Source organism: Streptomyces sp. NPDC029151 (assembly GCF_055564315.1).
Window position 1 is genome coordinate 1155096 of sequence record NZ_JBVHWQ010000001.1, and the last position, 87780, is coordinate 1242875.

At 72.7% G+C, this 87780-nt stretch carries 83 protein-coding genes (1 of these 83 cut by a window edge); 47 read left to right on the forward strand and 36 right to left on the reverse strand.

From position 1 onward, the window contains the following. The 4 genes from ACZ4VF_RS04580 to ACZ4VF_RS04595 all read right to left on the reverse strand — a co-directional run. Positions 1-784: the 5' portion of an MEDS domain-containing protein gene (locus ACZ4VF_RS04580; protein ID WP_467923143.1), read on the reverse strand. Its footprint begins 89 nt before the window's first position; the window shows 784 of its 873 coding nt (coding positions 1-784); the start codon lies at positions 782-784; the stop codon falls past the left edge of the window. A gap of 147 nt (positions 785-931) precedes the next feature. Then, complete coding sequence (locus tag ACZ4VF_RS04585; RefSeq protein ID WP_467923144.1) at positions 932-1339, reverse strand: STAS domain-containing protein; 408 nt, start codon at positions 1337-1339, stop codon at positions 932-934. A gap of 73 nt (positions 1340-1412) precedes the next feature. Beyond that, positions 1413-1712: an STAS domain-containing protein gene (locus ACZ4VF_RS04590; protein ID WP_467923145.1), complete on the reverse strand. Its 300-nt coding sequence runs from the start codon at positions 1710-1712 to the stop codon at positions 1413-1415. Beyond that, complete coding sequence (locus tag ACZ4VF_RS04595; protein WP_467923774.1) at positions 1712-5692, reverse strand: SpoIIE family protein phosphatase; 3981 nt, start codon at positions 5690-5692, stop codon at positions 1712-1714. Before ACZ4VF_RS04595 ends, ACZ4VF_RS04590 begins: the two co-directional genes overlap by 1 nt. 558 nt (positions 5693-6250) lie before the next feature. On the opposite strand from ACZ4VF_RS04595, the gene ACZ4VF_RS04600 reads away from it, so the two are divergent. Then, a complete protein-coding gene (locus tag ACZ4VF_RS04600) occupies positions 6251-6625 on the forward strand; it encodes an STAS domain-containing protein (RefSeq protein WP_467923146.1) in 375 nt (124 codons plus the stop codon). Positions 6626-7415: 790 nt separating this feature from the next. Here ACZ4VF_RS04600 and ACZ4VF_RS04605 read toward each other — a convergent pair. Both ACZ4VF_RS04605 and ACZ4VF_RS04610 read right to left on the reverse strand, forming a co-directional pair. Further along, positions 7416-7664, reverse strand: coding sequence for a hypothetical protein (locus tag ACZ4VF_RS04605; protein ID WP_467923147.1), 249 nt, complete (start codon positions 7662-7664; stop codon positions 7416-7418). Between the two features lie 101 nt (positions 7665-7765). After that, positions 7766-8164: a holo-ACP synthase gene (locus ACZ4VF_RS04610; protein WP_467923148.1), complete on the reverse strand. Its 399-nt coding sequence runs from the start codon at positions 8162-8164 to the stop codon at positions 7766-7768. 458 nt (positions 8165-8622) lie between these two features. Between ACZ4VF_RS04610 and ACZ4VF_RS04615 the strand changes: the two genes are divergently transcribed. Continuing rightward, on the forward strand, positions 8623-10404 hold the full coding sequence (locus ACZ4VF_RS04615; RefSeq protein ID WP_467923149.1) for an AfsR/SARP family transcriptional regulator: 1782 nt from the start codon (positions 8623-8625) through the stop codon (positions 10402-10404). An 82-nt stretch (positions 10405-10486) separates the two neighbouring features. Here the strand turns inward: ACZ4VF_RS04615 and asnB are convergent, their stop codons facing one another. Further along, on the reverse strand, positions 10487-12370 hold the full coding sequence (gene asnB, locus ACZ4VF_RS04620) for an asparagine synthase (glutamine-hydrolyzing) (RefSeq protein ID WP_467923150.1): 1884 nt from the start codon (positions 12368-12370) through the stop codon (positions 10487-10489). Positions 12371-12466: 96 nt separating this feature from the next. Next, positions 12467-12889 (reverse strand): DUF6069 family protein, encoded by a 423-nt coding sequence (locus tag ACZ4VF_RS04625; protein WP_467923151.1) that lies wholly within the window; start codon positions 12887-12889, stop codon positions 12467-12469. 125 nt (positions 12890-13014) lie between these two features. Here ACZ4VF_RS04625 and ACZ4VF_RS04630 point away from each other — a divergent pair, with 125 nt between their 5' ends. Together ACZ4VF_RS04630 and ACZ4VF_RS04635 are read left to right on the forward strand one after the other, a co-directional pair. Then, on the forward strand, positions 13015-13518 hold the full coding sequence (locus ACZ4VF_RS04630; protein WP_467923152.1) for a MarR family winged helix-turn-helix transcriptional regulator: 504 nt from the start codon (positions 13015-13017) through the stop codon (positions 13516-13518). Positions 13519-13621: 103 nt separating this feature from the next. Next, positions 13622-14623 (forward strand): beta-ketoacyl-ACP synthase III, encoded by a 1002-nt coding sequence (locus tag ACZ4VF_RS04635; protein WP_467923153.1) that lies wholly within the window; start codon positions 13622-13624, stop codon positions 14621-14623. A gap of 170 nt (positions 14624-14793) precedes the next feature. Here the strand turns inward: ACZ4VF_RS04635 and ACZ4VF_RS04640 are convergent, their stop codons facing one another. The 5 genes from ACZ4VF_RS04640 to ACZ4VF_RS04660 all read right to left on the reverse strand — a co-directional run bounded on the left by ACZ4VF_RS04640 (position 14794) and on the right by ACZ4VF_RS04660 (position 17829). Continuing rightward, positions 14794-15114, reverse strand: a complete 321-nt coding sequence (locus ACZ4VF_RS04640; protein WP_467923154.1) for an antibiotic biosynthesis monooxygenase family protein — start codon at positions 15112-15114, stop codon at positions 14794-14796. Continuing rightward, positions 15111-15422, reverse strand: coding sequence for an antibiotic biosynthesis monooxygenase family protein (locus tag ACZ4VF_RS04645; protein WP_467923155.1), 312 nt, complete (start codon positions 15420-15422; stop codon positions 15111-15113). The genes ACZ4VF_RS04640 and ACZ4VF_RS04645 overlap by 4 nt, the downstream gene beginning before the upstream one ends. A 1-nt stretch (position 15423) precedes the next feature. After that, positions 15424-16173, reverse strand: coding sequence for an SDR family NAD(P)-dependent oxidoreductase (locus tag ACZ4VF_RS04650; protein WP_467923775.1), 750 nt, complete (start codon positions 16171-16173; stop codon positions 15424-15426). 83 nt (positions 16174-16256) lie between these two features. Further along, positions 16257-17306 carry a methyltransferase gene (locus ACZ4VF_RS04655; protein ID WP_467923776.1) on the reverse strand — a complete coding sequence of 350 codons (1050 nt, stop codon included), beginning with the start codon at positions 17304-17306 and terminating at the stop codon, positions 16257-16259. Between the two features lie 76 nt (positions 17307-17382). Beyond that, on the reverse strand, positions 17383-17829 hold the full coding sequence (locus ACZ4VF_RS04660) for an anthrone oxygenase family protein (RefSeq protein WP_467923156.1): 447 nt from the start codon (positions 17827-17829) through the stop codon (positions 17383-17385). Between the two features lie 233 nt (positions 17830-18062). Between ACZ4VF_RS04660 and ACZ4VF_RS04665 the strand changes: the two genes are divergently transcribed. Together ACZ4VF_RS04665 and ACZ4VF_RS04670 are read left to right on the forward strand one after the other, a co-directional pair. After that, the gene (locus tag ACZ4VF_RS04665) at positions 18063-18512 is read left to right on the forward strand and encodes an anthrone oxygenase family protein (protein WP_467923157.1); all 450 of its coding nucleotides are present in this window, start codon (positions 18063-18065) and stop codon (positions 18510-18512) included. Positions 18513-18528: 16 nt separating this feature from the next. Further along, complete coding sequence (locus ACZ4VF_RS04670) at positions 18529-19269, forward strand: SchA/CurD-like domain-containing protein (RefSeq protein ID WP_467923158.1); 741 nt, start codon at positions 18529-18531, stop codon at positions 19267-19269. 99 nt (positions 19270-19368) lie between these two features. On the opposite strand, the gene ACZ4VF_RS04675 is transcribed toward ACZ4VF_RS04670, so the two are convergent. From ACZ4VF_RS04675 to ACZ4VF_RS04725, 11 genes are all read right to left on the reverse strand, one after another. Beyond that, complete coding sequence (locus tag ACZ4VF_RS04675) at positions 19369-19803, reverse strand: SCP2 sterol-binding domain-containing protein (RefSeq protein ID WP_467923159.1); 435 nt, start codon at positions 19801-19803, stop codon at positions 19369-19371. Beyond that, entirely contained in the window at positions 19800-20144 is a 345-nt protein-coding gene (locus ACZ4VF_RS04680; protein WP_467923160.1) for an antibiotic biosynthesis monooxygenase family protein, read from the reverse strand. The genes ACZ4VF_RS04675 and ACZ4VF_RS04680 overlap by 4 nt, the downstream gene beginning before the upstream one ends. Continuing rightward, positions 20141-20611: an SRPBCC family protein gene (locus tag ACZ4VF_RS04685; protein WP_467923777.1), complete on the reverse strand. Its 471-nt coding sequence runs from the start codon at positions 20609-20611 to the stop codon at positions 20141-20143. The genes ACZ4VF_RS04680 and ACZ4VF_RS04685 overlap by 4 nt, the downstream gene beginning before the upstream one ends. Continuing rightward, positions 20608-20862 (reverse strand): acyl carrier protein, encoded by a 255-nt coding sequence (locus ACZ4VF_RS04690; protein ID WP_467923161.1) that lies wholly within the window; start codon positions 20860-20862, stop codon positions 20608-20610. The genes ACZ4VF_RS04685 and ACZ4VF_RS04690 overlap by 4 nt, the downstream gene beginning before the upstream one ends. A 52-nt stretch (positions 20863-20914) precedes the next feature. Continuing rightward, complete coding sequence (locus ACZ4VF_RS04695) at positions 20915-22126, reverse strand: ketosynthase chain-length factor (RefSeq protein ID WP_467923162.1); 1212 nt, start codon at positions 22124-22126, stop codon at positions 20915-20917. Beyond that, positions 22123-23388, reverse strand: a complete 1266-nt coding sequence (locus tag ACZ4VF_RS04700) for a beta-ketoacyl-[acyl-carrier-protein] synthase family protein (protein ID WP_467923163.1) — start codon at positions 23386-23388, stop codon at positions 22123-22125. Before ACZ4VF_RS04700 ends, ACZ4VF_RS04695 begins: the two co-directional genes overlap by 4 nt. Then, positions 23385-23810 (reverse strand): cupin domain-containing protein, encoded by a 426-nt coding sequence (locus tag ACZ4VF_RS04705; RefSeq protein WP_467923164.1) that lies wholly within the window; start codon positions 23808-23810, stop codon positions 23385-23387. The genes ACZ4VF_RS04700 and ACZ4VF_RS04705 overlap by 4 nt, the downstream gene beginning before the upstream one ends. Positions 23811-23868: 58 nt before the next feature. Then, the gene (locus ACZ4VF_RS04710; RefSeq protein ID WP_467923165.1) at positions 23869-24189 is read right to left on the reverse strand and encodes a TcmI family type II polyketide cyclase; all 321 of its coding nucleotides are present in this window, start codon (positions 24187-24189) and stop codon (positions 23869-23871) included. 86 nt (positions 24190-24275) lie between these two features. Then, the gene (locus tag ACZ4VF_RS04715; protein WP_467923166.1) at positions 24276-25787 is read right to left on the reverse strand and encodes a peptide MFS transporter; all 1512 of its coding nucleotides are present in this window, start codon (positions 25785-25787) and stop codon (positions 24276-24278) included. Between the two features lie 10 nt (positions 25788-25797). Next, a complete protein-coding gene (fabG, locus tag ACZ4VF_RS04720; RefSeq protein ID WP_467923167.1) occupies positions 25798-26538 on the reverse strand; it encodes a 3-oxoacyl-ACP reductase FabG in 741 nt (246 codons plus the stop codon). A 61-nt stretch (positions 26539-26599) separates the two neighbouring features. After that, positions 26600-27667, reverse strand: a complete 1068-nt coding sequence (locus tag ACZ4VF_RS04725) for an acyltransferase domain-containing protein (RefSeq protein ID WP_467923168.1) — start codon at positions 27665-27667, stop codon at positions 26600-26602. Between the two features lie 96 nt (positions 27668-27763). Between ACZ4VF_RS04725 and ACZ4VF_RS04730 the strand changes: the two genes are divergently transcribed. Further along, a complete protein-coding gene (locus tag ACZ4VF_RS04730; protein ID WP_467923169.1) occupies positions 27764-29365 on the forward strand; it encodes an acyl-CoA carboxylase subunit beta in 1602 nt (533 codons plus the stop codon). Continuing rightward, positions 29362-29571 (forward strand): acyl-CoA carboxylase epsilon subunit, encoded by a 210-nt coding sequence (locus tag ACZ4VF_RS04735; RefSeq protein WP_467923170.1) that lies wholly within the window; start codon positions 29362-29364, stop codon positions 29569-29571. Before ACZ4VF_RS04730 ends, ACZ4VF_RS04735 begins: the two co-directional genes overlap by 4 nt. A gap of 154 nt (positions 29572-29725) precedes the next feature. On the opposite strand, the gene ACZ4VF_RS04740 is transcribed toward ACZ4VF_RS04735, so the two are convergent. The 3 genes from ACZ4VF_RS04740 to ACZ4VF_RS04750 form a co-directional block, all read right to left on the reverse strand. After that, positions 29726-30685 (reverse strand): LLM class F420-dependent oxidoreductase, encoded by a 960-nt coding sequence (locus ACZ4VF_RS04740; RefSeq protein ID WP_467923171.1) that lies wholly within the window; start codon positions 30683-30685, stop codon positions 29726-29728. 14 nt (positions 30686-30699) lie between these two features. After that, entirely contained in the window at positions 30700-31128 is a 429-nt protein-coding gene (locus ACZ4VF_RS04745) for an SCP2 sterol-binding domain-containing protein (protein WP_467923172.1), read from the reverse strand. Between the two features lie 105 nt (positions 31129-31233). Continuing rightward, complete coding sequence (locus ACZ4VF_RS04750) at positions 31234-32883, reverse strand: FAD-dependent monooxygenase (RefSeq protein ID WP_467923173.1); 1650 nt, start codon at positions 32881-32883, stop codon at positions 31234-31236. A gap of 193 nt (positions 32884-33076) precedes the next feature. Here ACZ4VF_RS04750 and ACZ4VF_RS04755 point away from each other — a divergent pair, with 193 nt between their 5' ends. Continuing rightward, positions 33077-34273: an acyltransferase family protein gene (locus ACZ4VF_RS04755; RefSeq protein ID WP_467923174.1), complete on the forward strand. Its 1197-nt coding sequence runs from the start codon at positions 33077-33079 to the stop codon at positions 34271-34273. Positions 34274-34371: 98 nt separating this feature from the next. Then, entirely contained in the window at positions 34372-35979 is a 1608-nt protein-coding gene (locus ACZ4VF_RS04760; RefSeq protein ID WP_467923175.1) for an MDR family MFS transporter, read from the forward strand. Positions 35980-36290: 311 nt separating this feature from the next. Here ACZ4VF_RS04760 and ACZ4VF_RS04765 read toward each other — a convergent pair whose 3' ends face one another. Continuing rightward, the gene (locus ACZ4VF_RS04765; protein WP_467923176.1) at positions 36291-36533 is read right to left on the reverse strand and encodes a hypothetical protein; all 243 of its coding nucleotides are present in this window, start codon (positions 36531-36533) and stop codon (positions 36291-36293) included. Positions 36534-37374: 841 nt separating this feature from the next. On the opposite strand from ACZ4VF_RS04765, the gene ACZ4VF_RS04770 reads away from it, so the two are divergent. The 19 genes from ACZ4VF_RS04770 (at position 37375) to ACZ4VF_RS04860 (ending at position 57709) form a co-directional block, all read left to right on the forward strand. Then, positions 37375-38460, forward strand: a complete 1086-nt coding sequence (locus ACZ4VF_RS04770; protein ID WP_467923177.1) for a ParB/RepB/Spo0J family partition protein — start codon at positions 37375-37377, stop codon at positions 38458-38460. Positions 38461-38552: 92 nt separating this feature from the next. Continuing rightward, entirely contained in the window at positions 38553-39485 is a 933-nt protein-coding gene (locus tag ACZ4VF_RS04775; protein WP_467923178.1) for a phytanoyl-CoA dioxygenase family protein, read from the forward strand. Between the two features lie 47 nt (positions 39486-39532). Continuing rightward, positions 39533-40006 (forward strand): GNAT family N-acetyltransferase, encoded by a 474-nt coding sequence (locus tag ACZ4VF_RS04780; RefSeq protein WP_467923179.1) that lies wholly within the window; start codon positions 39533-39535, stop codon positions 40004-40006. 59 nt (positions 40007-40065) lie between these two features. Then, a complete protein-coding gene (locus ACZ4VF_RS04785; protein ID WP_467923180.1) occupies positions 40066-40992 on the forward strand; it encodes a TauD/TfdA dioxygenase family protein in 927 nt (308 codons plus the stop codon). Positions 40993-41118: 126 nt separating this feature from the next. Beyond that, complete coding sequence (argE, locus tag ACZ4VF_RS04790) at positions 41119-42315, forward strand: acetylornithine deacetylase (protein WP_467923181.1); 1197 nt, start codon at positions 41119-41121, stop codon at positions 42313-42315. Positions 42316-42407: 92 nt separating this feature from the next. After that, positions 42408-43670: an MFS transporter gene (locus ACZ4VF_RS04795; protein WP_467923182.1), complete on the forward strand. Its 1263-nt coding sequence runs from the start codon at positions 42408-42410 to the stop codon at positions 43668-43670. 104 nt (positions 43671-43774) lie between these two features. Next, positions 43775-45205, forward strand: a complete 1431-nt coding sequence (locus tag ACZ4VF_RS04800; RefSeq protein WP_467923183.1) for a hypothetical protein — start codon at positions 43775-43777, stop codon at positions 45203-45205. Positions 45206-45231: 26 nt separating this feature from the next. Further along, a complete protein-coding gene (locus tag ACZ4VF_RS04805; protein ID WP_467923184.1) occupies positions 45232-46467 on the forward strand; it encodes a hypothetical protein in 1236 nt (411 codons plus the stop codon). Positions 46468-46490: 23 nt separating this feature from the next. Next, positions 46491-47813 carry a cation:proton antiporter gene (locus ACZ4VF_RS04810; protein WP_467923185.1) on the forward strand — a complete coding sequence of 441 codons (1323 nt, stop codon included), beginning with the start codon at positions 46491-46493 and terminating at the stop codon, positions 47811-47813. 59 nt (positions 47814-47872) lie between these two features. Continuing rightward, a complete protein-coding gene (locus ACZ4VF_RS04815; RefSeq protein ID WP_467923186.1) occupies positions 47873-48547 on the forward strand; it encodes a VOC family protein in 675 nt (224 codons plus the stop codon). A 32-nt stretch (positions 48548-48579) separates the two neighbouring features. Further along, a complete protein-coding gene (locus ACZ4VF_RS04820) occupies positions 48580-50235 on the forward strand; it encodes a class I tRNA ligase family protein (RefSeq protein WP_467923187.1) in 1656 nt (551 codons plus the stop codon). A 14-nt stretch (positions 50236-50249) separates the two neighbouring features. Then, positions 50250-50534 (forward strand): cupin domain-containing protein, encoded by a 285-nt coding sequence (locus ACZ4VF_RS04825; protein WP_467923188.1) that lies wholly within the window; start codon positions 50250-50252, stop codon positions 50532-50534. Further along, complete coding sequence (locus ACZ4VF_RS04830) at positions 50531-51640, forward strand: NAD(P)/FAD-dependent oxidoreductase (protein WP_467923189.1); 1110 nt, start codon at positions 50531-50533, stop codon at positions 51638-51640. The genes ACZ4VF_RS04825 and ACZ4VF_RS04830 overlap by 4 nt, the downstream gene beginning before the upstream one ends. Further along, positions 51637-52374 (forward strand): class I SAM-dependent methyltransferase, encoded by a 738-nt coding sequence (locus ACZ4VF_RS04835; RefSeq protein ID WP_467923190.1) that lies wholly within the window; start codon positions 51637-51639, stop codon positions 52372-52374. Before ACZ4VF_RS04830 ends, ACZ4VF_RS04835 begins: the two co-directional genes overlap by 4 nt. A gap of 50 nt (positions 52375-52424) precedes the next feature. After that, complete coding sequence (locus ACZ4VF_RS04840) at positions 52425-52871, forward strand: GNAT family N-acetyltransferase (protein ID WP_467923191.1); 447 nt, start codon at positions 52425-52427, stop codon at positions 52869-52871. After that, entirely contained in the window at positions 52868-54223 is a 1356-nt protein-coding gene (locus ACZ4VF_RS04845) for a SidA/IucD/PvdA family monooxygenase (protein WP_467923192.1), read from the forward strand. Before ACZ4VF_RS04840 ends, ACZ4VF_RS04845 begins: the two co-directional genes overlap by 4 nt. Continuing rightward, complete coding sequence (locus tag ACZ4VF_RS04850; protein WP_467923193.1) at positions 54220-55461, forward strand: ATP-grasp domain-containing protein; 1242 nt, start codon at positions 54220-54222, stop codon at positions 55459-55461. Before ACZ4VF_RS04845 ends, ACZ4VF_RS04850 begins: the two co-directional genes overlap by 4 nt. Then, complete coding sequence (locus ACZ4VF_RS04855; RefSeq protein WP_467923194.1) at positions 55458-56714, forward strand: MFS transporter; 1257 nt, start codon at positions 55458-55460, stop codon at positions 56712-56714. Before ACZ4VF_RS04850 ends, ACZ4VF_RS04855 begins: the two co-directional genes overlap by 4 nt. Before the next feature lie 14 nt (positions 56715-56728). Next, positions 56729-57709 carry a GNAT family N-acetyltransferase gene (locus ACZ4VF_RS04860; RefSeq protein WP_467923195.1) on the forward strand — a complete coding sequence of 327 codons (981 nt, stop codon included), beginning with the start codon at positions 56729-56731 and terminating at the stop codon, positions 57707-57709. A gap of 6 nt (positions 57710-57715) precedes the next feature. On the opposite strand, the gene ACZ4VF_RS04865 is transcribed toward ACZ4VF_RS04860, so the two are convergent. From ACZ4VF_RS04865 to yczR, 3 genes are all read right to left on the reverse strand, one after another. Then, complete coding sequence (locus tag ACZ4VF_RS04865) at positions 57716-58501, reverse strand: class I SAM-dependent methyltransferase (RefSeq protein WP_467923196.1); 786 nt, start codon at positions 58499-58501, stop codon at positions 57716-57718. Positions 58502-58609: 108 nt separating this feature from the next. Next, positions 58610-59080 carry a glycine-rich domain-containing protein gene (locus ACZ4VF_RS04870; protein ID WP_467923197.1) on the reverse strand — a complete coding sequence of 157 codons (471 nt, stop codon included), beginning with the start codon at positions 59078-59080 and terminating at the stop codon, positions 58610-58612. A 313-nt stretch (positions 59081-59393) separates the two neighbouring features. Next, positions 59394-60836, reverse strand: a complete 1443-nt coding sequence (yczR, locus tag ACZ4VF_RS04875) for a MocR-like transcription factor YczR (RefSeq protein WP_467923198.1) — start codon at positions 60834-60836, stop codon at positions 59394-59396. A 140-nt stretch (positions 60837-60976) separates the two neighbouring features. Between yczR and yczE the strand changes: the two genes are divergently transcribed. The 12 genes from yczE (at position 60977) to carB (ending at position 76836) form a co-directional block, all read left to right on the forward strand. Then, positions 60977-61681, forward strand: a complete 705-nt coding sequence (gene yczE, locus ACZ4VF_RS04880; protein ID WP_467923199.1) for a membrane protein YczE — start codon at positions 60977-60979, stop codon at positions 61679-61681. 246 nt (positions 61682-61927) lie between these two features. Continuing rightward, complete coding sequence (locus tag ACZ4VF_RS04885) at positions 61928-62707, forward strand: SDR family oxidoreductase (RefSeq protein WP_467923200.1); 780 nt, start codon at positions 61928-61930, stop codon at positions 62705-62707. A gap of 78 nt (positions 62708-62785) precedes the next feature. Further along, positions 62786-63823 carry an Inducer of phenazine A gene (locus tag ACZ4VF_RS04890; protein WP_467923201.1) on the forward strand — a complete coding sequence of 346 codons (1038 nt, stop codon included), beginning with the start codon at positions 62786-62788 and terminating at the stop codon, positions 63821-63823. A 165-nt stretch (positions 63824-63988) separates the two neighbouring features. Next, on the forward strand, positions 63989-66136 hold the full coding sequence (locus ACZ4VF_RS04895; RefSeq protein ID WP_467923202.1) for an iron-containing redox enzyme family protein: 2148 nt from the start codon (positions 63989-63991) through the stop codon (positions 66134-66136). A gap of 186 nt (positions 66137-66322) precedes the next feature. Next, the gene (locus ACZ4VF_RS04900) at positions 66323-68161 is read left to right on the forward strand and encodes a carbamoyltransferase family protein (RefSeq protein ID WP_467923203.1); all 1839 of its coding nucleotides are present in this window, start codon (positions 66323-66325) and stop codon (positions 68159-68161) included. A 68-nt stretch (positions 68162-68229) separates the two neighbouring features. Next, positions 68230-68379 (forward strand): hypothetical protein, encoded by a 150-nt coding sequence (locus ACZ4VF_RS04905; RefSeq protein ID WP_467923204.1) that lies wholly within the window; start codon positions 68230-68232, stop codon positions 68377-68379. Between the two features lie 44 nt (positions 68380-68423). Further along, positions 68424-69377 carry a TauD/TfdA family dioxygenase gene (locus ACZ4VF_RS04910; protein WP_467923205.1) on the forward strand — a complete coding sequence of 318 codons (954 nt, stop codon included), beginning with the start codon at positions 68424-68426 and terminating at the stop codon, positions 69375-69377. A 33-nt stretch (positions 69378-69410) separates the two neighbouring features. Further along, complete coding sequence (locus ACZ4VF_RS04915; RefSeq protein ID WP_467923206.1) at positions 69411-70664, forward strand: ATP-grasp domain-containing protein; 1254 nt, start codon at positions 69411-69413, stop codon at positions 70662-70664. 164 nt (positions 70665-70828) lie between these two features. Next, the gene (locus ACZ4VF_RS04920) at positions 70829-71119 is read left to right on the forward strand and encodes a hypothetical protein (protein ID WP_467923207.1); all 291 of its coding nucleotides are present in this window, start codon (positions 70829-70831) and stop codon (positions 71117-71119) included. After that, entirely contained in the window at positions 71116-72378 is a 1263-nt protein-coding gene (locus ACZ4VF_RS04925) for an ATP-grasp domain-containing protein (protein ID WP_467923208.1), read from the forward strand. Before ACZ4VF_RS04920 ends, ACZ4VF_RS04925 begins: the two co-directional genes overlap by 4 nt. Further along, entirely contained in the window at positions 72375-73505 is a 1131-nt protein-coding gene (carA, locus tag ACZ4VF_RS04930) for a glutamine-hydrolyzing carbamoyl-phosphate synthase small subunit (protein WP_467923209.1), read from the forward strand. The genes ACZ4VF_RS04925 and carA overlap by 4 nt, the downstream gene beginning before the upstream one ends. Next, positions 73498-76836, forward strand: a complete 3339-nt coding sequence (gene carB, locus ACZ4VF_RS04935; protein ID WP_467923210.1) for a carbamoyl-phosphate synthase large subunit — start codon at positions 73498-73500, stop codon at positions 76834-76836. The genes carA and carB overlap by 8 nt, the downstream gene beginning before the upstream one ends. 66 nt (positions 76837-76902) lie before the next feature. On the opposite strand, the gene ACZ4VF_RS04940 is transcribed toward carB, so the two are convergent. Next, a complete protein-coding gene (locus ACZ4VF_RS04940; protein ID WP_467923211.1) occupies positions 76903-77550 on the reverse strand; it encodes a LysE family translocator in 648 nt (215 codons plus the stop codon). Continuing rightward, positions 77543-78169 carry a DinB family protein gene (locus ACZ4VF_RS04945; RefSeq protein WP_467923212.1) on the reverse strand — a complete coding sequence of 209 codons (627 nt, stop codon included), beginning with the start codon at positions 78167-78169 and terminating at the stop codon, positions 77543-77545. The genes ACZ4VF_RS04940 and ACZ4VF_RS04945 overlap by 8 nt, the downstream gene beginning before the upstream one ends. A gap of 144 nt (positions 78170-78313) precedes the next feature. On the opposite strand from ACZ4VF_RS04945, the gene ACZ4VF_RS04950 reads away from it, so the two are divergent. Then, positions 78314-79660 (forward strand): aminotransferase-like domain-containing protein, encoded by a 1347-nt coding sequence (locus tag ACZ4VF_RS04950; RefSeq protein WP_467923213.1) that lies wholly within the window; start codon positions 78314-78316, stop codon positions 79658-79660. Here the strand turns inward: ACZ4VF_RS04950 and ACZ4VF_RS04955 are convergent. After that, positions 79650-80585 (reverse strand): NAD(P)/FAD-dependent oxidoreductase, encoded by a 936-nt coding sequence (locus tag ACZ4VF_RS04955; RefSeq protein ID WP_467923214.1) that lies wholly within the window; start codon positions 80583-80585, stop codon positions 79650-79652. The genes ACZ4VF_RS04950 and ACZ4VF_RS04955 overlap by 11 nt on opposite strands. A 490-nt stretch (positions 80586-81075) precedes the next feature. Here ACZ4VF_RS04955 and ACZ4VF_RS04960 point away from each other — a divergent pair, with 490 nt between their 5' ends. Further along, positions 81076-82095, forward strand: a complete 1020-nt coding sequence (locus tag ACZ4VF_RS04960) for a helix-turn-helix transcriptional regulator (RefSeq protein WP_467923215.1) — start codon at positions 81076-81078, stop codon at positions 82093-82095. Positions 82096-82166: 71 nt separating this feature from the next. Here ACZ4VF_RS04960 and ACZ4VF_RS04965 read toward each other — a convergent pair whose 3' ends face one another. Then, a complete protein-coding gene (locus ACZ4VF_RS04965) occupies positions 82167-82925 on the reverse strand; it encodes an SDR family NAD(P)-dependent oxidoreductase (protein WP_467923216.1) in 759 nt (252 codons plus the stop codon). Positions 82926-83017: 92 nt separating this feature from the next. Beyond that, complete coding sequence (locus tag ACZ4VF_RS04970; protein WP_467923217.1) at positions 83018-83773, reverse strand: maleate cis-trans isomerase family protein; 756 nt, start codon at positions 83771-83773, stop codon at positions 83018-83020. 203 nt (positions 83774-83976) lie between these two features. On the opposite strand from ACZ4VF_RS04970, the gene ACZ4VF_RS04975 reads away from it, so the two are divergent. The 4 genes from ACZ4VF_RS04975 (at position 83977) to ACZ4VF_RS04990 (ending at position 87666) form a co-directional block, all read left to right on the forward strand. Further along, a complete protein-coding gene (locus ACZ4VF_RS04975) occupies positions 83977-84162 on the forward strand; it encodes a lysine biosynthesis protein LysW (protein ID WP_189306927.1) in 186 nt (61 codons plus the stop codon). Between the two features lie 4 nt (positions 84163-84166). Next, a complete protein-coding gene (locus ACZ4VF_RS04980; protein ID WP_467923218.1) occupies positions 84167-85453 on the forward strand; it encodes a pyridoxal phosphate-dependent aminotransferase in 1287 nt (428 codons plus the stop codon). A gap of 64 nt (positions 85454-85517) precedes the next feature. Next, on the forward strand, positions 85518-86756 hold the full coding sequence (locus ACZ4VF_RS04985; RefSeq protein ID WP_467923219.1) for an MFS transporter: 1239 nt from the start codon (positions 85518-85520) through the stop codon (positions 86754-86756). Between the two features lie 16 nt (positions 86757-86772). After that, positions 86773-87666 carry a fumarylacetoacetate (FAA) hydrolase gene (locus ACZ4VF_RS04990; RefSeq protein WP_467923220.1) on the forward strand — a complete coding sequence of 298 codons (894 nt, stop codon included), beginning with the start codon at positions 86773-86775 and terminating at the stop codon, positions 87664-87666. The last annotated feature ends 114 nt before the right edge of the window (positions 87667-87780 follow it).

The window sequence follows — 87780 nt, forward strand, 5'->3', positions numbered from 1 at the left end:
GGGGTGTGCCGGACGGCCGCCGGCGCACCGCGTCGGCTATGCGGGCCAACGCGGCGACGTCCAGGTGGTCGAGGCCGGACAGGTCGAGTGTGAGGTGCTCCGCCGGGCAGGCGGCGAGCGCGGCGGCCGCCGAGGCGGTGACGCGGCGGCTCTCGTACCCGGCCGATCCGGACAGCCGGAACCCGGGCGTCCCGGCCAGCGGGGCGACCGACAGGTCCGGCCCGCCGCCGCGGGCGGCGGTGCCCGACCGGGTCAGGTGCGCCTCCGCCAGCACCGCGAGCCGGTCGGGAGGCAGCAGGCGCCGGTCGTAGAAGCACCAGGCCCGCAACGGCAGCTGCTCGAAGACCTCGTGGTGGATGCGCAGCTCGTACTCCAGCAGGCGTTCGACACCCGCCATGTCCCGGCCGCCCCAGGACATCTCCCCGATCGCGCGCAGGCCCCGGAACCCCTGGGCCGCGGCCCCGTCCAGGGCCTCACGCCACAGACCGATCATCGCGTCCGGGTCGAACCGGGATCCGGCCAGGTACGTCTCGTCGGCGGTGCTCACCACGAGCTGCCCGCGCCGCACCGCGGAGGCGGCGTCCACTCCCCCGTGGGCGAGCGTGCGGGTCACGAGGCCGGGGTCGGTGGCGTCCGCGAAGTACTGCACCTGCTCACCGGCGACCAGCCCGGCACGGACGAAGGCCAGCAGGTGGCCGGCCCACTCGTCGTCGCTGGAGTACTCCACGGCGACATGCCGGTCCGCCGCGGTGTCACCGTCGCGGGAGGCGGGCACTCCGTGCATGATCCCTCCCCTGACAGTGCGACCGTACGTGTGACCGCCGGCCAGTCTACCGGGGGCCGCCGGAGCCGGGCCGCCGGCTGCCTTCCCGCCTTCCCCGCTTCCCGCCTATCGGCCGGGCGCCGGCCGAATAGGCCGCGCGTGCGGGAGTCAGGCCGACGCCCCGGTGTCCTTCCCCGCGCGGCCGGCGGTGCCGTCCGCCGCCTGGCCGGCGAGCGCGTCGGCGACCGTGGCGTGGACGGGCATCAGCTGGGAGATGCCCGTCAGGGTGACCATGCGGCCGAGACGGTCGGGCACCTCGGCCAGGCGGAGGGAGCCGCCTGCCGCACGAGCCGCCTGCAGGAGGTGGATCAGGGCGCTGAGGCCGGTGGAGTCCACGAACCCGACCTGTGCCAGGTCCAGGACGAGATGCGGGACTCCCTCCTCCACGACGGCCAGGGCGCGGTCGCGCAGGGTGGACGCCGTGTGCAGGTCCACGTCCCCGGTGACGGCGAGGACGGCGCCGTGGTCGCCGGTGTACTGAACGGATACGTCGAGGATGTCGGTCACGTCGGTCATCGCTCCTGGCCGGAAGACGCGGTTGCTGCGGGGGTCGTACGCGCACCGGGCGGGGTCCGCGGGAATCGGCGTGTCACCGCTCACCGCCCAGGCAGTGGACGGAGGCCAGCCCGACGAGACCCGAGACGGTGAGGACGGGCTCCAGCAGGGGCGTGACGATGAGTTCCAGCCGTTCGGCATGGGCGAAGAGCACGCTCAGCCCGGCGCTGTCGAGGTACTCCACCTCGGTCAGGTCCACGACGACGGGTCCGGACCGGGCGGCGAGGGCCTCGGCCAGCGAGTCGGCGTTGCTCATGTCGATCTCCCCGCGCACCACGAGCCGGTGGGTGCCGTCCGGCCCCCGCTCGGGGGTGACGGTGAGGGGGGTGGTCATCAGGCGATCCTCATCTGCATGTCGACGGTGGTGCCGGAGGGGCCGGGGGTGATGGTGACCTGCTGCATCATGGCGCGCATGAGGGCCACGCCCCGGCCGCGGTGGGTGTTGAGCTCCGGCTGGGGGGTCTTCCACCGGCCGCTGTCGGCGACGGTCAGGCGCAGGTTGTCGACGAGGGCTTCGGCGCGCAGCCGCACCACTTCTCCCGGGGTGTGCCGGTGGCCGTGCTCGATGGCGTTGGCGCACGCCTCCCCGGCGGCCACGAGGATGTTCTGGACCGTGCCGGGCGGCAGGTCGCACTGGTCGAGCCAGCTGCGCAGTGCCCTGCGGACCGGCGCGAGCTGCGACGACTCGGCCGGGAACGACACCTCCAGGGGCGCCGGATGGCGGTACAGCAGCAGCGCCACGTCGTCGTCGTAGCCGCCGGCCGGCGCGAGCCGGGCCATCACCTGGCTGGCGAGGTCGTCGATCGGGGCGTCACGGCCCTCCTGGACGGCCTCGCTCGCCTGGCCGATCCCGACGCTGAGCGGACGGCGGCGGCGTTCCACGAGCCCGTCGGTGTACAGCAGCAGCGTGGAGCGGGCGGGCAGGGTGCACGCGGCCTCCGGGCGCTGACGGCCCGGCCGTACGGCCAGCGGCAGGGACCGCCCTTCGTCCAGCAGCCGGGTGGTGCCGTCGGGGTCCGCGACGATGCCGGGCGGGTGTCCGGCGCTGGAGTAGGTGAGTTCGCCGGTGCGGGAGTCGAGAACGCCGCAGAAGACGGTGGTGCACAGAGCGCCGGGGACGCTCGCGGCGAACTGGTCGAGGGCCATCAGCGTCCGGGACGGGCTGGAGTCCTGCAGCAGCAGCGCGCGGCAGGCGCTGCGCAGCTGCCCCATGACGCTGGCCGCTTCCAGGCCGCGGCCGACGCAGTCGCCGACGACGATGCCGGTCCGTCCGTCCGGCAGGGCCACCGTGTCGTACCAGTCACCCCCCACCTCCAGCGGGCGGGTGGCGGGCTCGTACCGCACGGCGAAGCCGTCGGGAAGCCGGGCCGGGCCCAGGATGGCGCGCTGCAGCGCGATCGCGGTCTCCCGCTGCTGGTCGATCTGGTGCGCCCGCACCAGGCCCTGGGCGAGGTGCCCGGCCAGCAGCGACAGCAGCAGCTGGTCCTCGGAGGTGAAGGGCCGGTGCTCTCCGAGGTCGACCCACAGGGCCAGGGAGCCTTCGGGGTGTTCCAGCAGGATGCCGGCGCCCGTGTCGTCGGCCACCGGGGTCAACGGTGACCGGCCGCGGAGTCCGGCGAGCGCCTCCCGGCGCTCCGCGGGCAGGTCCTCCCATCGCAGGCCGGCTTCCGTGGCCGTGAAGGCCGGTACGTCACCGCGCCCGAACACGGCGGCCACCACGTTCCGCGCGCGCCACAGGTCCCTGAGTTCGCCCAGGGCACCGGTGAGCGCCTCGGTCAGGCTGGCCGCCCGGGACAGCGACGTGCTCAGTGCCGCCAGCGCGGTCTCGCGCTGGACGGCGTAGTGCTCGGCGGTGACGTCGCGGAAGGTGCCGACGGTGACGCGGCGTCCGGTGTCCGGATCCTCGGCCTTGTTCCAGGTGGCGGCCACCCACAGCCGGTGCCCGTCCCGGTGGGTGACGGGCACGGTGTGGTTGCCCTGGTCGCGTCCGAGCAGGTCGGCGAAGGCGTCGCCGAGCTGCCGGTGTGCTTCCGGATCGGTGGCGGCGTCCGGCCACCACGGGTGGATCGGGGCGTAGGGGAGGTCCTCGGGGCCGTAGCCGAGGATGTCGGTGAACGCGGCGTTGATCTCCACGACGGCCCCGGACTCGTCGCAGACGAAGAACGCCTCCTGGAGGGAGTCGATGAGCGCCGTCCGCCACCGCAGGTGGTGGCCGCGCAGCCGGGCCAGCTCGACGTTGGCGCGCACCCGGGCCAGGAACTCGGCGGCGGCGAACGGCTTGACCAGGTAGTCGTCGGCCCCCGCGCGCAGTCCCTCGATCGACGCCTCCTGGCCGGCCCGGGCCGACAGCAGCAGCACGGGGACCGCGGCCGTCCGCGTGTCACCGCGCAGTTTCGCCACCAGTTCCAGTCCGTCGAGCCGTGGCATCATCACGTCGCTGACGACGAGATCGGGTGTGTCGCGGCGGACGCGGTGGAGGGCCTCGGCGCCGTCGGTGACGGCGGTCACGTCGTATCCCGCGGCGGCGAGGATGCGCGTGAGGTACTCGCGCATGTCCGCGTTGTCGTCGGCGACCAGCACGCGGGCGCGGGCCGTGGGCGCGGGGCCGGGCGGGGCCGCGTCGGTCTCGGCCGCCACCACCTCGCTCCCGGACACCGCGGCGCCGTCGCCGGACGGCAGCCAGCGCAGGGCCTCCTGGACGTAGGGGTCCGCGGTGACGGAGGCGACGGTGCTGCCCGCTTCGGCCACCACGGAGCCGGGGGGCAGGTGGGCGGTGCCGAACGGGATCCGGATGGTGAAGGTGGTCCCTTCGCCCTCGGTGCTGTCGGCGGTGATCTCGCCGCCGTGCAGGTGCACGAGTTCCTGCACCAGGGCCAGGCCGATGCCGCTGCCCTCGTTCGACCGGGAGCGGGCGTTCTCGATGCGGTGGAAGCGTTCGAACAGCCGGGGCATCTCCGCCTCGGGCACACCGATGCCGCTGTCGGCGACGGTGATCACGGCGTGGGTGCCCGCCCGCCGCACGCGCACCCGGATGGCGCCGTCGAAGGTGAACTTCAGCGCGTTGCTGAGGAGGTTGAGGATCACCTTCTCCCACATGCCGCGGTCGACGCACACGGGCTCGTCCAGGGGCGGGCAGTCCACGTCGAAGACGAGCCCGGCCCTCTCGACGGCCGAGCGGAAGACGCTGGCCAGTTCGCCGGTCACTCCGGCGAGGTCGACCGGCTCGTAGCGGGCCTGCATCCGCCCGGCCTCGATCCGGGAGAAGTCCAGCAGCGTGTTGACCAGCTTGCCCAGCCGCAGGCCGTTGCGGTGGATGACGTCGAGCTCCTGCCGCGCCTGCCCGTCGGCGTCGCCGAGCCGGGTGCGCAGTTCCTCGAGGGGGCCCATGATCAGGCTGAGCGGCGTGCGGAACTCGTGGCTGATGTTGGAGAAGAAGGTGGTCTTGGCCCGGTCCAGTTCGGCCAGTTCCTCCGCACGTCGCTGCTGCGCCTCGTAGCTGCGGGCGCTGCCGATGCCCGAGGCGATGTGGCCCGCGGTGAGTTCGACGAAACCCCGGTAGCCCTGGTCCAGCGTCCGGTACCGGTTGAGACCCGCGACGAGGAAGCCGTACGGCGCGCTGCCCTGCTGCAGCAAGGGGACCACGAGCGCCTGGACGGGCGGTTCGGGCCAGTCACCGGCGGGCAGGCCGGCGAAGGTGTCACCGCTGAGCGGTACGAGGGCCGCCTCGCCCCCGGCCAGATCCGCGGCCGGCCACACACCGTCGCGGCCGTCGGCGGGGAGGGCGGCCGGTGCGGCCGGATGGCCGGCGGGGACACCGGTGGCGCCGGCCAGCCGGGCGGTGTCGCCGTCGAACAGGTAGGTCAGTGTGAAGGGCAGGTCCTGCCGGTTGCGGGCGAGTTGCCGGTCCGCGAAGGCCAGGACCTCCTGTTCGGTGCGGATCACGCTCGGGTCGGAGCCCAGGTCCCGCAGGGTGGCCATGCGCCGCTCGCCGATCACCCTGTCGGTGTCCTCGCTGACCACGCACAGCATGCCCACGACGGCACCGGCGTCGTCCCGCAGCGGGCTGTAGGAGAACGTGTGGTACGTCTCCTCGCTGTAACCGGACCGCTCCAGGAAGAGCAGCAGTCCCTCGTCCCAGGTCGCCTCGCCGGTACGGAGCACGGTGTCGATGCGCGGGCCGATGTCGTCCCAGATCTCCGCCCAGACCTCGTTCGCCGGACGCCCCAGCGCCCACGGGTACTTGCGGCCGAGCGTGTCGCGGCGGTAGGCGGCATTGCAGAAGAAGGTCAGCTGCTCGCCCCAGGCCATCCACATCGGGAACCGGGAGGACAGCAGGATACTGACCGCCGTCTGCAGGCTCTGCGGCCATTCCCCCGGCTGTCCGAGGGGCGTGGCCGTCCAGTCCACCTCGGCGAGGTCCCCGCCGATCTCGCGGTCGGCGGTGAACACGTCGGTGGCCGTCCCCGGCCTGCGCTCAACCTCGTCGGAACATGCCACGCGACACCCTTCCCCTCGATACCGGCCCACCCTGTGACCCTCACCCGCGTCCCGCACGCCCGCCGGCGCCGCGGACCGCGCGCCCATGACTGTCTCTGCCCCCGGACCGCCGCCCGACGCCGACGAACGCCTCCTCCGCACGCACGAGTGACGGCCCGCCACGCTCCGGTCGGCATCGTCCCAGACCTCGGGAACAGATGATCCAACGGCAGGACCGCGTATTCCCGGGGCGGCAGGCGCGGCCTCACAGGATAATCCAGGCGGGCGGGGGGGCCACGCGGGGAGCGGGGGTGACGGGGCACGCTCCTCGCGGGCACGTCCGCCGGCCGGATCCACCGGCCCGTTCCGTGGCCGACTCGCCGTACAGGAGACCTGGTGAAGGACACAGAGGGCACTCTCGCGATCAGCACGCACTCCCCGTCGGCGGGGCTCGTCGTCCTGCGCCTGGCCGGGGACCTGGACCACTACACGGGCCCCGGCTTCCGTCGGGCCGTGGAGGACGCGCTCCGCGACGGACCGCGCCACGGGGCGGGCATCGTCGCCGACCTGTCGGCACTGGAGTACTGCGACTCGACGGGGATGACCGCGATCATCACCGCCTACGGACTGGCCCGGGCCGCGGGGGCGTCCTTCGCGGTCGCGGCGCTCAGTCCGGCCATGGCTCAGCTCTTCCGCGTGGCGGGGCTCGACCAGGTCCTCGTGCTGCACGCCGGCGTGCAGGAGGCCGTCGACGCGTCGGGCGGGCCGTGAGCCGCGCTCCACGACGGACCGCGCCACGGGGCGGCCGGGGCACCGCCGGTGCTCCCGGCCGCTCGCCCGGCACGCACCGTCACCTGATCCGTGCGGCGGGTCCGCGGCGCGGCGCACCGACACCCGGCCCGTGCGACGGGCTCGCGGCACGGCGCACCGACACCCGATCCGTGCGACGGGCCCGCAGCGCAGCGCACCGACACCCGATCCGCGCGACGGGCCCGCAGCGCGGCGCACCGACACCCGATCCGTGCGGTGAGTCCGCAGCGCAGCGCACCGACACCCGGCCCGTGCGACGGGCTCGCGGCGCGGCGCACCGACACCCGATCCGTGCGACGGGCCCGCGGCACGGCGCACCGACACCCGGCCCGCGCGGTGAGTCCGCGGCGCAGCGCACCGACACCCGGCCCGCGCGACGGGCCCGCAGCGCAGCGCACCGACACCCGATCCGTGCGACGGGCCCGCAGCGCAGCGCACCGACACCCGGCCCGCGCGACGGGCCCGCAGCACGGCGCACCGACACCCGATCCGTGCGACGGGCCCGCAGCGCAGCGCACCGACACTCGGCCTGTGCGACGGGCCCGCGGCGCGACGCACCGACACCCGGCCCGTGCGGCGGCCCCGCGGCGCAGCGCACCCGTTCCGCGCGGCGCCACCGGCGGTACGGCGCACCGGCGGTACGTGCCGGAGGTGCCCCCTCGGCCTGCCGGGTCCAGCCGCGCGGGGCTCTCGGGGCGCACCGGGATCGGCGGCACGTTCCGTTCCCCTGCGGCTTCGGGCGCGAAGGGTCTCAGAGGCGCTCGATCAGCTGGTTCCAGGCATGGCGTTCGGCAGGGGTGAGGAGTGCGTCGGTGCCCGCGTGCGCCGTTCCCCGGCCGGGAGCGGGAAAGTCGGGTTCCGGCTCGCACGGGTGTCGTCCGGCGCCCAGCAGCGCCGCGGGGTCGGTGGGCGGCATCGCGCCGTGGTAGGTGCCGAGGGCGAACAGGCCGTCGACGGCGGTGCTCCAGATGCTGCGCAGCAGGCGGCGGACCCGGTGCATGGTGGGGCCTCCGGTGGCAGGGGCGGTGGACGGGGGAACAGGTGCGGCGGGTACGGCGTGGCGACGTTCCGCCGGGTGGCCGGGGCCGGACGACTGGTGGCCTAGGGCGCGGCCACGACCATCGCCGAGGCGATGTCGCCGTCGTGGGTGAGCGAGACGTGCCACGCCCCGACACCCCGCTCGCGCGCGGCCCGCAGGACGGTTCCGCTGACGTGCACGACCGGCTCGCCGGCCGGGCCGGTGCGGATCTCGGCGTCGTGCCAGCGCAGTCCGCCGGGGCTGCCGAGGGCCTTGGCGATGGCCTCCTTGGCCGCGAAACGTGCCACCAGGGACGCCGGAGGGCGCGGGACGCCGCTCGGGAGGAGACGCTCCGCGGGGGTGAACAGCCTTTCGCCGAGGTCCGGGTGGCGTTCCAGGGCGCGGGTGAAGCGGCTGACCACAGCGATGTCGATGCCGATCCCGACGATCCTCGGCGGGCGGCGGGGCGGAACGGGAACCACCCGATCCGGCCACGGAGCCCACCGGGACAGGCAGCGCCCGAGGAAGGGCAAGAACTCGCCAACCAAGCCTTTACCCACGGCGCCGCTGACAGGATCGGTTCGCATGGGGGGAGCATGCCTGCGCCGACTCGATCCTCGCTTGAGAGACCGGGTTGCCAGGAGAGCTCCCGTCCTGCAGAGTTTCTCCAACATTTGGCATGTATGTGCTAGAATCACACACTTGCTTTACCGTCACGTACGCCTTTGAAGTGCAACGGAGCCACCGCGCGGACCACCGGCCGGGGAAAGAAATGTGTGCTGGCCGCAGACATATGCCTAGGTCGAGCTCAGCTCAAGCGTGCGTCGAGCCAGGCACAGCACCCTCACGAACGCATTGCATCCAGCCTGCAAGTACTACACGGGGAGGGCTAGTGCTTCAGATAGAGCTGCTTGGAACTCTGCAGGTCAGAAACGGCGATGTGAACGTCACCCCCACCGCTCCGAAAGTCCGCCAGGTCCTCGCCCTGCTGGCACTTCGAGCCAACACCACCGTGCCCCCGCACCTGCTCATGGAAGAGCTCTGGGAGGAGCACCCCCCGACCAGCGCGGCGACGACGCTGCAGACGTACATCTACCAGCTGCGCAAGCTGCCCGGTCTGTGCTCGCAGAGACAGGACGACACGGCCGGCACCGGTGCTCTGCTGACCACCCCCGGCGGCTATCGCCTGCTGCTGCCGTCCGAGGCGCTGGACGCACAGCGCTTCTGCGAACTCGCCGCCCTGGGACGGCAGGCCATGGAGAGAGGAGAGGTCGCCGAATCCGCCGACCTCCTCAAGCGGGCCCTCGCCGTCTGGCGGGGGCCCGCTCTGGATGACCTGTCCCCCGGCCCGATCATCGGTATCGACGTGCTGCGACTGCAGGAGCAGCGGTACGAGGCGCTGGAAGGCCGGATCGACGCCGATCTGCAGATGGGCCGGCACCATCACCTCATCAGCGAGCTGACCGCGCTCACGGCGGACAATCCGACCCGGGAGAGCCTGCACACCAAGCTCATGCTCTGCCTCTACCGCGCGGGTCGCCGTTCGGACGCGCTGGACGTCTTCCAGCGGATCAGGGAGACCCTCGTCCGGGAGCTGGGGCTGGAGCCGTGCTCCGCGCTGCAGCGGCTGCACCAGCGCGTGCTGGCCGGCGACGCCGCCCTCGACCTCCCCGGAGGGCAGATCCTGGTGTCCGGCGGCTCACCCAGCACGCCTCCCGTCACCATGCCCCCGGCCCCGAGGCTGATCGGCAGGGACGCCGAACTCCGGTGCGCCGAAAGGCTGCTGGGCCAGGGCAGGCGGGGGGGCAACTCCCCGGGGTGCGTCGCCGTGGCCGGGCCTCCCGGCGTGGGGGCGACGGCCTTCGCCGTCCACCTCGCCCACCGCCTCGCGGACGCGTTCCCCGACGGCAGGCTGTACACGTCGCTGAACGGTCCCGACGACGTCTCCGGCGTCCACGCGGCACTCGCCGACCTGCTGGAGGCCGCCGGACTGGAGCGCGCCAAGCTGCCGTTCCGCGTCGACGACCAGGCCCGCCTGTTCAAGGGGTGGACCGCCGGCCGCAAGGTGCTCGTCGTGGTGGACAACGTGGCGGCCGCCGAGCAGATCACCCCGCTGCTGCCCGCCGACAGCGGTTCCGCCCTGGTCGTGGTGGGCCACCGGCGGCTGCACGGCAACCAGTTGACCGGGCACGTCAACCTGCGCCCCGTCGACCGCCGGCACTCCCTGGAACTCCTGCGGGCCGCCCGCGCCGAGCACCCGCTCGGCGACGAGGCCGAGTTCGGCGTCCTGCTGGACCTGCTCGGCGACCTGCCCGGCCCCCTGACCGACGCGGCGGGCCTGCTGATGCGCCGGCCGCACTGGTCCGCCAAACAGCTGGCCGACTGGCTGTGCCGGGACCGGGGCCCGGTCATGCCGTGGCCGCACGCCTACCCCTTCCACCCGGTGAGCCGGCGCTGCGCGCAGCTGGTGCCCGAGCTCCGGGACGCGCTGTCCGTCATCGCGGGAGAGCCCGCGGAGAGCCTGACCGTCGAGCACGCGGCCATGGTGCTCGACAGGAACCCGGACGACACCGAGGAACTCCTCGAGGAACTCACGGAGTTCTTCCTCCTGGAGGTCGAGGTGACCACCGACGCCTCCTCCACCCGGCCCTTCCAGTACCGGCTGCCCCCGCTGGTGCGGGCCGCGCTGCGCCCCGGGCTGGTGCGCACCCTGGCTGCCTGAGCGTTGCCGCGCAGTTCCGCTCCGAGCGGTGCCGCACGGTTCGGAGGCGTCCTTCGAACCGTGCGACGCGGCCGTCACGCGGTCACAGGTCGAGGCCGTCGCCGAGTCCCCGCAGCCAGGTGTCCACCTGCAGCACCATCTCCACGTTCATGCGGTGCAGCCAGTCCTGGCCGGCGGCTTCGCCCTCCCGTACGACCCGGTGGCTCGCCTCCAGGTCCAGCAGGGCCCGGACCGGTGCGTCCCGGTCGGCGAGCACCTCGGCGAACTCCTGGTGCAGCGCCTTGGTGTAGGTCGGGTCCTGGCTGACCGGGAAGGGTGCCTTGGGGCGCTCCAGCACCTTCTCCGGCAGCAGGTCGCGGACCGCCGCGCGCAGCAGGCTCTTCTCCCGGCCGTCGAAGGTCTTCATCTCCCACGGGATGTTGTACGCGTACTGCACCAGCCGGTGGTCGCAGAACGGGACCCGCACCTCCAGACCGGAGATCATGCTGAGCCGGTCGTTGCGGTCCAGCAGCCGGGGCAGCCAGTGCGTGAGGTGCAGGTGGCACACCTCGCGGGCGCGACGGCTCTCGTCGCTCTCCCCCGGCAGCCGGGGGATCTGAGCCATGGCCTGCGCGTAGCGCTCCGCGTAGTAGCCGTCCATGTCCAGCCGGGCCTTGAACGCCGGGGACAGCAGACCCTGGCCCAGTCCCCGCCGGGTGCCCGGGTGCCACTGCTCGAAGGCGACCCACGGGAACCGCTCCTCGTCGGCCAGTGAGGGGATGTGCACCCAGTTGTAGCCGCCGAAGATCTCGTCGGCGCTCTCGCCGGTGAGCGCCACCGTGGAGCGCCGTCGGGCCGCGGCGAAGGCCTGGAAGGTCGAGGTGTCCATGTCACCGAACGGGGCGGGCACGTCCTGGGCCCGCAGGACGGCACGGCGGGCGGCGGGGTCGACGAGGTCCGCCGTGGTGAGCTCGATCTCCACGTGGTCGGCGCCGATGTGCTCGGCGACCGCCCGGGCGTACGGCGCGTCAGGGGCGCTGCGGACCAGGTCGGGCTGGAAGTTGTCGCTGTAGCCGCCGTAGGTCACGGTGGTCGTGCGCACCGGTGAGCCGCCGCCGGCCAGGACGCGGGCGGCGAGCGCCGCGACGGCGCTGGAGTCCAGTCCGCCGGAGAGCATCACGCTCAGCGGGACGTCCGAGACCAGTTCGCGCGCGACGCTGTCCTCCAGGAGTTCGCGCACCCGGCCGACGGTGGCGTCCAGTCCGTCCTCGTGCGGGCGGGCCTCCAGGCTCCAGTAGCGGCGCAGCGAGATCCCGCCGGGCCCGTAGGTGAGGGTGTGTGCGGGCGGCAGGTCCTCGAGGTCGCGGTAGACGTTCTCGCCGGGCGCCCTGGCCATCGAGAAGAGCACCCGCAGCCCGTCGAGGTCGACGGTGTCGCGCACGTCCGGATGGGCCAGGACCGTCTTGGGCTCGGAGCCGAAGACGAGGCCGCCGGCGGTGCGGGCGTAGCACAGCGGCTTGATGCCGAAGCGGTCGCGGGCGAGCAGCAGCGTCCGGCTCCGGGTGTCCCAGACCGCGAACGCGAACATGCCGTGCAGGCGCTCGACACAGCGCTCGCCCCACTCGAGGTAGCCGCGCAGCACCACTTCGGTGTCGCTGCGGGTGCGGAAGCGGTGGCCGCGGCCGGCCAGCTCCGTGCGCAGCTCCCGGAAGTTGTACACCTCGCCGGAGTAGGCGAGCGCGACCGTGTGCCGCTCGCCGTCCCCGCCGCGCTCCGTACCGTCGCCGTGCTCGCCGGTCATCGGCTGACGACCGCCGGTCAGGTCGATGATGGCCAGCCGGGTCTGTACGAGGGTGGTGTGCGCGTCCGACCACACCCCCTGGTCGTCGGGTCCCCGGCAGGCCATCGTTCCCGCCAGGGTCTCGGCGAGTCCGGGCAACCTGCCCGGCCGGCCGTCCGCGACGGTCCAGCCCGCGATGCCGCACATGGGAGTTCTCCCTCCGTGGCGTATGAGATCACTGCTCCCAAGCTCCCGCCCGGCACTCGAATCCGCTTGGAGCGGCGGTGGACCAGGGCCGGGCCGTCAGGACGTGCGGGCCCCGCGACGGAAGGCGGGGATCACCGCGGCACCCACGCCCAGGTGCAGCAGGACCAGGCAGACGCGGTTGCCCGCCGACAGGCCCTGGGCGAACAGCGGTGCGAAGAGCGACAGCACCAGCACGCCCACGGCCGCCCGGGTCCAGAGGGTGCGCGCCCGGGGGGAGCGCCGTTCGAGCAGGGCGAGCAGGGCCCAGCCCAGCAGGGCCACCACGCCGGCGGTGACGGCCGCGACGGGAAGGGTGAGCTCCTTGGTCCCGCTGGAGCCCGGGCCTTCCGGGGTGCGCAGTTCGACGCCGAAGACGGAGTCGGCGAGGAGGCAGACGAGGATCGCGACGACGATCGCGGCGAGCGTCGCCAGGGCGCGCACACCGGCCGTGCCCCGGTCGACCTCGGAAGACGTGGACATGACAGCACTCCCCGTTCGCAAGAGAGGACGCGAATAACATGTTGACGACAAACATATGCTATCAGCATTCAATTGACCGGCGCCAGGGGATGCCTCGTGGACTTATGTGCGGTTAGCCTTCAACCGTGACGAAAAACGACACCCTTCTCACCGGCGCGCACATCGATCCGGCCGTACTCGACACCGTCGAGCGGGCGATGGTGCGCATCCGACGCCGGCAGTCCCGCGGCAGCCTGGCCCGCCCCACCGTCCAGGGCATGACCCAGCCGGTGGAGCTGCCGACGCTCTCCGTCATCGACGCCGTCGACGCGGGCGGCGGCGAGCACGGCGGGGACGTCACCGTGGGCGTCGTCGCCGACCGCCTCGCCATCGACCCCTCGCGGGCCAGCCGGATCGTCGCCGACGCGGTGAAGTCCGGCTACGTACGCCGCGTCGCCTCCCAGGAGGACGGCCGGCGCAGCTGCCTGGAGCTGACCGAGGCCGGCCGCGAGGCGGTCGAGGCCGCCCACCGCACCCGGCAGCGCTTCTACGCGGAGGTGCTGGGCGACTGGGACCCCGAGGAACAGGCCGAACTCGCCCGGCTGCTGGGCAAGTTCGTGGACTCCCTGGACAAGGCCCGGCGTTCCTGAGCGTCGCACCCACCGCTGTCCACCGCCCTTCGAGCCTGCTTCGAGCCCGCCCGGCGACCGTTTTTCCGCCCGGGGCCCACTCGTACGCAGTGAGAGGACAGCCATGACAGCGATCCGTGACACAGGGGTGCTGCGCCACAGCCGACTCCTCGGAGTCGGCGCCTACCGCCCGGAACAGTCCGTGGCGAACGAGGTCGTCGCCGAGCGGACCGGTCTCGACCCCGGCTGGATCGAGCGCCGGTCCGGCATCCGGTCGCGCCGCTACGCCTCCGCCGCCGAGACACTGCCCATGATGGCGGTGTCCGCGGCCGACAAGGCGCTCGCCGCGTCGGGCGTCGCCCCGGACGAGCTCGACCTGGTCATCGTCGCCACCATCACCTCCATGGAGCAGATGCCCGCGGCCGCCGTCGAGGTCGCCCACCGCCTCGGCGCCACGCGGGCCGCCGCGTTCGACGTCTCCGCCGCGTGCGCCGGGTTCTGCCACGCCGTGGCACTCGCCGGCGACCTCGTCCGGCTGGGCAGGGCGGAGCGCGCCCTCGTCATCGGCGCCGAGCGGATGACGGACATCCTCGACCACTCCGACCGCGACACCGCCTTCCTCTTCGCCGACGGCGCCGGCGCGGTCGTGATCGGCCCCTCCCGGGAACCCGGCATCGGCCCCGTGGTCTGGAACGCGGACGGCTCGCGCAACGCGGCCCTGAAGATGAGCGCCCCCTGGCACGACGGAACCGGTGAACGGCCCGAGGAGCGGCCCGTCATCACCATGTCGGGCTGGAAGGTGTACCGCTGGGCCACGACGGAACTCGTCCCCGCCGCCCGGCGGATGCTCGACCTGGCCGGCGTCACCGTGGACCAGCTCGACGCGTTCATCCCGCACCAGGCCAACATGCTGATCACCGACCACGTCGTCGAACAGCTCGGACTGCCGGAACACACCGCGGTCGCCCGGGACATCGTCCACAGCGGCAACAGCTCCGCGGCCTCCATCCCGCTCGCCATGGACGAGCTGCTGTCCAGCGGCAAGGCACCGAGCGGGGGCCTGGCCCTGCTCGTCGGCTTCGGGGCGGGACTGGTCTACGCGGGCCAGGTCGTACGCCTGCCCTGAACGCCCTTCGCGCACACGGCGGTTCCCTGGAACGCTGCCCCTCGCACACCAAGCGGTTCCCAGAACGACCCTCGCGCACCAAGCGGTTCCCAGAACAGCCCCCGCACACACGGCGGTGCCCGGGAAGACCCTCGCGTCCTCCCGGGCACCGCCGTCCCGTCACGCACCCGTCAGTGCCGTGCGGCGACCTCCAGCAGAGCGAAGGGCAGCGACCGCTCCCGGTCCTGGTAGGGACGCAGCGGCGAGGTCGTGCCCCGGTGCGCGGAGCCCGACTCCCACCGGCGGAAGGCGTCCAGGCTCTCCCATTCGCTCAGCACGGCCCACCCGCCGGGCTCGGTCAGACTGCGCAGCAGCTCGTTGCCCAGCAGGCCGGGGGTCGCCGCCAGGTCCTCGCTGATGCGGTGATAGGCGTCCTCGATCTCCGGCGCGTCCGTCTCCCGCGCCCGCAGGTACAGCATGACCCGCACCCGGCCCGCGCGGCCGGCCGTCACGAGCCCCTCACCAGGTGCATCATCGCCAGCGAGCCGCCGGCCCGGAAGGGGTGGAGCTTCTCGCGGTGCGCGATGTGTTCCGGGCTCCTCTCGAAGGCGAGGAAGGAGTCCCGGTCCGTCCAGTCGCTGACCACGAAGTAGACCGGCTCCTCGGAAGCGCTGCGGGCCAGCGTGTGGCCGAGGTTGCCGCTCCGCGCGGTGACCTCCTTGCTGCCCTCCTCCCAGGCCTTCTCGAACTCCGCCTCGGTGCCCGGTCTCACCTGCACGGTGAGCAGCACCCGGAAGGTGCCCGCCGGTGCGGACGCCATCTCAGACACCTCCGTCGACGTGCAGGGTCTCGCCGTTGACGTACGACGACAGGTCGCTCGCGAGGAAGAGCACCGCACCGGCGATCTCCTCGGGCCGGCCGAACCTGCCCAGCGCCATCATGCGCAGGTAGCGCTCGTTGTACTGGGCCCGCTGCTCCTCCGACAGTTCGTCGGGCTCGGAGGTGTCGATGACGCCGGGGGCGACCACGTTGAACCGGATCCCCTTGCCGCCGAGTTCCTTGCACAGGCTGCGGGTCAGGCCGACGAGGCCCGCCTTCGACGCGGTGTAGTGGCTGCGCAGCGGGATGCCGGCCATCGCGCCGCGGGAACCCACGTTGATCACCGACGAGCCGGAGCGCAGCAGCGGCAGCGCCTTGCCGATCACCATGAACGGGCCGGTGAGGTTGGTCGCGATGACCCGCTCCCACTCCTCGACGGGCAGTTCGGCGAAGGGCACGTGGCTGATCACGCCCGCGTTGTTGACCAGCACGTCGAGGCTGTCGAAGCGGTCGCGCACCTCCCGCAGGAGCTGCTCGACCCCCTCCCGCTGCCCCACGTCGGCCTTCACCACCGCGTGGTCGCCGCCGGTCTCCTTCAGTTCGCGGACGAGGCGTTCCACCGCCTCACCGTCCTGCCGGTAGCAGGTCACCACCTGGGCGCCGGCCCGGGCCAGCGAGAGCACGACGGCCCGCCCGATGCCCCTCGTGCCGCCGGTGACCAGCGCCTTCTTTCCCGCCAGTTGCAGATCCACGTCTTCCTCCGTCATTCGTCCGGGGTGTCCGTCACTCGTCGGGGATGTGCGTCACTCGTCGTGGTTCTCGGGCGCCGGCCGGTTCAGCCGGTGCCGGCCGGGCGGCACTCCAGCACCGCCCAGCGGCCGGGTACGGGGTCGTTCACGAGCTCCAGCCCGGCCGCCGCCAGCAGTGCGCGCCACTGCCCCTCGTCGCGCTCGCGGCCGCCGAAGCGGAGCATCATGTCGAGGTCGAGCAGCTTGCCGCGGTCCCACTGGCCGGCCGGCCCCACCAGGAACTCGCAGACCAGCAGCCGTCCGTCCGGCCGGTCCGCCAGTGCCTCGCGGATCCGGCCGAGGATGCGTACGGCGTGTTCGTCGTCCCAGTCGTGGAGGACGGCTTTGAGGACGTACGCGTCCGCCCCGGGCGGCAGCGCCTCGAAGAAGTCCCCGGCCACCACCTCCGCGCGGTCGGCGACGCCCGCCGCTTCGAGCAGCTTGCCGGCCTCCTCCACCACGGCGGGCCGGTCGACGAGTGTGCCGGTGCTGCCGGCGTGGCGTTTGAGGACCTCGGCCAGGAAGTAGCCGTGACCGCCGCCCACGTCGGTGATGCGGGGGAAGCGCCCGAAGTCGAAGCCGTCCAGCAGCATCGCGGTCGTGGCCCGGCTCATGCCGGTCATCGCCCGGTCGAACAGGGCGCCCGTCCGCGGGTTCTGCTCCAGGTGCGCGAAGAAGCCGTGCCCGAAGACGTCCTCGAAGGCGGGTTCGCCGGTGCGCACGGTGTGGATCAGCCGCCCGTACGAGCGCCACATCACGTCGTCGCCGTTGTAGAGCACCATGTCCCGCTGGCTGCCGGGGACGTCGGAGCGCAGCGCCTGGCTGAGCTCCGTCAGACCGTACCGCCCGTCGGGTGCCTCCTCGAACAGGCCGAAGGCCGCGGCCACGCGGAGCACCCGGCCGAGGCTGTCGGCGTGGGTGCCGGTGCGCGCGGCGAGCGTGGGGACGTCGAGCGGGCCGTCCGCCAGTTCGTCGGCGACGCCGAGCTCGGCGACCACGTGCAGTACGCGGGAGATCCGCGTGCCGTCGGTGAGCAGCAGCAGCCGCACATGGGGCGGCAGCGCCCCTGCCATCGGCGGGCCGACCACGCCGGTCATTGCGTCCACAGGGTTCTCCTGGTTCTTCCGGGTGCTGGGATGGGTGAGGGGGCCGTCAGGCCGGGCCGACGGGGGATCACATCAGGGCGGCGGCCGCACCGACGTTGACGACCAGCGCCGACACGGCCAGGGCGCCGCGCACGCGGTTCCAGCGGATCCAGCGCTCGCGCGGGTCGCGCGCGGCGAAGTCGGCCGGCAGGCGCTGCGCGTCGAGGGTCGACAGCCAGCGGTTGATGGGGACGTTCTTGGTGAGCGACACCGTCATGGCGCTCACGAGGAGCACCGCCGCCAGCGCCGCGAGCACGCGGACGACCGCGTCGCCGCCGGGCAGCGCCGCCAGGGCCACGTCGCACAGCAGGCAACTGAGCAGCGACACCGGCATGAACGGGTCGAAGCGGGTCACGAGGCCCTGGTGGACCGGCACGTACATGCTGGTGGGCAGGGTCGTGAAGAGCGGGGCGGCGAGCACCGAGATCGACAGGCCGCCCGCCGCGAGACCGCCGGCGAACAAGGCCAGGGGCATCAGAACGTGCGTGGGCTGCAACGTGGTCACCTCCGACGTGGCCGCCGCCCGGCGCGGCGAACTGGTGCCACGACTGTCGGAGCTGCCGGTCGAAGAGGACTCGACCGCGGCTCGACGCCCGCCGGTGCCGGACGCCGGCGCGGACTCGTTGAGTGCCGCTCCACGGCGCATCGAGCAGGGCGGGCCAGGGTGACGGTCGACATACCCACTGCCGTTCGGAGTCGTGATGCCGCGTGATTGCTGAACAAGTGCTCGCCGGGACGGTGCTCGTCGGGACGGGCACCGTCACCGGGATCTTCGTGGCGGTGGCGGTGAGCGTCGCCCCGGCGATGTCGGCGATGGAGCGCGCCGACTACCTGCGCGCCCACGCGCTGCTGGGCAAGGGCTACCACCCGCTGATGCCGATCCTGGTCAACGTCGTCACCCTGGGCGGCTTCGCCCTGGCGTGGCTCGCCGAGTCTCCGGCCCGGTGGCTGTTCCCCCTGGCGTCGGTGCTGCTCATCGGGGTGCAGGCGGTCTCGCACCTCGGCAACGTCCCGATCAACCGGTCACTGGGCGCGCTCGCCGCCGACGGGCCCTGGCAGGATCCGCGGCCGCTGTGGCGCGCCTGGCACCGGCTGCGCACCGCCCTCGCGCTCCTCGCACTGCTCACCGACACCGTCGCGGTGCTCGCCACCCGCTGAAGAGGAAGGAAGCCGCATGCCACTGGACGCGATCACCTACCGCGTCAAGGCCGGTCACGAGGACCGGCTCATCGAGGTGTTCTCCCCCCGCAACTTCACCCGGGTCGACTCGCCCGTCATCAAGGACGCCACCGGCCGGACGGTCGGGATGCTGCTCGGCACGGGGCTGTTCGTGCAGGGCGAGACCCTGGTCAGAGTGATCCACCACGACGGTGTTCCCGCGGCGCAGATCGCCCGCCACATGTCGGTGCAGGGGGGCGTGCGCGAGGCCGAGCGGGCGATCCAGCCCTGGCTGACCGAGCCACGCGACACCGAGACCGAACAGGGGTTCCGGGACCACTTCCACCGCAGCCTGATGCTCGTGCTGGAGCAGGACAGTCCCGACGAGCGGCCGGCGGCCGGCACGGTGGCCCTGCGCTATCCGCTGCGCCCCGGGGCGGGCGCCGAACTCGCCGAGGCCCGGGACGTCTCGGGCCGCGGCACGCCGCTGCGGGTGTCCCCCGACCACCCGACGATCGTGCGCACGGCCCTGTTCCTGCAGCAGGACACGCTGGTGCGGGTGGTCCAGTACGACGGCCACCCGTACGACGTCGTCGGCTACCTGTCGGACCGGTGCCACGGTGAGAAGGCCGAGGCCTGGCTGGCGGACTACCTGCTCGACCCGAGCCGGCCCGTGGACCCGGACGCCTACCTGGTCCGCACGCACGAGCAGGCGATGACGTCCATCGCGCACATGTCGGTCCTCGGCGTGGAGTGAGGCCCGGGCCGCCTCGACGACGCGGCCCCCAGCACACGGGCGACGACGAAGCCGCCGCCGGGTCCGGGACCCGGCGGCGGCTTCCGCCGTGGCGGACGGTCAGATCTCGGGGTGGTCGAACCACTCCCCCAGCTTGGTGCCCATCAGGGGGCTGCCGCTCAGCTTGAGCTTCCCGGTCAGGAACGCCTTGGCGCCGGGCAGCTTGCCGACCCCCATGGCGATCATGTCGGGCAGCTTGATGCCGATGGTGATGTCGGGCGCCTCGTGCTGTCCCGCGCCGCAGCCGCAGGTGCCGTCCTCGACGTGCACCCAGTACGGCTTCCGGCCGGTGGAGGTGGCGATGTCGAACTGGAAGGTGCCCTTCTCGCCGCCGGCCTTCTCGGGGTTGAACTCCGAGACCAGCAGGTCGAACAGGAGCCGCAGCGTGGCGTCCACCCCTCCGGGGCGCTGGGCCACGGCCGCTTCCAGTTCCCTGGCCGGTGTCGACTCCACCAGGTCGACCAGGTCGGTCACGTCCTGCTGCTGTGTGGTCATGCCGTTCTCCCTGGTTGCTCGGCCGCGGCCGCCGCGGCGGGTGACAGGTGGTGCAGGGGCTCCAGCAGACGCATCTCGCCGGCGGTCCGCATCGGCCACAGCCGCTTCAGGTACGCCTGCTGCTCCGGGCTCCGCTCGAACGCCCGGAACGCGGGCTCGTCCGTCCAGTCCGTCAGCACGGTGTACACGCCCGGCTGGTCGACCTGGCGCAGGAGCTGCTGGCCGTGGTTGTGCGGGAACCGGCGCACGGTCTGCGCGTGGCTGCGCCACAGCTCCTCGAACTCGGCCTCGTGGCCCGCGCCGATCTCGATGCGCAGGGCGACCCGCAGTCCGGCCGTCACCGCTCCTCCCGTCCCCGGTCGACGGCGGCCTTCTCGACGAGCTCCTTGATCCGGGCCATCTCCCTGCGCGTGTTGCGGTTGAGCCGCTCGGTCATCTCCGCGTCCCCGAACGGCAGCCCCGGCCGCACCGTGAACTCCTGCTGCCAGCGCATCTCGACGCCGTCCCCGGTCTGCCGGTACTGCCAGAGCAGGTTCATGTGGGTGAAGGGGCCGGTCTCGATCCGGCGGGCCCGGACGGTGCGGGTGACCGGGTCGGGAGTGCGTTCGGAGACCCAGCTCCACACGTCGCCGTTGTCGTCGGGGCGCAGCGTGAGCCGGAACCGGACGGTGTCGCCCTCCCGTTCCAGGATCTCGGCCGCCGCGTACTCCGAGAAGAGTTCCGGCCAGGACTCGACGTCGTTGGTCATCTCCCACACCAGGTCCATGGGAGCGTCGATGACGACGGAGTTGTCGGTGACGGCCATCAGACGGCCGCCAGACGTGCGTTGACGTAGTCAAGCACGGCCTGCGGCGAGTCCATCTCCTCGATGGCCTCGTCGGGGATCTTCAGTCCGTACTGCCGCTGGATCTGGCTGGCGATCTCCAGCACGGCGAGCGAGTCGTAGCCGATCTCGGTGAAGGCCACGCCGAGCCGGCTCTCCTCCAGCTCCTCGGCCTCCCCCTCACCGACCGCGGTGGTCATGATCTGCTTCAGGTCGTCGAAGGTCATGCTGCTCATGGGTTCGCTTCCTCCTGGGCATGGGGTGCTGTGAAGGGCGTACGGGTGGTGGTCACGCGGAGCGCAGTACCACGGCGGCGTTGAACCCGCCGTAGCCGCGCGCCAGGACGAGCGCGGTGCGCAGGCGGGCGCGCCGGGGCCGGTCCGTCACCACGTCGAGGCGGTGCGCGGGGTCGGCGACCGTGTTGACGGCCGGCGGGATGATCTGGTCCCGCAGCGCCAGCACCGCGGCGGCCACGTCGAGCGGTGCGCCGCCGGCGTACAGGCGGCCCGTCATGGTCTTGGGGACGCTCACGGGTACGGCGCCGGGTCCGAACACGGTGTTGACGGCCTCGGCCTCCTGGCGGTCGAGCTCCGGCACCCCGTGGCCGTCGGCGAGGACGACGTCGACGTCGGCGGGCCGCAGCCCGGCGTCGGCGAGGGCCAGCTCGATCGCCCTGCGCAGGCCCGGCGGGCGGCCGGAGCCGGGGCGCGGGTCGAAGGTCGCGGCGTACCCGGCGACGAGCGCGTAGACCTGGGGGGCGGACCGGGCGCGGGCCTGGTCGAGGCTCTCCACCACCAGGATCGCCCCGCCCTCGCCGGGCACGTAGCCGCTCGCCTCGCGGTCGAAGGGCACGAACGCGCGGTCCGGGCGGTGCTGTCCGCTGAGCCGGCCGTTGGAGAGCTGGCAGGTCAGTCCGTACGGCGACAGGGAGGCGTCGGTGCCGCCGGACAGCACCACCCGCGTGCCCCGGGCGAGGACGCGCCGGGCCTGCGCGAGCACGTCCAGACCGCCCGCCTGCTCGGAGCAGAGGACGCCGCAGGGTCCGCGCATGCCGTGCCGGATGGACAGCTGGCCGGTGGTGGCCGCGTAGAACCAGGCGATGGACATGTACGCGCCCACGGCCTGTGGGCCCTCGCTGTAGAGCTTCTGCAGCTCGCGCTGGCCGAACTCGACGCCGCCGGAGGAGTTGGCGGTGATCACCGCCAGGTCCAGGTCGGCGAACGCGTCGGTGTCCAGCGACGCGTCGGCGAGCGCCTCGTTGGTGGCCGCGAAGGCGTACTGCGTCATGGCGTCCGTCTCGCTGATGAGCCGGGCGGGCGCGTGATCGGCCGGGTCGAAGCCGGTGACCTCGCCGGCGACCCGGGTCGGGTAGCGGCTCGCGTCGAACCGGCTGATGGTGTCGAGACCGGACTTGCCGTCCAGGGTCGCCTGCCACCACGACTCGCGGTCCAGGCCGTTGGGCGCGACGACGCCGACACCGGTGATGACGGACGCGGTCATCCGATCCTCCTCGGGGACGTGAGCACCACCGCGCTCTGGAACCCGCCGAACCCGCTGCCGACGCTCAGGACGACGTCCAGCTCGGCCTCGCGCGCGGTCTGCGGCACGTAGTCGAGGTCGCACTCGGGGTCGCGTTCCTCGTAGTTGGCGGTGGGCGGCACCGTGCCGCGGTCGATGGCGAGGGCGCTCGCGGCGATCTCGATCGACCCGATGGAGCCCAGCGAGTGCCCCACCATGGACTTGATGGAGCTGACCGGGATGCGGTAGGCGTGCTCGCCGAGGCTGCGCTTGTAGGCGGCGGTCTCGTGCCGGTCGTTCTGCCGGGTGCCCGAGCCGTGGGCGTTGCAGTAGTCGATCTCCTCCGGGTTGATCCGGGCCTCGTCGAGCGCGGCGGTGATGGCCTCGCCCATCTCCCGCCCGTCCGGCCGCAGTCCGGTCATGTGGTAGCCGTTGGCGCGCGCGGCGTACCCGGCGACCTCGCAGTAGATCCGGGCCCCGCGCCGGCGGGCGTGCTCCAGTTCCTCGATGACGAAGACCGCCGACCCCTCGCCGAGGACCAGGCCGTTGCGTCGTCGGTCGAACGGCTTGCAGGCGTGCTCGGGGTCGTCGTTGCTGGTGGAGGAGGCACGCAGGGTGTCGAAGCACGACACGGTGATCGGGTAGATCGGGGCGTCGGTGGCGCCGGCGACCATCACGTCCGCCGAGCCCTCGCGGATCAGGTCGACGGCGTAGCCGACCGCGTCGATGCCCGCGCAGCACCCGGAGCTGACGACGGTCGCCGGGCCCTCGGCGGAGACCGCCCAGGCCACCTCCTTCGCGAGCGAGCTGGACATGACGTAGGAGTAGAGGTGCGGCTTCATGTACGCGGGGTCGACCAGCCACTGGCGGCCGTTGTCGCTGACCGTCCGGTACTCCTGCTCCATGGAGATGGCGTTGCCGACGCCGTTGCCGATGCTCACCCCGATCCGGTGGGCGTTGTGGTCGTCCGGTTCGAACCCGCTGTCCGCCAGGGCCTCGCGGGCGGCGACCAGGGCGAACTGCCCGGCCCGGTCCGTGCGCCGGATCTCCTGGTAGGACAGTCCCTCCCGCTCGGGGTCGAAGTCGCACTCGGCGCCGATCCGGCTGCGGAAGGGCGAGGGGTCGAAGAGGGTGATGCCCCGGGTCGCCGTCCGCCCCTTGACGATCATCTCCCAGAACGGTTCCCGTCCGGTCGGGCCCGGGGCGACGACCCCGATCCCGGTGATGACCGCGCGGCCGGTCATCGCACGTCCCCCACTTCGGGGAGCGAGCCCTCGCCGGGCAGCGGCTCGCAGTCGACGTGGCCCAGTTCCGGGCTGGGCGCGAGCGGTCCGAGGAAGAAGGTGACGAAGGCCTGCTCGGTGCCGTGGTTCTCGATGCGGTGCCGGACACCGATGGGCACCATGAAGGACTCGCCGGTTTCGAGTTCCAGCTCCTCGCCGTCGACGCGGAGCAGCAGCCGGCCCCGGACGACGTGGAAGAACTCCTCGGAGTAGGGGTGGTAGTGCTCGGAGACGTACTCGCCGGGCTCCAGCGTGCCGACGCCCATGAAACCGGCGGTGGCTCCGCAGGTCTTGGGGCTGAGCAGGACACGCAGGTCGCCTCCGCGCCTGCGGTTGGCCGGCACGTCGTTCACGGCGATCTTGATGGGGTCGAAGGTCTGCATAGGTGCTCCATGTGGGGACCGGGCAGCGGCGGAATGCGGGGAAGCGGCGGGGACGCCGTCACGGCGTCCAGGTGTAGAAGGGCTCGGCCATGGAGTCCTTCGGCTCGCGCCAGTTCGGGTCGTAGGGCGTCATGAACTCGGCGAGACGGGTGTTGATGTCGGCGTAGAGCGGGTGGCTGCGGGCCTTGTAGAGCCGTTCGTTGATCGGCTCGTCCGCCTCGACGAGGTGGAAGTACAGACCGTGGAACCGGAACAGCGTGCGGCGCTGCACGCCGATCATGTGCGGCAGCTCGCTGGCGTCCGACTCGGCGAACAGCGCGGCCACCTTGTCGGCGTCGTCGTGGTTCATCCGCGCGACGATGAGGGTGCGGTGGGCCATGGAGAACTCCCTTCGGAGCGGGGACACGGAACGAGCGGGCCGGCCACCACCCCGGGAGCGGTGGCTCAGCTGTCCGGAAACGATCCTCACTCGGCGGCCTTGAGGGCTCGTCCAGCGGAGCTCGCGCGTCCGGGGGCCGCGGTGACCAGCGTCAGCGCGGTCAGTACGGCGACGGCGGAGAACCCGCCCAGATAGACCCAGAGCGGTACGACGCCGACCAGCCGGGAGAGCTGGCCGCCCACCCCGGCGCCCAGCGCCGCCCCCAGGTAGAACAGCCCCATCATGCGGCTGCCGTGCCCGTCGGGCGTCGACTCGGCGGTGATGCTCAACCCGACCGGTCCGAAGACCAGTTCCGCACAGCTGACACCGAGGAAGGCGACCAGCAGCCAGCCGGCGGACACCCGTGTGTCGCCGGTCTCGGCCGTGCGGGCCCCCCAGGCCAGGACGGCGAACCCGCCGGCCGCCCCCAGCAGTCCGGCCGAGAACTGCCGCACGGTGCCCGTCACACCGCGCGGCCTCAGCCGCAGCCACAGCCAGGCGGAGAGCGGGGCCAGCAGCAGGACGAACAGCGGGTGGGCGGACTGGAACCAGCTGGCCGGCACCTCGAACCCGGCCATGTCCCGGTCCGTGTAGGAGTCGGCGAACAGGCTGAACACGGAGCCCAGTTGCCCGTACATGGCCCAGAACAGAACGGCCGGCACGAAGACGCGGCGGTAGCCGCGGATGCGGACCCGCGCCGGTTCGTCCAGGTCCCGGCCGCGCAGCAGCCGCCGGAAGTACCACACCGGCAGGACCAGTGAGGCCAGCCCGCACAGGGCCAGCACCGGTCGGAGCGGCACACCGCCGACGGCCGTCACGGCCGCGCCCAGCAGGACGGCGGCTCCCAGGGCCGCCCAGGCCGCGCGGACCAGCCGGCGCGCCGCGGCGGGCGGCAGCGGACGGGCCGGGCCCGTGCGGCCGCGCAGGGCGGGCGCTCCGCGCAGGTACTGCGCGACGCCGGCGAGCATGCCGACGGCGGCCGCGCCGAACCCCAGGTGCCAGTCGACCCGTTCGCCGAGCGCACCGGTGACCAGCGGCCCGGTCAGCGCGCTCACCTGCACGCTCATGTAGAAGAGCGAGAAGGCGGCCTGCCGCCGGCCGCTGTCGCCGCCCGGCGTCATCTGGTCGAACACCACCGGCAGGTTCGGCTTGAACAGGCCGGTGCCGCTCGCCACGAGGAACAGCCCCGGGTAGAAGAAGCCTGGCACGGGTACGGCCATGCAGGCGTGCCCGGCGGCGATGGTCAGGGCCCCGCAGAGCATCGCGCGGTGTGTGCCGAGGACCCGGTCGCCGAGCCAGCCGCCGGGCATGGCCGCGAGGAAGGACAGGGACACGTACAGGCCGAACAGCGCACCGGCGGTGCCCGCGGACAGTCCGAGCCCGCCCTCGGCGGTGGGGGTCGTGGCGTAGAGGAAGAGCAGCGCCTGCATGCCGTAGTAGCTGAAGCGTTCCCACATGTCCGTCAGGAACAGGGTGCTGAACCAGCGTTCGCGCAGGAGCGTCCACACGGGCGGGTCCGGCGCGGGTTCCGGGAGCACGAGGGGTTCGGAGGAGGTCATGAGCCCGCCCTCACAGGGCTATCCCGCCGTCGATCTGGACCACCTGGCCGGTGATGTAGTCGGCGGCGTCGGAGAGCAGGAAGGCGACCAGTTCCGCCACGGACCCGGCGGTGCCGAACCGGCCCATCGCGACGGTGGCCAGTGCGGCCGTGCGGGCCTTGTCCGTCATCCCGTCCAGCATGTCGGTGTCGATGAATCCCGGCGCCACCGCGTTGACCCGGACGCCGTAGGGCGCGACCTCCTTGGCGAGCGCCCGGGTCAGGCCGTTCATCCCGGCCTTGGCCGCCGCGTAGTTGGTCTGCCCCGCGTGGCCGTAGACGCCGATGACCGAGGAGACGTTCACGATCGCGCCCGAGCGGCGGGTGAGCATGCCGCGCAGCACCGAGCGGCACACGTGGTAGGTCCCGTCGAGGCTGGTGCCGACGACCTGCCGCCAGTCCTGCGGCGCCATCAGCGCCATGGGGCGGTCCCGGAGCACGCCGGCGCAGTTCACCACGGCGTGCGTGGGGCCGAGCTTCTCCTCCGACTCGTCGACGAAGCGCCGTACCGCCTCCAGGTCGGTCACGTCACAGACGACGTGGTGGACCGCCGCGCCGGTCTCCTCGACCAGCCGGACCGTCTCCAGCGCGGCCTCGTCCGCCGACCGCGAGCAGAAACCGACGGCGTGACCCGCGCGGGCCAGCCGGACGGCGACCGCCCGGCCGATGCCGCGCGATCCACCGGTCACCAGCGCAGTGCGCCCTGTGTCCATCTTGTGCCCCTCACCGTATGGGATCGTCGGGTATGTCAACTGCCTTGGAAGGTGCAGGAGTTCAGCGGAGTCCACGGTGTTCGCCGTGGTGGGCGCGCGCATCGCGGGGCGGGCCGGAGGCGGCCTCGAAGGGCCGGGGGGCCGTCAGGTGGCCTCCGTCCGCCAGCGCGGCCCGCGCCGCCTCCACGCAGCGCCGGTCCGCGTCGGGCCCGGCCGCCCTAGGGGGCAGCGTCGGCACCACGGCGCTGCGGCCCGCGCGCACCGCCGGATGCGCGCGGGCCAGCACCGTCAGGGTCTGCGCCGGGCCCGTCTCCACCAGGAGGCGGTCGCCGTCCCCCAGCACCCGGTCGAGCGTGCGCCAGAACATCACGGGCCGGGTCGGCTGCGCGGCCCAGAAGTGCGGGTCGACGGACTCGTGCGCGCGGAGGGGGCCCGCGGTGTAGGCGGAGTACAGCGGGGCGCGGGGGACGGCCGGGCGCAGCCGGGCGACGAGGCCGACGGTGTCCGCCACCAGCGGGGCCAGGGCGGGGCTGTGGTACGGCGTGTGCGTGCCCAGCCTCCGGAAGGTCCTGCCGTCCGCGCGCAGCGCGTGCTCGGCCGCGCGCAGCAGGTGCTCCGGGCCGGACAGCACGGTGTGGCGCGGCCCGTTCACCGCGCCCACCACCAGGTCGCCGCCCAGGTAGCCGGACAGCTCCTGCGGCCCGGCCGCCACCGCGAGCATCCCGCCCGCCGGCGTGGAGCGCTGCATCCGGACCCGTTCCCACAGCAGCCGTACCGCGGCGTCCAGGCCGAAGACGCCGGTGAGGACCGCGGCGGCGAGCTCCCCCATGCTGTGGCCCAGGTACGCCGCCGGCCGCACGCCCCAGCTCTGCACCAGCCGCCCCATGGCGTAGTCCACGGCGAACAGCAGCGGCGCCGCACGGCTGTCGGCGTCCAGGGGGACGCGGGGTTCGTCGGCGAGCCAGTCCGCGCGGATCGCCTCCCCCTCGGGGCCGAGCCGGCCCAGCACCGCTTCGACGGCTTCGGTGAAGACCGGCTGGTGACGCCAGAGGCCGAGGGCCATGCGGGGGTGCTGGGCTCCGGTCCCCGGCAGCATCAGGACCACGGAACGGCACTGCGACGGTGTCATGGCGGAAGGCTGGACCGGCCCGTTCGGGGCGGACTCGATCCGTACGTCAACGCCCGGTCGAGCCCGGCTTGAGCGGTTCTGCCGACCCTGTGCCCCATGACCCACGTCGGAGATTGCCTGGATTCCCTGCCGGCGGCGCCCATGGACGGCCATCTGCGCGACCGTGCCGCCGAACTCACCGAACTGCTCCAGAACGTGCGCAACGGACCGAGTGAGCGGGCGACTCGGGCCCAGCACGCGAAGGGCAAACTGACCGTGCGGGAGCGGATCGACCTCCTGCTCGACCCGGGCAGCTTCACCGAGATCGAGGAGTTGCGGCGGCACCGTGCCACCGGCTTCGGGCTGGAGGAGCGGCGTCCGCACACCGACGGTGTCGTCACCGGCTGGGGCCGGGTGCACGGCCGGACGGTGTTCGTGTACGCGCACGACTTCCGGATCTTCGGCGGGGCGCTCGGCGAGGCCCACGCCACGAAGATCCACAAGCTGATCGACCTGGCGGAGGGGGCCGGCGCGCCGGTCGTGGGTCTGTGCGACGGGGCGGGCGCGCGCATCCAGGAGGGTGTCACGGCACTGGCCGGCTACGGCGGCATCTTCACCCGGATCGTCCGCAACTCCGGGGTGATCCCGCAGGTCAGCGTGATCCTCGGTCCGTGCGCCGGTGGCGCCGCCTACGCCCCGGCGCTGACCGACTTCGTCTTCATGGTGCGCGGCACCGGGCAGATGTTCCTGACCGGCCCGGACGTGGTGCAGGCGGTCACGGGCGAGGTCGTCACGCACGAGGTCCTCGGCGGCGCGGACACCCACGCGTCGCTCTCCGGGGTGGCGCACGGCGTGTACGACGACGAGGAGACGTGCCTGGAGGACGTACGGCACCTGCTGTCCCTGCTGCCCTCCCACAACCGTGAGCTGCCGCCCGCCGAGCCGTGCGGCGACCCCGCCGACCGCAGGACCGAGGCGCTGCTCGACCTCGTCCCGGTCGACCCCAACCGTTCGTACGACATGCGCGCGGTCGTCGCGGAGATCGTGGACGACGGGGAGTTCTTCGAGATCCAGGAGACCTGGGCGACCAACATCGTGTGCGCGCTGGCCCGGCTGGACGGCCGCACGGTGGGGATCGTGGCCAACCAGCCCGCGTCGTTCGCGGGGGTGCTGGACATCCGGGCCTCGGAGAAGGCGTCCCGCTTCGTGCAGACCTGCGACGCGTTCAACATCCCGCTGGTCACGCTGGTCGACGTACCCGGTTTCCTGCCCGGTGTCGACCAGGAGCACGGCGGGGTCATCCGGCACGGCGCCAAGCTGCTGTACGCCTACTGCAACGCCACGGTGCCCCGGGTGCAGGTGATCCTGCGGAAGGCGTACGGGGGCGCGTACATCGTGATGGACTCGCGCTCCATCGGCACGGACGTCTCCCTGGCCTGGCCCGGGAACGAGATCGCGGTCATGGGCGCCGAGGGCGCGGCCAACGTGGTGTTCCGCCGGGAGATCGCGGCCGCCGAGGATCCCGACGCCGCCCGCGCCCGGTTCGTCAAGGAGTACCGGGCGGAGCTGATGCACCCCTACTACGCGGCGGAGCGCGGTCTGGTGGACAGTGTGATCGATCCGGCCGAGACCCGCGCCCGGGTCATCTCCGCCCTGGCGATGCTCCGGGTCAAACACGCCGCGCTGCCCAGCCGCAAGCACGGCAACCCACCGCAGTGAGCGGCACGGCACCGGGCGCCGGTGCGGTACGCGTGCTGCGCGGCCGGCCGGCCCCCGAGGAGCTCGCCGCCGTGCTGACGGTCCTCATGGCCGCGTCGGCCGCCACGGCGCCGCCCGGTCCCCCGGGCGGCAGCCCCGAACCGGCCCCCTGGGCCCACCGCTCCCTCCCCGCCCCCGGGGGCGGAACCACCTGGCGCACCCCCTGACCCACGACGTGCCCTGCCCGGCACCCGCCGCCGGGCAGGGCACGCGCACGCTCCCCCGCACGCGGCCGGGGCACGACGTCGTCCCGCCCGCCGGAGGGCAGCGGGCGGGACGTCGGGACACGAGGGCGCGGCGGAGCAGGCGGTGCGGGACGGTTCAGCGCACCTGGGCGATGACCTCCGCCCACCGTTCCAGCGCGCCGGGCCGGTGCAGGTCGGACGGCTCGACCACCGCGTGGTCGATGCCGAGTTCGGCGAGTGCGCCGTAGCGGTCCACGGCCTGCGCGGGCGTCATGGTGCCGCTGCCGCCGGTGGGCGAGAGGGTGACGCCGCCCAGGGTGGTCTTCTCCAGCTCCTTCCAGGGGCGCCCGTACTCCTCGCAGCGCTCGCGCAGCACGGCGAGCTTGCGGCGGAGCATGCCGAAGGGGTCGCGGCCGCCGCCCCGGCGCATCGGATGGTCGGGCGGCAGGGTCTTCATCTTCTCGGCGAGCATCTCCGGGGTGGGGGGCTCGTAGAAGTTGCAGGCGTCCGCGTACTGCGCGATCAGCCGGGACGTCCGCTTCTCCCCCTGTCCGCCGACCAGGATCGGCGGATGCGGCCTGCTGAGGGCGGCCGGCGCGTTCAGGGGCCGGTCCAGCCGGTAGTGCTCGCCCTCGAACGGGCTCTCGTCCCCGGCCCACATCCGGTGGGCGATCTGCAGCGCCTCCTCGAGCCGCTCGAAGCGTTCGCGCAGCGGACGGACCGGGATGCCGTACGCCCGCTGCTCCTCCTCGTACCAGGACGCCCCGATCCCGAGCGCGGCCCGCCCGCCCGACAGCACGTCCAGCGTCGTGACCGTCTTGACGAGCAGGGCCGGGTGACGGTGCGTGACCCCGGAGACCATGGTGCCCAGCCGCAGCGTCGAGGTCTGCCCGGCGACGTACGCCAGCGTCGTGTACGCCTCCAGGCAGTCTCCCTCCGGCGGCCCGTTCAGCGGTGTCTGGAAGAAGTGGTCCATCACCCAGAGGCTGCTGAAGCCCGCCTGCTCGGCGTCCCGGCCGATCCGGCCCAGCGTGCTGCCGTACTCCCGGCTTCCGCCCGGCCAGTCGAACGCGCTGACCATCAGACCCAGTCTCATCGGCTGCCCCCTCCTCAGTCCCGGCGGAACCACTGGCCGAGCTTCAGCCCGAACATGGCGTTCCCCTTGAGCTTCATCCGCCCGGTGACGAACGCGCGCTGGCCGCTGAGCTGACCGGTGGCGAGGCGGGCCAGGTCGGTGAGGCCGATGCCGATGGTGATGTCGGCGCCGTCGTGGGTGCCGCGGCCCGCCACGCAGGTGTCGTTCTCGACGTGGAGGTAGCGGGACTTGACGCCCTCGCCGGTGGTGATCTCGTACTGGAAGACGCCCTTCTCGCCCTTCACCCGGTCCGGGTCGACCAGCGAGGCCATGTGGGCGAAGACGGTGTCGAGTGCCGTGTCGAGGCCACCGGGCTCGGCGGCGAGCGCGGCGTTCAGACCGGAGTCCGGGGTGGCTCTGATCAGGGTGGCCAGCCGGGTGTATCCGGTGTCCACATCGGTCATCGCGATCTCCTTGGTTCGGCGTGGTCGGGTTGCGTCGGTCGGGTTGCGTCCGTCGGGTTGCGTCGGCGGGTCCCGGCGGTGAGCCGGCCGGGGACGGCCGAGGGGTCAGTCGAGCTGCAGGAGGGAGTCCAGTACGCGCTTAAGCGCGGCCCGGGGGACGGCCGGGAGGTCGACCGAGCGCCAGGCCACGAACCCGTCGGGCCGGACCAGCACGGCTCCGGCGTCCCCCACCCCGTAACGGGCGGCCCAACCGCCCGACGGGTCCTGGACGTCGCCGCCGACACGGTGGGCGGTCAGCCGCAGCCCGCGCCGTGCGGCGGCGTCCTCGGCGGCCGCGGCCCAGGCGGCCCCCTTCTCGCCGGCGAGCAGTACCCAGCCCTCGCCGAACAGGTCCAGGGCCGAGATCTCCCGTCCGTCCCGGACCAGCGGCAGGTGCGGGGCCCGGCTGCCGGGCTGGGCGCGCAGGTCCCGCGGGGCGTGGACGGGCTCCTGGTCGTGCGGGTCGGTGCCGAGTACGGCGGCGGAACGGTAGCGGTAGCCGAAGATCACGCTCCAGTACGGGTGGATGACCGTACCGTCGACCTCCACCGCGGTCTCCGACTCGCCCGGGTGCTCGCTGTCGCCGCGCCCGACCATCCGTGCCATGGCCTGTTCCAGCGTGAACAGCGACACCTGCCGGCGCTCCTCGTCGTAGGTGTCGAGCAGTCCCTCGCCCGCCTCCCCGCGGAGCACCGCGGCGAGTTTCCAGGCCAGGTTGTGCGCGTCGGCGATGCCGCTGCTGCCGCCGAAGGCCCCGCTCGGCGGCACCATCCGCGCGGCGTCGCCGGCCAGGAGCACCCGGCCGCTGCGGAAGCGTTCCGCGGTGTAGCCGCCGATCGGGAAGGAGAGGATCTTCGCGCCGGTCTGCGGGATCTGCACCTTGAGCGTGACGTCGAGGTCGGGTACGCCGACGGCCTCACGGACCCAGCCCAGCACCTGTTCCTCGGTCACGGCGCCGACGGGGGTGCCGTCGGCCGCGTAGTACGGCATCCCGAACACCCAGGCGCGGTCGCCGTCGTGCGGGAAGACGATCGTCTTGTCGACGGGGCGGCTGACGAAGGCCAGCCCCGGGCGGCGGCCGCGCAGCACGGGTCCCAGATCGGCCTCGAAGACGACGCTGAGGGTCTCCATGAGCACCCCGGGCCCGGTGAACCGCACGCCGAGCGCTTCGCGCACTCCGCTGCGCCAGCCGTCCGCGGCGACCAGGTAGGAGCCGGTGACGGCGGTCTCGTTGCCGCTCGCCAGATCGCGCAGGACGGCGGTGACCCCGTCCGGTCCCTGGTCGAAGCCGACGAGCTCGGTGCCGAAGCGGATGTCCGCGCCGAGTTCGGTCGCCCGCTTGCGCAGGAGCACCTCCAGCCGGTCCTGGTCGATGGCGCACCAGGAGCAGGGGCTGACCCCGTCGACGTTCCCCGGGGCGAGGCTGTCCAGGACGTACTCCTCGGCAGCCAGGGTCTCGGCCCGCACCATCTGGTCGGCGGACTCGGTGGCCACCACGCCCATCGAGAGGTTGGCGTGCAGGTCCCGCTCCAGGCCCACCTGGCGCAGGATCTCCACGGAGCGCGGGTTGATGCCGCGCGCCCTGGGGTGCAGCAGGGTGTCGGCGTGCCGCTCGACGACGAGCGTCGACACCCCGTGCCAGGCCAGGAACACGGCGGTCGTCAGCCCGGTCAGCCCGCCTCCGACCACCAGTACCCGTTCGTGCTCGTCACTCATCAGGGCTGTCCCTTCCGGTGAGGCCGCGGAGGTGCGGCGCGGTGCCAGCTCGGACGTCGTCGGCTCAGACACTGGCGGCGCGGTCTCGAAACTCGCTCAAGCGCGGCTCCACGACCGTGGCTGGATCTGCTCTGGAGCGCCCTTCGAGCGGCGGCCCCGACCGTCGGGAACCACACGCTTCGAGGAGCTGCTGATGGACACTGACGCGACCGAACCCGCACCACCGCGCCTCGCACCGGCTCCGCGGGCCGGCCAGGGGCCCGGGCGCCCGCTCACCACGCGCCTGGACGGGCTCACCGGGCTGCGCGGCGTCGCGGCGCTGGGGGTCGTCTTCGTGCACCTCAATCCGTTCCTGCCGATTCCCGGTACGTTCGACCTCTTCGGCTTCGGGGACGCGGGCGTCCCTCTCTTCTTCGTGCTCTCCGGCTTCGTGCTGACCTTCGCGTTCGAGCGGGAACGCACTCCCGGCCGCTTCTACTGGCGGCGCTTCACCCGGGTCGTGCCGCTCAGCGTGGTCATCACCCTTCTGGCGACGCTCTTCATGTCGGGGGCGCCCGACACCGAACCGGGCAGTCTGCTGCTGATGAGCGCGCTGACGCTGCTGATGGTCAACGCCTGGGTCCCGACGGCGATCCGCAACTCGCCGAACCCGCAGAGCTGGACCCTCTCCTGCGAGATCGCCTTCTACGCCGTCCTGCCGTTCCTGGCCGGACCGCTGCGCCGCCGCACCCAGCGGCAGCTCGCGGTGCTCGCCGGGCTCGCCGTCGCGTTCGGCCTGGCCGTCGCCGGCTGGATGCGCTGGCAGCACCCCGACGCGGTCGGCCTGGACCGCATCGACTCCGATCTCGGCGTCCTGGTCACCATGTCCCCGCCGGCCACCTTCTACCAGTTCTTCCTCGGCCTGGTCGTCGGTGCGGCGGTACGGAACGGGTGGCGGCCCCGGGTCCCTCCCCGGGTCTGTCTGGCGCTGGTGGCGCTGGTCTGCGCGGTGAACATGGTGTGGGGGCTGAAGTCACTGCTCGGCCCGGTGGTCACACCGGTGTTCGCGGTACTCATCGCCGGTCTGGCGGTCGAGGAGCGGGACGGGGCCCGCTCGTGGTTCGCCCGGCGGGCGGTGGTCAGGCTGGGCGACTGGTCGTACGCGCTGTACATGATCCACTTCATGGTGATCCTCTCGATCTCCATGCCGGTCACCGGCAAGACCGGGTTCGAATGGCCCGACGCGCGCTGGATCCACCTCCCCTTCGCCGTCCTGGCCATCGCCGTCTCGCTGGCCTGCGCCTGGTTGCTGACGGTCAAGGTCCAGCAGCCCATCGAGCGACGGCTGCGGGCCCGCTGGTTCCGCGAGCAGGGCGCCCCGGGGAGTGCCGAGCGCGCCTCCCTCGGATGACCCGAGCAGGCTAATGCTCTGGACAAATACATGCCGAACGCATATAAATGACCGAGGGGCTGCCATCCCCTTCCGTCCCCACCTCACAGGAGACACGCATGTCCGCGAACCGACCCGGGCCGCCGCAACCGGCCGATGAGGAGATCGCGCCGGTCAGCCGCCCCGTCAAGGTGGTCTTCTACGGCCTGCTGATCACCACGTTCATGGCGATGATGGACCAGGCCATCGTGGCCACCGCGGGGCCCACCATCGCCGGCAATCTCGGCGGACTGGACGTCTACGCCTGGGTGTTCGTCGCCTACATGCTGTCCTTCAGCATCGTCATGCCGGTCTACGGCAAGATGGGCGACCTCTTCGGGCGCAAGCCCGTGTTCACCTTCTCCATCGTGACGTTCCTCCTGGGCTCGGCGGCCTGCGGCCTGGCCCAGTCGATGGGACAGCTGATCGTCTTCCGGGTCGTCCAGGGCATCGGCGGCGGCGGTCTGGCGGTGCTCGCCATGGCGATCATCGGCGAACTGCTGGAGCCGCGCCAAAGGGCCCGCTACCAGGGCCTGTTCACCGGCGTGTTCACCGTCGCCTCGGTGGCGGGACCCGTCGTGGGCGGCCTGGTGACCGAGGCGCTCGGCTGGCGCTGGGTGTTCTTCATCAACCTGCCCATCGGTGTCGTCGCCCTGGTCATGGTCTTCACCCGTCTCCACCTGCCCCCGCGCGAGGGCGACCGCCCCACGATCGACGTGCCGGGCATCCTGCTGCTGGGCGCGGCGCTGACCTGCCTGGTGCTGCTCACGACATGGGGCGGCGCCCGCTACGACTGGACCTCCCCGCAGATCCTCGGACTCGGGGCGGGCGCGCTGGCGAGCGTGGTGGCCTGGCTGCTGGTCGAGGCCAGGGTCGGCGAGCCGATCATCCCCCTGCGGCTGTTCGGCGACTCGACCTTCACCATCTCCAACGTGGTGGCGCTGCTCAGCAGCCTGGCGCTGTTCGGCGCGATCAACTTCCTGCCGCTCTTCCTGCAGCTGGTCAGCGGCGTGACGGTCGCCTACTCGGCGATCCTCATGATCCCGGCCCTGCTCGGCATGATGGTGGCGTCGCTGGTCGCCGGCCAGGTCATCTTCAAGACCGGACGCTACAAGTGGTTCCCCGTGGCGAGCATGGGCTGCGGCACGGTCGCGCTGCTGCTGCTGTCCACCCTCACGGCGGACCTCAACGTGTGGGTGATCGGCGCCTACCTGGTGCTGCTCGGCGTCGCCGCCGGACTCTCCCAGCAGACGGTCACGGTGGCGGCCCAGAACACCGCTCCCCCGCGGGACTTCGGCGTGGTCACCTCGACGGTGTCGCTGTCGCGGAACGTCGGCGCGCTGTTCGGCAACGCGATCTTCGGGGCCATCCTGGCCGCGCGCCTGACGGTCGAGCTGCCGAAGCACCTTCCGGACGGCGGGCTGAGCCTCAGCGGCGCCGACATCGCCAACCTCTCGCCGGACGACCTCGACAGGCTGCCCCACTCCGTGTTCAACGGGCTGGCCGAGGCCTACTCGGCCTCCCTGACCACCGTGTTCCTCTACTCCGTGCCCGTCATGGTGGTCGGGTTCGCCGTCTCACTGCTCATGAAGAACCTGCCGCTGCAGAAGCGGGGCGGTTTCGGCCACGGGGCCCGGGGCGGCGGCGGCCGGCCCCCGGCCATGGCCGCCGAGAAGGGGCGGGGCTGACCCCTCCGCCCCGGCCCGCCAGGGCCACCTGAGCCACCGCCGCGCCCGGTCGTCCCCCGTACGGGCACGGCGGGAGGAACGGTCCGGCGCACCCGGGTAACGGCCCGGTGCGCCGGACCGTGCACGTCGGCGCGCGAACGGCGGGCGCCTGTCCGTCGCCTGGTCGCGGAGGGGGAACAACCGCCGGGCGCGGAGGAAAGCCGGCCCTCCGGTGCCGGGGCCGGTGGTCGGGTCGGGGCCGGACCGGCCGGGAGCCGGCTCACCTCGCCGGTGAGGCCGTCGGGGAGCGGGTGACGGCCGGGATGAGGTGGTCACGGGGTATGCGCCGCCGCGGCGAGGGCGCGGCCCACGGCGCAGGCGTGGACGCCGGCCGGGAGGCTTCCGCGGCGACCGCTGAGCACGACGTCGACGGAGCCCGTCGGGCCGCGGGAGTGCGTGTCCCGGCGCAGCGTCTGACGGGCCACCGCCTCCGCGCCGTCGTACAGCGTGGTTCCGCCGGGCAGGCTCCGCGGGATCTCCGGCGCGACCAGAGGGTAGTGCGTGCATCCCGGCACCACGGCGTCGCGGGACCGGGGGTCCGCTCGGCCGCGTCGGCGATGGCCGCCATCACCGCGGCCGCGTCGCCGTGGTCGACCGCCTCCGCCGGACCGGGGCGGGCGACGCGCGCCACGGGCCGTTCGCGTGGTCCGCGATCACGCGCTCCTGCCACGCGCTCGACGTGGTCCGGACGGCGGCCCACACGGCGATGCTCCGGCCGCCCGGCGCGGCCGACTTGACGGCGGGCACGGTACCGATCCCGGGTACGCGGCTCGCGCCTCTCGCGCAGCGCGTCGATCGCGGTGACGGCCGCGGTGACGCAGGGCACCACGACGGCCTCCGCGCCCTTCTCGACGGCGAACCCGGCGGCGGCCAGCGGGCGGTCCGTGACGAAGGGGGCCGCCCCGGCACACCGACGTCCCGCCGGAACCGGTGGCGCGCCCCGTTCCGGTGTTGTCTCGCTCACTCTCCGGCGCGTCCGCGGCCGACGCGGAGCCGGTTGCCCTCGTCACTCTCCGTTCCCGATAACACCAACCAACTCCCCCTCTGTACAGGTAAGTTCACTCTCAGTTTCGGCCATCGGGTAACGGTCGGCTACACCGCGTTCCCTACCCGGCCACATTTGTCCAGGTCACAGCTATGACACAGGTGACACGTATCCCTGGTGTTCATCACCGGTTCCCTCGACAGGATCGCTATCGAACCTTGATCATGACGTCATCTCGGCGGCAGCCGGGGGGATTCAGCGGCGTGGGGGGCCCATGAAGTCCCGCACGGAGTGATGGCTCGGAACGGCACCCAACGAACAGGTCAGCCGTCACTCCCACGGCCGGACGAGTATGGGAAAAATGGGGAATCATGCAGCAAGCGGACGCCAAGAGGCCCGGGAGCACGTCTGCCGCCTCCGCCGGCGCGGAGGCGGACACACGCACGGCTGTCGGAGCGGACAGAGCGTCGGTTCCGGTCCGCACGCTGCTGCCCGGTGAGTCCCCGCGGCTCGACGGCGTGGACGAGGAGTACGCCGCCCGGCTGGCCGCGCTGGAGACCCCGCTGCCGCCGATCCTGGTACGGCGCTCCGACATGACCGTCATCGACGGCCGGCACCGCCTCCTGGCCGCCTTGCTGCGCGGTGACGGGACCATCGAGGTGGAGTTCTTCGAGGGCTCCGACGCCGATGCCTTCCTCCGCGCGGTCGAGGTCAACGTGAAGCACGGCCGGCCCCTGTCGCTCGCCGACCGGCGTGCCGCCGCCGCCCGCATCATCGCCTCGCACCCGCACCTGTCCACCCGGGCCATCGCCCGCGCCTCGGGGCTGAGCGCGAAGGCCGTCGCGGCCGTGCGGCGCTGTTCAACCGATGCCGAGCCGCAGTTGAACAAGCGCGTCGGCCAGGACGGCCGGGCTCGGCCGGTGAACGTGATGGAGGGCCGCTGGCGGGCGGCCAAGGTGATGGCCGAGAACCCGAACGCGTCCCTGCGCGAGATCGCGCGCCTCGCGGGCATCTCCCCGGCCACGGCCAGCGACGTACGAAAACGCATCCAGGCGGGTGAACCGCCCGTGGCCCCGCCGGCGCAGACGGCCGCGCCCCGTGCCGTCGCCCCGGAGCCGGCCCGGCTGGCGGCCGTGGAGATCCCGCCGCGCGCCCCGGAGACGGCGCAGGCACAGCCCGGCCCCGTCCGGGACTTCGCGGAGCACACCCGCCCGGAGTCGCTGCTGGGGAAGCTGAGCAAGGACCCCGCCCTGCGGCTGCGCGAGGAGGGGCGCGGTCTGCTGCGCCTTCTGCAATACAACGCACTGGCCGAATGGTCCGAGCTGAGTGCCGTGGTGCCCCGTCATTGCGAACCCCTCGTGGGCCGGCTCGCACGGCAGTATGCCGCCCAATGGCTGGAATTCGCCCAGGATTTGGAAAAGCGCGACGCCACCTCCGCGCCACGTCAGACCGGTTGATGCCCCGCACCGGTGAACGCTTCCCCGACGGCGAGATCATTGCTACCGTCATGGCGAATTTTCGGCGTGCAGATCGGATCCTGGAAGAAGCAATGATCAACCCTGAATTCTCTCTCACCGACGAGGACGTAGCGGACTTCCGGGAGCACGGCTTCCTGAAGCTCAACAAAATCTTCTCCGACGATCTCGTCGAGCACATGAAGAAGCTCAGCAGCTCGCAGATCGCTCCGCCCGCCGACAACTACGGCTCGGGCTTCAGCAAGCTGAAGTACGACATCGGCAACGACGACGCGACGATCCTCTCGGCCATGGGCGACCCCGAGTTCGGGGCGGCCATGGCGAAGCTCACCGGGGAGCGGCTGTTCTTCACCCAGGGCCTCGGGTTCGAGCTGGAGAAGAACAAGAGCACCGGCTTCCCCTGGCACGTCGGCACCCAGAGCTTCGGCTTCCAGCGCCGCGAGGACTCGGGCTACACCATCTGGACGCCGCTGACCCCCGTCGACGCCGACGGCCAGCGCGGCGGCATGAAGTACGTCTCCAAGAAGGTGCTCTCCGGCGAGTTCGTGTACCAGCACATCAACCTGCTGCCGGGCTACATGCAGGCCCGGATCGCCGACGGCGAGGACCTGACGTACGACGACTTCAGCGTCCTGAAGAACAGCCTGCTGAACTCGCCGGAGATGAAGGGCCTGCTGGACCACTTCGCCGTGGAGGACTCCTTCGAGCCGGGCGACGCGCTCATCTTCGACAAGTACGTCCTGCACCGCAGCGTTCAGCTCGGCGAGGGCCCGATGCCGTCCCGGCTCGCCTACGCGCTGCGCTTCTCCTCCGTCGACGCCCGGTACGACAAGAAGCGCGTCGAGGCCCTGGCGTTCCCCCGTGTCACGTTCGACTACAACGTCGGCAGCGACTTCAACGAGAAGGTCGCGTCCGAGGACGGCGAGCAGGTCTACTCCAGCTCCTACTTCGAGGGCAGCCGCGAAGCCCGGACGCTGGGCCTCGGCCGCGCCGCGCAGGACGCCTGACCCGAAGGCCGGCCGGCTCCCCGCGGGGAACCAGAAACGGGACACAGATGGCGAGTAACGCGAAGGGCACCCGGCCGCAGACGCGCCCGGCCGTGGCGGCCGACAGCTCGGAACTGGCGGAGATCGCCCGCGAGGCCTACGGCAGGTACCTCGGCCTGGTGGACGAACCGCCGGCGCCCCTGCTGCTCGACTACGACCGGGTGGCCGCCGCCGGCCGCACCCACGTCGCCGTCGCCGACGGCCGGATCCTCGGCATGGTGACGGTCGAACCGGACGACCCCTACCTGATCCTGCGCAACCTGGCGGTCAGGCCGTCCTGCCAGGGGCAGGGCATAGGGAAGAAGCTGGTCGCACTGGTGGAGTCGATGGCGCGGTCGGCCGGTCTGAAGGGCGTACGGCTGTGGACCCGGGCCGAAATGACCGACAACATCGCCTTCTACCAGGCTCTCCAGTACGAACTGACCCACTCCGAGAAGAACGAGCGCTCGCACCGGGTCTTCTTCTGCCGGGATTTCCGCTGAGCACGTAGCAGGCACACACAGCCTCCGACCGATGAATGCTGGACTGAAAAGGAAATAGAGTGGCTGCTGATTCTGCGGTCGTCGCGGACCGCCTCGCAGAGACCTTCGCCGCCGAGGTGAAAGACCTCGAACTCACCCCCAAGGTGATTGACGAACTGGGTCGCGCGATCTTCGAGACGTACCTGGACCACAAGGTCCTGGTCTTCCGCGCCCAGGACATATCGGCCGGTACGTTCGCCAAATTCGGCACCATATTCGGCCGCCCGGAGGAGCACCACGTCCTCAAGCTGCGGCACCCCGACGAGCCGACCCTGACGTACCTGTCGAACCAGAACGAGCCGGGCCGCAACAAGGAGATGAAGACCTCCGGCCAGGGCTGGCACTCCGACTACTCCTACAAGCTCGTCCCGGGCAGCGCGACCATGCTGCACGGCATCGAGATCCCGGCCTCCGGCGGCGACACCCTGTTCGCCGACGCCGAGGCCGCCTTCGCCGCCCTCCCCGAGGAGCGCAAGGCCTACCTGCGGACCCTGCGCGTGCGCCACCAGTACCGCTGGTCGCCGGACCGCGAGGACCCGTGGGCCCGCTGGAAGTACATCGGCCCGGAGGAGCGCAAGCAGACCCCGGAGATCACCCACCCGCTCGTGCGCCGGCACCCGGACACCGGCCGGGAGACGCTGTTCATCCAGCCGCGCGTCATCGGCAGCGTCATCGGCATCGAGGGTCTGCCGGAGGACGAGAGCACCGCGCTGATCGAGGAACTGATCGCGCACATCACCGCCGACCGCTTCGTCTACCGCCACAAGTGGAGCCCGCTCGACGTCGTGGTCTGGGACAACCGCTGCGTCCTGCACTCCGCGACGACGAAGGACCTGGACGAGCGTCACGTGCGCAGGCTGCTCCGCCTGACCACGGCCGGTCAGCCGGTGACGCCCTCGCTCCCGGAGGTCGGACACAGCAGGCTGTCCGCCACCTCGGCTCCCTGAGCCCCCGCCCGGCCGCCGGAAACGCAAGCGGCCGGGCCCCCCACCCGCGAGCGCCCGGAAACCACCCCCGGCCGGGCGCTCGCGCCCCTCGGCCGACCGCCCACCCCGAATCGTCAGCGAGCCATCATGCCCTCTGCCATCCCCGTCCGCTGCTCCGACAGCGAGCTGTACGCCCACATGCTCGACATCCTCGAGCGCCTCGTGGGCTTCGACACCACCAGCCACAAGTCGAACCTCGAACTGATCGGTTATGTCCGTGAGTTGCTGGCCGGCAACGGCATCGACAGCGAACTGCACTGGAACGAGGCGAGGACCAAGGCCAACCTGGTGGCGACCGCGGGTCCCGGCGGGGACGGCGAGCGCGGTGTCGTCTGGTCGGGGCACACGGACGTGGTCCCGGTGGACGGCCAGTCGTGGTCGGCGGACCCCTTCACCCTGCGGCTGACCGAGGACGCGGCGATCGGCCGCGGCACCGCGGACATGAAGGGCTTCATCGCCTGCTGCCTCGCCGTCCTCTCCCAGGCGGACCACGCGCGCCTCACCACGCCGGTCACCCTCCTGCTCACGTACGAGGAGGAGATCGGCTGTGTCGGCGCCCGCCGCATGGTCGAGGAGCTGCGCACCTGGCGCGGGCGCGTGACCGGCTGCGTCGTCGGCGAGCCGACCGGGCTGGACGTCGTGGTGGGCCACAAGGGCAAGCAGAACCACCGCATCACCTTCACCGGCGAGCCCAAGCACGCGGCGCTCGCCCCGCAGCTGCCGAACCCGATCGTGGCCGCCGCCGCGCTGGCCGGTCACGCCCAGGCCCGCAACGAGGAGTTCCGCACCGAGGGCCCCCACGACGACCGGTTCGACATCGGTCACTCGTGGATCAACGTCGGCCGGATCGACGGCGGCGTGAAGCCCAACATCGTGCCCGAGACCTGTGTGGTCGAGCTGGAGATCCGCAACATCCCCGAGCACGGCTGCGACGGCATCGCCGCGGACCTGCACGGCCACGCCACCGGCGCCCTGCGCGACGGCATGCGGGCCCTGTCGGACGTCGCGGAGGTCACCGTCGAGCAGCTGTCCGACACCCCCTCCTTCGCGATCGAGCCGGACCACGAGTTCGTCACCTTCGTCCGCAAGGCCTTCGGCACGGCCGAGGAGCCCCGGTACGTCCCGTTCGGCACGGAGGCGGGCCTCATCTGGGAGCACGCGGGCATCCCCACCGTCGTCTGCGGTCCCGGCTTCATCACCGAGGCGCACACGGCGGACGAGTTCGTCGCCCTGGACCAGCTGCGCGCGTGCCTGGACCGCCTCAAGTCGATGCCGCTCGCCTGAGGGGCACGGGCGCCGGGCGCCGTCGCGGACGCCCGGCACAGCAAGACCAGCACGACGGAACGCGGGACAGCCCGCGTTCAGAAGGAGAGCACGTGACGAGCGACGCAACGCTGAGCACGGAACCGGGGGTGGCCGGCGCCGCTCCCCGGCGCCCCGGGCTCGGCCGGCAGTTCGCCAAGATGTGGGGCGCCTCGGCCGCCTCGGCCATCGGCGAGGGGGTGTCCCTGGCCGCCGCGCCCCTGCTGGCGAGCACCCTGACGGACGACCCCCGGCTCATCGCGGGTGTGAGCGTGGCCCTGACGCTGCCGTACGCCCTGTTCGGCATCCCGGCGGGGGTCCTGGTCGACCGGGCCGACCGGCGCCGGACGATGACGTACATCGACCTGTTCCGGGGCTCGCTCGTCACCCTGTTCGTGCTGTCGGTCGCCCTGGGCCTCGGCAACCTGTGGGCGCTGTACCTGTGCTTCTTCCTGATCGGCACCTGCGAGACCTTCTTCCGCAACGCCGCCCAGATCCTGGTGCCCTCCGTCGTCACGGAGGAGCACCTCGTCGTGGCGAACGGGCGCATCATGAGTTCGGAGACGGTGGGCAGCCAGTTCGTCGGGCCGCTCATCGGGTCGTCGCTGTTCGTGATCGCCCCCGCGGTGCCGTTCGCGGTGAACGCGGCCACCTTCTTCACCTCCGCGACCCTGCTGAGCCGGCTGAGGACGCTCCCGGGCGAGGACGGCACCCCGGTGGTGCGGGAACGCCCGCGGCTGCTCGCCGACATGGCGACCGGGCTGCGCTGGCTGTTCCGGCACCGGCTGCTGCGCAGCCTGTCCCTGACCGCCGGCGCCATCAACGTCGTGTACACCGGCGCCCTGGCGGTCCTCGTCGTCCACGCCCACCACACGCTCGGGCTCTCCGATGTCGGCTACGGCGTGCTGGTGGCCTGTCAGGCCGTCGGCGCGGTCACCGCCGCCCGGCTGTCGCCCCCGCTGGTGGGGCGGATCGGCAAGGGCTGGGCGCTGGTCTGCGTCGTCTCCGCGATCGGGTGCAGCAACCTGGTCATCTGGCTGGTGCCCTCGCCGTGGGCCGTCGGACTGGCGCTCGCCCTGGGCGCCTGCGCCAGTGTCACCTGGAACGTCGTGACCGTGGTCCTGCGCCAGACACTGGTCCCCAAGGACCTGCAGGGCCGGGTCAACAGCATCTACCGGCTCTTCGCCTGGGGCGCCCTGCCCATCGGGGCGGCGCTCGCCGGTGTGGTCTCCAAGAGTCACGGGACGCCCGCGGTGTACGCCCTCGGCGTCGGCGTGATGGCGCTCGTCGCGCTCCTCCTGGCCTTCGGCGTCCGCAAGCAGCTCGAAGCCGTCTAGACCCGGCGCTCCGCCCTTCGCGGGGCACTCCGGCCGCTCCCGGCGGCAGCGCCGTGCCGGACCGGCCCCCGAACACATCCGCACCGACCGAAAGAGAACCACCCATGACCCAGCTCCCGCACGCCCCCCGGTCGGGTCTCGGCACGCAGTACCTGGAGCTGCTGGCCCGGCAGGGCGTCGACCCCGTCGAGCTGACCCGCCCGGTGGTGGCCGACGAACTCGTCACGGTCGCCTACCAGGGCCGCTTCCTCGCCTCGCCGGTCTTCCTGTCCGCCGCCGAGCGCCGGTCCGTCGCCGCCGACCTGTACCAGACCCACCAGCTGCTCACCCAGCTCCCGGACCGGCTCTTCGGCGGCGACACCGGCGCCCTGGCCCGGGAGGTCGGCATGACCGACACCCAGGCCGACGTGGTGCAGCGGGCCGCGAAGGCGGGCCCGCCCCTGATGGCGCTCGCCCGTTCCGACCTCTACCGCGGTGCCGACGGCTTCAAGCTGCTGGAGCTGAACATCACCAGCGCCCTCGGCGGCTTCGAGAACACCGGCATCAACCGGGCCATGCTCCAGCACCCGGTGCTGGCCTCCTTCGTGGCCGAGCACGGCCTCGGCCACGTCGACACCTTCCAGGGCATCGTCGACACGCTGTACGCCGAGTGCGCCGCGCACATGGACCGGGAGCGCCGTCCGGTGGTGGCCCTGGTGGACTGGCCGGAGAGCTTCAAGACGTACGAGCCCCGGCTGAAGGTCATGGCGGCGCTCTTCGACTCCGTCGGCATCGACGCCGTGCCCTGCCACGTGGGCCAGGTCACCGAGCGCGACGGCCGGCTGGAGGCGCACGGGCGGGCCATCGACGTGGTGTACCGCTTCTTCCTCGTGGAGGAGATCGCCACCCCCGCCGACCTCGCGCTGGTCGAGCCGCTGCTGCGCGCCTTCGAGGAGGGCCGGGTGGGCATGTTCAGCCGCCTGGACGCCGAGCTGTACGGCAACAAGGGCGCGCTCGCCATGCTCTCCGACGACCGCAACCGCTCGGCGTTCTCGGCGGCCGAACTGGCGTGCATCGACCGGTTCCTGCCGTGGACCCGGCACGTCCGCCGGACGGCGACGGACGCCGCGGGCGAGCGGATCGACCTCCTCGCCTACGCCCGGGCCCACCAGGAGGACCTGATCCTCAAGCCCACCCTGCTGCACGGCGGCAGCGGCATCGTGCCCGGCTGGACGGTCGGCCCGGAGGAGTGGCGCGACCGGCTCGCGGAGGCGCTCGACGGGCCGTACGTGGTGCAGGAGCGCATCCGGCCGGTGCCGGAGGTGTTCCCGGCGGACGAGGGCCAGGGCACCCAGGAACTCTTCCTGAACTGGGGCGTGTTCCTCACCGACCCGCAGGTCACCGGCGGCGACGGCTACAACGGCTGCCTGGTCCGCGGCAGCACCGACCCGGAGGTCGGCGTCGTGAGCATGTCGGGCGGGGCGCGGGTCGCCTGCTCCTTCTACGAGACCGACGACGCGACCGGCGGCGGCGACGCGACCGGCGTGCCGGCCTGACCCACGAGAGCCCCGGACAACACATCATGAAGATCGCAGTGGTCGACGGTTTCTCGACCGGACGCGCCCTCGTCTCCGCCCTCCGCGACCGCGGCACCGCCCTGGTCCATGTGCAGAGTTCCCCCACCATGCCCGTCTACTACACCCGCAGCTTCCGCCCCGAGGACTTCGAGGCGCTGCTCGACGGGACGGCCGAGCCGGCCCGGCTGGCCGAGCAGCTCACCGCGCTGGGCGTGGACCGGGTCGTGGCCGGCACCGAGTCGGGGGTGATCCTCGCCGACACCCTCGCCCACCTCATGGGGCTGCCGGGCAACCGGTACGAGACGCTCGCGGCGCGGCGCGACAAGCAGCTCATGGGCGAGACCGCCGCCGCGGCCGGCGTGGCCGTGCCGCACGGCGGGGCGTTCGCCGACGCGGACGAGGCAGTGGACTGGTACCTCTCGGTCGGCCTGGAGGAGGCCGTGGTCAAGCCGCCGAGCAGCGCCGGAACCGACAACGTGCGCTTCTGCCGGACCGCCGACGAGGTGCACAGCGCCTGCAAGACGGTGCTCGCCGTCGACAACTTCTTCGGCCAGCCCAACCAGGTCGCCCTCGTGCAGGAGCGGCTGCGCGGAGTCGAGTACTACGCCAACACCGTCTCCTGCGACGGTGAGCACCGGGTGGCCGAGCTGTGGCGGTACACCAAGCGGACCGGCACCGCCGGCTACCCGGTCTACGACTTCGAGGAACCGGTACCGGTCGGCTCGGCGGAGGCCGGTCCGCTGTGCCGCTTCGTCGGCGCGGCCCTGGACGCGCTGGGCGTGCGGTGGGGCGCGGCGCACACCGAGGTGATGCTGACCGAGCGCGGCCCCGTGCTCATCGAGTCGGGCGCCCGGCTCGGCGGCGGGACGGCACCGGACGTGGTCGAGCGGTACTCGGGCGTGTCCCAGACCGGTCTGCTGGCCGACCTGCTGGTGGCCCCCGGCCGGCTGCGGGACTTCCAGGACACGGCGGTCGCCTGGAAGGGCGCCGTACGCAATGTGGCGCTGATCAACTCCTCCGCCGGGACGGTGCGTTCGCTGGACTGGACGGCCCGCCTGGAGGCGCTGCCGACCCTGGTCTTCCTCGCGCACGGCGTCACCGCCGGCGAGTACCTCGGGGAGACGGCCGACCTGATCAGCTCGCCGGGTTACGTCTACCTGGCCGCGGACGACCCGCGGGACATCGAGCGGGACTACCGGGCCCTGCGCGCCATGGAAGAAGAAGGCCTCTACACCAGCTGACCGCTGGACCGAAAGGAACCGAGATGGCTTTCGCCGTCGGACCCGTGCCCGGTATCAGTCACGACGCGATGCTCGTCTTCCTGATGCAGATCGGTGTCCTGCTGACCGTCGCCACCGCCCTCGGGCGGCTGGCGGCGCGGCTGAACCTGCCGGCGGTGGTCGGCGAACTCGCCGCCGGCATCCTCGTGGGCCCCTCGGTGCTCGGCGCCGCCGCCCCCGCGGTGTCGGAGCGGCTGCTCCCCCACGACGCCGGGCAGATGCACCTGCTCGCCGCGGTGGCCCAGCTCGGTGTGCTGCTGCTGGTGGGCATCACCGGGACCCACATCGACCTCGCCCTGCTGCGCCGCCGGCGCGTGGCCATCGGATGGGTGAGCCTGGGCAGCGTGCTGCTGCCCCTGGCGCTCGGCATCGGTCTGGGCTTCGTGCTGCCCGCGTCGGTGATGGGTGAGAACGGGCACCGTCCGGTGTTCGCGCTCTTCATCGGCGTGGCCGTCGCGGTGAGCGCGCTTCCCGTGATCGCGAAGACCCTGCTGGACATGAAGCTGATGCACCGCAACGTCGGCCAGGTCATCATCGGCGCGGCGGCCGTCAGCGACATCCTGGGCTGGCTGCTGCTGTCGGTCGTGTCGGCCACGGCGACGGTGGGCTTCCGGGCCGGGGTGGTGGCCGAGTCGGTGGGCTATCTGCTGCTCGTGCTGGCCGTGACCGTGTTCGTGGCCCGGCCGCTGATCGGCCGGGTGATGCGGATGGCCGAGCGGTCCGCGAGCGGCGCCGACCTCGGCATCCCGGTGGTCGTGGTGCTGCTCGTGCTGGCCGCGGCCGGCACCCACGCCCTGAAGATGGAGCCGATGCTCGGTGCGTTCCTGTGCGGCACCATCGTCGGGTCCCTCGGCTCGGGGAGCCGGCGCTTCCTGGAGCTGGCGCGGCCCTTCGTGATGGGTGTCCTGGCACCGCTGTTCCTGGCGACGGCGGGGCTCCAGGTCGACCTGACCGCGCTGAGCCGTCCCGCGGTCCTCGGTGCGGCGCTGATCACGCTGCTGGTCGCCGTCGGGGCGAAGCTGGCCGGCGGCTACCTGGGGGCCCGGATGGGCCGGCTCGCCCACGACGAGGCCCTGGCCATCGGGGCCGGGCTCAACGCGCGTGGCGTGGTGGAGATCGTCCTCGCGTCGGTCGGCCTGAACATCAAGGTCCTCAACTCCGCGTCCTACACCATCGTGGTGCTGGTGGCCGTGGTCACCTCGGTCATGGCACCGCCGATCCTGCGCCGGACCGTGGGCCGCATGGCCCAGACCTCCGGCGAGCTGCAACGCGAACGGGAGTACGCCGCCCAGCCCGTCGCGTCGTAGCCGACGGCCCCCACGCGGCACCCGCTCCACGCTCATCCCCCACAAGGAGTCAACACCCCATGACGGTGCGAGACATAGCGCACGTCGAGCTGTACACCCGGGACAAGATCTCCGCGGTCCGCCACTACGTCGCCACGCGTGGCTTCGTCCAGGTCGCGGACTGCGTGGAGGTCGACCGGAGTTCGGCGCTGCTGCGCCGCGGCGAGGCCCAGTTGGTGATCACCTCCGGCTGGGCGACGCGCGGGTTCCTGGCCCGCAACGGCGAGGGTGTCGCCGACGTCGCCGTCACCTGCGCCGACGTCACCGCGACCGTGGAGGCGGCGCGGGCGTACGGCGCGACGGTCACGCACGGTCCGCAGGGGGCGCCCGTCGTCTCCGGGCCCGGCGACGTCGTGCACACGCTGCTGCCCGAGCCCGCGCCCGGGCGCCACGCCCTGCCCGCCGGCCGTACCTGGATCCCGTACCCGGAGCCGGCGCCCTCCGCCGCTCGCCCGGAGGCGCTCCACCGGGTCGTGCTCGGCATGCCGGCGGACCTCCTCGGCCCCTACGCGGCCTTCTGCGAAGGCGTGTTCGGCCTCACCCGCCGGGCTCCCGAGGGCGTCGCCCCCGCGGACCGGGCGGGCGACGGTCCGGTCCTGTACGGCGCGTCGGGCCGGGCGGCCCTCGTGCTGCGGGCCAGGCCGCTGCTGGACCGCGCCGGGTCCGACCAGTCCCTCTGTACGTCCATCCTCTGAATCCTCCGACACGAACATCGAGGCAGCCGACTATGGGTCCCCTCTCTCTCGAAGGCCAAGAATTCTTCCTGACACCGGTGTGCCTCGTGCCCAACGGGCGGGCGCACCTAGGGCACATCGCGGGGCCGCTGCTGAAAATGGACGTGCTGCGCCGGCACGTCCTGCGCGGCGGCGGCCGGGCGACCATGATCTCCGTCAGCGACGCGCACGAGTCGCACGTCCTGGTCCGCGCGCACCAGGACGGCGTCACCCCGGAGGAGGTCGCGAACCGGAACCACCACCTCATCCGGAATGACCTGGCGGCCCTCGACATCGCCTACGACGATCTGCTCAACCCGCTGGACGAGGCCTGGGCGCAGCGGTACACCGAGGTGAACCGGGACTTCCTGACCGAGATCGTGGAGTCGGGCAGCACGGCGGTGCGCACCGAGCCCATGCCGGTGCTCGACTCCGAGGCGGCCGGCGCGCACAGCACCTCGCTGCGGCCCCGGGTGGACGAGGCCGTGGTGAGCGGCTGGCTGAAGGGCCGGTGCCCGCACTGCGCGCAGCCGCTGGTCGGTTTCTTCTGCGAGTCCTGCGGCGGCCACTTCTCGCCGTCGCAGATGATCGACCCGGCGACCGCGCACTTCGAGGGGGAGCTGCGCCTCGACGACATCGCCTCCCTGTACCTCGACCTGCCCGGCGGCCCGGAGCGGCTGCGGGAGGCGCTCGCCGCGATCTGCAAGCGCCCCGACTTCCTGGCGATCGCCGACCGGTACATGGCGGTGAACGGCGCCTCCATCCGGCTCACCGTGCCCAGCCGGTGGGGCATCCCGTGGGAGGAGGACGGCGTCTCGCCCGGGCAGGTGATCTTCTCCTACTCGGCGCTGCTGATCGGCTGCCACCTGGTGGCCGGCGAGCGCTACAAGGAGATCACCGGCTCCGGACGGAACCCGTTCCAGCGCGATTCCGGGGTGCGTACGGTCATCTCCTTCGGCATCGACAACGCGATCCCGTTCATGGTCGGCGCCGTCGGCTGCGGCCTGGGCCAGAAGACGTACAAGCCGGTGGACTCGCTGCTGGTGAACTACTTCTACGACCTGGAGGGCAGCAAGTTCTCCACCAGCCGCGGGCACGTCATCTGGGGCGGCGACATCGTCTCCCTGGGGCAGGCGGAGTCCGACCTCACCCGCGCCTACCTGTGCTTCCGCAACCCGGAGTTCACCCGGTCGGCGTTCCAGGCCGACGAGTTCCTGTCCTTCCACAACGAGGTCGGGGCCCGGGTGGGCGACGCGCTGGCGGCGGCGGCCGAACGCCTTCCGGCGGACGGCGCCACCGCGCCCTCCCCGGAGGTCGTGGCGGCACTGACCCGCATCCTCGGCCACCAGACCGGGATGCTCGACCCGGACACCTTCCACCTGGCGGCCGCCTGGTCCTGCGTGGAGCAGTGGCTCGACTGCGCTCCGGCCCTCACCGCGACCCCCGAGGCGGCGGCGGCCTGGCTGCTCGGCTTCGCCCTGCTCGCGGCACCGGTGATGCCCGCGACGGCGCAGCGGGTGTGGGAGGCGGCGGGGCAGTCCGGCGCCCCGAACGTGGCGGCGCTGACGGACGGCCCGCCGCACGTGACGCCCCGGGGCGGCATGCCCCGGCTGCGCACCCTCACGCGCAGCCAGCTGAACGCGTGTCTGCCGGCCTCCCTGCACAAGTGAAAGGACTGCAACCCGTGGACGTCGTGATATCCGGCGAGATCGAGACCGAACAGGACGGGCTGGCCTACGGGGCCATGGTGTTCAAGGTGACGCCCGGGACCACCACCGAGCCGCACCGGCACGCCAGCGAGGAGACCTGGGCGGTCCAGTCCGGCGCCGGGTACTGCCTGGTCGACGGCGAGCGCATCGGGTTGATCCCCGGCTCCCGTGTGGTCGCGCCGCCGCACTCGGAGCACACCATCACCAACGACGGTTCCGAGGACCTCGTGGTGCTCAGCATGTGGTGGAAGAAGCTGTGAACGACCAGGACGTCCTGGTGGTCGGCGGGGGCGTGGTCGGCCTGACCCTGGCGGAGGTGCTGACCCGGCACGACCCGGCGCTGCGCGTCACCGTGCTGGAACAACACGGCTGGGGAAGCGGTGCGACCGGGTACGCGGGCGCCGTCGACATCCCGTACGCCCACACGCCGTTCCACCGCGAGCTGGTCGAGGCCGGCCGGCAGTGGTGGAAGGAGTTCCAGGCCGGTGCGCCGGCCCCCGGCCCCCGCACCCCGCTGCCCTTCGCCTGGCTGGTGCGCAGCCGCGAGGCCGCCGCCCATCTGGAGGAGACGCTGGTCACCCCGGCCCGCCCGGTGGCCGGGCCGGCCGACGGGGCGTGGCGGCTGCCGGCCGGGACGACCGCGCTCGCCGGGGAGGCCCATGTCATCGACCCGGGGCTGCTGACCGCCGCGCTGGTGGAGCGGCTGGCCGCGCGGCCGTCCGTCCGCCTGGCCGAGGGCCGGTGCGTGACGGAGCTGGCGCCCGCCACGGACGGCGGCGTACGGGCGGTCACCGCCGACGGCGGGGAGTGGCGCGCCGGGCAGTGCGTGCTGGCCCTGGGGCCCTGGCTGCCGGGATCGCCGCTGCTGTCCGCGCTCGGGTCCGGGTGTGCGCCCGTGCCCGGGTCCGCGGCCGCAGCGGCCTCGCCGGACGCAGGGGTCCGTACCAAGCGGGTGTACGGGCTGCGGGTCGCCCTCTCGGGGCCGGCCGCCGCCCGGTACGGCGTCGGCTCGGCCGAGGACGGCATCTTCCTCTTCCCGGTGTCCGGTGGCGCGTACGCGATGAGTGTGAAGCACGACGTGTGGGACGTGCCGCCCGAGGAGCGTCCGCTGCCCGCGGACGTCCTCGCCCGGGCCGCCGCCTTCCTCGACGCGGTCGTCGGACCGGGCGCCTGGGAGGTGACCCGCGGCCGGGTCTTCGCCGACACCTACACCCCCGACGCCACCCCGCGTCTGCTCCGGTTCTCCGCCGCCGACGGCGTGTTCGCGGTGACCGGGCTGCACGGGTCCGGCGTACGCCTCGCGGCGGGAACGGCCACGCACGCGGCCCAGGCGGTCCTCGCGTGCCGACAGGGAGGCGCGGCGTGACCTCTGCGAGCCTCAAGGCACCGGGCGAGGGAACCGGGACCGGTCCGGGCAACGTGGTGTTCTACCAGCAGCACGGGGCCTCCGCCATCATGCGGGCCGCGCACTTCCCCGACGGCCTCCTGGCCTTCCTCCAGATGGAGAGCCTCGCGGTGCACCGGGCGGCCTCCCGGTACGGGTGCGCGACCCTGGTCGAACTCGGCTGCTACGACGGCCGGTCCCTGGAGGTGGCCCGGGCCGCGGGCGTCGACTACCTGGGCATCGACGTCAACGCGGCCGCCGTGGAACGGGTCCGCCGCCGTATCGCGGACGAGGGGCTGCACGACCGGGCCCGGGCCGTGGTGGGGGACGCCATGCGGTGCGCCGACTGGGCCGGCGAGCTGGACGGCGGCCGGCCCCTGCTGCTGCTCCCGTTCAACCTCCTGGGCAACTTCCCGTCCCCCGAGGCGCTGCTCAGGGGTCTGCGGCAGGCCGGCGGGATCGCGGTGCTGTCCGTGTTCCACGCCTTCGACGCGGCCACGGACCTGCGCCGGGACTACTACACCGCGTGCGGCATCAGCCCGCTGGAGGAACACCCAGGCCCCTACGGGGGTGTCGTCTTCCGCTCGGGGGACGCCTTCCAGTCCCAGTCCTTCACCCCGCAGGCGTTGGCCGACCTGTGCGCCGAGTGCGGCATCACCGTGCTCGGGGAGGCCATGAACAGCATCGGCCTCTGCCTGACGGTCTGCCTGGACTGACCGCTTCGCCCCGCCCCCTGCCCCTTCTTCCGCCGATCAGGAGTGTGTTCATGCCCGCCGACGTCCGCTTCGCGAGCGACGAGGAGTCCGTCCGCCGGTGCTGGCCCCTCTTCGTCCAGCTGCGTCCGCACCTCACCGGTGAGGAGGAGTTCCTCGCGCGGTGGGCGCGGCAGCGCCCGGAGGGCTACCGGATCGTGTACGCGGAGCACGGGGGCACCGTGCTCGGCGCCGCCGGGTTCCGTGTGCTGCACACGATGGCGTGGGGCCGGATCCTCTACCTGGACGACCTGATCGTGGACGAGGGGGCCCGGGGCACCGGCGTCGGCAGCCGCCTGCTCGGCGCCCTAAAGGACATCGCGCGCGAGGAGGGCTGCGAGGAGTTCCACCTCGACACCGGCCACCAGCGGCACGCCGCGCACCGGGCGTACCTGCGCAACGGCTTCCACTTCGACTGCCACCACCTCGCCCTGTCGCTCGGCACGGAGGACCCGGCGTGAGCGCGCCGCGCGCACGCGTCGCGGTCGTCGGGGCCGGCCCCAAGGCGGCCGCCCTCGCCGCGAAGGCCCACGTCCTCAACGAACTCGGGCTTATCTCACTGGAGTTGTGCATCTACGAGCGCGACGAGATCGCCGCCCACTGGACCGGTCGGGCCGGCTGGACCAGCGGCACCGAGCGGCTGGGCACGCGCGCCGAGAAGGACGTCGGCTTCCCGTACCGCAGTACGGTCCGGTTCGGGGCGCACGGCAAGGAGGTCGACGCCCGGATGCAGGCGTTCTCCTGGCAGAGCCACCTGATCGACACCGGGTCCTACCAGCAGTGGATCGACGCCGGTCTGCCGTCCCCCACCCACCGGCAGTTCGCCGACTACCTCAAGTGGGTGCTGACCAGGGCGGTGACCGGGGTGCGCATCCGGCGCGCGGAGGTCACCGGCCTGGGGTACCGGCCGGACGGCTGGGTGCTGGAACACCGCGCCCAGGGCGCGCCCCGGCGGGAGGCACCGTTCGACGGGCTCGTCCTCACCGGTCACGCCGTGCCCGGCACCCTGCCACACCACCCGCTGGTGACCGACCGGCTGCTGACCCCGGCCGGCCCGCGCGACCTCCTCCGCTCCTTCTCGCTGCGCCCCGGCAGCCGGATCTGCGTGGTCGGCGCCGGGGAGAGCGCGGCGTCGTACGCGCTGTACGTCGCCGACACCTTCGGCGAGGACGTCTCGGTGTCCATCGTCTCCCCGTACCTGCCGCGTTCCCGGGCCGAGTCGTTCGTGGAGGACCGGGTCTACTCCGATCCGCAGACGGCCGCCTGGCCGCAGCTCCCGGAGCGGGACCGGCGGGACTTCATCTCCCGCACCGACCGCGGGGTGATCTCCCCGCGGGCGCTGGAGGAGCTGTCCCGGGCCCGGGGCGTCTCCTTCGTGCTGGGCCGGATCCGGTACGTGGGTCCGGGGGCGTCGGGCCGGATCCGGGTGACCGTCGACCAGCCGGGCGAGGTGCTGCGCGGCGACTACGACCTCGTGGTCAACTGCACCGGCGGCTCCCCCCTGCACCGGCTGACCGCCCTGCTGGACGAGGCCTCCACCGGCGAGGTGGAGGCCGGTCTCGGTGTCTCCCTCCGGGACGAGGCGGCCCTGGCCCGGGAGGTGGACGCCTCGCTGGCCCTGCGCGGACTGCGGCCCCGGCTGCACATCCCGGGCCTCGCGGGCCTGGCCCAGGGCCCGGGCTTCGCCAACCTCAGCTCGCTGGGGCTGCTGAGCGACCGGGTGCTGGGCGCCTACGAGCACCCGGCGCCGACCCCCCTTCCCGCACGGTCCACCGGGACCGTCACCGCGTCAGGCCGAGGAACCCCCGAATGATCTTCTTTGTGGAAGCGCCGCTCACCGGCAGCGGGCTGAGCGCCCTCGCCTGGGCGGTGGCCCAGGGCATCGACGCCGCCCTGGTCACCACCGACCCGGCCAAGTACCGCGGGGCGGTGGGCGCGGAGGTGCTGCCCGGGCTCGCCGGGAGCGGCCGGCTGTACGTCGTGGGCACGACCGAGGGCGAGGCGGTCCCCGCCGAACTGCTCGACGCGGCACGGGAGCACACCGGGTCCGGCCGGCCCGGAGTGGTCTGCGCGACCGACCGCCACCTGCTCTTCGCCGCCGCGCTCGCCGAGGCGATCGGCGCGCCCTTCGCCCCCGTCGAGGCCGTCCGCACCTTCCGGGACAAGCGGCGCGCCCGCGAGCTGTACGAGAAGCTGGGCATCCCCTCACCGCGCTGGGCCGAGGCGCCCACGGCGGACGAACTCCGGGCGTTCGCCGAGGACACCGGCCGTCCGGTCGTCCTGAAGAACGCCCGCGGCACCGGCAGCCTCGACGTGCTGCTGTGCCGGACCCCGCAGGAGGCCGTGGCGGCGTACGGCACCCTGACGGCCGGGAACCTCTACCTCGACGGCGAGCTGATGGCCGAGGAGTACGTCGACGGGCCGCTGTACAGCCTGGAGACGCTGGTCACGGACGGGCGGTGCCGTCATCTCGGGGTGACCGACCGGCAGTTGGGTCCGCGCCCGGCGTTCTGCGAGGTGTCGTACACCTTCCCGGTGCGGGTGCCCGAGCGGGCGGAGGCCCGGATGCGGGCGGCGGTCGAGACCCTGGTGGCCGCCACCGGGATCGCCCAGGGCATGCTGCACACCGAGTTCATCCTCACCGACGGTGACGAGGCCGTCGTCGTGGAGGTCAACGCCCGCACGGGCGGGGGGCTGCTCTCCCTGATGATGAACGACTGTCTGACCGTGCCGGTGCCGGAGCTGCTGTGCTCGGCCGCCCTCGGACGGCCCGTCGCCGACCCGGGGCACAACGGGACCCACTCCAGCACGGTCACCGTCTACGCCCCCCGGGCCGGCCGGCTGAGCCGGGTCCACGGGCTCGCCGAGGCCGGCGACGGCCCGTACGTCGTCCAGGTGGTGCACAGCGCGGCCCCGGGCGACGAGGTCCGCGCCGCCGGGGACTACCGCGGGGCCGTCGGCCAGATCCGCACCCGGGCCGGGTCCGCCAACCTCGCGCTCAACGCGGCTCTCGCCGCCGCCCGTGACGTCGTCGTGGAGGTGACCGGATGAGCGGCACGAGCGTCCGGGCCGGCGCGGACCGCACCCTGCCGGGGCCGCGCACCGTCATGGTGAAGGTGCCGACGGCGGTGCTCTTCGTCAACATCGCCCTGGCCGGCAACAACGCCCTGGTCGCCGCGGTGCTGTACCGGCTCACGGGCAGCGCGTCGAACTTCGCCCTCATCCTCGTCTCCAACTTCGCCATCGCCGCCGTCGTGCAGCTGGTGGCGGGGTACGTCGTGGACCGGCTCGGCGCGCGCAGGCTCGCCGTGCTCAGCGAGGCCGCGGCCTGTGCCGCCATCGGCCTGGAGGCGGTGGTGTCCCGGCTGGACTCCCCCGTGGTCCCGCTGATCTGCGGGGCGGCGCTGGTCAGCGTCGTCCAGGCCTTCTACCGGGCGGCGATGTTCACCCTGGCTCCGCAACTGGCCGGGAAGGAGCGGCTCGCCGCGCTGAACGCCAAGATCAACGCGGCCTTCCAGGCGGGCACGCTGCTCGGCACCCCGGCCGGCACCCTGCTGCTGTACCTGCAGCCGGTCTGGGGCTTCTGCGTGCTCGCGGTGTCCTTCGGCGCCGCGGCGCTCATCCTGGGCACGCTGCCCGACCTGTCGGCGCGGGGCGCCGGGGGCGGCGCGGCGGCCCGGGCCCGGACGGGGGTGCTGCGCGAACTGCGGGCGCAGCGCGGGCTGATCACGCACATCCTGCTGTGCTCCGGCGACTACGTCGCCGTGTACCTGTTCACCCTGATCATCGTCCCGCTGGTCGACGACCGCTTCGGCGGCAGCACGCTCACCCTCGCCGTGGTGAACTCCGCGCTGCCGGCCGGGGTGATGCTCTCCGGTCTGCTGCCCTGGCGCTCGCAGTCCCCGGCACGGACGCTGCGCCTGGTGGTGCTGTCCATGGCCGTGCTCCTGGCCGCGTTCCTGGTGCTGACCCGGGACGTGGGCGTGGCCGGGACCGTGGGCTGCGTGGTGGCGGTGGGTCTCGCGGCCGGTTCGTCGCAGACCCTGCTCATGACGGCGCTGCAACTCCGCTCGCCCGCCCACGTCCTGGGCCGGGTCGCCTCGCTGCGGCTCTTCGTGGCCTCCGGGCTCGCCGCGCCCACGCTGGCCGGCGCGTCCTACCTGCTGAAGGACGGGGTGGGGACGGCCCTGGCCTTCTGCGCGGGGGTGGAGGCCCTCTACCTGACCGTGCTCCTCGTCCTCTCGCGCAGACGCCTGCTCGGCCACCGCACCCTGGCGGCGGCGCCCGGCGACACCGCCGACTGATCCGGAGGCCCACCATGCAGATCGAAGACACCCACGGGCTCCCCGTGGCCGTCGTCAGCGTCCAGGAGGCGCTGGGAACCGACTGGGAGACCTGGCGGGGGCGGGTCGCGGTCGTCCGCGTCGGCGACCCGCCCGCGGCGGACCGGCCGGCCCTGCGCCAGGCCGGGTTCCTGCCCAAGCCCAGCTGGCTGACCTGGGTCGCCGACACCCGGGCCACCGAGGAGGAGTTCCTGCGCGGCCTGCACCGCAAGGAACGGCAGAGCGTCCAGGCGGCCCGCCGTCACGCCGAAGCGTCGGACCTGCGGGTGGAGGTGCTGCCCCTGACGGAGGCGCTGCTGGAGGAGTTCCTCGGCCTGTACGAGCGGCAGCTGGCCCGCATGCGTCAGGCGATGCCCGCCGCGGTGCAGCAGCGCGACCAGCTGAGGGAGGCCTTCGCCGATCTCTACGCCGTCTGCGCCCGGCAGGCGGGCACGCTGGTCGGTGCCTGTCTGAGCCAGCGGCTGCCCGAGGCGGACCTGGTACGGCTGCGGTTCTCGGCGGTGGACGAGCGGTCCCGGTCGCACAGCCTGGCCCGGGTGCTGTACATGGCGGCGATCGGGCACGCCCGCGAGCTGGGCTTCGGGCAGGTCAGCCTCGGCAACGACCCCAACCTGTACGGGCACGTGGTGGAGGCCGGGCTGTTCGCGTTCAAGACCCGGCTCGGCTTCCGTCCGGTGCCGTCCCAGACGGTCCGTCCGTACCGGGGCGACGACAGTGCCGACCTGGTCCTGGGCGGGCCCCTCCTGGCCGATCCGGCGATCCTGCTGTCGTACCCGGAGACGGCCGACGAGGGCGGCCCGGCCGCCCCGCTCCGGATGGAACTGTTCACCACGACGGACGGCCCGGACGCGAGCCGGTACACCGGTTCGTACGGCGGTGAACCCCGGGTGCACCTGCTGCGCCCGGCCACGGACCGCGACGAGCCCGCTCCGGCGGCGACCCCGGCCTCCGCGTAGCACGCGTCACGCGGGGCTCTCTTCACCTTCCTCACCGGCGGTGCCGGGCGGCTTGTCCCGCCCGGCGACGCAGCGAGACTGTGTCCTGTTCCAGGACGGGTGGTATGCGCTCACCAGCAGGGTGTCGGCGGTGCGCGGTCCGCTGTCGGTGGCAGGGAGCACGTCGATGGTGATGTCGGTGAATCCGGCCTGGTCGAGCAGCTTGGTCCACACATGCTCCTGCAGGACCCAGCGGCGCATCGTGGTGGCTTCGCCGTCCGGTGTCTTTGCCGGGATGTCGGCAGCCACGGCATCGGGCTGGGCGGGCGCCCCGCTCAGGTAGTGGGCGAGGGTCGCGAACACCAGACGCCCGCCCGGCTTGAGGGAGGTTGCCGCCACAGGCAGCAACTCGCGGGGGTCGGTGAAGTCCACGGCGCCGAAGACGCTGTACAGCGCGTCGTAAGCGCGGGGCATCGCCCGCAGGTGGGACGCGGCGTTGGCCCGCACGATGCGCAGGCGGGGGGCGAGGTGGGCGTAGAGATCGGTTGCCATGGCGTGCTGGGCGGGCGAGGCGTCGATGGCGGTGACCTCGGCGGGCTGGTGGCGGACCGCCAGGTGTGCTGCGTGCCGGGCGGTGCCGGCGCCGAGGTCGCCCACACAGCGGCCGGTCAGGTCGCCGAGGACCTCAGGGCCGGGTCCGGTGTCCTGGCCCCAGCTCCAGGAGAAGGTGGCGGGAACGGTGCGGTCACTGGTGGCGCGGGTGCGGCCGTAGTGGTGCCAGAGGTCTGCGGTGCTGGTGGTCACCCGGATCATCCTGGCGGCCGGGAGCGGGCCGCGGGCCGGTTCGCCGAAATCTCCCCCGGGCGTGCTCTCGGGCCCCTGGTGTGGCCGGGGGCCGGAGAGCTCGCCGTTGCGGGGTGGTCAGTGCGAGTCGTTGCCGGGGTGGCAGGGGCCGCAGTCGGCGGCGTCCGTCCACAGCGGCAGGTCGATCTCCCAGCCGTCGGCGGCGACGAGGTGGGCCGTCTTCAACACGGAACCGTCGTTCTTCATGTCCACCTTGGGCACATGGTGCAGGAACTGTCCGGCGTTGTACTTCTCGCACAGTTCGGCGTACGCGACGGTGTCCAGGATGACCGTGTGGACGCCGATGTCGACGAGCTCGCTGGGCGCCGGCCCCAGCGACCGGCCCCGGTGGTTCATCGCGGTCAGCAGGTAGGCGTAGCCCTGGCCGAGGACTCGGGCGGCCATGACCGAGTCGTAGGGGTAGTCCCGCATGAGGAGCCCGACCTGCTTGTCCCACAGGTCGGCCGGCACGACGTCGCGTGCGGAGCGGACCGGGACGGTCGTCGGGTCGGCGGCCGCGGGAGATGCAACAGCGGGGTGGGTTGCCATGGTGTGCCTCCGGTGGACGGGTGCCCCGCGGCGCGGGGCGGTGCGTCCAGCACACCGGACCGACGGGCGTCGCGGTGATCAACTCTGCTTGTGTGCAGGGTGTTTGCACGTCGTGCGGCCCCCGGACAACCCGCCGCGCACACCGGCGAGGCCTCAGGCGAACCACCGCGCACCCGGACGGCCCCCGGGCAGCCCACCGGTTCCGCCGACGCGACCTCAGGCGGACCACCACGCACACGCACAGGACCTCGGCGCACCCCGAGGGGGACGCCGAGGACACCTCAGGCGACCCGCCCCGCACACCCACACCGCCTCAGGCGATCCACCGGGTGCGGCGGCGGGCCGGGGTCGGGGGCAGGCCGTCGGCCACCGCGGAGGCCATTCGCTGCACGGCCTCGCGCAGGACCTCCGGCGGCAGGGTGTACGGGATCCGGAGCCGGCCCGCGAAGACGCCGGGGTCGGCGGCGAAGAGTCCGCCGCCCTCGATCCGCACACCGTAGGCGAGGGTGCGCTCGGCCAGTTCGGCCGCGACGGGCTCCCCCAGGTCGACCCAGAGGGACAGACCGCCGGGCGGCAGCCGCCAGGTCCAGCGCGGGAAGTGCTCCGTCAGCGCCTCGGTCAGGGCCGTGCGCTGGGTCCGCAACCGCTCCCTGTGGGTGGGGAGGAGTTCCGCCGCGCGTTCGAGGAGGACCTGGGCGAGCAACTGGTCCAGCACGGAACCGCCGAGGTCGGTGGCGATGCGCTGCGCGGCGAGTTCCGTGACGAGCTGGGAGGTCGCGCGCAGCCAGCCGATGCGCAGGCCGCCCCAGTGGCTCTTGCTCATCGAGCCGACGGTGATCACCCTGCTCGCCGCCTCGGGCGTGGCCCGGCAGGCGAACGGCGCGGGTACCGGGACGTCGAGGGCCAGGTCGGTGAGCGTCTCGTCGACGACGAGCCAGGTGCCGGCCCGGTGCGCGGCGGTCAGCACCCGGCCGCGTACCTCGTCGGGCATGAGCAGGCCGGTCGGGTTGTGGAAGTCCGGGATGAGGAAGGCCAGGTGGGGCACCGCCTGGCGCAGTGCCGACTCGGTGATCTCCACGTCCCAGCCGTCGTCCGACACCGGGACGGCCACGGCGCGCAGGTGGGCCCGGCGGACGGCGTCCAGGGCGTTCGGATAGGACGGGTTCTCCACCATCACCCGGTCGCCGGGGGCGGCCAGCAGGCCGAGGACCAGGGTGAGCGCGTGCTGGGCGCCGGAGGTGACCAGGATCTGCTCGGGGAGGGTCGGCAGACCCCGCCGGGTGTACCGCTCGGCGATCGTCGCCCGGAGTTCCGGCAGCCCGAACGGGTCGTACCCCGGGCTCCGGCTGTGCCGGGCCAGCGAGGGCGCCACGCGGGCGAGGGCGTCGTCCAGGACGTGCGGCGGCAGACCGGGCGCCGCACGGGCGAGGTCGATGGCCGTGTCGGGAGCGGGCAGGGCCCGCGTGACCCTGCTGGGCACGGTCTCCCTGGGCAGGGCCGTCCAGGTGCCGGAGCCCTGCCGGCTGTGCGCGAAGCCGTGGACGCGCAGCAGGTCGTACGCCGAGGTGACGGTGGGCCGGCTGACGCCGAGCGCGGTGGCCAGTTCCCGCTCGGCGGGCAGCCGGGCGTGCAGGGCCACCCGGCCGTCGAGGATCAGGGCGCTGATGGCCTCGGACAGATGGCGGTACGCGGGGCGCAGCCCCGTCAGGTCCGGGAGCAGCCCGGCCAGTTGCCGGCCACTGACGGTCCGTTCCACGTGGCTCACCGGACCACCGGCCCGGACCAGGGGGCTGCGGGCATACCACTCTCCGGGAATTGGTCATCGAGTTCCGGGCAATGACCTTACAGAATCGCCCGGGTGGCAAGGAACGCCGCGGAACCGGAGGGCGGACGGACATGGGACACACGAGCACGGCACTCATCTCCCGGGAGCGCGGTGGGGCGGGGAGCGCGCGGACCGTGCCGCCCCTCACCTACCTGCCGCTGACCGAGCGTCCGGCCCGCCGGCTGACCCAGCTCCTCGCCGGGCTGGCGCTGTACGGGCTGAGCATGTCCGTGCTGGTCAGGGCGGCCCTGGGGGTCAACCCGTGGAGCGTGCTGTACGAGGGCCTGCAACACCACACCTCGCTGAGCTTCGGCACCCTCAGCGCCTTGGTGGGCGTCCTGGTCCTGCTCACCTGGATCCCGCTGCGGCAGAGGCCGACCCTGGGCACGTTCGCCAACGTCCTCGTGCTCGCCTGCGCCTCGGACCTGGGTCTCTTCCTCATCCCGGCGGACCTGGGCCTGCCGGGCCGGATCTGCCTGCTGGCGGCGGGCATCCTGCTCAACGGGTTCTCCGTCGCGGTCTACGTCGGCGCGCGTCTCGGTCCGGGCCCCCGGGACGGTCTGATGACCGGCACGTCCTCGCTGACCGGGGGTTCCATCCGGATGGTCCGCACCCTGCTGGAGGCCGCCGTGCTCGTCGCGGGCTGGCTCCTCGGCGGCACCGTCGGTGCCGGCACCCTGCTGTACGCCCTGCTGGTCGGACCGGTCACCCAGTTCTTCCTGCCCTGGTTCACCTACCGGGGTGCGGGGGAACCCGCACCGGTGCGGCAGGACTGAGGGCGCCCCACCCTCCCGGAGCGACCGCGCTCCACCCCTTCCCAGGAGCCGCCGCGCTCCGCCCCCCGACGGCCCGGGCCCCGCGCCCGGGCCGTTCTTTTGTCCGCCCTGCGGGTTCCCGCATTGCCGGTTCCCGAACAATGTGCGGGGTTCAACAGACGTCGCCGAGCGGCAAAGCTTTCACCGCACGAGGAAAACGTCCGAGGGAAATCTCCGGAAAAGCCGGGGAATCCTCGGCCGCATCGAATGCGGGACGAGAGAAAGGCGGTGGCGCCGGTGGCCGGAAAGGCCGTGGTGACCGGGGCGAGCAGCGGAATAGGCGCGGCGACCGCGCGGCGGCTGGCGAAGGACGGTTTCGAGGTGGTGGCCGTCGCGCGGCGCACGGAGCGGCTGCGGCGGCTCGCCGAGGAGACCGGTGCCCGACCGTACGCACTCGACGTGACCGACGACGAGGCCGTACGCCGCTTCGCCGCCGGACTCGACTCCTGCGACGTCCTGGTGAACAACGCGGGCGGCGCCCTGGGCGCGGAGTCCGTGGCCGAGGCGGACCCGGCGGACTGGGAGCGGATGTACTCCGTGAACGTGCTGGGCACCCTGCGCGTGACCCAGGCCCTGCTGCCGCTGCTGCGCGCCGGCCGGGGCGGCACCGTCGTCACCGTGACCTCCACCGCGGCCTTCACCGCGTACGAGGGCGGCGGCGGCTACTGCGCGGCCAAGTACGCCGAGCGCGCGCTCAGCGAGACGCTCCGGCTGGAGCTGTGCGGCGAGCCCGTCCGGGTCGTCGAGGTGGCGCCCGGGATGGTCAGGACCGAGGAGTTCGCCCTCAACCGGATGCGCGGCGACGCCGAGCGGGCCGCGGCGGTCTACGAGAACGTGGACCACCCGCTCACCGCGGACGACGTCGCCGAGTGCGTCGCGCTGGCGGTCGGGCTGCCCCAGCACGTCAACGTGGACCGCCTCGTGGTCCGCCCGCTGGCCCAGGCGGCCCAGCACAAGCTGCACCGGGGCCCCCTGCTGCGCCCCTGAGCCCCTCTTCTCCCTCCCCGATCCGCCTTCATCCGCCTTCATCCGCCTCATCCGCGAAAGCCGAGGAGTGCCCCGAACGTGAAGCTCCACCGTGACGAACTGACCCCGCAGATGCAGGAGTACACGCGGTTCGACGACCGCGGCGAGGCCCGCTACCTGCCCTACCTGATGTACTTCCACCGCGCCGACTACCGCTCCTCCGTCATCAACACCGACCGGGCGGGCTTCCGGATCTCGCACGGCCCGAACGGGGAGACGGCCTCCGCGGCCGGACAGATGCCCGCCGGGCCGGTGCGGCTGATCTCGGGCAGCTCCACCGTGCTCGGCATCGGCGCCACCAGCGACGCCACCACGCTCGCCTCGCAGCTGTGGCGCAAGCACGCGCCGTCCGCGCCGTGGCTCAACTTCGGCGGCCGCTGCTACAACTCCACGCAGGAACTGCTGCTGTTCACCCTCTACCGTCATCTGCTGCCCGAGATCGAGGAGATCGTCGTCTTCTCCGGGCTCAACGACCTCACCGTCGGCAGGCTGCCCGAGTGGCAGCAGGGCGACCACGGCGCGTTCTGGTTCTGCGGTGAGTACTACGACGCGATGGAGGAGCTGCGCGAGAACAACCGCAAGGCCTCCGGCGGCAAGCTCCTCGGCCGCCGCGCCGAGCGCCGGCGCACCATCTCCACCCATGACGACGTCCGCCGCGACATCCCCGCGGTCATCGACTCCGCCGCCGAGCTGACCCTGCGCCATCTGGACAGCTGGCGCCGGCTGGCCGGGCCGTCGGCCCGGCTGACGTACGTGCTGCAGCCGATGGCGCTGTGGATGCGGGACCGGCACGCGCCGCAGGAGCAGCTGCTCTTCGACGAGATCGACCGCATCTCCAAGCTGGGCACGTGGGAGGCCCTGTACGGCGACATCTCCCGCAGGGAGGTCGCCCGCGCCTTCTCCGACAAGCTCCAGGCCGGCTGCGAGAAGCTCGGTATCCGCTACGTCGACCTCAACCCGGTCGTCGCCGAGGCGGTCACCGAGCGGGACTGGGTCTACGTGGACCGGGCGCACTACACCGACCACGGCTACGACCTGGTGGCCCGCATTCTCGCCGAGACCCTCGGCCTTTCCTGACTCTCCTTTTCCCGCGAAAGAAGGCGTTTCCCCATGTCTTTGCTGCGCAAGCTCGCAGACCTGCTGTTCCGGCGCAAGAAGCGCGCCAACCGTAAGAACGACGCGTCCATCTACCCGATGTTCTGAGCGAATTCGCCGGCAGACAGGTCTTTCGAAAGGAGAAGGATGTACGACGACATCGGCCCCGCCCGGGCCGTGTACGCGTACGCCGCCGACCCCGAGGCCTCGGTGCCGGACGGCGGATTCGTCGAGGAGGCGCGCGCCGCGCTGCGCCGGCCGGCCGTCGAGGACGGCCCGCTCGACGACCTCGTGGTGCGGGCCGCCGACTGGGCGGCGGCCGAGGGCAAGCGGTTCACGGGCCTGCTCGACGCCGGGCACCAGGAGGGCCGGCCCGCCGGACACGAGGAGGTGCTGGTGCGCCGGGCCGTGCTCGGCTGCGCCCCGCTCGCCCTCGTCTCCGGCGCCTGGCTGCAGTGGCTGAGCGCTCCGGGTGACTTCGAGGTCCCGGTGGTGCTGCGGATCCTCGCGCTGTACGCCGACGACGTGGGCGCCGGACATCCGCACGCCTCCCGTGGCAGCGCCTTCCTGGAGCTGCTGCGCCGGCTGCGGCTCGCCGAGCACGCGGTCCCGGCGGCCCGGCTCACCGGCGACCAGCGGGTGCCCGAGTCCGCGTTCGTGCTGCCCGGCCTGCTGCTGGCGATGAGCAGGCGGCCGGACGAGTTCTGCGGCGAGCTGCTCGGCGCGGACCTGTGCCTGCGCACGGTCGGTCTGCTGCCGGCGCTGACGATGGTCAGACGGGCCCGGCCGGCCGAGTGCGACTGGGACGCGGTGGATCCCTCGGCGCCGCGGCGGGCCGAGGCGGAGCGGCCGGACCGGCAGTGCCGGGCCCTGGTCGACGAGCTGGTCGCCGAGGAGGGCGACCGGGCCGCCGAGGCGGTGCGGCGGGGCTTCGCCGGGACGCTGGGCGCGCTCGTCGAGTGGTCCGAGGCGCTGTACGCGGAGCTGGTCGCGGCCGGTGACCCCGCCTTCGACATGGCGGAGCTGATGCGGCAGCGTTCCCGCGAGGGCGCCGTCTACCACCACCAGTTCCAGCTGGAGGGCAAGCCCCTCGCCCGCTGGCTCGCCGAGTGCCGTACCGACGCGGGTCCGCTGCTGGACGTCCTGGCCCGCAGCAAGCTCGTCAAGCCGGGGCGGTCCTCCGCCAGTGCGCTGGTGAAGGGGCTGGTCGGCGAACGCGGGCCCATGTTCCGGGTGTTCTCGCCGGAGGACCTGAACGTCATCCGGCGGTGGATCGACTCCCTGCCGGCGACTGCCCCGCAGGAGGAGCCCGCAGGGAGCCGGACCGCCACGCCGGTCGCACCGGCCGCCCCCGCGAAGGTGGCCGCCGCCCTCCGCGCCGGCCACCGTGCCCCGGGCCGCGCCCCGTCCTCCGTACGCGAGGCCTACCACCTGCTGATGCGCCGCGCCGACACCCCGGAGCTGCGCTCCTGGGCGAAGAGCTACGTCGCCGGCTGGCTGGCCAGGTCGGCGCACGGCATGGACGAGCGGACGATGCCGTTGCCGGCGCGCTGGGGCCGGGAGGGGCTGCGCCCCTGGCTGCAGGAGCGGCACGACCGGCACGGGGCGGAGTTCGAGCAGAACGCGGAGGTCCCGCTGCCCTCGCGGGAGGCCGTGGTGGACGACACCGTGCAGACGGCGCCGCTGACCCTGATCGACGGCAGCTGGCTGCAGGGGTTCACCGACTACGAGCAGGCGTCCTCGGAGATCGGGCACTCGCTGTTCGAGACGTACTGGGACGAACTCGGCAACGGCGAGCCGCGGTTGAACCATCCGCTCATCTACCGGGACGTGCTCAAGGAGATGGGCGTCGACCTGCCGCCCACCGCCTCGCCGGAGTTCGCCCGCTGGCACGGCTTCCGGGACGAGTCCTTCGAACTGCCGGTGTACTGGCTGTGCGTCGGCAGGTTCCCCAGGACGTTCCTGCCGGAGGTGCTGGGGCTGAACCTGGCGATGGAGCTGTCGGGGGTCGGCGGCACCTACCGCAGGGCCCGGCTGGCGCTGAAGGCGTACGGCTTCAGCACGCGCTTCGTCGACATCCACAACACCATCGACAACGTCGCCACCGGTCACTCCGCGTGGGCCGCGGACGCGGTGGACACCCTGATGGCCGCCCTGCCCGACACCCCTGGTCCCGGCGGCCGTGCGGAGACCTGGCAGCGAGTGCGGACGGGGTACCGCTCGCTGAACCCGCCGAGCGGCGTGGGCGCCCGGCTCGCCGCCCGCCGCGGACGGCTCGCGGGCCGGCGGGGATGAGCCCCGCGCCACCCCCGGCATCCCGCGCCACCCCGGTGACCCCGCGCAGCCCCGGAACCTCGCGCAGCCCCGAAACCCCCGCCGCCCCAAGGCCTCGTGCCATCCCGAGTCCCCGTGCCACCCCGAGGCCCCGCGCCCGGTCGCAAGCAACCCATCCCGCCCCCGATTCCGTGGAGGAACACAGCGGTGTCTGACCTGATCCTGGGAGTGTCGGCCTTCTACCACGACAGCGCCGCGGCGCTGATCGCCGACGGCGTGCCGGTCGCGGCCGCTCAAGAGGAACGTTTCAGCAGGCGACGGCACGACCCCTCCTTCCCCGCGGCGGCCGTCCGCTACTGCCTCGACGAGGCGGGCGTGACGCTGGACGACGTGTCCGCCGTCGCCTACTACGAGGACCCCCGGCTGAAGTTCCGCCGGGTGCTGGCCACCTTCCTCGGTGCCGCCCCGACCGGCTTCGCCTCCTTCCGCGACACCCTGCCGTCCTGGCTCGGCGCCGGCGGCAAGCTGCGCACCGCCGACCGGGTGCGCGCCGAACTGGAGGGGCTGGACCTGGGCCGGGTGCCGGAGCTGTCCGTGCGCCGGCACCACGAGTCGCACGCCGTGTCGGCCTTCTTCCCGAGCCCCTACGAGTCCGCGGCCGTCCTGTGCATCGACGGCGTCGGCGAATGGGCCACGACCACCCTGTGGCACGGCCGCGGCACCGAGGTGACCCCGCTCGCGGAACTGCGGTTCCCGCACTCGCTGGGCCTGCTGTACTCGGCGTTCACCTACTTCTGCGGGTTCAAGGTCGACTCCGGCGAGTACAAGCTGATGGGCCTCGCCCCCTACGGCAAGCCCCGCTACGCCGACCTCATCCGCGAGCACCTCATCGACATCAAGCCGGACGGCTCCTTCCGCCTGGACATGCGGTACTTCGAGTACCTGCGCGGCCAGGTGATGACCGGCCGGGGCTTCGAGAAGCTGTTCGGCGGACCCCGGCGGGCCCCCGAGGGGCAGCTCACCGAGCGCGAGTTCGACCTCGCGGCCTCGGTGCAGGCGGTCACCGAGGAGGTCGTCCTGCGGCTGGCGCGGACCGCACGGGAACGCACCGGCGAGTCCACGCTGTGCCTGGCGGGCGGTGTCGCCCTCAACTGCGTCGCCAACGGCAAGATCATCGACGCGGGGATCTTCGACGAGGTGTGGATCCAGCCGGCCGCCGGTGACGCCGGCGGTGCGCTCGGCGCGGCCCAGGCCGTCGCCATGGAGCGCGGGGTGCGCCGCGACCACCCCGCCACCGGACGCGACGCGATGAGCGGCTCGCTCCTCGGCCCCGGCTACGACGACGAGGAGATCGCCGCCTACCTGGAGTCGCACGGCATCCCGCACCAGCGGCTGGACCCCGAGACGCTGGCCAAGGAGGTCGCCGAGGGACTGGCCGAGGGGAAGATCGTCGGCTGGTTCCAGGACCGCATGGAGTTCGGGCCGCGCGCCCTGGGCGCCCGCTCGATCATCGGCGACCCGCGCAACCCGGACATGCAGTCCACCATGAACCTCAAGATCAAGTTCCGTGAGTCGTTCCGCCCGTTCGCGCCCGCGGTGCTGGCCCCCGACGCCACCGAGTACTTCGACCTGCCGCAGGAGAGCCCGTACATGCTCGTGGTGTCGCAGGTCGCGGCGGCGCAGCGGCTCGACGCCGACAGCGCCGGCGCCAACGGCCTGGACCTGCTGAAGGTGCACCGCTCGACCATCCCCGCCGTCACCCACGTCGACCACTCGGCCCGGGTGCAGACGGTCACCGAGCACAGCAACCCCGCCTACCACCGGCTGCTGACCGCCTTCAAGGCCCGCACCGGCTGCCCGGTGCTGGTCAACACCTCCTTCAACGTGCGCGGCGAGCCCATCGTGAACACCCCGCACGACGCCTACACCTGCTTCATGCGCACCAACATCGACATGCTCGCGCTCGGCAACTTCCTGCTGGAGAAGAGCGCCCAGCCCGCCTGGTCGGAGGAACACGACTGGCGCGCCGAGATCCCGCTCGACTGACGCACCGCCGCTCAAGACGCCCCACGAACCCCGGCGCCCCGCGGGGGCGCCGGGAGAACGGACCGCCCATGCGCACCCTCCTGCTCTTCCTCCTCTACTGCCTGGTCGTGACGCCCGCCGGACTGGTGAGCCGGGTCGTCAAGGACCCCATGGCCCGCCGCCGGCCCGCCGGCACCCAGACCTACTGGACCGCGCCGACCCCGGCACAGGCTCGCTGAACGGCGAGCGGCCAGGTGTGCGCACCACCGATGGGAGACCCACGATGACCAGCTTGCTCCAGTTCGCCCGGCACCACATCGACGACAGTGTCCGGGACCTGCTGGACAAGGAGATTTCGGAACGCGTCTCGGAGACCCGCCTGGACTCCGATCTCGACGACGCCATCCTCGCCGGCATCGGCGCGTACGCGCTCAGCCGCCACCTCCCCGGTGACGTGCTGCAGAGCATCCAGGTGTTCACCGCCGCCGCGCGGCACGCCCTGGTGCTGTCCAACCTGCCGGCGCAGAACTTCCCCGACACCCCGGTGAGCGGCTTCGGCAACGAACCGGAACTGGCCGTCACCAACGCCATCCACCTGGGGCTGATCCGCCTGATCGGCTGCACGCCCTTCGCCGTCGCCTACGAGAACGACGGCCACCTCATCCGCAACGTCGTCCCCAACCCGGCGGCCTGCGGCACCACCAGTTCCTGGGGGGCCGACTCGGAGTTCTTCTGGCACTCCGACAACCCCCACCAGCCGTTCGGCCGGCCGGGCTCCGACCCGCGCCTGTACACCCCGCCGTACCTGACCTTCTACGCGGTGCGCAACGAGGAGCAGGTGCCCACCGAGATCGCCGCGCTCGACGACGTGATGGTCCGCCTGGACCCCGGGACCCGGCAGATCCTGCAGACGCCCGAGTTCGAGGTCGGCGCGCCCGACTCCAACGACGGCGGGGCCACCAGCCCGCTGCGCGAGGCCGCGATCATCGAGTCCGACGGCACCGGCCGCCACCGGGTCCGCTACGACCGCGGCACCACCAGCGGTGTCACCGACCGCGCCCGGACCGCCCTGGAGAGCTGGTCGGACACCCTGGCCACGATCCCGGCCGCCGAACTCGTCCTGGACACGGGCGACTTCCTGATCTTCGACAACCACCGGGTGCTGCACCGCCGCAAGGCGTTCACCCCGCGCCCCGACGCCACGGCCCGCTGGCTGCGCCGCTGCTACGCCGCCTGAGCCCGCCACTTCCACCCGCACGAAGGGAACCCCATGAACACCTACCGCGTGGCCGTCATCGGCGGCCGCCCGGCCCCGATCGCCGGCGCCAAGCAGCTCGGCATCGATGTCGTCCTCGTCCACGAGGAGGGCGCGTACGACCCGGCCATCGCCGAGCACTGCGAGCGCATCGTGCACGCCCCGATCGCCGACGGGCAGGCCATCCTCGACGTGCTGAAGCCCCTGCACGACGAGCGGCCGTTCGACCGGGTGCTCACCACCACCGAGCCGGCCGCCGAGTCCACCGGGTTCGTCGTGGACTCGCTGGGGCTGCCCGGTGTCACGGAGGCCACGGCGCGTGCCCTCAAGGACAAGGCACTCACCCGTGAACTGCTCGACAAGCACGCTCTGAGCCCGGTGCGCTACCGGATGGTGGAGAGCGCCGCCGACATCGCGGAGTTCCGCGCCGAGGTCGGCGAGCGGATCATCGTCAAGCCGGTCGACGGCGTGGCCAGCCTGCACATCCACCCCGTGGACGGCCCGGAGGACGCCGAGCGGGCCTGGGAGGCGCTGCGTGAGGCGGGCATCACCGGCATCATCGCCGAGGAGTACCTCGACGGCCCGGTGGTGAGCGTCGACTCCTTCTCCTACGAGGGCCGCCACCTGCCCATCGGCTACTCGGAGTACCGCATGAACGAGCGGTACGTCGAGTGGGAGGTCAGCACCCCGAGCCGGTACGCCGAGCCGTGGCTCGCCGAACTGCGCGAGCTGACGCCGAAGCTGCTGGACGCGGTGGGCCTCACCGAGGGCCCCTCGCACAGCGAGTTCGTGCTGACCGAGAAGGGCCCCCGGGTCCTGGAATCGCACGCCCGGCTGGCCGGCAGCGGCGCCCCCGAGCTGGTCAGGCGCGCCTTCGGGCTGGACCTGAACCGGATGTTCCTCACCGTGCCGCTCGGCATCGACGAGCTGCCCGCCACCTCGCCCGAGCCGCTGGGCGGCGCGGCCGTACGGTTCTTCACCCCCGAGCCCGGCACGGTCACCGCCGTCGAGGTCGCCGAGGACGCCGCCGACGAGGTGCGCACACTCCCCCAGGGCGAGGTCCAGTACGTCTTCCTGCCCTACCTGGACGAGTTCCGCGACGTCGAGGTGGCCGCGGTGATCGGCAAGAGCGCCGGCGAGACCGTACCGCCGCTGCTCACCGTCGCCGACTGCGTCTCCGGGTACGCCATCGCGTCCGGCCGGGACGCGGACGACGCCGTCGCCAAGACCGAGGCCGTCAACGCGAAGATCCGCTTCGAGACGCGCTGAGCACGCCGTCCGCCGCACCGGACCGCTTCTCCGGCCGGGCGGCCGGGCCCCGCATCCGCCGGCGCCCGGCCGTCCGGCCCGCCTCGTGCACGCCCAGGCACCGCCTGGCCGTGACGTCCCGCGAGGCCGGCCCGCACCGACCGACCACTGGGAGGGAACCGCCTGTGAACCCCATCGCCTCGACCGTCCCGACGGCCAGCTCCGTATCGGACCCCGTCACCCAGCTGCACTCCGCCCGGCGGCTCGTCCAGGAGCGGTACACCGACGAGCAGCCGCTGATCCGGGCCGCCCTGCACCTGATCGACTGCGCCACCGACATCGTGGCCGGTCTGCCCGAGCCCGACCTCGACGCCTGCCGCGACGCCCTCGGTTCCGCCCGCGCCGCCGTGGTCTCGGCGACCTACGCCGTGGGCCGCGTCCGCGACGTCGCCGCGACCGGAACGGAGCGCGCATGAACCGCCACGTCGTCATCCTGCACCGCTGGCGGGACCGCCACGCCCGCTACGAGGACTACCTGGACCACCGCACCCACCACGTCAGCTACGTCACCACCGCGCTGGCCCAGGACTCGGTGCCCGCCGAGGCCGCGGCCGTCGTGGTGGTCCCCGCCACCGACGACACGGCGGCGGTGTGGCGCGCGGTCACCGAGCTGCGGGCCCGCTTCGGCCCGCCGGCCCGGCTGGTCGCCCTCAACGAGGGCGACCTCGACACCGCCGCCACCGTCCGCGAGCGCCTCGGGTGCGCCGGCCAGACACCGGCGGAACTCGCCCGCTACCGCGACAAGCTGACGATGAACCGGATCGTCGCCGACGCCGGCGTCCCGACGCCCCGCTTCGCCGACGCCCCCGACGCGCAGGCCGTACGCGCCTTCGCCGACCGCCACGGCCTGCCCGTCGTGGTCAAGCCCCGCCGCGGCACCGCCAGCCGGGGCGTGATCCGGGTCTCCTCCGCGGCCGACCTGCCCCAGCTGACCGCGCTGCCGCCCGAGCCGCGCCTGGTGCAGGAGTACTGCCCCGACGACATCGTGCACATCGACGGCCTGTGGACGGGCGACCGCCTGGGCCCCTGGCGGGCCTCCCGCTACGTCAACACCTGCGTCGACTTCACCCAGGGCCAGGCGCTCGGCTCCGTCGAGATCGACGACCCCGGACTGCTCGCCGCGCTCGGCGAGTTCACGGCCAGGGTCGCGGGCGCGCTCAGCACCGAGGCCTGGGTGTTCCACCTGGAGGCGTTCGTCGGCACCGGTCCCGCCGGCCGCCCCGAGATCCGCTTCCTGGAGGCGGGCTACCGGGTCGGCGGCGCGGAGATCCCGTTCGTCTGGCGCGAGGTGCACGGCATCGACCTGATGCGGGCCGCCGCCGACATCCAGCTCGGCCGCTCCCCCGACCTGCCCGTACCCGAGCGCTGGCGCACCGGCGGCTGGCTGCTCGTACCGTCCCCCGTCCCGGCCCCCTGCCGCGTGGTCGGCCACGAGCTGCCCGCCCCGCAGGACCCCGCCGAGGCGCCGTACGCCGCCGTCGTCCCCGACGTCGGCCAGGTCATCCCGCGGGTCGGCGGCTACGAACACGTCGGCGCCCGCTTCCGCTTCCGCGGCGACTCCAGCGGCGAGGTGGAGAAGGCGGTCCTGCGCACCGCGGCCCAGTTCCGCCTGGAGTGCGCGCCCCAGCCCGAGAACCTCGGCGGCGGCCGCCCGGCGTGCGGACTCGACCGATGAGCGCCGGCGGCCGCACCACGGCCGTACTCGTCCTGGAGGACGGCCGCGTCTTCCGCGGGCGTGCCTACGGGGCCGTGGGGGAGACCTTCGGCGAGGCCGTGTTCTCCACCGGGATGACCGGCTACCAGGAGACGCTCACCGACCCGTCGTACGACCGTCAGATCGTGGTGGCGACGGCCCCGCAGATCGGCAACACCGGCTGGAACGACGAGGACGACGAGTCGGGCCGTATCTGGGTCTCCGGCTACGTGGTGCGCGACCCCGCGCGCGTGCCGTCGAACTGGCGGGCCAGGCGCTCGCTGGACGAGGAGCTGGAGCGGCAGGGCGTGGTCGGGATCTCGGGCATCGACACCCGGGCGCTGACCCGTCACCTGCGTGAGCGTGGCTCGATGCGCGCCGGCGTCTTCTCCGGCGAGGCGATCGCCCCGGAGGCGGAGCTGCTGGAGCGCGTGCAGGCCCAGCCGCACATGAAGGGCGCGAGCCTCTACGAGGAGGTGGCGACGAAGGAGGCGTACGTCGTCCCGGCGATCGGCGAGAAGCGGTTCACGGTCGCGGCGATCGACCTCGGCATCAAGGGGATGACCCCGCACCGCATGGCCGAGCGCGGCATCGAGGTGCACGTCCTGCCCGCGACGGCCACCGTGGAGGACGTGTACGCCGTCGACCCGGACGGTGTGTTCTTCTCCAACGGCCCGGGCGACCCCGAGACGGCCGACCACCCGGTGTCGGTGATGCGGGCCGTCCTGGAACGCGGCACTCCGTTGTTCGGCATCTGCTTCGGCCAGCAGATCCTCGGCCGCGCCCTCGGTTTCGGCACGTACAAGCTGAAGTACGGCCACCGGGGCATCAACCAGCCGGTCCAGGACCGTACGACCGGCAAGGTGGAGGTCACCGCGCACAACCACGGCTTCGCCGTGGACGCGCCGCTCGACGGGGTGTCGCAGACTCCCTTCGGCCGGGTCGAGGTGTCCCACGTCTGCCTCAACGACGGTGTGGTGGAGGGCCTCCGGCTGCTCGACCGCCCCGCGTTCTCCGTCCAGTACCACCCCGAAGCGGCAGCCGGTCCGCACGACGCCGCCTACCTCTTCGACCGCTTCGCATCCTTGATGGAGCCGGCCCATGGCTAAACGCACCGACCTGAAATCCGTCCTGGTCATCGGCTCCGGCCCGATCGTCATCGGCCAGGCCGCCGAGTTCGACTACTCCGGCACCCAGGCCTGCCGGGTCCTGAAGGCCGAGGGCCTGCGGGTCGTCCTCGTCAACTCCAACCCGGCGACGATCATGACCGACCCGGAGATCGCCGACGCCACGTATGTCGAGCCCATCACCCCCGAGTTCGTCGAGAAGATCATCGCCAAGGAGCGCCCCGACGCCCTCCTGCCGACCCTGGGCGGCCAGACGGCCCTCAACACCGCGATCGCTCTCCATGACAGCGGGGTCCTCACGCAGTACGGCGTGGAGCTGATCGGCGCGAAGCCGGAGGCGATCCACAAGGGCGAGGACCGCGACCTGTTCAAGGACGTCGTGGAGGAGGTCCGCAGGAAGATCGGGCACGGCGAGTCGGCCCGCTCGGTCATCTGCCACTCGATGGACGACGTCCTCCAGGGCGTGGAGACCCTCGGCGGCTACCCGGTCGTCGTCCGCCCCTCGTTCACCATGGGCGGTGCCGGCTCGGGTTTCGCGCACGACGAGGAGGAGCTGCGCCGGATCGCCGGCCAGGGCCTGACGCTGTCTCCGACCACCGAGGTGCTCCTGGAGGAGTCGATCCTGGGGTGGAAGGAGTACGAGCTGGAGCTGATGCGGGACAAGCACGACAACGTCGTGGTCGTCTGTTCCATCGAGAACTTCGACCCGATGGGTGTGCACACCGGTGACTCGATCACGGTGGCGCCGGCGATGACGCTGACCGACCGTGAGTACCAGGTGCTGCGTGATGTCGGTATCGCGATCATCCGCGAGGTCGGCGTCGACACGGGTGGCTGCAACATCCAGTTCGCGGTGAACCCGGAGGACGGCCGGGTCATCGTCATCGAGATGAACCCGCGTGTGTCGCGGTCCTCGGCGCTCGCCTCCAAGGCGACCGGCTTTCCGATCGCGAAGATCGCGGCGAAGCTGGCCGTCGGCTACACGCTGGACGAGATCCCGAACGACATCACGCAGGAGACCCCGGCCTCCTTCGAGCCGACGCTGGACTACGTGGTCGTCAAGGCGCCGCGGTTCGCGTTCGAGAAGTTCCCGCAGGCCGATTCCACGCTGACCACGACGATGAAGTCGGTGGGTGAGGCGATGGCGATCGGCCGGAACTTCCCGGAGGCGTTCCAGAAGGCGCTGCGGTCGCTGGAGAAGAAGGGCAGCCAGTTCACCTTCGTGGGCGACCCCGGCGACAAGACCGCCCTCCTCGAAGAGGCGGTGCGTCCCACGGACGGCCGGATCAACACGGTGATGCAGGCCATCCGGGCGGGCGCCACCCCGCAGGAGGTCTTCGAGTTCACGAAGATCGATCCGTGGTTCGTGGATCAGCTGTTCCTGATCAAGGAGATCGCGGACGAGCTGGCCGGGGCGCCGGAGCTGACGGCCGGGCTGCTCGCGGAGGCCAAGCGGCACGGTTTCTCCGACCAGCAGGTCGCGGAGATCCGTGGTCTGCGCGAGGACGTCGTCCGCGAGGTCCGGCACGCCCTCGGTGTCCGCCCCGTCTACAAGACGGTCGACACCTGCGCGGCGGAGTTCGCGGCGAGGACGCCGTACTTCTACTCCTCCTACGACGAGGAGAACGAGGTCGCGCCGCGTGAGAAGCCCGCGGTGATCATCCTGGGGTCGGGGCCGAACCGGATCGGGCAGGGCATCGAGTTCGACTACTCCTGTGTCCACGCCTCCTTCGCGCTGTCGGATGCGGGCTATGAGACGGTGATGGTCAACTGCAACCCCGAGACCGTCTCCACCGACTACGACACCTCCGACCGCCTGTACTTCGAGCCGCTGACGCTGGAGGACGTGCTGGAGATCGTCCACGCCGAGCAGCAGGCCGGCCCGGTGGCGGGCGTGATCGTGCAGCTGGGCGGCCAGACCCCGCTGGGCCTTTCCCAGGCCCTGAAGGACAACGGTGTGCCGATCGTGGGCACGTCCCCCGAGGCCATCCACGCGGCCGAGGACCGGGGCGCCTTCGGCCGGGTCCTCGCGGAGGCGGGCCTGCCGGCGCCCAAGCACGGCACGGCCACCACCTTCGCGGAGGCCAAGGCCATCGCGGACGAGATCGGCTACCCCGTCCTGGTCCGCCCCTCCTACGTGCTGGGCGGCCGGGGTATGGAGATCGTCTACGACGAGACCCGGCTGGCCTCCTACATCGCGGAGTCGACCGAGATCAGCGCCTCCCGGCCGGTCCTCGTCGACCGGTTCCTGGACGACGCGATCGAGATCGACGTCGACGCCCTCTACGACGGCGAGGAGCTCTACCTCGGCGGTGTGATGGAGCACATCGAGGAGGCCGGCATCCACTCCGGCGACTCCGCGTGCGCGCTGCCCCCCATCACGCTGGGCGGGTTCGACATCAAGCGGCTGCGGGTGTCCACCGAGGCCATCGCGCGCGGGGTCGGCGTGCGCGGGCTGATCAACATCCAGTTCGCGATGGCCGGTGACATCCTCTACGTCCTGGAGGCCAACCCGCGCGCCTCGCGGACCGTGCCCTTCACCTCCAAGGCCACCGCGGTGCCGCTGGCGAAGGCCGCCGCCCGGATCTCGCTGGGCGCGACCATCGCCGAGCTGCGCGCCGAAGGGCTGCTGCCCCGGCAGGGTGACGGCGGCGAGCTGCCGCTGGACGCGCCGATCTCGGTGAAGGAGGCCGTGATGCCGTGGTCGCGTTTCCGTGACATCCACGGCCGCGGTGTGGACACCGTCCTGGGCCCGGAGATGCGCTCCACCGGTGAGGTCATGGGCATCGACTCCGTCTTCGGCACCGCCTACGCCAAGTCGCAGGCCGGCGCCTACGGGCCGCTGCCCACCAAGGGACGGGCGTTCATCTCGGTCGCCAACCGGGACAAGCGCTCGATGATCTTCCCGGCCCGTGAACTGGTCGCGCACGGCTTCGAGCTCCTCGCCACCTCCGGCACCGCCGAGGTCCTCAAGCGCAACGGCATCAACGCCACCGTCGTGCGCAAGCAGTCCGAGGGCACCGGCCCGAACGGTGAGAAGACCATCGTCCAGCTCATCCACGACGGCGAGGTCGACCTCATCGTCAACACCCCCTACGGCACCGGCGGCCGCCTCGACGGCTACGACATCCGCACCGCCGCCGTCGCCCGCTCCGTGCCCTGCCTGACCACCGTCCAGGCACTCGCCGCCGCCGTCCAGGGCATCGACGCCCTCCACCACGGCGACGTCGGCGTCCGCTCCCTCCAGGAACACGCGGAACACCTCACCGCAGCCCGTGAGCGGTCCTGCGAACCGTTCCGCCGGCACCACTGACACGGCACGACGCCGAGGGGGGACACCGGAACCGGTGTCCCCCCTCGGCGTGTGCGCCGGTGTCCGTCAGCTGCTGACGGCCGGGCCGGAGGTGTCGATGGCCAGGGTGACGGCGAGGGCGCCGAGCACCGTGCCCATCATGTAGCGCTGCACCTTCAGCCAGGAGGGGCGGCGGGAGAGGAAGACGGCGATGGTGCCGGCGGCGAGCACGATGGTCAGGTTGACCGCGATGCTGACCACGATCTGGAACGAACCGAGGATGATGCCCTGGAGCAGGACGTGGCCCCGGTCCAGGTCGATGAACTGGGGGATCAGCGACAGGTACATGATGGCGATCTTCGGGTTGAGCAGATTCGTCATCAGGCCCATGGTGAACAGCTTGCGCGGCGAGTCGTGCGGGACGTCCTGCGGGTCGAAGACGGAGAGGCCGCCCGGCTTCAGGGCGTTCCAGGCCAGGTAGGCGAGGTAGGCGGCGCCCGCGAGCTTGACCGCGACGTACAGTTCGGGCACGGCGAGGAACACGACCGACAGGCCCAGGTTCGCGGCGAGCAGGTACATCATGAAGCCCAGGGCCACACCGCCGAGGGAGATGATCCCGGCGCGCCTGCCCTGGGTGATGCTGCGGGAGACGAGGTAGATCATGTTGGGGCCGGGGGTGAGCACCATGCCGAGTGCCACCACCGAGACGCCGAGGATCCCGCTCAGTTCAACCATGAAAACCCCTCATTCGTAGGTGCGTTGCGCCGCCGTCCTCCGCGTGCGCCGTGTCGGCGCCGGCGTCGTGCCCGGCCTCGGCGAGGTCGTGGACGATGTCGTGCAGGAGGTGGCGGGTGAAGAAGTCGACGGTGAGCCGCGGATCGCCCAGGCGCGGGTCGTCGCGGTGCCAGTCGTCGGCGGTCAGCCGGGCCAGGCGGCGGGCCAGGGCCTCGGCGGCCCGTCCCAGCTCCTCCGCGACGTGCCGGGGCTCCTCGTCCCGGTAGCGCGGGGTGCTGTCACGGTCGTCCTCGGTCGCTCCGGCCGTCGCGCCGGGAGCCGGTATCGGTGCACTCGCGGATTGCCCCAGGATTGCATCGAGTCGAGTGTGGAAGAGCAGGCACATGTCGCGGACATGGCAGCCGCATTCCAAGGGGGTCCAGGCCGGGACGCCCGTGCGTCGGCCGCCGAGGGCCGGGTCGCGGAGTGTCGCCTGCCAGGCGGCGGCGTACTCCCGCAGCGCTTCGGCGATGGCGTCCTGCCTGATCAGATGGGATCGGAAGCCGCACTGACGGCAGTCGGGCAGGGGCGCGGGAGTGCGGCCGAGCGGTGACCGGGTCGGGGTCGGGGTCGTCTTCACTGAGCCCAGGACTCCCTTCCTGACCTCGGGGCAATACTCGGAGCTTAGGGCAGGGCAATAGCTCGATGCAACTGACTCATTGCACCGAGTGCAATGCTGTGGTTGGATGGAGGCGGCCCGGAGCGGACGAGGGGAGCACGAGGCGTGAAGGACTATCAGAGCGTCGCCGACGCGGTGGCCGAGGAGATCCGGTCCGGCGTCCTCCGGCCCGGCGACCGCCTCCCCCCGCAGCGCGAGTTCGCCCGCCGGCAGGGCATCGCCAACTCCACCGCCACCCGCGTGTACCAGGAGCTGGCCCGGCGTGGCCTGACCGTGGGCGAGGTGGGACGCGGCACGTTCGTGCGCGCGGTGTCCGCGGTGTCCGGTACCACCCCGCCCGCGCTCACCGAGCCGGCGGCCGGCCGGGTCGACCTGGAGCTGAACTACCCGGCCGTGCCCGAACAGAGCGCGCTGCTCGCCGAGGGGCTCGGCGGACTGCTGCGCCCCGACGCCCTCGGGTACGCCCTGCTGCCGGTCGGCACGTCCGGCCTGCCGGCCGTCCAGGAGTCCGCCGCCGACACCCTCGCCCGCGGCGGCTGGCGCCCCTCCCCCGCGCAGGTCCTCTTCGCGGGCAACGGACGGCAGGCCATCTCGGCCGTCATCACCGCCCTGGTGCCGCCCGGCGGGCGCCTCGGTGTCGAGGAGCTGACCTATCCGGTCGTCAAGGCCGTGGCCGCCCGGCTCGCCATCACCCTCGTCCCGCTGGCCATGGACGAGGACGGACTGGTGCCGGAGGCCGTCGCGGAGGCCCACGCCGCGGCCCCGCTGCACGCCGTCTACGTCCAGCCGAGGCTGCACAACCCGCTCTCCCTGACGATGCCCGAGCAGCGCGTCGAGCAGCTGGCGGAGGTCCTGCTGCGGCTCGGGATCCCGGCGGTGGAGGACGCCATCTGGGCGTTCCTGCGCGACGAGCTGCCGCCGCTCGCGGCCTACGCCCCCGAGCGGACCGTGCTGATCGACAGCCTCTCCAAGCGCATCGCGCCCGGCCTGACGCTCGGCTTCGCGGTGGCGCCGCCGGCCCTGACGAGCGAGATCGCCGTCTCCCTGCGCTCGGGCGGCTGGTCCCCCATGCGGTTCGCCCTGGAGGCGGCCCACCGCTGGCAGCAGGACGGCACCGTGAAGAAACTGGTGGCCGCCAAGCAGCGGGAAGCGGCGGTACGTCAGGAGATCGCGGGCCGGCACCTCGCCGGTTTCGCGGTGCGGAGCCATCCGCGCTCCTATCACTGCTGGTGGCAACTGCCCCGCCCGTGGCGGGCGGACACGTTCGTCGCCGCGGCGGCGCGGCACGGTATCGGGGTGGTGCCCGCCGCCGCGTTCACCGTCGGCGGCAGCCAGGCGCCCAACGCCGTTCGCCTGGGCCTCGCCTCCCCGCAGCCGGAGGTCCTGTCACAGGCGCTCGGCAAGCTGGTCGAACTCGCCCGGTCCGCGCCGGACGACCTCGTCACCGACTGACGCGGGCCCGTGCCGCACGGGCGGGCGGGCCGGACGGCGACGGGAACGTCCCTCCGGGAGGCAGGACCTCGTCCGCGATGCCCTCGTCCGGAAGGACCCCGGGGTGCAGGACGCTGTCGTACGCCTCCCGGTAGCGCCGTTCGAACTCCGCGAAGGCCTCCGCCTCGTCCGCCGTTCCGCGCAGGAACCCGTCCAGGGCGCGGGCCGCGAGCCCGGCGCCCCGGCACGCCAGGTGGGTCCCGGGGGACGGCAGCGACCGCGCCCCGGCCGCGCACGCGGCGTCGCCGACGAGCAGCATCCCGCGGCGCCACAGCCGGTGGTCGGCGTACGACCAGTGCGGGCGCACCCGGAAGCGGCCGGGCCGGCCGGCCGCCCGGGCGGCGCCGGCCAGGAGGTCCCTGACCGGTGGACACGCCTCGGCGAAGCCGGACAGCGCGCCCTCCGGGTCCGTGCGCACCCGGTCCGCAAGGTCCGGCCGCACCACGGCGCCCACCTGGGTGAGCCCGTCGCCGGCCGGTGCGGTCCAGAACCAGCCGTTGCCGAACGGGAAGCGCCGGGGGACCTCCGCCCGGCCGGTGTCCGCCCTGAAGCAGGCGTACACGGCCAGTCCGGACGAGCCGCGGTCACCGGCGACATGACGGCGCAGCAGGCTGTCGCCGCCCGAGGCGTCCACGACACAGCGGGCCCGCACGGTGCGGGCCGGCTCCCCCTCCGGGAGGTGGCGCAGCCCGGCCACGCGCCCGTCCTCGACGACGACGTTGACCGCGGTGGACCGCTCCCGTGCGACCCCGCCCGGGAGGAGCCCCGGGCCGGGATCCCGCTCCAGCAGGAGCACCCGGTGTCCCCGGCCGGCCACCAGGGCCGCCGTGAGCAGCCCGGCGGGGCCCGCGCCGGCGACCACGACGTCGTACGGCTCGCTGGCCATCCCTCTTTCCCTCCCCAGGCCGGTGCACAGTGAAATCTTCTACTCGGACGTGAATCGCTGGCATTCTTTCGGGAAAACAGCTCATTCCTCCGAAAGAACTACGGAAAGCCCCCCGAACCCCCGGGGCATCCCCCGGGACACGGAAGAGAGAATTCTCTCTTGGCGACATTCGGTCTGGTTGGCTGAAATCAGCCCCAGGCCGAGTCGTCGCCCGTCGTGGCGATACCCACGACAACGGCGGTGCAGACGCGGCCGTACCGGGCAGTCTGGTACATCTTCGATACCTCGCCAGTGTGAGTAGTTCCATGTTTAGCAATATCCCGCGTGGCTGGCGGTGATGATCATTCGCGGCCCTGGCCAGGCCGAATGGCCTGGCAGGAGCCCGCTCGACCGCGTCCCCCCACGTGATCAATGATGCTGACGTGCGGACGGGGAAGCGAGGGCGACAGGCGTCGGGATCACGCAACGCGCCAACACGAAGGTGGGACATATGTGCCAGGAAGAGGACATCGAGGAGAAGGACGACGGCCGAAAGCGCGCCGACGGAACATCGGGCGTGTATTTCTGCGCTCAAGGGCTGGAGCGTTACCGCGAAGCCCTCAATGACGGAACGATCTCGGGGGACGTTCCCGAATGCCTCATCGCTTACCGGCTGCTGCGCCCCATTCCGGGCGTGGCCGGACTGTACGTCCCGATCCCCCCGAAAGTCGCCGAGGCGGAACTTTCCCGCTCCGTGGTCCGAGAGATCGAACACCACGAGAATACGCTGTCGTCACTGCGCTCGTCCTTCGTGGCCGCCCAGAGCCTGTATCACCGGGCCCAGCACGACACCGGGGTCCCCATCGAGTCCCTGCGGGGCGCCGACGTGATCAGCCAGTCCCTGCGGCTGGTCGTCGAGGCCTGCACGGAGGAACTGCTCACGGCGCAGCCGGGCGGCGGCCGCTCCCCCGCCCTGCTCGCCGAGGCCCTGCCCCGCGACCTGGCGATCCTCCAGCGCGGTGTCGCCCAGCGGACGCTCTACCAGCACAGCGTCCGCTCCCACCAGCCGACCCTCGCCTACATCGAGCGCGTGACGGCCGAGGGCGCCCAGGTCCGCACCGTGGACGAGGTGTTCGAGCGCCTCATCATCTGTGACCGCTCGGTGGCCTTCATCCCCGGCATCCCCGAGCGCAAGAACGCGGCGCTGGCCGTCCGGCACCCCGGCGCCGTCGCCTTCCTCGTCAAGGTCTTCGAACACACCTGGGCGCGTGCCCGGCCGGTCTCCATCGCGCCGGAACAGCACCGCCCGGACCTGGTGACCGACTCGGTCCGCGCCGCCGTGCTCCGCATGGTCGTCACCGGCCACACCGACGAGGCGATCGCCGCCCGCCTGGGCATGAGTTCCCGTACGGTCTCGGCCCACATCAAGAAGGTCGCCGAGGTTCTGGGCAGCCGCAGCCGCGCCGAGCTCGGCTACCTCATCTGCCAGCGTCGCCTGCTGGTCCTGGAGGAGCCGGTCGGTTCCGCCTGACGGGACACGGGCGGACGCCCCGCCGGGGATCCCGGCGGGGCGTCGTCGTCCCGCGCGCCCCCGCACCCGTCTCACAGGCGCAGGTCGTGGATGCCTCCGTCGACGGCGAGGACCGTGCCGGTGGTGCCGGAGGCGTCCACGGCCAGGTACGCGATGGCCTCGCCGACCTCCGCGGGCCGCGCCAGACGGCCCAGCGGATGACGGTCGTCCAGCGCGTCCCGCGCCGCCTGCGGGTCGGCGTTCATCGCCAGTACCCGCTGGATCCACGGCGTGTCGACGGCGCCGGGGGCCACGGCGTTGACGCGGATGCCCTCCCGGACCTGGTCGGCGGCCATCGCCAGGGTCAGGGAGCGGACGGCGCCCTTGGAGGCGGAGTACAGGACCCGGCTCGGCACGCCCATCGAGGCGAAGACGGAACAGGTGTTGACGATCGCGGCGGCCGGGGAGCGGCGCAGGTAGGGCAGCGCGGCGCGGGCCAGCCGGACCATGCCGACGACGTTCACGTCCAGCACGCGGTGCCACTCCTCGTCCGTGTTCTCGGCGACCGTGCCCTGGGCGGCGACACCGGCGTTGTTGACGACGATGTCGATGCGGCCGAAGCGCTCCACGGTCTCGGCCACGGCACCGCGCACGGAGGCGTCGTCGGTGACGTCGCAGGCGATGCCGACGGCGGGCGCGGCCACCTCGTCGGGTTTCAGGTCGAGGGCGGCGACCCGCACGCCCCGGGCGGTGAGCGCGGCCGCGGCGGCCGCCCCGATACCGGACGCGCCGCCGCTCACCACGGCCACGAGGGAATCGGACGTCTGCTGTGCTGCGCTGTCGGTGACCACGGCCGGCGCCTCCTTGGAAACGGTCTGCGGATCGGGGAAGGGAACGAGGGGGGAACGGGAAGCAGGGGAAGAACGGGGGGCTGGGCCGATCCTCAGCGCGCGCCGCGTTCCAGGCGCTCCAGGAGCGGGTGGACCTCCGCGCCGGCGGCCCCCACCGTGCGCCGCGCCCACCAGGCCGCCGCGAGGTTGGACGTCAGCAGCGTGGTCCGGCCGAACTCGCGGTCGAGTTCGGCGAGGGCGGCCAGCGTGCCCATGCCCGTGCCGGTGAAGAGGACGGCCCCGTCGTCGGGCAGGCCGGCGGCGCGGATCCGCTCCAGGAGCGTCCGGGTCGTCACCCGGTACGGGTCGAACTCGTGGTCCTTCTCGTCCGGGTCCGGCACGGCCGGGGCGAGGACGACCCGGTCGACCGCGACGCCGGCCTGCTCCCAGAAGGAACGGGAGGTCTCCGTCAGCCAGTCCCAGTAGGGCGAGACGAGCGTCAGGCGGGATATCCCGAAGTGCTCGCACACCGCGAGGATGGCCCGCGTCGTCGACTGCACGGGGTAGCCGAAGCGTTCCGACAGTTCGGCGACGAACGCGCGGTCGCCCTCGGGGCCCAGCAGATAGTGCGACGCGTTGCACGCCACCACGGCGGCGTCCAGACGCATACGGCCGAAGGTGCCGAGCGTGTCCGCGAGAACGTCGTTGTACCGCAGCATCGTTTCCTTCACGCCCATTCCGGGAGTCAGCGGAAAACGAGCGGTGTACACATTCAGCTCGGCACCGACGAGGCGGTTGAACTCCGGTTCCGCCAAGGGATTTTCCGGAGGCACGACCAGCCCGAGGCGGGGCAGCGGGAAAATGTCCATGGCGGCACGTTAGTTGCTGCTCAGAGCCCCGGCGGCCGTAATCCGACGGACTTGACATTCCGCCAGGGCAATCTTGCAACTCCGCTCCGTCTTGACACTTCTTGACAATCCACTACAGAGAATTGACGGGCCTGCTCTTACTCTTTCCGGCGGTGCGTTGGAAGGTGGTGGACCGTCACCCACCTCACGAACGGAGTCGATCCATGTCCAGCGCCACCCTCACCGGCGCCTGCCCCGAGTGCGAGACCGATCTGACGGTCCCGCCGGTCGTCCAGGGCGAGACGCTCTCCTGCCCCGAGTGCATGCTGACCCTCCGGGTGGAGGACGTCACCGACGGCCGGCTGACCCTGGAGATGGTCGAGGTCCAGTTGCGCGACTGGGGGCAGTGACAGCATGTCCGACGCCCCGTCCGTATCCATGTCGGCGACCCTGGCCGCCGACGAGGCCCTGGACCGCAGGCGCCGAGCCGGGGAACAGGTGCTGGCGATGGCCGGCGGGGAGATCGGTCTGCCCGTGCTGCCCGCGCTGCGCCGGCGGCTCGCCGCCGCCGCGGACGAGAACGCGTACGGCCCCGTGTCCGGCAGCCAGGCCCTGCGTGCCGCGGCCGCCGGATACTGGGGGCGGCGCGGTCTCGCCACCGACCCCGGGCTGGTCGTGGCCGGCCCGGGCAGCAAGCCCCTGCTGTTCGCGCTGCTGCTGGCCATCGGCGGGGACGTGGTCGTGCCCGTGCCCAGCTGGGTCAGCTACGCCGCCCAGGCCCGGCTGGCGGGGGTGCGTCCCGTCCCCGTGCCGATCGCCGCGGGCCAGGGCGGGGTACCGGACCCGGAGCGGCTGCGCACGGCCGTCACCGCGGCGCGCGCGGCCGGCCGGGACCCCCGGTGCGTGGTGGTGACCCTGCCGGACAACCCGACCGGGGCCGTCGCCTCGCCGGACACGGTCCGCCGCCTGGCGGCCGCGGCCCGGGAGCTCGACCTCGTCATCGTCTCCGACGAGATCTACTGCGACCTCGTCTACGACACCTCGCCGCCCGCCGAGTCCCCGGCCCGGCACGCCCCGGAACGCACCGTCGTCACCACCGGGCTCACCAAGAACCTCGCCGTCGGCGGCTGGCGCACCGGTGTGGCCCGCCTCCCCGACAGCGGGCCGGGGCGTTCCCTGCACGGCCGCCTCGTCTCGGTCGCCAGCCAGATCTGGTCCAGCCCGCCGGCGCCGGTGCAGGCCGCTGCCGCGTACGCCTTCGGCGAGCCGCCGGAGATCACCGAACGTGTCGCCGCGAGCCGCCGGCTGCACGAGACCGTGGTGCGCGCGGTCGCCGGCCGGCTCACCGACGCGGGCGCGCTCCTCGCCCCGGTCCGCGCGACCTGTTACCTGTACCCGGACTTCGCACCGCTCGGGGACCGGCTGGCCCGGACCCACGGCGTGCACGGCGGTGCGGACCTGGTCCGTTTCCTGGTCGAGCGGCACGGCGTCGGGGTGCTCCCGGCGAGCGCCTTCGGGGAGCCCGGCGACCCCTTGCGGATCCGGATCGCGACCAGCCGTCTGTACGGCGAGGACGACGAGCGGCGCACCGCGGCGCTCACCGCGCCGGACCCTCTCGAACTGCCCTGGATCCGCGAGAACCTGCGGCAGTTCGGCGCCGCGCTGGCCGATCTCACCGGTGCCCGCACCGCGCCGGCCTGATCCGTTCCCGCCCCGGGAGAACCCTTCCACGCCGGGCCCGACCCTCACATCGAAGGCACCCATCATGACAAGCGCCGAGCCGACCGCCGGCACCGCCACCCCCGTCCCCGCGTCCGGACAGACTCCGGCAGCAGAGCAGAAGCTGCCGATGGCCGCGCTCCTCGCGCTGGCCGTCGCGGTGTTCATCACCAGTCTCACCGAGACCCTGCCCGCCGGGCTGCTGCCCGACATGAGTGCCGGCCTGCACACCAGCGAGTCGGCCACCGGTCAGACGGTGACCATCTACGCGCTGGGCACGGTGCTCACCGCGATCCCGCTGTCCGCGGCCACCGCGGGCTGGCACCGCAAGCGGCTGCTGCTGACGGCGATGGCGGGCTTCGCCGTCGCCAACACCGTGACCGCCCTGTCGGCGAACTACCCGCTCACCCTGGCCGCCCGGTTCGTCGCCGGTGTCGCCGCCGGCCTGGCGTGGGCCCTGCTGGCCGGCTACGCCCGCCGCATGGTGGCCCCGCAGCAGGAGGGCCGCGCCATCGCGATCGCCATGGCCGGGATCCCCGTCGCCCTGTCCCTGGGCGTACCGGCCGGGACCTTCCTGGGGCAGGTGGTCTCCTGGCAGGCCGCCTTCCTCGCGATGACCGCCCTGACCGTGGTGCTGCTCGTGTGGATCACGGCCGTCGCACCCGACTACCCCGGCCAGCAGGCCGGCGGCAAGATCCCCGTGCGCGGCACCCTGCGCGTGCCGGGCGTCGCCGCGGTGCTGGCCGTCACCCTGGTCTTCGTCCTGGCCCACACCCTCCTGTACGCCTACATCGCCACCTTCCTCGACGACATCGGCATGGGCGACCGGGCGGACGCGGTCCTGCTCGTCTTCGGCGTCGCCTGCCTGGTCAGCATCTGGGTCGTCGGCGCGAGCATCCACCGGCACCTGCGCACCCTGACCATCGTCAGCACCCTGCTCGTCGGCGTCGCCGTCGCCGTCATGGGCGCCTTCTCCGGGACCGACGCCCTGGTCTACGTCGCCGCCGCCCTGTGGGGGCTGGGCTGGGGCGGGGTGCCCACCCTGCTGCAGACCGCGGGCGGCCAGGCCGGCGGGGAGGCCGCCGAGGCTGCCCAGGCCATGCTGGTCACCCTGTGGAACGTCGCCATGGCCGGCGGCGGCATCGCCGGCGGCCTCCTGCTGGACGCCGTGGGAGCGGACGCCTTCCCCTGGACGGTGCTGGTCCTCCTGGTCCCGGTCCTCGGGATCGTGCTCGCCTCCCGCACCCACGGGTTCCCGGCCCCCCACTCATCCGCCCACTCCTGAGGAGACCCTGACAGCCATGTCCATCATCTTCGAGTGCGAGTACCAGGGCCGGCGGTACGCGGGCCACGGCCTGCCGGTGCCCGGCAGCCCCCTCACCCTGTACCCGGTGACCGACGGCCAGTTGCAGGCCGCGCTCGTCGCCGGCCACGGCCCGGAGGACCTGCTGTCCGCCGTGGCCGGGCAGAGCGGCCGGATCGAGGTGGAACCGGGCGACGCCGGCCTGAGGTTCCTCCCGCCGCTGCTGCCCACCGCCTCCAACAACGCCCTGGTCAACGGGTTCATGGGCACCCACCGCTCCAAGTTCGACCGGGCCCCGGAACCGGACGAGGAGTTCACCGCCCCGAACTACTACATCAAGGGCTTCGGTTCCTGGCTGCGGATGCCGGACGAGCCGCTCACCACCCCGGCCGACCCGGTCTGGCTGCTGGAGGAACCCGAGGTCGTCCTGGTGTACGCCAACGACGACGAGGGGGTCCCGCACTACGCCGGCTACACCTTCGGCAACGACCTGAACGACATCGGCCTGCACCTGAAGAACCCGTGGGCGTGGACGCCGTACGCCAAGCTGTGCGAGACCTCGATCACGCCGTGGCTGTTCCTCGACACCCCGCCCGAGAAGGTGACCGGCAGCGTCACCGTCGAACGGGACGGGGCCCGGGCCTGGCAGGGCGACTTCTCGTGCGGCGCCGACTCCCTCTTCCACCGGATCCCGGACATGGCGGAGTACCTGTTCTCCCACCCGCTGCTGCGCCGCCCCGGCCTGGTCAACTACCTGTTCCTCGGCGCGGACAAGGCCACCTACCACGACGGCTTCCGGATCGAGAACGGCGACCGGATGGTCCTCGACGTCTCCAGCCACGGCGTCGTCCTGGCCAACGAGGTCCGGTACGGGACCACGGCCCCGAGGTAACCGGGGCAGACACTCGGGCGCTCGGGCCGGGGGGGGGGGGGGGGGGGGGGGGGGGGGGGGGGGGGAGCGGGGCAGGCGAGGGGATTTCCTCTCTCTCCCTTTGGTGACCTCGGT

Bases quoted from the DNA above. Each gene is read 5' to 3' on its own strand.
- ACZ4VF_RS04585 (WP_467923144.1), bottom strand. From the start codon at position 1,339: ATGACCGACGTGACCGACATCCTCGACGTATCCGTTCAGTACACCGGC.
- ACZ4VF_RS04590 (WP_467923145.1), bottom strand. From the start codon at position 1,712: ATGACCACCCCCCTCACCGTCACCCCCGAGCGGGGGCCGGACGGCACC.
- ACZ4VF_RS04595 (WP_467923774.1), bottom strand. From the start codon at position 5,692: ATGTGGATGGCCTGGGGCGAGCAGCTGACCTTCTTCTGCAATGCCGCC.
- ACZ4VF_RS04605 (WP_467923147.1), bottom strand. From the start codon at position 7,664: ATGCACCGGGTCCGCCGCCTGCTGCGCAGCATCTGGAGCACCGCCGTC.
- asnB (WP_467923150.1), bottom strand. From the start codon at position 12,370: ATGTGCGGCATCGCGGGCTGGACCGTCGCGGACGGCCGGCCGGGCAGG.
- ACZ4VF_RS04625 (WP_467923151.1), bottom strand. From the start codon at position 12,889: ATGTCCACGTCTTCCGAGGTCGACCGGGGCACGGCCGGTGTGCGCGCC.
- ACZ4VF_RS04635 (WP_467923153.1), top strand. From the start codon at position 13,622: ATGACAGCGATCCGTGACACAGGGGTGCTGCGCCACAGCCGACTCCTC.
- ACZ4VF_RS04645 (WP_467923155.1), bottom strand. From the start codon at position 15,422: ATGGCGTCCGCACCGGCGGGCACCTTCCGGGTGCTGCTCACCGTGCAG.
- ACZ4VF_RS04655 (WP_467923776.1), bottom strand. From the start codon at position 17,306: ATGACCGGCGTGGTCGGCCCGCCGATGGCAGGGGCGCTGCCGCCCCAT.
- ACZ4VF_RS04660 (WP_467923156.1), bottom strand. From the start codon at position 17,829: ATGCCCCTGGCCTTGTTCGCCGGCGGTCTCGCGGCGGGCGGCCTGTCG.
- ACZ4VF_RS04670 (WP_467923158.1), top strand. From the start codon at position 18,529: ATGCCACTGGACGCGATCACCTACCGCGTCAAGGCCGGTCACGAGGAC.
- ACZ4VF_RS04675 (WP_467923159.1), bottom strand. From the start codon at position 19,803: ATGACCACACAGCAGCAGGACGTGACCGACCTGGTCGACCTGGTGGAG.
- ACZ4VF_RS04690 (WP_467923161.1), bottom strand. From the start codon at position 20,862: ATGAGCAGCATGACCTTCGACGACCTGAAGCAGATCATGACCACCGCG.
- ACZ4VF_RS04695 (WP_467923162.1), bottom strand. From the start codon at position 22,126: ATGACCGCGTCCGTCATCACCGGTGTCGGCGTCGTCGCGCCCAACGGC.
- ACZ4VF_RS04700 (WP_467923163.1), bottom strand. From the start codon at position 23,388: ATGACCGGCCGCGCGGTCATCACCGGGATCGGGGTCGTCGCCCCGGGC.
- ACZ4VF_RS04705 (WP_467923164.1), bottom strand. From the start codon at position 23,810: ATGCAGACCTTCGACCCCATCAAGATCGCCGTGAACGACGTGCCGGCC.
- ACZ4VF_RS04710 (WP_467923165.1), bottom strand. From the start codon at position 24,189: ATGGCCCACCGCACCCTCATCGTCGCGCGGATGAACCACGACGACGCC.
- ACZ4VF_RS04715 (WP_467923166.1), bottom strand. From the start codon at position 25,787: ATGACCTCCTCCGAACCCCTCGTGCTCCCGGAACCCGCGCCGGACCCG.
- fabG (WP_467923167.1), bottom strand. From the start codon at position 26,538: ATGGACACAGGGCGCACTGCGCTGGTGACCGGTGGATCGCGCGGCATC.
- ACZ4VF_RS04725 (WP_467923168.1), bottom strand. From the start codon at position 27,667: ATGACACCGTCGCAGTGCCGTTCCGTGGTCCTGATGCTGCCGGGGACC.
- ACZ4VF_RS04730 (WP_467923169.1), top strand. From the start codon at position 27,764: ATGACCCACGTCGGAGATTGCCTGGATTCCCTGCCGGCGGCGCCCATG.
- ACZ4VF_RS04740 (WP_467923171.1), bottom strand. From the start codon at position 30,685: ATGAGACTGGGTCTGATGGTCAGCGCGTTCGACTGGCCGGGCGGAAGC.
- ACZ4VF_RS04745 (WP_467923172.1), bottom strand. From the start codon at position 31,128: ATGACCGATGTGGACACCGGATACACCCGGCTGGCCACCCTGATCAGA.
- ACZ4VF_RS04750 (WP_467923173.1), bottom strand. From the start codon at position 32,883: ATGAGTGACGAGCACGAACGGGTACTGGTGGTCGGAGGCGGGCTGACC.
- ACZ4VF_RS04755 (WP_467923174.1), top strand. From the start codon at position 33,077: ATGGACACTGACGCGACCGAACCCGCACCACCGCGCCTCGCACCGGCT.
- ACZ4VF_RS04760 (WP_467923175.1), top strand. From the start codon at position 34,372: ATGTCCGCGAACCGACCCGGGCCGCCGCAACCGGCCGATGAGGAGATC.
- ACZ4VF_RS04770 (WP_467923177.1), top strand. From the start codon at position 37,375: ATGCAGCAAGCGGACGCCAAGAGGCCCGGGAGCACGTCTGCCGCCTCC.
- ACZ4VF_RS04775 (WP_467923178.1), top strand. From the start codon at position 38,553: ATGATCAACCCTGAATTCTCTCTCACCGACGAGGACGTAGCGGACTTC.
- ACZ4VF_RS04780 (WP_467923179.1), top strand. From the start codon at position 39,533: ATGGCGAGTAACGCGAAGGGCACCCGGCCGCAGACGCGCCCGGCCGTG.
- argE (WP_467923181.1), top strand. From the start codon at position 41,119: ATGCCCTCTGCCATCCCCGTCCGCTGCTCCGACAGCGAGCTGTACGCC.
- ACZ4VF_RS04800 (WP_467923183.1), top strand. From the start codon at position 43,775: ATGACCCAGCTCCCGCACGCCCCCCGGTCGGGTCTCGGCACGCAGTAC.
- ACZ4VF_RS04805 (WP_467923184.1), top strand. From the start codon at position 45,232: ATGAAGATCGCAGTGGTCGACGGTTTCTCGACCGGACGCGCCCTCGTC.
- ACZ4VF_RS04810 (WP_467923185.1), top strand. From the start codon at position 46,491: ATGGCTTTCGCCGTCGGACCCGTGCCCGGTATCAGTCACGACGCGATG.
- ACZ4VF_RS04815 (WP_467923186.1), top strand. From the start codon at position 47,873: ATGACGGTGCGAGACATAGCGCACGTCGAGCTGTACACCCGGGACAAG.
- ACZ4VF_RS04820 (WP_467923187.1), top strand. From the start codon at position 48,580: ATGGGTCCCCTCTCTCTCGAAGGCCAAGAATTCTTCCTGACACCGGTG.
- ACZ4VF_RS04840 (WP_467923191.1), top strand. From the start codon at position 52,425: ATGCCCGCCGACGTCCGCTTCGCGAGCGACGAGGAGTCCGTCCGCCGG.
- ACZ4VF_RS04850 (WP_467923193.1), top strand. From the start codon at position 54,220: ATGATCTTCTTTGTGGAAGCGCCGCTCACCGGCAGCGGGCTGAGCGCC.
- ACZ4VF_RS04855 (WP_467923194.1), top strand. From the start codon at position 55,458: ATGAGCGGCACGAGCGTCCGGGCCGGCGCGGACCGCACCCTGCCGGGG.
- ACZ4VF_RS04860 (WP_467923195.1), top strand. From the start codon at position 56,729: ATGCAGATCGAAGACACCCACGGGCTCCCCGTGGCCGTCGTCAGCGTC.
- ACZ4VF_RS04865 (WP_467923196.1), bottom strand. From the start codon at position 58,501: ATGATCCGGGTGACCACCAGCACCGCAGACCTCTGGCACCACTACGGC.
- ACZ4VF_RS04870 (WP_467923197.1), bottom strand. From the start codon at position 59,080: ATGGCAACCCACCCCGCTGTTGCATCTCCCGCGGCCGCCGACCCGACG.
- yczE (WP_467923199.1), top strand. From the start codon at position 60,977: ATGGGACACACGAGCACGGCACTCATCTCCCGGGAGCGCGGTGGGGCG.
- ACZ4VF_RS04885 (WP_467923200.1), top strand. From the start codon at position 61,928: ATGCGGGACGAGAGAAAGGCGGTGGCGCCGGTGGCCGGAAAGGCCGTG.
- ACZ4VF_RS04895 (WP_467923202.1), top strand. From the start codon at position 63,989: ATGTACGACGACATCGGCCCCGCCCGGGCCGTGTACGCGTACGCCGCC.
- ACZ4VF_RS04905 (WP_467923204.1), top strand. From the start codon at position 68,230: ATGCGCACCCTCCTGCTCTTCCTCCTCTACTGCCTGGTCGTGACGCCC.
- ACZ4VF_RS04910 (WP_467923205.1), top strand. From the start codon at position 68,424: ATGACCAGCTTGCTCCAGTTCGCCCGGCACCACATCGACGACAGTGTC.
- ACZ4VF_RS04915 (WP_467923206.1), top strand. From the start codon at position 69,411: ATGAACACCTACCGCGTGGCCGTCATCGGCGGCCGCCCGGCCCCGATC.
- ACZ4VF_RS04925 (WP_467923208.1), top strand. From the start codon at position 71,116: ATGAACCGCCACGTCGTCATCCTGCACCGCTGGCGGGACCGCCACGCC.
- carA (WP_467923209.1), top strand. From the start codon at position 72,375: ATGAGCGCCGGCGGCCGCACCACGGCCGTACTCGTCCTGGAGGACGGC.
- carB (WP_467923210.1), top strand. From the start codon at position 73,498: ATGGCTAAACGCACCGACCTGAAATCCGTCCTGGTCATCGGCTCCGGC.
- ACZ4VF_RS04940 (WP_467923211.1), bottom strand. From the start codon at position 77,550: ATGGTTGAACTGAGCGGGATCCTCGGCGTCTCGGTGGTGGCACTCGGC.
- ACZ4VF_RS04955 (WP_467923214.1), bottom strand. From the start codon at position 80,585: ATGGCCAGCGAGCCGTACGACGTCGTGGTCGCCGGCGCGGGCCCCGCC.
- ACZ4VF_RS04960 (WP_467923215.1), top strand. From the start codon at position 81,076: ATGTGCCAGGAAGAGGACATCGAGGAGAAGGACGACGGCCGAAAGCGC.
- ACZ4VF_RS04970 (WP_467923217.1), bottom strand. From the start codon at position 83,773: ATGGACATTTTCCCGCTGCCCCGCCTCGGGCTGGTCGTGCCTCCGGAA.
- ACZ4VF_RS04975 (WP_189306927.1), top strand. From the start codon at position 83,977: ATGTCCAGCGCCACCCTCACCGGCGCCTGCCCCGAGTGCGAGACCGAT.
- ACZ4VF_RS04980 (WP_467923218.1), top strand. From the start codon at position 84,167: ATGTCCGACGCCCCGTCCGTATCCATGTCGGCGACCCTGGCCGCCGAC.
- ACZ4VF_RS04985 (WP_467923219.1), top strand. From the start codon at position 85,518: ATGACAAGCGCCGAGCCGACCGCCGGCACCGCCACCCCCGTCCCCGCG.
- ACZ4VF_RS04990 (WP_467923220.1), top strand. From the start codon at position 86,773: ATGTCCATCATCTTCGAGTGCGAGTACCAGGGCCGGCGGTACGCGGGC.